The organism is Streptomyces sp. ME02-8801-2C, assembly GCF_033793965.1.
In the GTDB taxonomy this organism is placed as follows: Bacteria; Actinomycetota; Actinomycetes; order Streptomycetales; family Streptomycetaceae; genus Streptomyces.
In genome coordinates this window covers 227907-343249 of record NZ_JARAXP010000002.1, presented here as the reverse complement: position 1 = coordinate 343249, position 115343 = coordinate 227907, and the positions used below count along the sequence as shown (strand labels likewise).

Annotated in this window: 100 protein-coding genes, 1 tRNA gene and 1 pseudogene (2 of these 102 cut by a window edge); 54 read left to right on the top strand and 48 right to left on the bottom strand. The window is 70.5% G+C overall.

Translation table 11 applies throughout. The features are described from left to right. Positions 1-454, bottom strand: the 5' portion of a protein-coding gene (locus PV396_RS06185; protein ID WP_319201217.1) for a C40 family peptidase. 683 nt of this gene lie to the left of the window's left edge; 454 of the gene's 1137 nt are visible here — the first part of the coding sequence; it begins with the start codon at positions 452-454; the stop codon falls past the left edge of the window. 419 nt (positions 455-873) lie between these two features. Here PV396_RS06185 and PV396_RS06180 point away from each other — a divergent pair, with 419 nt between their 5' ends. Both PV396_RS06180 and PV396_RS06175 read left to right on the top strand, forming a co-directional pair. Next, a complete protein-coding gene (locus PV396_RS06180) occupies positions 874-1764 on the top strand; it encodes a hypothetical protein (RefSeq protein ID WP_319201215.1) in 891 nt (296 codons plus the stop codon). A gap of 81 nt (positions 1765-1845) precedes the next feature. Beyond that, positions 1846-2304: a peptidase inhibitor family I36 protein gene (locus PV396_RS06175; protein ID WP_319201213.1), complete on the top strand. Its 459-nt coding sequence runs from the start codon at positions 1846-1848 to the stop codon at positions 2302-2304. A gap of 54 nt (positions 2305-2358) precedes the next feature. On the opposite strand, the gene PV396_RS06170 is transcribed toward PV396_RS06175, so the two are convergent. Continuing rightward, positions 2359-2970 (bottom strand): TetR/AcrR family transcriptional regulator, encoded by a 612-nt coding sequence (locus tag PV396_RS06170; RefSeq protein WP_319201211.1) that lies wholly within the window; start codon positions 2968-2970, stop codon positions 2359-2361. Between the two features lie 161 nt (positions 2971-3131). On the opposite strand from PV396_RS06170, the gene PV396_RS06165 reads away from it, so the two are divergent. After that, positions 3132-4787, top strand: a complete 1656-nt coding sequence (locus PV396_RS06165) for an amidohydrolase (RefSeq protein ID WP_319201208.1) — start codon at positions 3132-3134, stop codon at positions 4785-4787. A gap of 82 nt (positions 4788-4869) precedes the next feature. Next, positions 4870-6357 (top strand): APC family permease, encoded by a 1488-nt coding sequence (locus PV396_RS06160; RefSeq protein WP_319201206.1) that lies wholly within the window; start codon positions 4870-4872, stop codon positions 6355-6357. An 81-nt stretch (positions 6358-6438) separates the two neighbouring features. Here PV396_RS06160 and PV396_RS06155 read toward each other — a convergent pair whose 3' ends face one another. The 11 genes from PV396_RS06155 to PV396_RS06105 all read right to left on the bottom strand — a co-directional run bounded on the left by PV396_RS06155 (position 6439) and on the right by PV396_RS06105 (position 17388). After that, a complete protein-coding gene (locus tag PV396_RS06155) occupies positions 6439-8067 on the bottom strand; it encodes a bifunctional 3-(3-hydroxy-phenyl)propionate/3-hydroxycinnamic acid hydroxylase (protein ID WP_319201204.1) in 1629 nt (542 codons plus the stop codon). Next, positions 8064-9254 (bottom strand): acyl-CoA dehydrogenase family protein, encoded by a 1191-nt coding sequence (locus PV396_RS06150; protein WP_319201202.1) that lies wholly within the window; start codon positions 9252-9254, stop codon positions 8064-8066. The genes PV396_RS06155 and PV396_RS06150 overlap by 4 nt, the downstream gene beginning before the upstream one ends. A gap of 90 nt (positions 9255-9344) precedes the next feature. Beyond that, complete coding sequence (locus PV396_RS06145; protein WP_319201200.1) at positions 9345-10463, bottom strand: alcohol dehydrogenase catalytic domain-containing protein; 1119 nt, start codon at positions 10461-10463, stop codon at positions 9345-9347. An 81-nt stretch (positions 10464-10544) separates the two neighbouring features. Continuing rightward, a complete protein-coding gene (locus tag PV396_RS06140; protein WP_319201198.1) occupies positions 10545-11996 on the bottom strand; it encodes a class I adenylate-forming enzyme family protein in 1452 nt (483 codons plus the stop codon). Next, positions 11993-13246, bottom strand: a complete 1254-nt coding sequence (locus PV396_RS06135) for an NAD(P)/FAD-dependent oxidoreductase (RefSeq protein WP_319201196.1) — start codon at positions 13244-13246, stop codon at positions 11993-11995. Before PV396_RS06135 ends, PV396_RS06140 begins: the two co-directional genes overlap by 4 nt. Then, positions 13243-13566 (bottom strand): 2Fe-2S iron-sulfur cluster-binding protein, encoded by a 324-nt coding sequence (locus PV396_RS06130; RefSeq protein WP_319201194.1) that lies wholly within the window; start codon positions 13564-13566, stop codon positions 13243-13245. Before PV396_RS06130 ends, PV396_RS06135 begins: the two co-directional genes overlap by 4 nt. Positions 13567-13589: 23 nt before the next feature. Beyond that, the gene (locus PV396_RS06125; protein WP_319201192.1) at positions 13590-14789 is read right to left on the bottom strand and encodes a cytochrome P450; all 1200 of its coding nucleotides are present in this window, start codon (positions 14787-14789) and stop codon (positions 13590-13592) included. Next, positions 14786-15316, bottom strand: a complete 531-nt coding sequence (locus PV396_RS06120) for a cupin domain-containing protein (protein WP_319201190.1) — start codon at positions 15314-15316, stop codon at positions 14786-14788. Before PV396_RS06120 ends, PV396_RS06125 begins: the two co-directional genes overlap by 4 nt. Before the next feature lie 80 nt (positions 15317-15396). Further along, positions 15397-15939, bottom strand: a complete 543-nt coding sequence (locus PV396_RS06115; RefSeq protein ID WP_319201188.1) for a MarR family winged helix-turn-helix transcriptional regulator — start codon at positions 15937-15939, stop codon at positions 15397-15399. Continuing rightward, entirely contained in the window at positions 15920-16810 is an 891-nt protein-coding gene (locus PV396_RS06110) for a fumarylacetoacetate hydrolase family protein (RefSeq protein WP_319201186.1), read from the bottom strand. Before PV396_RS06110 ends, PV396_RS06115 begins: the two co-directional genes overlap by 20 nt. Next, complete coding sequence (locus tag PV396_RS06105) at positions 16807-17388, bottom strand: carboxymuconolactone decarboxylase family protein (protein WP_319201184.1); 582 nt, start codon at positions 17386-17388, stop codon at positions 16807-16809. The genes PV396_RS06110 and PV396_RS06105 overlap by 4 nt, the downstream gene beginning before the upstream one ends. 81 nt (positions 17389-17469) lie before the next feature. Between PV396_RS06105 and PV396_RS06100 the strand changes: the two genes are divergently transcribed. Beyond that, positions 17470-18330, top strand: a complete 861-nt coding sequence (locus tag PV396_RS06100; RefSeq protein WP_319201183.1) for a VOC family protein — start codon at positions 17470-17472, stop codon at positions 18328-18330. Positions 18331-18380: 50 nt separating this feature from the next. Further along, on the top strand, positions 18381-19934 hold the full coding sequence (paaZ, locus tag PV396_RS06095) for a phenylacetic acid degradation bifunctional protein PaaZ (protein WP_319201182.1): 1554 nt from the start codon (positions 18381-18383) through the stop codon (positions 19932-19934). Positions 19935-19967: 33 nt separating this feature from the next. On the opposite strand, the gene PV396_RS06090 is transcribed toward paaZ, so the two are convergent. Beyond that, the gene (locus PV396_RS06090; RefSeq protein ID WP_319201180.1) at positions 19968-20903 is read right to left on the bottom strand and encodes an AraC family transcriptional regulator; all 936 of its coding nucleotides are present in this window, start codon (positions 20901-20903) and stop codon (positions 19968-19970) included. Between the two features lie 286 nt (positions 20904-21189). Between PV396_RS06090 and PV396_RS06085 the strand changes: the two genes are divergently transcribed. From PV396_RS06085 to PV396_RS06060, 6 genes are all read left to right on the top strand, one after another. Then, positions 21190-22614, top strand: coding sequence for an amidase (locus tag PV396_RS06085; RefSeq protein ID WP_319201178.1), 1425 nt, complete (start codon positions 21190-21192; stop codon positions 22612-22614). Positions 22615-22703: 89 nt separating this feature from the next. Further along, positions 22704-23015: a hypothetical protein gene (locus tag PV396_RS06080; protein WP_319201176.1), complete on the top strand. Its 312-nt coding sequence runs from the start codon at positions 22704-22706 to the stop codon at positions 23013-23015. A 1-nt stretch (position 23016) separates the two neighbouring features. Continuing rightward, positions 23017-24552, top strand: a complete 1536-nt coding sequence (locus tag PV396_RS06075; protein ID WP_319201174.1) for a sodium:solute symporter family protein — start codon at positions 23017-23019, stop codon at positions 24550-24552. Positions 24553-24758: 206 nt separating this feature from the next. Next, positions 24759-25823 carry an aromatic ring-hydroxylating dioxygenase subunit alpha gene (locus PV396_RS06070; RefSeq protein ID WP_319201172.1) on the top strand — a complete coding sequence of 355 codons (1065 nt, stop codon included), beginning with the start codon at positions 24759-24761 and terminating at the stop codon, positions 25821-25823. After that, positions 25820-26008, top strand: coding sequence for a hypothetical protein (locus PV396_RS06065; RefSeq protein WP_319201171.1), 189 nt, complete (start codon positions 25820-25822; stop codon positions 26006-26008). Before PV396_RS06070 ends, PV396_RS06065 begins: the two co-directional genes overlap by 4 nt. Further along, complete coding sequence (locus PV396_RS06060) at positions 26005-26940, top strand: PDR/VanB family oxidoreductase (RefSeq protein ID WP_319201169.1); 936 nt, start codon at positions 26005-26007, stop codon at positions 26938-26940. Before PV396_RS06065 ends, PV396_RS06060 begins: the two co-directional genes overlap by 4 nt. Positions 26941-27027: 87 nt before the next feature. Here PV396_RS06060 and PV396_RS06055 read toward each other — a convergent pair whose 3' ends face one another. Then, entirely contained in the window at positions 27028-27699 is a 672-nt protein-coding gene (locus PV396_RS06055) for a hypothetical protein (protein ID WP_319201167.1), read from the bottom strand. Positions 27700-27923: 224 nt separating this feature from the next. On the opposite strand from PV396_RS06055, the gene PV396_RS06050 reads away from it, so the two are divergent. Genes PV396_RS06050 through PV396_RS06040 form a run of 3 tightly spaced genes read left to right on the top strand, consistent with a single transcriptional unit; the run spans position 27924 to position 30332 of the window. Beyond that, on the top strand, positions 27924-28580 hold the full coding sequence (locus PV396_RS06050) for a helix-turn-helix transcriptional regulator (RefSeq protein WP_319201165.1): 657 nt from the start codon (positions 27924-27926) through the stop codon (positions 28578-28580). A 32-nt stretch (positions 28581-28612) separates the two neighbouring features. Beyond that, the gene (locus PV396_RS06045; RefSeq protein ID WP_319202263.1) at positions 28613-29140 is read left to right on the top strand and encodes a toxin-antitoxin system, toxin component; all 528 of its coding nucleotides are present in this window, start codon (positions 28613-28615) and stop codon (positions 29138-29140) included. Positions 29141-29153: 13 nt separating this feature from the next. Continuing rightward, positions 29154-30332: an MAB_1171c family putative transporter gene (locus PV396_RS06040; protein WP_319201163.1), complete on the top strand. Its 1179-nt coding sequence runs from the start codon at positions 29154-29156 to the stop codon at positions 30330-30332. A gap of 195 nt (positions 30333-30527) precedes the next feature. Here the strand turns inward: PV396_RS06040 and PV396_RS06035 are convergent, their stop codons facing one another. Further along, entirely contained in the window at positions 30528-31538 is a 1011-nt protein-coding gene (locus tag PV396_RS06035; RefSeq protein ID WP_319201161.1) for an alpha/beta hydrolase, read from the bottom strand. Positions 31539-31764: 226 nt separating this feature from the next. On the opposite strand from PV396_RS06035, the gene PV396_RS06030 reads away from it, so the two are divergent. Further along, the gene (locus PV396_RS06030; protein WP_319201159.1) at positions 31765-31992 is read left to right on the top strand and encodes a hypothetical protein; all 228 of its coding nucleotides are present in this window, start codon (positions 31765-31767) and stop codon (positions 31990-31992) included. Here the strand turns inward: PV396_RS06030 and PV396_RS06025 are convergent. Continuing rightward, complete coding sequence (locus PV396_RS06025; protein WP_319201157.1) at positions 31967-32710, bottom strand: 4'-phosphopantetheinyl transferase family protein; 744 nt, start codon at positions 32708-32710, stop codon at positions 31967-31969. The two genes, PV396_RS06030 and PV396_RS06025, sit on opposite strands and share 26 nt — an antisense overlap. After that, on the bottom strand, positions 32658-33566 hold the full coding sequence (locus PV396_RS06020; RefSeq protein ID WP_319201155.1) for a metallophosphoesterase: 909 nt from the start codon (positions 33564-33566) through the stop codon (positions 32658-32660). The genes PV396_RS06025 and PV396_RS06020 overlap by 53 nt, the downstream gene beginning before the upstream one ends. A gap of 366 nt (positions 33567-33932) precedes the next feature. On the opposite strand from PV396_RS06020, the gene PV396_RS06015 reads away from it, so the two are divergent. Together PV396_RS06015 and PV396_RS06010 are read left to right on the top strand one after the other, a co-directional pair. Next, on the top strand, positions 33933-35090 hold the full coding sequence (locus PV396_RS06015) for an ATP-grasp domain-containing protein (RefSeq protein ID WP_319201153.1): 1158 nt from the start codon (positions 33933-33935) through the stop codon (positions 35088-35090). Positions 35091-35251: 161 nt separating this feature from the next. Further along, positions 35252-35986 carry a hypothetical protein gene (locus tag PV396_RS06010; RefSeq protein WP_319201151.1) on the top strand — a complete coding sequence of 245 codons (735 nt, stop codon included), beginning with the start codon at positions 35252-35254 and terminating at the stop codon, positions 35984-35986. A 101-nt stretch (positions 35987-36087) separates the two neighbouring features. Here PV396_RS06010 and PV396_RS06005 read toward each other — a convergent pair whose 3' ends face one another. The 3 genes from PV396_RS06005 to PV396_RS05995 are packed head-to-tail and all read right to left on the bottom strand — an operon-like array spanning position 36088 to position 41292. After that, positions 36088-39141 (bottom strand): alpha-mannosidase, encoded by a 3054-nt coding sequence (locus PV396_RS06005; RefSeq protein ID WP_319201149.1) that lies wholly within the window; start codon positions 39139-39141, stop codon positions 36088-36090. Between the two features lie 52 nt (positions 39142-39193). After that, positions 39194-40531, bottom strand: a complete 1338-nt coding sequence (locus PV396_RS06000; RefSeq protein ID WP_319201147.1) for a 6-phospho-beta-glucosidase — start codon at positions 40529-40531, stop codon at positions 39194-39196. Then, positions 40528-41292, bottom strand: a complete 765-nt coding sequence (locus tag PV396_RS05995) for a DeoR/GlpR family DNA-binding transcription regulator (protein WP_319202261.1) — start codon at positions 41290-41292, stop codon at positions 40528-40530. The genes PV396_RS06000 and PV396_RS05995 overlap by 4 nt, the downstream gene beginning before the upstream one ends. A gap of 127 nt (positions 41293-41419) precedes the next feature. Between PV396_RS05995 and PV396_RS05990 the strand changes: the two genes are divergently transcribed. From PV396_RS05990 to PV396_RS05955, 8 genes are all read left to right on the top strand, one after another. Then, complete coding sequence (locus tag PV396_RS05990; protein WP_319201145.1) at positions 41420-42424, top strand: carbohydrate kinase family protein; 1005 nt, start codon at positions 41420-41422, stop codon at positions 42422-42424. 92 nt (positions 42425-42516) lie between these two features. Beyond that, positions 42517-43803 carry an ABC transporter substrate-binding protein gene (locus PV396_RS05985; RefSeq protein ID WP_319201143.1) on the top strand — a complete coding sequence of 429 codons (1287 nt, stop codon included), beginning with the start codon at positions 42517-42519 and terminating at the stop codon, positions 43801-43803. After that, the gene (locus PV396_RS05980) at positions 43803-44756 is read left to right on the top strand and encodes a sugar ABC transporter permease (protein WP_319201141.1); all 954 of its coding nucleotides are present in this window, start codon (positions 43803-43805) and stop codon (positions 44754-44756) included. Before PV396_RS05985 ends, PV396_RS05980 begins: the two co-directional genes overlap by 1 nt. A gap of 13 nt (positions 44757-44769) precedes the next feature. Beyond that, a complete protein-coding gene (locus PV396_RS05975; protein WP_319201139.1) occupies positions 44770-45609 on the top strand; it encodes a carbohydrate ABC transporter permease in 840 nt (279 codons plus the stop codon). Further along, positions 45606-48530 carry a glycoside hydrolase family 2 TIM barrel-domain containing protein gene (locus PV396_RS05970; protein ID WP_319201137.1) on the top strand — a complete coding sequence of 975 codons (2925 nt, stop codon included), beginning with the start codon at positions 45606-45608 and terminating at the stop codon, positions 48528-48530. The genes PV396_RS05975 and PV396_RS05970 overlap by 4 nt, the downstream gene beginning before the upstream one ends. 70 nt (positions 48531-48600) lie before the next feature. Next, entirely contained in the window at positions 48601-50460 is a 1860-nt protein-coding gene (locus PV396_RS05965; RefSeq protein WP_319201135.1) for a LamG-like jellyroll fold domain-containing protein, read from the top strand. A 108-nt stretch (positions 50461-50568) separates the two neighbouring features. Continuing rightward, positions 50569-52245 carry a PHP domain-containing protein gene (locus PV396_RS05960; protein WP_319201133.1) on the top strand — a complete coding sequence of 559 codons (1677 nt, stop codon included), beginning with the start codon at positions 50569-50571 and terminating at the stop codon, positions 52243-52245. A gap of 258 nt (positions 52246-52503) precedes the next feature. Next, positions 52504-53376 (top strand): PaaX family transcriptional regulator C-terminal domain-containing protein, encoded by an 873-nt coding sequence (locus PV396_RS05955; protein WP_319201131.1) that lies wholly within the window; start codon positions 52504-52506, stop codon positions 53374-53376. Here the strand turns inward: PV396_RS05955 and PV396_RS05950 are convergent. The 4 genes from PV396_RS05950 to PV396_RS05935 form a co-directional block, all read right to left on the bottom strand. Then, entirely contained in the window at positions 53367-53822 is a 456-nt protein-coding gene (locus PV396_RS05950) for a MaoC family dehydratase (RefSeq protein WP_053744816.1), read from the bottom strand. The genes PV396_RS05955 and PV396_RS05950 overlap by 10 nt on opposite strands. Positions 53823-53930: 108 nt before the next feature. Further along, positions 53931-55436, bottom strand: coding sequence for an o-succinylbenzoate--CoA ligase (gene menE / locus PV396_RS05945; RefSeq protein WP_319201128.1), 1506 nt, complete (start codon positions 55434-55436; stop codon positions 53931-53933). Positions 55437-55477: 41 nt separating this feature from the next. Beyond that, positions 55478-56362, bottom strand: a complete 885-nt coding sequence (locus PV396_RS05940) for an amidohydrolase family protein (RefSeq protein WP_319201127.1) — start codon at positions 56360-56362, stop codon at positions 55478-55480. A 2-nt stretch (positions 56363-56364) separates the two neighbouring features. After that, positions 56365-57282 carry an SDR family oxidoreductase gene (locus PV396_RS05935; protein ID WP_319201125.1) on the bottom strand — a complete coding sequence of 306 codons (918 nt, stop codon included), beginning with the start codon at positions 57280-57282 and terminating at the stop codon, positions 56365-56367. Positions 57283-57492: 210 nt separating this feature from the next. Between PV396_RS05935 and PV396_RS05930 the strand changes: the two genes are divergently transcribed. From PV396_RS05930 to PV396_RS05905, 6 genes are all read left to right on the top strand, one after another. Next, the gene (locus tag PV396_RS05930; protein WP_319202259.1) at positions 57493-57918 is read left to right on the top strand and encodes a MarR family winged helix-turn-helix transcriptional regulator; all 426 of its coding nucleotides are present in this window, start codon (positions 57493-57495) and stop codon (positions 57916-57918) included. Between the two features lie 112 nt (positions 57919-58030). Continuing rightward, positions 58031-59401, top strand: coding sequence for an MFS transporter (locus tag PV396_RS05925; RefSeq protein ID WP_319201123.1), 1371 nt, complete (start codon positions 58031-58033; stop codon positions 59399-59401). After that, the gene (locus PV396_RS05920) at positions 59398-60795 is read left to right on the top strand and encodes an alpha/beta hydrolase family protein (protein WP_319201121.1); all 1398 of its coding nucleotides are present in this window, start codon (positions 59398-59400) and stop codon (positions 60793-60795) included. The genes PV396_RS05925 and PV396_RS05920 overlap by 4 nt, the downstream gene beginning before the upstream one ends. Further along, a complete protein-coding gene (locus tag PV396_RS05915) occupies positions 60792-61547 on the top strand; it encodes an IclR family transcriptional regulator (protein WP_319201120.1) in 756 nt (251 codons plus the stop codon). The genes PV396_RS05920 and PV396_RS05915 overlap by 4 nt, the downstream gene beginning before the upstream one ends. Positions 61548-61674: 127 nt before the next feature. Further along, the gene (locus PV396_RS05910; RefSeq protein WP_319201118.1) at positions 61675-62913 is read left to right on the top strand and encodes a L,D-transpeptidase; all 1239 of its coding nucleotides are present in this window, start codon (positions 61675-61677) and stop codon (positions 62911-62913) included. 182 nt (positions 62914-63095) lie between these two features. After that, positions 63096-64505 carry a glycoside hydrolase family 16 protein gene (locus PV396_RS05905; RefSeq protein ID WP_319201116.1) on the top strand — a complete coding sequence of 470 codons (1410 nt, stop codon included), beginning with the start codon at positions 63096-63098 and terminating at the stop codon, positions 64503-64505. Here PV396_RS05905 and PV396_RS05900 read toward each other — a convergent pair. Then, positions 64489-65478: an AraC family transcriptional regulator gene (locus PV396_RS05900; protein ID WP_319201114.1), complete on the bottom strand. Its 990-nt coding sequence runs from the start codon at positions 65476-65478 to the stop codon at positions 64489-64491. The two genes, PV396_RS05905 and PV396_RS05900, sit on opposite strands and share 17 nt — an antisense overlap. Before the next feature lie 146 nt (positions 65479-65624). On the opposite strand from PV396_RS05900, the gene tkt reads away from it, so the two are divergent. The 8 genes from tkt to PV396_RS05860 all read left to right on the top strand — a co-directional run bounded on the left by tkt (position 65625) and on the right by PV396_RS05860 (position 76142). Then, positions 65625-67718 (top strand): transketolase, encoded by a 2094-nt coding sequence (gene tkt, locus PV396_RS05895; protein ID WP_319201112.1) that lies wholly within the window; start codon positions 65625-65627, stop codon positions 67716-67718. Positions 67719-67737: 19 nt separating this feature from the next. Then, entirely contained in the window at positions 67738-68886 is a 1149-nt protein-coding gene (gene tal, locus PV396_RS05890; protein ID WP_319201110.1) for a transaldolase, read from the top strand. Continuing rightward, positions 68883-70502 carry a glucose-6-phosphate dehydrogenase gene (gene zwf, locus PV396_RS05885; RefSeq protein WP_319201108.1) on the top strand — a complete coding sequence of 540 codons (1620 nt, stop codon included), beginning with the start codon at positions 68883-68885 and terminating at the stop codon, positions 70500-70502. Before tal ends, zwf begins: the two co-directional genes overlap by 4 nt. After that, entirely contained in the window at positions 70499-71434 is a 936-nt protein-coding gene (opcA, locus tag PV396_RS05880) for a glucose-6-phosphate dehydrogenase assembly protein OpcA (RefSeq protein ID WP_319201106.1), read from the top strand. Before zwf ends, opcA begins: the two co-directional genes overlap by 4 nt. Further along, positions 71427-73088: a glucose-6-phosphate isomerase gene (pgi, locus tag PV396_RS05875; protein WP_319201104.1), complete on the top strand. Its 1662-nt coding sequence runs from the start codon at positions 71427-71429 to the stop codon at positions 73086-73088. The genes opcA and pgi overlap by 8 nt, the downstream gene beginning before the upstream one ends. Before the next feature lies 1 nt (position 73089). Then, positions 73090-73968, top strand: coding sequence for a phosphogluconate dehydrogenase (NAD(+)-dependent, decarboxylating) (gene gnd / locus PV396_RS05870; RefSeq protein WP_319201102.1), 879 nt, complete (start codon positions 73090-73092; stop codon positions 73966-73968). Between the two features lie 6 nt (positions 73969-73974). Continuing rightward, entirely contained in the window at positions 73975-74559 is a 585-nt protein-coding gene (locus PV396_RS05865) for a histidine phosphatase family protein (RefSeq protein WP_319201100.1), read from the top strand. A gap of 116 nt (positions 74560-74675) precedes the next feature. Beyond that, a complete protein-coding gene (locus tag PV396_RS05860) occupies positions 74676-76142 on the top strand; it encodes a membrane-associated oxidoreductase (RefSeq protein ID WP_319201098.1) in 1467 nt (488 codons plus the stop codon). A gap of 20 nt (positions 76143-76162) precedes the next feature. On the opposite strand, the gene PV396_RS05855 is transcribed toward PV396_RS05860, so the two are convergent. Continuing rightward, the gene (locus tag PV396_RS05855) at positions 76163-78574 is read right to left on the bottom strand and encodes a TIM barrel protein (RefSeq protein WP_319201096.1); all 2412 of its coding nucleotides are present in this window, start codon (positions 78572-78574) and stop codon (positions 76163-76165) included. A gap of 67 nt (positions 78575-78641) precedes the next feature. Further along, the gene (locus PV396_RS05850) at positions 78642-79535 is read right to left on the bottom strand and encodes a shikimate dehydrogenase (protein WP_319201094.1); all 894 of its coding nucleotides are present in this window, start codon (positions 79533-79535) and stop codon (positions 78642-78644) included. Between the two features lie 121 nt (positions 79536-79656). Here PV396_RS05850 and PV396_RS05845 point away from each other — a divergent pair, with 121 nt between their 5' ends. Both PV396_RS05845 and PV396_RS05840 read left to right on the top strand, forming a co-directional pair. Beyond that, positions 79657-80319 carry a TetR family transcriptional regulator gene (locus PV396_RS05845; protein WP_319201092.1) on the top strand — a complete coding sequence of 221 codons (663 nt, stop codon included), beginning with the start codon at positions 79657-79659 and terminating at the stop codon, positions 80317-80319. A gap of 286 nt (positions 80320-80605) precedes the next feature. After that, positions 80606-81979: an MFS transporter gene (locus PV396_RS05840; protein ID WP_319201090.1), complete on the top strand. Its 1374-nt coding sequence runs from the start codon at positions 80606-80608 to the stop codon at positions 81977-81979. 117 nt (positions 81980-82096) lie between these two features. Here PV396_RS05840 and PV396_RS05835 read toward each other — a convergent pair whose 3' ends face one another. Further along, positions 82097-83245 (bottom strand): PQQ-binding-like beta-propeller repeat protein, encoded by a 1149-nt coding sequence (locus tag PV396_RS05835; protein ID WP_319201088.1) that lies wholly within the window; start codon positions 83243-83245, stop codon positions 82097-82099. Positions 83246-83494: 249 nt separating this feature from the next. Here PV396_RS05835 and PV396_RS05830 point away from each other — a divergent pair, with 249 nt between their 5' ends. The 3 genes from PV396_RS05830 to PV396_RS05820 are packed head-to-tail and all read left to right on the top strand — an operon-like array spanning position 83495 to position 86742. Further along, positions 83495-84073 carry a TetR/AcrR family transcriptional regulator gene (locus PV396_RS05830; protein ID WP_319201086.1) on the top strand — a complete coding sequence of 193 codons (579 nt, stop codon included), beginning with the start codon at positions 83495-83497 and terminating at the stop codon, positions 84071-84073. Then, the gene (locus PV396_RS05825) at positions 84070-85452 is read left to right on the top strand and encodes an MFS transporter (protein ID WP_319201084.1); all 1383 of its coding nucleotides are present in this window, start codon (positions 84070-84072) and stop codon (positions 85450-85452) included. The genes PV396_RS05830 and PV396_RS05825 overlap by 4 nt, the downstream gene beginning before the upstream one ends. A 60-nt stretch (positions 85453-85512) precedes the next feature. After that, positions 85513-86742: a serine hydrolase domain-containing protein gene (locus tag PV396_RS05820; RefSeq protein ID WP_319201083.1), complete on the top strand. Its 1230-nt coding sequence runs from the start codon at positions 85513-85515 to the stop codon at positions 86740-86742. A gap of 6 nt (positions 86743-86748) precedes the next feature. On the opposite strand, the gene PV396_RS05815 is transcribed toward PV396_RS05820, so the two are convergent. From PV396_RS05815 to ribA, 5 genes are all read right to left on the bottom strand, one after another. After that, positions 86749-87945, bottom strand: coding sequence for a saccharopine dehydrogenase family protein (locus PV396_RS05815; protein WP_319201081.1), 1197 nt, complete (start codon positions 87943-87945; stop codon positions 86749-86751). Then, positions 87942-89012, bottom strand: a complete 1071-nt coding sequence (locus PV396_RS05810) for a saccharopine dehydrogenase (protein WP_319201079.1) — start codon at positions 89010-89012, stop codon at positions 87942-87944. The genes PV396_RS05815 and PV396_RS05810 overlap by 4 nt, the downstream gene beginning before the upstream one ends. Then, positions 89009-90157 carry an FAD-binding oxidoreductase gene (locus PV396_RS05805; RefSeq protein ID WP_319201077.1) on the bottom strand — a complete coding sequence of 383 codons (1149 nt, stop codon included), beginning with the start codon at positions 90155-90157 and terminating at the stop codon, positions 89009-89011. The genes PV396_RS05810 and PV396_RS05805 overlap by 4 nt, the downstream gene beginning before the upstream one ends. 49 nt (positions 90158-90206) lie before the next feature. Further along, entirely contained in the window at positions 90207-91193 is a 987-nt protein-coding gene (locus PV396_RS05800) for an ornithine cyclodeaminase family protein (protein ID WP_319201075.1), read from the bottom strand. A 102-nt stretch (positions 91194-91295) separates the two neighbouring features. After that, on the bottom strand, positions 91296-91952 hold the full coding sequence (gene ribA, locus PV396_RS05795) for a GTP cyclohydrolase II (RefSeq protein ID WP_319201073.1): 657 nt from the start codon (positions 91950-91952) through the stop codon (positions 91296-91298). A 38-nt stretch (positions 91953-91990) separates the two neighbouring features. Between ribA and PV396_RS05790 the strand changes: the two genes are divergently transcribed. Then, positions 91991-92788, top strand: coding sequence for a creatininase family protein (locus PV396_RS05790; protein ID WP_319201071.1), 798 nt, complete (start codon positions 91991-91993; stop codon positions 92786-92788). Positions 92789-92868: 80 nt separating this feature from the next. Here PV396_RS05790 and PV396_RS05785 read toward each other — a convergent pair. From PV396_RS05785 to PV396_RS05760, 6 genes and pseudogenes are all read right to left on the bottom strand, one after another. Further along, positions 92869-93909, bottom strand: a pseudogene (locus PV396_RS05785) (lysylphosphatidylglycerol synthase transmembrane domain-containing protein); the annotation flags it as partial. Next, positions 93906-94871 carry a trans-aconitate methyltransferase gene (locus PV396_RS05780; RefSeq protein WP_319202257.1) on the bottom strand — a complete coding sequence of 322 codons (966 nt, stop codon included), beginning with the start codon at positions 94869-94871 and terminating at the stop codon, positions 93906-93908. The pseudogene PV396_RS05785 and the gene PV396_RS05780, both read right to left, overlap by 4 nt. A gap of 193 nt (positions 94872-95064) precedes the next feature. Beyond that, complete coding sequence (locus PV396_RS05775; RefSeq protein ID WP_319201069.1) at positions 95065-95367, bottom strand: hypothetical protein; 303 nt, start codon at positions 95365-95367, stop codon at positions 95065-95067. After that, positions 95364-96527 carry a glycosyltransferase family 4 protein gene (locus PV396_RS05770; RefSeq protein WP_319201067.1) on the bottom strand — a complete coding sequence of 388 codons (1164 nt, stop codon included), beginning with the start codon at positions 96525-96527 and terminating at the stop codon, positions 95364-95366. The genes PV396_RS05775 and PV396_RS05770 overlap by 4 nt, the downstream gene beginning before the upstream one ends. Positions 96528-96628: 101 nt before the next feature. Then, positions 96629-97027, bottom strand: coding sequence for a 6-pyruvoyl trahydropterin synthase family protein (locus PV396_RS05765; RefSeq protein WP_105971207.1), 399 nt, complete (start codon positions 97025-97027; stop codon positions 96629-96631). 138 nt (positions 97028-97165) lie between these two features. Continuing rightward, on the bottom strand, positions 97166-98149 hold the full coding sequence (locus PV396_RS05760; protein WP_319201064.1) for a dehydrogenase: 984 nt from the start codon (positions 98147-98149) through the stop codon (positions 97166-97168). A gap of 106 nt (positions 98150-98255) precedes the next feature. Here PV396_RS05760 and PV396_RS05755 point away from each other — a divergent pair, with 106 nt between their 5' ends. After that, complete coding sequence (locus PV396_RS05755; RefSeq protein WP_319201062.1) at positions 98256-99059, top strand: CDP-alcohol phosphatidyltransferase family protein; 804 nt, start codon at positions 98256-98258, stop codon at positions 99057-99059. Between the two features lie 194 nt (positions 99060-99253). Here PV396_RS05755 and PV396_RS05750 read toward each other — a convergent pair whose 3' ends face one another. From PV396_RS05750 to PV396_RS05730, 5 genes are all read right to left on the bottom strand, one after another. Next, on the bottom strand, positions 99254-100165 hold the full coding sequence (locus tag PV396_RS05750) for a UTP--glucose-1-phosphate uridylyltransferase (RefSeq protein WP_319201060.1): 912 nt from the start codon (positions 100163-100165) through the stop codon (positions 99254-99256). 198 nt (positions 100166-100363) lie between these two features. Then, complete coding sequence (locus PV396_RS05745) at positions 100364-101548, bottom strand: MFS transporter (RefSeq protein ID WP_319202255.1); 1185 nt, start codon at positions 101546-101548, stop codon at positions 100364-100366. Between the two features lie 44 nt (positions 101549-101592). After that, positions 101593-103356: an ABC transporter permease subunit gene (locus tag PV396_RS05740; RefSeq protein ID WP_319201058.1), complete on the bottom strand. Its 1764-nt coding sequence runs from the start codon at positions 103354-103356 to the stop codon at positions 101593-101595. A 3-nt stretch (positions 103357-103359) separates the two neighbouring features. Next, complete coding sequence (locus PV396_RS05735; RefSeq protein ID WP_319201056.1) at positions 103360-104862, bottom strand: ABC transporter substrate-binding protein; 1503 nt, start codon at positions 104860-104862, stop codon at positions 103360-103362. 114 nt (positions 104863-104976) lie between these two features. Continuing rightward, complete coding sequence (locus PV396_RS05730) at positions 104977-105513, bottom strand: GNAT family N-acetyltransferase (protein WP_319201054.1); 537 nt, start codon at positions 105511-105513, stop codon at positions 104977-104979. A 151-nt stretch (positions 105514-105664) separates the two neighbouring features. On the opposite strand from PV396_RS05730, the gene PV396_RS05725 reads away from it, so the two are divergent. The 5 genes from PV396_RS05725 to sthA all read left to right on the top strand — a co-directional run bounded on the left by PV396_RS05725 (position 105665) and on the right by sthA (position 111568). After that, positions 105665-106615 carry an ATP-binding protein gene (locus PV396_RS05725; protein WP_319201052.1) on the top strand — a complete coding sequence of 317 codons (951 nt, stop codon included), beginning with the start codon at positions 105665-105667 and terminating at the stop codon, positions 106613-106615. 91 nt (positions 106616-106706) lie between these two features. Further along, a complete protein-coding gene (locus PV396_RS05720; protein WP_319201050.1) occupies positions 106707-107099 on the top strand; it encodes an SCO5389 family protein in 393 nt (130 codons plus the stop codon). 122 nt (positions 107100-107221) lie between these two features. Further along, the gene (locus PV396_RS05715; protein WP_319201048.1) at positions 107222-108226 is read left to right on the top strand and encodes an RNA polymerase sigma factor; all 1005 of its coding nucleotides are present in this window, start codon (positions 107222-107224) and stop codon (positions 108224-108226) included. Positions 108227-108684: 458 nt separating this feature from the next. Then, complete coding sequence (locus tag PV396_RS05710) at positions 108685-110049, top strand: DUF3533 domain-containing protein (protein ID WP_319201046.1); 1365 nt, start codon at positions 108685-108687, stop codon at positions 110047-110049. 115 nt (positions 110050-110164) lie between these two features. Beyond that, positions 110165-111568: a Si-specific NAD(P)(+) transhydrogenase gene (gene sthA, locus PV396_RS05705; RefSeq protein ID WP_319201044.1), complete on the top strand. Its 1404-nt coding sequence runs from the start codon at positions 110165-110167 to the stop codon at positions 111566-111568. Between the two features lie 95 nt (positions 111569-111663). Here sthA and PV396_RS05700 read toward each other — a convergent pair. Both PV396_RS05700 and PV396_RS05695 read right to left on the bottom strand, forming a co-directional pair. After that, a tRNA-Leu gene (locus tag PV396_RS05700) sits at positions 111664-111748 on the bottom strand. 158 nt (positions 111749-111906) lie between these two features. Continuing rightward, on the bottom strand, positions 111907-112584 hold the full coding sequence (locus tag PV396_RS05695; protein ID WP_319201042.1) for a GntR family transcriptional regulator: 678 nt from the start codon (positions 112582-112584) through the stop codon (positions 111907-111909). A gap of 251 nt (positions 112585-112835) precedes the next feature. Here PV396_RS05695 and PV396_RS05690 point away from each other — a divergent pair, with 251 nt between their 5' ends. Further along, positions 112836-113807 (top strand): 2-dehydropantoate 2-reductase, encoded by a 972-nt coding sequence (locus PV396_RS05690; RefSeq protein ID WP_319201040.1) that lies wholly within the window; start codon positions 112836-112838, stop codon positions 113805-113807. Positions 113808-113895: 88 nt separating this feature from the next. Further along, entirely contained in the window at positions 113896-114327 is a 432-nt protein-coding gene (locus PV396_RS05685) for a PAS domain S-box protein (RefSeq protein ID WP_319201038.1), read from the top strand. 114 nt (positions 114328-114441) lie between these two features. On the opposite strand, the gene frc is transcribed toward PV396_RS05685, so the two are convergent. Beyond that, a protein-coding gene (gene frc, locus PV396_RS05680; protein WP_319201036.1) for a formyl-CoA transferase crosses the window boundary here: on the bottom strand, positions 114442-115343 show its 3' portion. It continues 355 nt past the right edge of the window; only the last 902 of its 1257 coding nucleotides appear in the window; the start codon falls outside the window, past its right edge; its stop codon occupies positions 114442-114444.

Sequence of the window (115343 nt, the reverse complement as noted above, 5' to 3'; positions counted from 1 at the left end):
TGCCCCAGAACATCAGATCGCCCGGCAGCAGGGGGGCGCTGCCCTGCGCGGCGGAGAAGCGGGCCGAGGCCTGTGAGCTGTGGAACTGGTCGTCGGCCGTGCCGTTGAGCAGGTCCTTGCCGGTGGCCTGCGCGTACGCGTAGCGCACCAGGCCGGAGCAGTCGAAGCCCTTGCGCTCGCCGTCGTGGAGGCTGTCGGGGTCCGAGCCGTCGTAGAAGCCGTAACTGGCGCCCGGCGTGGCTCCGTGCCCGCCGCCCCAGCTGTACCAGACGCCGATCTGCGAACAGGCGGCGTTCACGGCGGCCTGCGCGGTGGCGGAGGCACCCTGAGCGAGGACACCGCAGGTGGCGGCCGGCGCCGCGTGGGCCGGAGCGGAGAGGAACGCGGACAGGGCGAGGACCGAGGCCCCCAGGAACGCGGCGCTGGTCCGGCGACGCGTATCGCTGATCTTCAAGTAACTCTTCCTTCTGGTGGGTGACGTCACCGGACGGACCGGAGACGGCGGTGGTGGACAGACGTGCCGCTCCCCACCCCCGTGGGGGGAGCGGCACGGGTCTGGAGCGGGAATCCGACGACGGGCCGGGACAGCCCGCGGTGTTCACGGTGGTCCCCCTCGGTCGGCCTGTGTCACGTGGAGAGCGTCGCGGACCTCGCTGCAAATGCTCTGCAAATCGCCTGCATGAGGACCGACGAACTCTGCATGTCACTCGTCGGTGATCCGGTCACGGCAGGAACGACGGCTCTCACGACGTCGTCGTATGACCGCCGGGGACAGCGAAAGATTCTCCGGTCCGAGGGCATACGGACGCGCTCCACGACGCGTCAACGGCTCGAAAGCAACACGTTCGTTCGAGAGAGCCCCGGGAGGCACCCATGCACCGCTGGACCTTGGCCCTGCTGACCGCGGGTCTGCTGGCCACGACGGCGACCGGCTGTGCGGGCGACACCGCGTCGGCCCCCGCTGCGGCCGACGCCGGCCCGCGCAGGGTCGAGGGCACGCCGCGCGAGACGCTGCAACTCGCCGAACAGCTCCTCATCAAGGAGTGCATGGAGAAGCAGGGACACGAGTACTGGGTCGAGCCTCCCGATCCCGAGAACCTCTCGACCCGGTTCCCCTACGTCGTCGACGACTTGGCATGGGCGAAGGCCCACGGCTACGGCACGGACCTGCGGCTCGCCGACGACGCCAGGGCCCGGAGCAACCCCAACCAGCGGTACTTCCGTTCCAAGCCGGCGAAGACCAGGGCCGTCCTGGTGGTCGCCATCAACGGGGCGCGGCCGGAAGGGCTTTCGGTCCGGCTGCCCAACGGCATGGAGATCACCCACAGCGACCAGGGCTGCCAGTCCACCGCCCAACGGCAGTTGTACTCCGACCTCCAGGCCTGGTTCCGGGCCACCCGGGTCGCCGACAGCCTGGCCGACACGCGCATCGGCCTGGTGATGAACGACAAGCGCTACAAGGCGGCCGTCGAACCGTGGGCGCGCTGCATGCGCGGCCAGGGGTACACCTACACCGGCCCCGGGCAGACCCGTGCCGCCGCCACCCAGCCGTCAACTCCCTGGCCGCGTGCCAAGGAGGTCCGGCTCGCCTCTGCGGAGGCGCGCTGCGCCCTCTCCAGCGGCCTGTCGTCCGTGGCGAAGGCCCTGGACACCGAGTACCGCGACGAGTTGCGGCGCCGCCACCCCAGGGAGTCGGCCGATCTCGCACGCCTCAAGCACGAGGCGCTGCCCCGGGCCCGCGCGATCGTCGCACGCGGCGACTGAGCGCGGCCCGCTCCCCCACAGACCTCCACGGCCCCGAGCCGTGGTCGCACCATCCCGCTCAAAACGAAACCGAGGATAGCCATGTCCATCAAGCGTCTCATCACCCTCGCGGCCTCGGCCGCCGCCGTCGCCACCCTCTTCTCCCCGCTCGCCGGCGCCAACGCGCTGGACGCCGGATCCCAGGGGACGCGGTCCGCCCAACTCGTCTCCGCGGACGGCTTCCTCCACGTCTTCACCCAGCCGAACGGCGGCGGCCGGGAGTGCAAGTGGGAGGGCAACTCCGACAACTGGGGCCTCTGCCGCAACCTGACCTCCGACATCTGGAACAACGGCTACGAGGGCGGCAACGACGCGGTCGACCTGTACACCGCTCCGGGCGGCGGTGGCGCGCACGCGTGCATCTCCCAGGGCGACCGCTGGAGGGACACCACCACCAACCGCTACCACTTCACCTACGGCGAGGGCCTGGAGGGATTCGGGGCGAGCGTCAACAACAACATCTCCTCGCACCGCTGGGTCAACTTCTGCAGCCAGCACTGAGGTCCGACGAGCACGCCTCGGTCCGCCCACCCCCCGGGCGCACCGAGGCGCTCGTCATTGGCGCAGCAGGTCGCGGAACCCGGTGAGCAGGGCGCGCAGCCCGAGGTCGAAGGCCAGGGTGGCGCGGCTGCGGTCGGCGGGGGTCGCGTCGAGTACGGCGCCGAGGTGCGGAGTCGTGTCGCGGGCGACGTCGGAGACCATCACGGGCGGCGCCACCAGGTCGAGGGCGGAGCCGAGAACGAAGCTCTCCAGCGCGGTGATCAGTGGCATGACCTCGTGCGTGGCGAAACCCGCGCCCAGGAGCAGCTCCGCGACCTTCTCGTACATCGCGTGCATGAACGGCTCGGCCAGCGGAGCGGTGGCGAGCAGGGGTACCGCCCCGGGGTGGGCGGCGAAGGCGGCGAGATAGGAGCGGGCCCAGCCCTCCAGAGCCTTCTCCCAGGGCTGTGACCAGTCCTGGTCGTCTCCGGTCGTCAGGGCGAGTTCCTCGCGCATCAGCGAGATGATCTCGTCGCGGCCGGCGACGTGGTGGTAGAGCGCGGACGGGGCGACACCCAGGGCTTTGGCCAGAGCCGGGATGGAGAAGGCGCCCTTCTCGTCGGCCAGGCGCAGCGCAGCGGCACCGATGCGCCGGCGGTCCAGCAGGGGTGTGCGCGGCCGTCCCACGGTGGCTCCTCGGAGAAATTGTCTTCGTTTGCCGTAACCCAGACGTTACCGAATGGCATTCAGTAAAACTCTTCCCAGTCGCCCGGACGGCGCCTACATTACCGGAAACCGAACACCTTTCAGTTAGGTGATCGGCCGAAGGAAAGGCACCGCCACACGCCATGCACGCCGACATCGTCTTCACCGGAGGGACCGTCCGGACCGGGGCCCCGGACGCCCCCGTCCACGACGCCCTCGCCGTCACCGGCGGCCGGATCACCGGCCTCGGCGCACAGGCGACGGCCGCCCGGGGACCGCGTACCACCGTCGTCGACCTGGCCGGCGGGGCCCTGCTGCCGGCGTTCGGCGACGGACATGTACACCCCGTGATGGGCGGACTGGGTCTGGCCGGGGTGCCGGTCCGGGACCGTGGAAGCGTCGAGGAGATCGTCGACGTCGTACGGGGCTGGGCCGCCGCACACCCGGAGACGGAATGGATCACCGGTGACGGCTTCGACCCGTGGCTCGCCCCCGACGGCCGGTTCGACGCCCGGTGGCTGGACGCCGCCGTGCCCGACCGTCCCGTTGTCCTGCGCACCATGGACCACCACACCGCCTGGGTGAACAGCGAGGCCCTGCGCCGGGCCGGTTACACCGCCACGACCCCGGACCCGGCGGGCGGGGAGATCCTGCGCCGGGAAGGATCCGCCGAGCCGCTGGGCACCCTGCGCGAGTTCGGAGCACTCGGTCCCGTACTCGCCCTCGTTCCCACGGCCTCCCACGAGGCCCAGGTGGCGGCGCTGCGCGAAGCCGCCGCCCGGTTCGCCGCGGCCGGCGTCACCTGGGTACAGGACGCCTGGGTCGAACCGCACCACGCCGACGTCTGGGTCACCGCCGCGACCACCGGGCCGGGGCTTCCCCTGCGCGCCGATCTCGCCTTCGTCCTGCAACCCGACGGCTGGCGCGAGCGCGTCCTGCGGTTCGCGGCGGACCGGGAGAAGGTGGAGAGCTCCGCTCCCGGGCTGCTGACCGCCCGGACGGTGAAGTTCTTCGCCGACGGTGTCATCGAGGCCGGCACCGCCGCCCTCCTCGAGCCCTACACCGACTGCCCGCACTCGCACGGCATCGCGAACTGGGCGCCCCAGGAGCTGGCCGAGGCCGTCACCGCCGTCGACGCGCTCGGGTTCCGCGCGCACCTCCACGCCATCGGCGACGGCGGAGTCCGGGTCGCCCTGGACGCGATCGAGGCCGCCACCCGCGCCAACGGCGCCCGCGACCGCCGTCCGGTCATCGCCCACGCCCAGCTGATCGACCCCGCCGACCTGGCCCGGTTCGCCGCCCTCGGCGTGATCGCCAACCTCCAGCCGCTGTGGGCCCAGCCGGACCCCCTGATGACCGAGCTGACGCTCCCGAGGATCGGCCCGGAACGAGGCGGGCGGCAGTACCAGATCGCCGCCCTGCTCGACTCCGGCGCCCGGCTCTCGTTCGGCAGCGACTGGCCGGTCACCGCCCATGAACCACTGCGGGGCATCGCCACCGCGGTCACCCGCCAGACACCCGAGGGAATTCCCGAGGGCGGCTGGCTCCCCGAGGAGCGGATAGACATCGACACCGCTCTCGCCGCCTACTCCGCGGGATGCGCCCACCAGGCGTTCGAGGAGAAGGAATGGGGCGCGTTGCGTCCCGGAATGCGCGCCGACCTGGTGCATCTCGCCGCCGATCCGGCCGGGACCGCCCCCGGGGACCTCGCGCACCTCCCTGTCCTGGGCACCTGGCTCGCCGGCCGACGTACCCACGACGCCCCCACTCCCCACGGCACGCGGGCCGGGAGACGATAGACCCACGTCTTCGTCACTACCGGTCCACGTCTCCCTGCCGCATCGCTCGCTCCACGCTCACCCACACCACGCGGAGACCTCCATGACCGAGCCCCTCGTTCCCACCGCTCCCCATCAGCCACCACCGGCCGGGGGGACGGACCAGAGCCCGCACCTCCAGCGCGGCAGCCTCGGCGTCGCGGACATCGTCTTCTTCGTCGTCGCCGCGGCCGCCCCGCTCACAGTGATGGCCGGCGTGGCTCCCCTCGCCATCCTCTTCGGCGGCATCGGCGCCCCGGTCGCCTATCTCGCCGTCGGCGTGGTGCTGGTCCTCTTCGCGGTCGGGTTCACGGCGATGACGCCGTACATCCGCAACGCCGGTGCCTTCTACTCGTACATCGCGCGAGGTCTCGGACGTCCGGCGGGGCTGGGGGCGGCGTTCCTCGCGGTGTTCTCGTACAACTCGCTCCAGATCGGCATGTTCGGCGCCTTCGGCTTCTTCGCCTCCACCACGGCGAACGATCTCCTCGGCGTCGACCTGCCCTGGCCGGTGTACGCGTTCGCCGGGATCGCCGTCGTCTGGTTCCTGGGCTTCAGGTCCGTCAACCTCGGTGCCAAGGTCCTGGCCGCCCTGCTGATCGCGGAAACCGCCATCCTGGTGCTGCTCGCCGGCGCGGTCCTGGTCAAGGGCGGCGCGAGCGGGCTGACCTTCGACTCCTTCGCCCCCACGAACGTCTTCGTCTCCGGGATGAGCGGACCCCTCGGTCTCGCCGTCGCCGCGTTCATCGGCTTCGAGGCCACCGCCATCTACCGCGAGGAGGCCCGTCACCCCGACCGCACCGTGCCCCGCGCCACCTACCTCGCGATCGGCTTCCTCGGTCTCTTCTACGCCTTCATCTCCTGGATCATCGTGCAGGCGTTCGGCAGCGACCAGGCCGTCGGCGTCGCCGCGAAGAACCCGGCGGAGATGTTCTTCACCGCCATGACCCAGTACGTCGGCGGCTGGGCGACCGACGTCCAGCGCGTCCTGATCGTCACCAGCGTGCTCGCCGCCCTGCTCGCCTTCCACAACGCCATCACCCGGTACGTCTACGCCCTGTCCGTCGAGAAGGTCGCCCCCTCGGCGCTGGGCCGCGTGCACCCCAGGCACGGCTCGCCGTGGGTGGCCGGCATCGCCCAGAGCGTCCTGGCGGTCGTGGTCGTCGCCGTCTTCGCCGTGATCGGCGTCGACCCCTACACCAAGTTCTTCCTGTGGGTGAACACCCCCGGTGTGGTCGGCATCCTCGTCCTGCAGGCCCTGGCGGCCTTCGCGGTGGTCGCCTTCTTCCGCCGCAACTCCACCGAGCACGGTGAGGGACCTCTGCGTACCCTCCTCGCACCCGCCGCGGCCGGCGTCCTCCTCACCGCGGTCACCGTGCTGGTCTGCAAGCGCCTGGACCTGTTCACCGGCGCCGGCCCGGCCGTCAACTGGTCGCTGGTCGCACTCACCCCGGCGGTGTTCCTGGCCGGCGTCGCCCTCGCCGCCCACATCCGCCGCAACCGGCCCGACGTCTACGCCAAGCTGGCCACCACCGACGTCGACGCCACCTGACGCACGCGCAGCGGGGTCCCGTGTGCCGGTCCGAGGCCCGGCACACGGGACCGCCCCGCCCGAGCGGTCACCGGACGTCCGTCACGCCACCCCTCGTTGCCGCGCGGGAGGCTCGCCCAGGTGGTGGGCCCAGGGACGCAACTGCCGGTCCGCACTGTGCAGCAGGCTCTCGATGTCTTCCGCGCTCCGGGCGCCGCCGAAGACGTAGTGGTCCGGGCGGGCGAGGAGGGCCGCGCACGACCGCTGTCGCATCCAGTCGTCGAGGAGCGGCCCTGTCTCCAGGTACTCGTCCGGCCGCGTCGGCGTGCCGCCCGTGGTCATGCGGACCAGCCGCAGCGGAAATCCGCCGGCCGCCCGATGGGCACAGAGTGCCCGCTCGGCCGTCGAGGCGTCCACGTCGTGCCGGACCACCAGCCGGAAGGTGCCGCCGGTGAACGTGTCGAGCAGCCCCTCCTGTCCTCGGACGTCCGTGACCGTGGGCTGCGGCAGCAGGTCGCCCCTCGCCGGGGAGCCCACGGGAGCGAGGAATCCCGCCGTCAGGCCTGGGATGAGGGACTGCCGGACGATTCCCTCGGGCCGTGCCGCCAGCTCGCCGAGCAGTTCGGCGTCGCGTTGCGCGGCGACGTCATCGTCCCGTTCGCAGATGATCCTGCCCAGCTCCTTGGCGGCCAGCGTCACCTGCCGCACATGCGGTTCCCGTTCCCGCTGATAGGTGTCCAGCAGCGGCTCCTCGGCGACGCCCCGCAGCTGGAGCGCCAGCTTCCACACCAGGTTGGAGGCGTCGCGGATGCCCTGGCACATGCCCTGCGCGAGGAACGGCGGGGTCATGTGGGCGGCGTCGCCCAGGAAGAACACCCGCCCGGCGCGCCACTGCCGCAGGACCAGCGCGTGGAACCGGTAGCTGGACGCACGCCACAGCTCGTAGTCCCCCGGGTCGAGCCAGCGGGAGAGCAGCCCCCGGACGAACTCCTCCCGGGACACCTCCTCCGGGTCCTCGCCCGGGTTGATCATGAACTCCCAGCGGCGCAGGTTGCCGGGGCCCACGACGAACGTGCTGGGCCGCGCGGTCTCGCAGTACTGGACGTTGGTCCGGGGAAGGTCCTGGCCGGCGCCGGAGCGCAGCAGGACGTCCACCACCAGCCAGGGTTCGTCGAATTCCAGGTCGCGCATGCCCAGGCCGAGCCCGGTCCGCAGGGGACTGGCGCCTCCGTCGCAGGCCAGGACGTACCGTGCCCGCAGGGTCCGGTGTCTCCCCGAGAGATCGGTCGTCGCGACGCGGACGCCGCCGTCCTCGAGCCGTACGTCCGTCGCCTCGGTGCCGAGGAGCGTCTCGACTCCCGCGCACTCCTCCAGGCGTTGTCGCAGGGCGCTTTCCAACCTCGGCTGGAGGAAGACGTAGTTGGGCGCCCAGCCGAGCGGGTGGGGCGGTGGTGCGGTGCCGATGCGTCGGATGACCCGTCCGTCGGCGTTGTGGTACTCGGAGGGCCGGTAGGGCATCACGTGCGGCGCGATGGTGTCGGCCAGACCGAGCCCGGCGAAGACCCGCATGGCCTCCTGGTCGAAGCCGATGGCACGAGGTCGGGGCTCGATCCGCGTCGCCCGGTCGACGGCGACGACGCGAAGCCCCAGGTCGTGGGCGAGGTTGGCGGCGGTGGCGCCCACCGGTCCGAGGCCCACGACCACCACATCGGCGTCGAACGCGTCGGTCACCGGAAGGCCGCCTGTCCGGTCAGCGCCTGGCCGATCATCAGCGTGTGCATCTCGACGGTGCCCTCGTAGGTGAGGATCGACTCCAGGTTGTTGGCGTGCCTCATCACCGGGTACTCCAGCGAGATGCCGTTGGCGCCCAGCACGGTCCGCGCGGTGCGGCAGATCTCCAGCGCGGCCCGGGTGTTGTTGAGCTTGCCGTAGCTGACCTGCTCGGGGCGCAGCCCCCGGTCGTCCTTGGCGCGGCCCAGGTGGAGGGCGAGCAGTGTGCCCTTCGCCAACTCCAGGGACATGTCGGTGAGTTTGGCCTGCGTCAGCTGGAAGGAGCTGATCGGGCGGCCGAACTGGACACGGTCACCGGCGTAGGCCAGCGCGGCCCGGAAAGCCGACCGGGCGGCGCCCATCGCGCCCCACGCGATGCCGTAGCGAGCCTCGTTGAGGCAGGACAGGGGACCGCGCAAGCCGCGTACCTCCGGCAGCACGGCAGAGCCGGGGAGCCGTACGGCGTCCAGGACCAGCTCACTGGTGACGGAAGCCCGCAGCGACATCTTGTGCTTGATGGCGGGGGCCGAGAAGCCGGGGGTGCCGGTGGGGACGACGAAGCCGCGTACGCCGTCGTCGGTGCGGGCCCAGACGACCGCCACGTCCGCGACCGAGCCGTTGGTGATCCACATCTTGCGCCCGTCGAGGACCCAGTCGTCGCCGTCCCGGCGGGCGGCGGTGCGCATGCTGCCCGGGTCGGAGCCGGAGTCCGGCTCGGTGAGGCCGAAGCAGCCGATGGCGGTGCCGGCGGCCAGCCTCGGCAGCCACTCGTCCTTCTGCTCCTCCGAGCCGAAGGCATGGATCGCGAACATGACCAGCGAGCCCTGGACCGAGACCAGGGAGCGCAGCCCGGAGTCGGTGGCCTCCAGTTCCAGACAGGCCAGGCCGTAGTCGACCGCGCTCATCCCGGCGCAACCGTATCCGTCCAAGTGCATGCCCAGCAGGCCGAGTTCGCCGAGTTCCTTCGTCAGGCCGCGGATGTCGTCGATGGCGCCCTGCTCGAACCACTCGGCGATGTGCGGCTCCAGACGCCGGTCGCAGAAGGTGCGGACCGTGTCACGGACGGCGCGCTCGTCGGGGGTAAGCAGGGTGTCGAGTTCCAGGAGGTCGAGGGGATCGGCCTGGCGGGGCGAATGCTGAGCGTGCATCGGGTGTCTCCAGAGGCAGGCAGGAAGGAAGGTCGGGAGAAGAGGAGGCCGCCAGTCAGGGGAGGAACCGGCGGCCTCCGGCTCGGTCGGTCACACGGAGAGCGTCGGGCTGATGACGAAGTTGCTGAAGCCGCCGTTGCGTCGCGCTATGCCACCGATGGCCTCGTTGACCCGTTCCAGCGGGAAGACCTGGTGCTCCAGCGGACCGAGGTCGAGCAGACCCGCCCCGGCCAGGTCGGCCATGACCTGGCCCTCGCCCGCGGTGAACCAGGCCGAGCCGACCAGCCGCAACTGCTGGTCCATCATCCGGTGGACGTCGACGGGCAGATCCCCGGCGACCGCGCCGATGTTCACCGCGATGCCGCCACGTGCCAGCGCCCGCATGCCGGCCAGGAACGTCTCGTGCGGTGCGCCGGGGCCGAGCGCGTCGATGTAGATGTCGGCGCCGTGGCCGTCGGTCTCGGCCCGGATCCAGTCGTCCAGCGGGCCGTCCTCCAGCGAGTGGAGACGCAGGCGTCCGTCGGCGAGCTTGCCGACCTGGTCGAGCAGGCCCTTGTCCCGTCCGGTGCCGTAGACGTGGGTCAGGCCCAGGGCGGGCGCGAGGAGGGCCGCGCCGATGCCGAGGGTGCCGCTGATGCCGTTGACCAGGACGGTTCTGCCCGGTCCGGCACCGGCTTTGCGGAGCGCGGAGTACATGGTGCCGAGGTAGCCGAAGCGGGCGGCCGCCTCGAAGGACAGCGTGTCCGGCAGCTTCACCAGGGAGTACGCCGGAGCCACCATGTACTCGGCCAGGCCGCCCTGGTAGCGGTCCAGCAGGTCGATCGCCGTCGGCGAGAAGCCGAAGTATCCGGCGAACGCGTAACTGGCGCAGTTGATCGAGTCGTTGTCACGGCACGACCGGCACGAGCCGCAGGAGCGGCCCGGATTGACGTACACCCGGTCGCCCGGCTTGAACGCCTGGACACCCGCGCCGACGGACTCCACCACTCCCGCCGGGTCGAGACCGAAGATCGCCGGCAGGGTCGGCAGGGGGCTGTCCGGGAACCAGGTGGTCCACATGTTCAGGATGTTGGCGAGGTTCGGAACGATGTTGACGGCGTGCACGGCCACGCGGACATCGCCGGGGCCGGGTTCGGGAACGGGCAGTTCCTCGATCCTCATCGGCTCGCCGACCTTGTGCATCCGCGCGGCTCGCATGGTCGCACTCATGGCGTCTCCTCGGGTACGGGAGGGAGAGACGGCGCCGACGGCACGGTCTCGGGGATTTTTCTCGGGGTTGTGAAGGGTGGGTCAGTCGTCCAGCAGCGTCGTCAGCCGCGCGCGCTGCAGCTTTCCGGTGGCCCCGCGCGGCAGGGCCGGTACGACGCACAGCCGCCGGGGCCACTTGTGCCGGGCGAGCCGGCCGTCGAGGTGGGCGCGCAGGTCGTCCAGGGTGGGTGTGCCCGAGTCGGTGACCAGGAAGGCCGTCACCAGTTCGCCCCAGACCGGGTCGGGCGCCCCGGAGACGGCGACCTCGACGACGCCGGGGAGGTCGGCGAGCGCGTTCTCCACCTCGGCGGGGTCGACGTTCTCGCCGCCGGTGATGATGGTGTCCTTCAGCCGGCCGACGACCTCCAGCCGGCCGTCCGTGTCGAACCGTCCCCGGTCGCCCGTGCGGAACCAGCCCTCGCCGTCGGTCACGGGCACCGGCCCGGCGGCGGTCCGGTACTCGGCGGCCACGGACGGACCCCGCACCCAGATCTCGCCGGGCACGCCCACCGGGGCGGGCGATCCGGCCGCGTCCACGACCGTCACCTCGGCCCGTGGGACGGGCGATCCGGTGGAACCGGCCGGGTCGTCCGGCGCGGAGTACGTCACCCCGGCCGCGGTCTCCGTGAGGCCGTAGGAGTCGACCACACCGATCCCGCGGGCCCGGAACTGCTCGCGGGTGGCGGTCTGCGCCGGTGAGCCTCCGGACAGGATCCAGCGCAGGGTGTCCAGGTCGCCGCCGTGGAAACGGGGATGACGGGCGAGCAGGGCGGACATGGCCGGTACGGCGAACGCGCACGTGACCCGGTGGTCGCGGACCAGGTCGATGAACAGGCCGGGCTCGAAGCGGGGGGCCAGGATCACCGTGCCGCGCCGTGCCCAGACGCACTGCGGAAGTCCGCCCAGTACGGCGACATGCGCCAGCGGGGTGGAGATCAGCGCGGTCTCGTTCTCCCCGAAGGGCATCCGGGCCAGGCCGCCGGCCATGCTCCAGCGCAGGTTGTCGTGGGTCAGCGCGACTCCCTTGGGGCGGCCCGAGGTGCCGGAGGTGAACGCGATGACGGCGATGTCGGACCCGGCCGGGAGATCGTGGGGGACGGCCTCGGGTCCGTCGTCCTCGGGGTGCAGCTCCTCCCAGGTGAGGCGCAGTCCGGGGCCTGCCGGGAAGCCCTCGTCGGCGACCACCGCCGCCGGTCCGGTCTCCTCGCACACCACCCCGAGTTCACCGCCGGTCACCTGCGGGTGCAGCGGCACGAGCACCGCGCCCATCCGCGTCACCGCGAACAGCGTGATCAGCGCCTCGGGCCGCGCGGCCCCCTGCATCACCACCCGGTCACCCCTGCGCACCCCGGACTTGTCGAGCCGGGCGATCACGCGCCGTACGGCGAGGTCGAGTTCGGCGTAGGTCCAGATCCGGTCCTCGAAGACCAGTGCGGTCCGGGAACCGGCGTCGGCGGCGCCGCTGACCAGGTGGTCGCCGAATGTGCCGGTCATCTCCGCACCTCCGCGGTACGTCCGGCGCGGGCGAGGGCGCCGAGGGTGGTCTCCGCGAGGTCGGCGGCCGAGACCGGCGTCCCCCGCTCCAGCATCCGGCGGGCGGCCAGGTGCTCGGCGGGCCAGTTCAGCGTCTCCACGGCCACCAGCAGGTCGTCGCGGAAGGCGTACGCGGCCAGCCGCTCGGCCGTGTCGCGGGGCACCACTCGCACCTCGTCACCGTTCGAACGCAGCCCGGCGATCTGCAGCTTGACGTCCCCCTGGTCGCTCCAGAACCACGGCAGGTTCCGGTACGGGCCGGCGGTATCGGCGGATCCGGCGATGCGGCGCGCGACCAGCGCGCCCTGGTCGACGGCGTTCTGCACCGACTCGAGCCGCACCGGGCCGTCCGCCTGTGGATGCGGACACCGGGCGCAGTCGCCGACGGCAAAGACGCGGGGGTCGGTCACCGAGCGCAGTCGCTCGTCGACCAGCACCCCGTCACGGACGGCCAGTCCGGCCCGCCCGGCGAGTTCGTCGCGGGGTACCGCGCCGATGCCGTACACGACGAGGTCGGCGGGCAGGACTTCGTGGTCGGTGACGACCTGCTCGACCCGTCCCGCGCCCTCCAGGGCCCGGACGGCCGTGCCGGTGAGGATCCGGACGCCGGCGCGTTCGTGCCGTTGCCGCAGCCACGGTTCGAGTTCGGCCGACACGGCTCGGCCGAGCAGCCGGTCGGCCAGTTCCACCACGGTCACGCGGGCACCGCGGGCATGGGCGACCCGGGCCAGTTCGAGTCCGATGAAGCCGCCGCCGACGACCACGACGTCACGGGCCGTCGTCAGCGCCCGGCCGATCGCGAGCGCCTCGTCGAGGGAGCGCAGGGCGTGCACGCCGGGCAGTTCGGCGCCGGGGACGGGCAGCGGGCGGTTGCGTGCGCCCGTCGCCAGCACCAGATGGTCGTAGAAGACGGTCGTGCCGGTCCTGGTGAGGGCGGTGTGGGCGGCGAGGTCGAGGGCGATCGTCTCGTCCCCGAGCCGCAGGTCGATGTCACGGTCGCGATAGAAGGACTCGGGCACCAGCTCGACCCGGAGGTCATGAGGGTCGGTGTGGGCCTTCTTCGACAACGGCGGCCGCTGGTACGGCGGATGGGGCTCGGCCGCGAGAACGGTGACCGGGGCGTCGTAACCGGAGACGCGCAGTGTCGAGGCGACGGTGAAACCGGCCTGTCCGCCGCCGACGATCACCACACCCGCCGCTGTGCTCGTCATACCTGCGCCTCCGGCACGACGACGACCAGTCCGTCGAGCGTGTCGGTGAGCTGGATCTGGCAGCTGAGCCTGCTGGTGGGCCGGCGTTCGGCGGCGGTGAAGTCCAGCATCTCGTCCTCGACCTCGTTCGGCGGGCCGACGAGTTCGGACTGGGCGGTGGCGACGTAGACGTGACAGGTGGCGCAGGAGGCGTTGCCGCCGCATTCGGCGACGATGCCCTGAACGCCGTTGGCGACCGCCGCCTGCATGAGCACGGTCCCGGACTCCGCGGTGACCTTGTGTTCGGTCCTGTCGGGCAACTGGAAGATGACAGTGGGCATGAGGTCCTCCCGATGGGGACGGCTCAGGGGGTTTGCCAGGTGACGTTCAGCGAGGTGAGCCCGCGGAACACCCAGCCGTCCAGACGGTCCGGGGTGTTCTCGGCGAGGCGGAGGCCCTTGAGGCGGCTGAAGACGAGGGGCCAGGCGATGGCGCTGACCTCGTGGCGCGCGACCCACGCGCCCATGCAGAAGTGCGGTCCGCCGCCGAAGGCGAGGTGCGGACGGTGCGGCCGGTCCGGGTCGAACTCGTCGGCCCGCTCGAAGACCGATTCGTCCCGGTTGCCGGAGGCGATGACGAGGGCCACGCGACTGCCGGCCGGCAGGGTCACACCGGCGATCTCATGGTCCTGGGCGAGCTGACGCGGATACATGCCGATCGGCGAGATCCACCGCGCCGTCTCCTCGAAGACCCGCTTCCAGACCGCTGGGTCCTTGAGCACCCGCTCCAGCACTTCGGGTCGTCGCAGCAGCGCCCAGGCCCCGACGCCGAAGACGTCACGCGGCTCGTTGACGCCCCCACCGATGACGACCTTGACGTTGTTCTGGATCTCGGTCGGCGACACCGGGTCGGCGGCGTGGACCATGGAGGAGATCACCGAGCCGTCGGGAGTGTCCGTGACGGCGTCGACCGCCTCGGCCACCGCGTCCTCGATGGCCCGGGTCGCCCGCTCGGCGCGCAGCCAGATGTCGGGCTCGTCGGCGTAGTTGCCGTTGGCGGCCATCATCGCCCGTGACCAGTCGGCGATGTCGTGGGCGCTCGCGGTGCGCAGGCCCAGGACCAGGGCCAGGTTGGCGGCGGCGAGCGGTTCGGCGAAGTCGGCGATCAGATCGGCCTCGCCGCGGTCCTCGAGCCGGTCGAGCAGTTGGTGCGCGGTGCGCTCGAAGGAGGCCGCCCACAGGTCGCGGACCTGGCGGGGGCGGGTGGGCGGCTCGGCGGCGGCGCGCAGCCGCCGGTGCACCGGATCGTCCTCACGGAGCAGGTTGGGCCCGACGGTGCGCAGCAGCAGCGAGCCCTCCTCGCGGGAGCTGAAGACCTCGGGCAGTTTCTCGGCTCGGACGATGTCCTCGTAGCGGGTCAGCAGATGGCGGCCCACCGAGGGGACCCAGGCCAGCGGCGCGGTACGGCGCAGCTCCGCGTAGGCCGGGTAGGGGTCGTCGCGCAGCTCGGCGAGGTCGAGTTCGACGACGGGTGCGCCGGGCGCCGGCGCCGCCGGGGCGCTCATGGTGTTCCGCCCGCGCCGATCAGGACGAAGAAGAGGGTGGCGGGCTCGGTGCCGAGGTTGCGCCAGGCGTGCCGGGTGCCGTTCTGCACGACCAGGTCTCCGGGCTTCAGCACCGCGGTCTCACCGCCGTCGAGGTCGAGGACGATCTCGCCGCTGAGGACGACGCCGTAGTCCACGGTGGGTGTGGTGTGCATACCCGGGTTGTCGATCTCGAACAGCTCGGCCAGGCCCGGCGTCCCCTCCAACTGCTCGGAGCCCGCGGCCACCGGGTCCCAGGACGGGTCGGCGTAGACACTGGCGGGAGGGAAGGTGACGGTCAGGGCGATGGTCTCGCCGGGCGCCGGTATGTAGGACTTCAGAGACGGTGTCGGATCGTCCGACGGGGTGGCGGGAGCGGCCGTGTTCCACACCAGGGAGCGGGCGAAGCCGGGGGTGTGGACGTACTGGCGGGTGACGGGCGGCTCTCCGTCGCTCGCGATCACGGGCTTGCCACTGGGATCGACACCGGTGACGACACGACGGACCATGATTCTCTCCCTTGAGAAACCAAGCAATTGTTAGATGCTTGACGGTAAAAGGCCTGACGATTTTCGGCGCCGGAGCCCTGTCACTCCGCGGTCGGAGTCTCCTGATTGACCAGCGTGCGCAGCAGGTGGACCAGTTCACTGAGCTGGTCGTCGCGCAGTACGGCGGTCCACGCCCGCTCGCGCTTCGTCTGGGTCTCGATCGCCTTGCGCAGCGTCTCGCGGCCCTCTTCGGTGAGCTCCACGAACAGCTGGCGGCGGTCGGACGCGACCCGCTCCCGGCTGACCAGGCCCCGGGTCTCCAGAGTCGCCAGCGCGCTGGAGATGCTGGCCCTGCTGGACCCGGAGAACCGGCCGATGTCCTGCTGGCCGAGCGGGCCGTAGACCCACAGGGCGTTCAGGATCCGGAAGCCCGCCCAGGTCAGGCCGAGCGGCCGGTGGACGTGCTTCTCGAAGTCCTTGGTGAGCCGGGCCTCGAGGCGGGTGAGATCGGTGACCATCTCGATCGCGTCGAGGTCCCGGGGATCGGTCGTGCCCAGCTCACGATGGTGGTGGCGCAGCAGCTCCGAGAACTCCCGGGTCCGGCTCTCGCCGGCGGCCCCCGTCTCACCCACGGTCTCGGTCACGATCTCCCGCCCTTCCCTGTGCCTGGCCCGCCACGACCGGATTGACCATAGTGCCCACGCCCGTGACCTCGGTCCGCACCACCTTGCCCTCGGTCAGGTACAGCCGAGGAGTGCGGCGGACACCGCAGCCGGCCGGGGTCCCGGTGAAGATCAGGTCGCCCGGTTCGAACGTCACCCGCTTCGACAGCCAGGCGATCAGTTCGGGCACCGGGAAGATCAGGTCCGAGGTGCGGCCCCGCTGCACCTCCAGGTCGTCGACCCAGCCGGCCACCTCGATGTCGTCCGGGTCCTCGAACTCGTCGACGGTCACCAGGAAGGGGCCGATCGGGCTGAAGGTGTCGTACGACTTGGGCAGCGTGAACTGATTGATCGGCTTGCGCCACTGCTCCTTGCGGTCGCTGATGTCCTGGCCCGCGGTCACCCCGGCCACGTACGACCAGGCCTCCGCCTCCGGGATGTTCTTGCCGGTCCGGCCCATCACGACGACCAGTTCGGCCTCGAAGTCGACCTTGTCGTACTGCGGCTCCACCACGATCGCGTCGTACGGGCCGACCACCGACGAGGCGAACTTGGCGAACACCGACGGCTCGTCCGGGACCGGGAGGCCCGACTCCTCGGCGTGCGCACGGTAGTTGAGGGCCACCCCGATCGCCTTGTACGGCTTGGCGACCCGGCCCAGCTCACGCGGAGCGAACTCCTTCCAGTCCGTCTCCGCGGCGCGTTCGGCGAGGGCGTGCAGCTCGTCGTGGAGGGAGAGGTCGCTGAGCACCTCCAGTCGCGCCTCGATCGCACCCTTGCTCGCGGTGGCGATGTCGAGGGCGCGGTCCCCGCGTACGACGACGGGACGGCCGGCGAGGTTGGCGAGCTTCATGCGGGCACTTCCTTCAGGTCGGCGGGGCCGGGCAGGGGCAGGGCGGGCTCGCCCTCCACCCGTACGCCGAGGGTGTTGATGACGGTGGCGACGGTCAGGTACTGGCCGACGGTGTAGAGGACGTCGATGACCTGTTCGGTGCTCAGGTGGGCGATCAGCCGGTCCCACAGCCCGTCGTCGACACCCTGGTGGTCGACGAGCGAGTCGGTGGCGTCCAGCAGGACCCGGTCCAGCTCGTCGAGGCCGTCCCGGGCGCCGGTGGCGGCGGCGAGGATCGTCTCGTCGGCGAGGCCCGCGCGGCGGGCGATCCGTACGTGCTGGTCCCACTCGTAGGCCGCCTGGGCCCGGGCGGCGATCCGTAGGATCATCAGCTCCCGCGACCTCAGCGGCAGGGTGTTCTTGCCCAGCACGTGGTTGCCGAAGACGAGGAAGCGGCGCAGCGCGTCCTCGTGGTGGGCCAGGGTCGCCCAGATCGTGTAGATCCGGCCGTCCTGATCGCGGTAGGGCGCCAGCGACGCCAGTGTCTTCTCCTGCAGATCCGCCTCGTCGACGGGGAGCAGGCGGGGCTTCTCCGACATCGGAGTCCTCCTCGGCTCGATGACGGCAACTTATTCGTCAGGACCTTGACCGTCAAGGGTCTAACAAATACGGTCTTCATCATGACGATCCAGAGCCTTGGGTATGTGGGGATCGGCACGCCCGATCCGACAGCATGGGCGGAGTACGCCCGGAACGTGATCGGGCTCGCCGTCGAGAACGGCGAGCCCGGCGACCCCGTACGCCACCGACTGCGGATGGACCAGCATCCGTTCCGTATGTGGCTGACAAAAGCCCCGGTGGGCGGTGTCACCGTCATCGGCTGGGAGGTCCGCGACGCGGCCGCCATCGACGAGTTGACCGTGCGGCTGAAGGAGGCCGACGTCGATGTGACGGCGGGCACCGAGGAGGAGTGCCGGGAGCGCCAGGTCACCCGGATGGTGCACTTCACCGGCCCGGCGGCGATCCGCACCGAGCTGTTCTGCGGGCGCCGACTGGCTCCGAGCCAGTTCGTCTCACCGCTCGGCGTCGACTTCGTGACCGGCGACCAGGGGCTCGGACACGTGGTGATGAAGACACCGCACGTCCAGGAGGCGGTGGACTTCTACCGCGACGTCCTCGGCTTCCGCCTCAGCGACACCGCCGACTACCCCTGGGGCACGTTCTACTTCCTGGGCTGCAATCCCCGCCACCACAGCGTCGCCTTCGTCCGTTCGTACCGGAACGAGGGCACCCATCACATCCTGTGCGAGGTGACCACACCGGAGGAGGTCGGCCGGGCCCTGGACCGCACGCGCGAGCACGACGTCGAGCTCATGGCCACGCTCGGCAAGCACGCCAACGACGGGATGTTCTCCTTCTACATGACCTCGCCCGCCGGGTTCGGCATCGAGATCGGCGCGGACGGCGTCCAGGTCGACGAGGCCACCTGGGTGAGCCGTACGTACACGGCCGACGTCTGGGGCCACCACCCGGTCCCGTAACGCGACGCGACTCCGGTTCTTCCCTCTTCGACGAAAGCGGGCCGTATCCCATGCTTCTCGAAAGTTATCTGCAGGACACCTGGGTCGCCCCGACGGCCCATGACCCGGCGGCGGTCGACGTCCACGACGCCGTCACCGGCGAGACCGTATGCCACGTCTCCTCCCGGGGCCTCGACCTCGCCGGTGCCTTCGGCCACGCCCGCGAAGTCGGCGGGCCCGCACTGCGCGCGCTCACCTTCCACCAGCGGGCCGACCTCCTGGAGGCACTCGCCGCCGCCGTCCGCGCCCGCCGTGAGGAGCTCTACGCCCTCTCCACCCGCGCCGGAGCCACCCTCAACGACGCCCGCTACGACGTCGACGGCGGCATCCGCGTCCTGCGCGACTACGCCGCGCGGGCCCGCGTCGAACTCCCGGACGCCCCGCACCTCGTCGAAGGTCCCCCCGAGCGCCTGGCCCGTGGCGAGGACTTCCTGGGCGTCCACCTCGTCACCCCGTCCCCCGGTCTGATGCTCCAGGTGAACGCCTTCAACTTCCCCGTCTGGGCACCACTGGAGAAGCTGGCCCAGGCCGTGCTCGCGGGCATGCCGAGCGTGGTGAAACCGGCCACCCCGACCGCGTACCTCACCGAACGCCTGGTGCGGATCATCACCGACTCCGGAGCCCTGCCACCGGGGACCCTGCAACTGGTCGCCGGCTCGGTACGCCCCGCGCTCGACCTGCTCGGCGAGCAGGACGTCCTCTCCTTCACCGGCTCCGCCGCCACCGCCGAGACCCTGCGCACCCACGCCGGCCTGGTCGCCCGCTCCGTCCGCTTCAACGCCGAGGCCGACTCCGTCAACGCCGTCGTGCTGGCCCCCGACGTCACCCCCGCTTCACCGCTGTTCGAGGCGTTCGCACGGGAGGTCGTCACCGAGATGACGGTCAAGGCGGGCCAGAAGTGCACCGCCGTCCGCCGGGTCCTCGTACCCCGCGAGCACGAGAGCGCCGCGCTCGACGCGATCGCGTCCCGGCTCGCCGGGGTGAGCATCGGCAACCCCGCCGCGGAGGGCGTGCGCATGGGCCCGGTCGTCAGCCTCGCCCAGCGTGAGGACGTACGACGGGCGGTGCGGGCCATCGCGGCGTCCGGGCGCTTCGTCCACGGCGACCCCGAGAAGGTGCGCGTGGTGGACGCCGACCCGGAGCGGGGCGCCTTCCTGGACACCCTGCTGATCTCCGCCGACCCGGACGCCGCCGCGCCCCACGAGGTCGAACCCTTCGGCCCCGCCGCCACCGTCCTCGCGTACCGCGACACCGCCCACGCCGGCGACCTGCTGGCCCGCGGCCGGGGCAGCCTCGTCGCCTCACTGGTCGGCGACGACCTCGCCTGGACGACCGCCTTCGCCCGCGACGCGGCCCCCTGGCACGGCCGGCTGCACCTGCTCGACTCGACCAACCTGGACCAGACCACCGGCCACGGATCGCCGCTGCCCGCCCTCAGACACGGCGGGCCCGGACGGGCCGGCGGCGGATCGGAGCTGGCGGGCATCAGGGGCGTGCTGGAACTGATGCAGCGCACCGGGCTGCAGGCGTCCCGCCGGATGATCGCCGCGTTCCAGGACCAGTAGTCCGCGCAGGCCGGGCCCTTGGACACCGCCCTCTCAGACAGGACGGCGGCGGGTCTCGCGGGGGCTGGTGCCGAAGTGCCTGCGGAACACTCTCGAGAGGTAGGACGGGTCGTCGATGCCCCAGCGCAGGGCGATCGTGGTCAGCGACGCGTCGGGGTCGTACCGCAGGATGTCCTCGCGGATCCGTTCCAGCCTGCGGCGCAGGATGTACTGGCTGCAGGTGGTCCCCGTCCCGGTGAACAGCCGGTGCAGTTGCCGCAGTGAGACATGGTGGGCCTCGGCCACCCGCTCCGGCCCGAGGCCGATGTCGGAGAGGTTCTGCTCGATCCAGGCGAGGATCGGAGCCAGCCGGGCGTCGCCGCCCCGGCCGAAGTGGTTCTCGTCCGAGCGCGCCACGATCCGGCGCACCATCTGCGTGGCGTATTCGCCGACATCGGCCAGATCGCGTGCCGACAGGGTCGCGACGGCGGAAGGGTTCCCCGCTCGCATAAATGCCGTCAGAGCGGCACTGAACGGCGATGCCTCCACCTGTATCCGCTGGGCCAACCGCGCCAGTGAACTCTCCGGCACCCGCAGTTCCTCGGCGGTGACGGCGATCAGCGTGTAATGGAAAGCCGTCGTATAGGAGAAGAAGAACGATTCCTGGGCGGGATACACGATGAGGGAGGACGGCGTGAGAATCGTCGAACCCGTGGAGCCGACATAGCTGGCTTCGCCTTCCAGCAGTGCACCGACGATGTAGGTGCCCCTCCCGTCGTGGGGCACGATCCGCCTGGCTGTGGACGCGGCGTCGTTGGCCACGTCACAGCCGAGCAGCCGGCCCGTGCGCCAGGCCGAGAAGTCGCCGGTGAATTGCCCGCCCCGGCAGGACATGAGGACCTGGTCGTCGAACTGGGCGGCCGGATCGGTTGACGGCAGATAGCCGGAGACGATGCTGCCGTCCTGAAGGTGACGAACGGTAATGCCCATGTGCCTGGCCCTGTCACGGATGCTGCGGTGTTGTGGTGCGGTGCGCCCACCGACCCCGGGACTCGGATTTCCGTGGAATTGATGATCGAAACGGCGACGGTGACCACGACGGTCTGGCGGGATGATAGCCCGGTCGCACGGAATCGGATACAGCGAGCCGGCACGCAAGGCCACGTCGAGATGGCACGGACGGCCAAGTTCGCGGCACGGACGGAAAAGTCCGGCGCGGCCGTCGTACCTAGCGTGGGTCGTCCCCGGCGTCTCCTCCGGAAGGCCGAACGTGCCCATGACCGACGATCAACCCCTGTGGACCTGGACGGCGACCCGTCTGCGGACCGCGCTCACCTCCCGTGACATCTCGGCCCGTGAGGTGACACAGAGCTGCCTGGACCGGATCTCCGAGGTCAACCCCCGGATCAACGCGCTGGTCGACATCCGCCCGGAGGAATCCCTGTCCGCCGCCGACCGGGCGGACACCGCGATCCGGGCGGGCGACGACGCACCGCTGCTGGGCGTCCCCGTCGCAACCAAGATCAATACCGACCATCGTGGCTATGCGACCACTGACGGCATCGTCGCGCAGGCGGACAACATCGCGACCGACGACGCCCCGGTCGTGGCCGGCCTCCGCCGAGTCGGCGCCGTCTTCACCGGCAGGAGCAACTCGCCCGCGTTCGGATTCCGCTGGTTCGCGAACAACGACCTCCATGGCCGGACGCTCAACCCTTGGGACGCCGAGCGCACCCCGGGCGGGTCCAGCGGCGGCGCGGCGGCCGCGGTCGCCAGTGGGATGGTGCCGATCGGGCACGGAAACGACGTGGGCGGCTCCATCCGCTACCCCTCGTACGCGACCGGGCTCGTCGGCCTGCGTCCGACACCGGGCAGGGTCGCGTCGTTCACGTCGGCGACCGGGACGCCCGAGCACACACTGGCGATGCAGACCATGGCGGTCGAGGGCACCCTGGTGCGCTGTGTGGCCGACGCGCGGCTGGCGCTCGATGCCGTCGAGGGGTGGGACCCACGTGGCTTCTGGCAGATCCCCGGTGACCCGACGCCGCCGCCGTCGCCGAACGCCAAGCGGGTCGGCCTCGTCCGTGACCCCGGGGTCGTGCCCCCGTCCCCGCAGGTCGACTCCGCACTCACCCAGGCGGCCCGCGTGCTGGAGGCCGCCGGATTCGAGGTGGAGGAGGTCGAACTCCCGCTGCTCGCCGAGGCGTACCGGCTGTGGTACCTCCTCGTACTGCAGGAGTTCGCCACGCAGCTGCCGCAGGTCCGGAAGTTCGGTGACGCCGGAATGCTGGCCTCCGCCGAGCACACGCTCGCGAACGCGGCCGAATGGTGGGGCGCGGCGCCGTCGTTGGAGACGTTCATCGCCGGTTACGCCCGGCGGGGCACCCTGGGCCGCCAGTTGCAGCTCTTCCTGGAGCGGTACCCGACCCTGCTGCTGCCGGTGTCCGCCGAGCAGGCGATGACGCAGGACCAGGACGTGGCCGGCCAGGAGAGCATGCGGCACGTCATGGAGATCCAGTGGCCGATGATGGCGCTCCCGCCGCTCGGCGTGCCCGCGCTGGCCGTTCCGACCGGTGTGACGAACGGTCTGCCGGTCGGCGTGCAGTTGGTCGGCAGGCGCTTCGACGACCGGCGGCTGTTGGACGCCGGCGAGGTGCTGGAGCGCGCCCTGGGGTCATTCACCCCGATCGATCCTCGGTAAGTACCCACTCGATAAGTACTCCACTCGATAAGTCCTGCACTCGACAAGCCTTCACGAGTTGTCCGGTCTCTGCTGTGCCAAGGAGAGTAATGAAGGAGTTCATCAAACGGCGTGACGCGGTCGAGATCCGCGTCGCGTTCGGCGGAATATACGGGCTCGCTCTCGTATTCGGCTGTTTCCCGCCCGCCTATCTGTGGGCGAGTGGTTCCGCTGTCGTCATCGCGGGTCTTCCGGTGGCGATCTGGTACTGGATTCTCATCGCCGTCCTGGTCGGGCTTTCCCTCTGGGCTCTCTACTGGGTGGAGGACGTCCGAGGAGAACTCGGCGAAGCCCGCCGGCCCGACACCCTCGCTGATTCCGCGGTCACATCGCCGGCGACGCCGGTCGAGGAAGTGGATTGACATGCTCGTCATTCTTTCGATGCTCGGTGTTTTCTACGCCATCGTCATAGCCATCCTCTACATCACGAAGCAACCGTCCAAGCCCACATTCGAGGAGTATTCGGTCGGCGGGCGTTCGTACGGCCCGTGGTACGTCGCGATGTCCTACGTCAACTCCTGGTTCCCCGGGGCGACGTTCATCGCGTTCTTCGGACTCTCCGCGGGCTTCGGGGTTTTCGGGTTCTACGGCCTGGCGTACTCGATTCTCGGCGTGGCGGCGATGTACTTCATGGCGACGCGAGCCTGGCGCTGGGGTGCGCGGTACGACCTGCGCTCCCAGCCGGATCTCCTCGGCGTACGGTTCGACTCGCGCGCCGTGAAAGTCGTCGCCAGCGTCATCGGGATCGTCTCGGTCTTTCCCTGGGTCGTGCTCGGGATGCAGTCCCTCGGCGAGGTCTTCCATGTCGCGACCGGCGGCGAACTGTCGGTGACGACGTGTCTGCTGATCGGGCTGGCGGTGATCCTCGTACGGCAGTACTGGACCGTGCAGATGGGTATGCGCGGGCTCATCCTGAGCGACGCGTTCCAAGGGATCGTCGCCTACGTCCTGGCCGGCGGCCTCTGTTTCGCGCTGCTGCTCGGACTCGGTGACGGACCCATCAGCTTCGCCCAGTTGGGGCAGGTTCCGGAGAGGATGCTGCGCGTTCCCGGCGACGGTGACCAGTACGGGCCGATGTACCTCTTCAGCCTCATCTTCACCGGCATGATCGGATCGCTGTGCTGGCCGATGAGCTTCCAGCGGATCTACACCGCCGCCGGTGTCCGGGCGGTCAAGTCCGCCACCGTACGAACGGTCCTGATCTCGTCCACCTTCTACACGCTGCTGACCCTGCTCAGCATCGCCGCGTGGAACATGCCGGAGGTCGCGGCGAACCCACAGGCCGGGTGGTTCACCATCATGCAGTCCTACGGCGGGACCTGGCTGCTCGGTCTGGGGGTGACGATGGTCTTCGCCGCGTCGATGGGTCATATCGACGGCAGCGTGCAGGTGTGCGGGCTCCAGATCGCGAACGACCTCGTCAACTCGCCCCGACGTCAGCTGACCGACCGTCAACTGACCCGTGTCGCCAAGGGAAGCATGATCGCCTTCATGGCCCTGGCCGGCATCGTCGCGTACCTGACCTTCAACTACAGCAGGCTCCAGCTTCTGGCCCAGGTGTCCTACCAGGGCATCGTCCAGCTCGCCGTGCCGCTCTTCCTGGGCATCTTCTGGCGGGGCGGGAACAAGCACGGCGCGTTGTGGGGCATGCTCACCGGCGCACTGACGGCCCTGATACTCACGATCGTCTTCCCGGACGACATCAGAGCCCTCGGCAGCATCACCAGCGGCATCGTGGCCCTCGGCGTCAATCTCGTGGCCTACCTCGTCGTCTCCGCGCTCACGGGCACCAGCGCGGAAGAACGACGCCGCGTCGACGAACTGTTCGAGGTGGCTGCCCGCCAAGTGCGCTCGCCCGAGCCGCCCGTCCCCCTCGAAACCGAACCGGAACCGGCGTAAGCACACTGTCACCGCTGCCCAGCCCCTCCACCGGGCCCTCGGCCCTGGCACCCAGGGGCTGGCAGAACAGGACTCTGACCAGCGTTTTCACAGAAGTCCTTCCGTCTGACGGAAGCCGTCTTGCCGAGTCGTCGCAACCCTTACGACCCTGGGTCCAACCACGGCACGCGGGGCGACGACACCCCGCCGACAGGGACGGAACCCCCATGCCTCACACCACCGCCTTCGCCCGGAACCAGTGGTACGTCGCCGCCTACAGCCACGAGGTGGGGCGGGAGCTGCTCGGCCGGACCATCCTCGGTGAGCCCCTCGTCTTCTACCGCACCGAGGGCGAGGGAACGCCCATCGCGCTCGCCGACCGCTGTGTGCACCGGCGTTACCCCCTGTCCGAGAGCGGACTCGACGGCGACCGGATCGTGTGCGGCTACCACGGCTTCACCTACGACACGACCGGTACGTGTGTGTACGTGCCCGGACAGAAGCGCGTCCCGCGTACCGCCCGTGTCGCCTCCTACCCCGTGGTCGAGCAGGACGCCCTGATCTGGGTGTGGATCGGCGACCCGGCCCTCGCCGACGCCGACACCATTCCGCGGGCCCGGCACCTCGACTCCCCCGGCTGGACCACCGTCAAGGGCATGGAGCCGATCGACGCCGACTACGGACTCCTCGTCGACAACCTCCTCGACCTCTCCCACGAGACCTACCTCCACGGCGGCTACATCGGCACCCCCGAGGTCGCCGAGACGCCGATCACCACGGAGGTCGACGAGGGCGCGGGCATCGTCCGGGTGAGCCGGCACATGGACGACGCCGAGTGCCCGCCGTTCTACGCCAAGTCGACCGGCATCAGCGGGCGGATCACGCGCTGGCAGGACATCGAGTACCACGCGCCGTGCCTGTATCTGCTGCACAGCCGGATCGCGCCCGTGGGCGTCCTGCCCGAGGCCGACGGCAGCGACCCGAACGGTTTCCACACCGAGATCACCTACGCCATCACCCCGTCGGCGGACGGGAAGGTGTACGACTTCTGGATGGTCTCGCGCGACTGGGCCACGGACGACGACGAGGTCACCGAGTTCCTGCGGGGCAACAACCACACCGTGGTCATGCAGGACGTCGACGCGCTCAACCTCCTTCAGCGGACGCTGGGTTCGGAGCGGTCCGGATACCAGGAGCTGAGCATCAACATCGACACCGGCGGTCTCGCCGCCCGCCGTATCCTCGCCCGGCTGGTCGAGGAGGGCGACAAGCCGGTGGAGAAGGTCCTGTGAGCGGCAGCCCGACAGGCGAGGTCTACCGCATCGACTGGCTGCCGGGCACGGACATCCTGCACGGAACCTGTCACTGCGGCCGGGAACACAGCTCGCAGGACCCCATCGAGATGTGGGAGTGGATGCTCGCCCACCCGCAGGGACATCAACCGCAGGCGGACCAGCCACAGGGAACCAGCTCATGAACGTGTACGAAGCCGAACTCGTCGTCGAGCGGCGGGAGTCCGCCGCGGACGGGGTGCTCGCGCTCACCCTGCGGCACCCGCTGGGTGAGGAGCTGCCGGGGTGGGAACCGGGCGCCCATGTCGACGTCCTGCTCGGGCCCGGCCTCGAGCGGCAGTACTCGCTGTGCGGCGACCCGGCCGACGCGTCGGCGTGGCGGATCGCGGTGCTCCGCGAGCCGGACGGGCGCGGTGGATCGGCGTATGTGCACGGGCAGTTGGGGCTGGGCGACAAGGTGCGGGTCCGGGGGCCCCGGAACCACTTCGCCCTCAAGCCGGCGCCCCGCTACCGCTTCGTGGCCGGCGGCATCGGCATCACCCCGATCCTGCCGATGCTCGCCGCCGCCGAGGCCGCGGGCGCCGAGTGGACGCTGCTGTACGGCGGACGCACCCGCAAGTCCATGGCGTTCACCGAGGAGTTGGGGCGTTACGGGGACAAGGTCACGTTCGCTCCACAGGACGAGACGGGACTCCTGGACCTCGACTCGGAGATCGGGCAGCCGGCGGACGGCACCCTCGTCTACTGCTGCGGTCCCGGCGCCCTCCTCGACGCGGTGGAGTCGGTCTGCCCGGTCGGCGCGCTGCACGTCGAGCGGTTCACGCCCAAGGCCCAACAGGGCGGTGAGGACAGCGAGTTCGAGGTGGTCCTGCAGCGCAGCGGTCGTACGCTGACCGTGCCCGTCGACGTGTCCGTGCTGGACACCGTGCGCGCTGCCGGGGTCGAGGTCCTCTACTCGTGCACCGAGGGCACCTGCGGGACCTGTGAGACGGACGTCCTCGACGGCACCCCGGACCATCGGGACTCGGTGCTCTCGGACGAGGAGCGGGAGGCGGGCGAGACGATGCTCATCTGCGTGTCCCGGTGCCGAGGCCCCCGGCTGGTCCTCGACCTCTAGCCGCACAGCGTCACAGCTCTACGGCACGGCGGTGGCCCCGGTGCCGTCGGCGACCTGAACGCCGGCGGTTCCGGGGCCAGGTCCGGCTCACGCCTCCGGTGCCGGCACCACGCTCAGGTGGCTCGCCGAGCGCCGCGGGCGGCGTGTTCTGCGGGGGACGTCCGCCGGGCGCCGCGTCTCACGGGGCACCAGTGTCAGCCTCGTATAACCCGCGTTCTCGAGGACGCCGGGGGTCTCGCACACGATGCGGCACGCGGTGGCGCCCCAGTGCGGGTCGGGGTGCAGCAACGGGCGTACGGCGCCGTCCTGTTGGACGGCCTCCTCGCCGACCGCGCGGATCCAGTGCGGCAGGCCCTGGCGGTAGGCCGCCTCCATGATCGGGTCCTGGGCGATGTCCCGGCGGATGGACTGGAGTCCTCGGTCCTGGGCGTGCCGCTCCAGGGCGGCGGCGAACTGGGCGAGCATCGGCAGGCACCAGCTCGACTCGTGCTCGCCGAGGACCGTGCCCGCGTCGGGATGGAAGAGGACGAAACGGAGGAAGTTGTCGCCCGGCATGGCCGTGGGATGCGGGCCGACCGCGTGGAAAAGTGTCTCGAACGCGGCGTTGCAGAGGACCACGTCCCACCGGTGGTCGAGGACGACAGACGGGAAGGGCACGGCCTCCAGAAGTGTGGCGTAGTCCCGCAGATACGCCTGGGCCTCGGGACTCTCGGGGACGGGTCGCGGCGCAGGCCGCTGCCCACCTGCCTGAAATGCCATCGGGAGGTCACCCCTCTTGCTCATGCGGCCTTCACGCGGCGCCCTGATCCTGCTGCCCCGCTATAAGTCGTGTCAACTATCGTGGCATTTCATGCCCGTTGAAGGCTGAATCTGGCCACAGATGTGGCGAGAGCTGGATGTGAGTTCGAACAACCCGCTACTCTCTCCGGGCAGTTCACAGCAACCACGACGACGTACACGCAGAAGACGTAGGAGACCTGTCGGTGACGGATGGCTACGAGGTTCCGGGCGCCACGGCGACGGTGCTGCTGTCCGCGGTCGTGGTCCGTGTCACCGCCCTCGCGGACCGACTCGGCGTATCGCATGCCGAGGTCTTCCACACCGGGCGGCTCTCCGTCGCGTCCGGTGTCCCGGAGAGCGTCGTCAAGGCCCTGCTGAGCGGGCAGAGCGCCGGCGAACCCGACCTCCAGGCCCGTTTCCTTCAGCGGCTGGGCCTGCTGCGCCGCACCCGGCTCAAACCGAACGGCCGTAAGTACACCCAACAGGAGATCGCCGACGGCGCCGGAATGTCCCGCCAGCAGGCGGGCGCCCTCATCAACGGCGACCGGCGCCCCACCATGGAGCACTGCGACGCCATCCAGCGCTTCTTCAGAGTGCACGCCGGATTCCTCACCGCCGAGGACCCCGAAGCACTCGCGGGCGCCCTGAGAGCCTCCGAGCAGGAGCTCCTCCAGCAGCTCGCGGACCGTGAGCGCGAGGCGGCGAGGACCGTCGACGACCCGCTGGAGCGGCTGTTGCAGGACCACGGTGTCCGAGGAATCGCCTGGCGGGCCGCGCAGCTGCCCTCCGACCAGCATCGCGACAAGGTCGCCGAATGGCTGGACATGCTTCTGGAGAGCGTCAAGCGGCCGGAGTCGTGATCCGAGGGATGACTGTGAACATCGGCAAGCAGATGCGCCGCCTGTGCGGCGAGTTGGTGACCGAGCTGAAGCTTCCGGCACCCGCGGAACCCGCCGACCTCTACGCCGCCCTGTGCGCAGCCATGAGCAGGCGGCGTGGCCGTCCCGTCCTGTTCCGCGCGGCACCCTTCCCGCCCGGCACGGCCAGCGGGCTGTGGCTCGACATGGCCGACCAGGACCTCATCGTGGTCGAGGAACGCACCGCTCCCGACCACCAGTTGGTGATCCTGGGCCACGAGTTGTGGCACATGCAGGCCGGGCACTGCGGCCACCATGTCGAGGGCGCCGCCGTCGCCGCCCGGCTGCTCAGCGACTCCGCGGACCTCCAGGCCACGGTCCGGAAGGTGGCCGCCCGCACCCGCTCCCACCTCACGGACGAGCAGGACGCCGAGAGCTTCGGCCTGCTGCTGGCCAGCAAGTGCCGTACGTGGCTGGCCGGTTCGGCGCACCGGCCGGTACGGCGGGACCAGCTCGCGGGCCGGATCGAGGCCTCCCTGGGCTACCGCCGGCCGCAGAACTGAGGGAGCGCCGGGGGTGAACGACTCCAGCTACTACGTTCCGTCCGCCGCGATGGTGATCGTCCTGCTCCTCAAGGGCCGGGCGATACTGCGCGCCTGGCGCGACCCGTTGCTGCGGTCGGTGTACACGCTGCTCCTGCTGTCCGTGCTGGTGTTCCTCTTCGCGGCCCCGCCGACCATCTCCTGGGTCAACCGCGTCACCGCCGTCCCGAACATCTCGGCGCCGCTCGTGTACTGCCTGCTGAGCGCCTTCAGCGCCTCGTGTCTGGTGCTGATCATCAACTGGCGCGGCGGCCCGCCCGAGGCCACCCGACGTGCCTCGCGCCGCTGGATCGCCGGGTACGCGGTGGTGATCGTGGCGACGGCGGCGCTGTTCGCCCTCGGTGACGCGCCCGAGCAGCGCCTGCGCGACTTCGACACGCACTACGCCAACACGCCGTTCATCCGCGAGATGATCGTGCTGTACCTCGTCGCGCTCACCGTCTCGAACATCGCGATGAACATGGTGTGCTGGCCGTGGGCGCTGCAGGTGCACGGCTGGCTGCGGGTGGGGCTGCTCGTCATCGTGGCCGGCTTCTTCTGCAACATCGCCTTCGCGGCCACCAAGCTGACGGCTGTCGTCGCCCGCTGGAACGGCGTGGACCTCGACTATCTGAGCACCTATGTCGCCCCCGCGATGGCCGCCGCCGCGGAGGTCGTCACCGCGGCCGGCTTCTGCATCCCGCTGGCCTTCCAGCGCGTCGAGGACGTGTGGAGCGCCTGGTCGACGTACCGCCGCCTCAGCCCGCTGTGGCGGGAGCTCGCCCCGCTGTCGGAACACGGCGACCGCACGGTCCGTATCGCCTGGTGGTCACCGGCCGAACTCCGGGTCACCCAGCGGGAGTCCGACATCCACGACGGCATGCTCAGCCTGTACCCGTACTTCGACCCGGCCGTACGGACCCGGGCCTACGACGCGGCCCGCGCCGCGGGCTCCTCCCCCGACGGCGCCCGCGCCGAGGCGGACGCGGCCATGGTGACGGCGGCGTTACGGGCCAGAGCGGCGGACCCGGAGGGCAAGGTCATCACCGCGGCAGCAACAGAGAACGACACCCCGCCCCCGCCAGCCGGAGGCCCCCGAGACCTGGTCGGCATGTCCCTCGCCCTACGCAGATCCCCGGTAGTGGCCGAAATACGGGAGAGAAGCGCCCCGTAAGGGGCGCGGGGAACTGCGCGACCAGCCACAACCCACCCGCACCCAAGGGACGCGGCCAACTGCTTTTAGGGTGGCGCGGGCAACTGCTTTCAGAGGCGCGCGGCCCAACTGCTTTTAGGGGCGCGGGGAACTGCGCGACAAGCCACAACGCACCCGCACCCGGACTCTCACCCGCACCCGAGAGGCCGAACTCACCTACGTCGCACTACGCTCACTCACCTCACGCAAACCCTGTTCCCCCGCCTGCCCGGCCCGCCCATCCACCAACAGCTCCCGCCAGTGCTCCCGACTCCACGCCGCCGGCGCACTCCCCCCGGTGAACTCCTCCACCAGCGCCACGAACCGCGCCGGATCACTGTGGAACGGAAAATGCCCGGCCCCCTCGAACACCTCCAGGCGACTGCCCGGCATCGCCTCGTGCGCACGGTACGCGTGCCGCACCGGCACCACGCTGTCCCGGTCCCCCCACAGCAACATCGTCGGCATGCCCTCGGTGAGATAGCACCGGTCGAGCATCGTCACGACCTGCCCCCGCCAGTCGACCACCGCGCGCAGCGTACGGATGAAGGCGTTGCGCGCGGTCTCGTCGGGCAGTGCGTCGACGAGGGTGAGCAACTCGGTGGCGTCCTGCCCCAGACCGGTGCCCAGCAGCTTCATCAGCCGCACCACGAGGCCCACTTGAAGCCGCATCCCGGGCAACCGCAGCGCGGACAATGCGAGATGGGCGCCGGGCAGCGAGACCGCCCGCAGGACGGGATTGACCTCGCGGCCCACTCCGCCCGCGCTGACCAGGATGAGCCGCTCGGTGCGCTCGGGGAACTGGTAGGCGAACTGCATCGCCACCCCACCGCCGAGGGAGTGCCCGACGAGCGTCGCGGACTCGATACCGAGGGTGGTGAGCAGGTCGCGCACCCCGTTGGCGTAGGCGGCCACCGAGTAGTCGGCGCGCGGCTTGTCGGAGGCACCGTGGCCGAGCAGGTCGGGGGCGATCACGGTGTGGCTGCGGGCGAGGTCGGGGATCAGCTCGGCCCAGGTCGCCGAGGAGTCCCCGATGCCGTGGATGAGGACGAGGGCGGGGCCCTCGCCGGCCATCCGGAAGGCCCGGCGGTATCCGTGCACGACGCGGTACCGCAGTTCCAGCTCACCGTCGCCCACCGACCGCAGCCGTACGGCGCGTGCCGGTCCGTGACGTGGAATGTCCGTCACACCGCTCGCCTCCCCGCTCCCCGTGCCCTGATCCGGTTGTCGAAAACCCTTTCCCCCTGAGCGTAGAACCCCATTCCCACAAGGCGTTTCGAGGAGGTTTCGCCTCCGCTAAGCGAGCGAACCGACGGGTGAGGAACCGCGATTGTCAGTGGCGGGCGGCAAGCTTGGAGACGCAGGGATGAGCAGAGCTGAGCCGAGATGACGCCGACATGGGGAGAGCCGTCCGATGCCGACCGCCGTACTGACCGACCGTGAGCGCACCGCCGTCCAGGCCTACTTGCGGCTGCTGCACACCGTCCGCGCAGCCTTCGACGTACCACCGGACGGCCGCCGACCACCCGTCGTGCCGCCCGCCGTGCTGGCGGAGGCGGAGGCGGCCCTGGCGCAGGCGGGTCTTGCGGGCAACGAGGAGAGGTTCTTCGAGTTGCTCAGACAGGCTGGTGCGGCACGCTGACCGCCGTGGCCATCAGGCCCCCTCGTACGGTCCAGCGCCCGTGGAAGTACTCGAGTCGCCGGCCGTCGAGGACCGGTCCGGGCACCAGCAGACGGGCCCGGAAGGTGCCGTGCGGATGCGGACCGGAGGCGGTCGTGAAGTCGATCTCGGCCTCGGTGAAGTCCAGCCACTCGCCAGTGAGCGGGAACCACGCCTTGTAGACCGACTCCTTGGCGCTGAACAGCAGCCGGTCCCAGTACACGGGTTCCCCGCGCGCGGGGAACCCGGGCGCGCCCGCGCCGTCCGTCGCCAGTACGAGCAGGTGTGCCCGTTCCACGGGCAGGGACACGGAGTTGAGGACTCCCGCGGGCAGCGGCTCGTGGGGTTCGGCGTCGATGCCGATCGAGGCCAGGTCGGTGGCCGGGACCAGTGCGGCGGCGCAGTAGTCCTCACAGTGGGTCATGCTGCCGACCAGGCCGGCCGGCCACTGCGGGGCACCCCGCTCGCCGGGCAGCACGGGCTGCGGCGGCACGCCGAGCTTCTCCATGGCCCGGCGGGCGCACGCGCGGACGAGAGTGAACTCGTGGACGCGTTTGGGCACCGCCCGGGCCACGATCTCCTGTTCCTCGGGGTACAGCGTCGTGCCCCCGGGCCAGTCGCCCCCGTACGCGCCTACGGCCGTCTCGTCACCGTGTGCTTCCACGGTCACGACCGTGGCCGGAAGCAGCTCCTCGATCATCGGATCCGACCTCCATCGGCAGTATGCGGCGCAGCTTTCCCGGTTCTCCCGGTCGCTTCTGCCATTCGCGGGGGTAGCCCACCGACACTTCTTCGAACCGAACGCCCTCGTGCCAGGTGGTCCGAGGGATGTGCAGATGACCGTAGACCATGGTCGCGACGCGGAACCGGCGGTGCCAGTCGGCGGTCAGCGCGGTGCCGCACCACATGGCGAACTCGGGGTGCCACAGCACGTCCATGGGGTGCCGGTCCAGCGGATAGTGGTTGACGAGCACCGTCGGCAGGTCCTCGGGCAGTTCGGCGAGCCGCCGCTCGGTGTGGGCGACCCGGGCCCGGCACCAGGCCTCGCGGGTGGGATAGGGGTCGGGGTGCAGCAGGTACTCGTCGGTGCAGACGATGCCGGTGCCCTGCGCGTACGCCAGCCCCTCCGCCTTGGTGGCGCAGCCCTGCGGCAGGAACGAGTAGTCGTAGAGAAGGAACAGCGGCGCGACGACCACGGGGCCGCCGGGGCCCTCCCACACGGGGTACGGGTCCTCGGGTGATGTCACACCCAGCTCACGGCACAGGTCGACGAGGTGCTCGTAGCGGGCGACGCCGCGCAGGGTGACCGGGTCCTTGGGGTGGGTCCACAGCTCGTGGTTGCCGGGCGACCAGATCACCTTGCGGAACCGGCCGGCGAGGGTTTCGAGGACCCAGCGGATGTCCGCCACGTTCTCCGACACGTCGCCGGCGACCACGAGCCAGTCACCCTCGGTTTCCGGGCGCATTCGTTCGACGAGGGCACGGTTCTCCGGGTAGCCGATGTGCAGATCGCTGATCGCCAGCAGCTGTCCGGCGCCGTCGGCCGTCGTCTCCACCCCAGCCCCCTTCCGTATCCCGAACTCCGCCCGTGCGGGCGCCCGTTCGGACCCACAAGAACACATCACCGACAGCCGGACAAGTACGGCTGCCGGCCCTCCGTTCACCCGCTCGGCGCAGCTCACCGGGCGGACCGAAGATCATTACAGGGGACCACGGTTGGTGCACAAGGCAACACACGGGGTACTGCTGTCAATTCCGTAACACGCGCGTAGCAGGAACAGGGTCCGCGGAGCCTTATGATCGCCTCAACACTTCCGCCAAAAACCCGGTTCGCACCCGGCGGCTTGTCGTGTTCCCAACTCTCCCCTGGCCGGGCTCGGCCTTGCTTCGCCGCGCCCGTGAACCCTGAAAGGTGGCCCTGCATGGTCTCTCGCGTACGCGTCTGGCTCAACCGCACGTACGCGGAGAACGTGTTCTTCGTGGAACAGCTGCGGAGAAATCCCAGTGACCGCGCGGTGGAGATCCACGCCACCCACGCCGACGCCGACTCGCCCGTGCTGGCCGCCGCCGACACCGCCGCCATGGAGCCCGAGGGCCTGTCCCCGGCCGCGTACGTGGAGTACGCGCTCGACCAGTGCGACCGCCGTGAGATCGACGTGTTCGTGCCGCGTCTGCACCAGGACGCGATCGTCCAGCACCGCGCGGACTTCGAGGCCGTCGGCACCAAGCTGCTCGCGCCGACGCCGGAGGCGGTGGCCGTCTTCCAGGACAAGGCGACCGCGTACCAGGCCGTCGAGGCGGTCGGGGTTCCGGTGCCACCGTGGTGGCGGGTGCGCGATGCCGACGAACTCCTCGTCGCCGTCGAGCAGTTGGAGTCCGCCGGGCACAAGGCGTGCTTCAAGCCGGCGGCGGGCGCGGGCGGGGTGGGCTTCCGCGTGATCACGCGCGCCCCCTTCTCGATGTCTCACCTCAACGGGTTCCCCACCCCCTACGTCCAGTTGGACATGGTGCTCGACGTACTGCGGAACACGGACGAGGACGTCGACTGGCTGGTGATGCCCCGTCTGGAGCAGCCGGAGGTGTCCGTCGACTGCCTCACCGGCCCCGACTCGCGCATCCGGATGGCGATCGGCCGCACCAAGAACGGCCGGCGTCGTGGCTTCACCCTCGACGAGGCCTGGCTGGAGCCCGCGCGGCTCATCGCCGAGGGCTTCGGGCTGCACCACCTGAGCAACATCCAGTTCCGGATGTACGAGGACCGGCCGGTGCTGATGGACGTCAACACGCGTCCGGCCGGCGGTCTGCACCAGCTCTCGCTGTGCGGCATCAACGCCCCTTGGGCGGCAGTGCAGTTGGCGCTCGGCGAGGACCCGGGCGATCTGGTCCCGCCGTTCCTCGGCCAGGACTACGCGGTGATCTCCGCGCCGCGCCCGGTGCGTACGGTGTCGGCGCCCGCGGACGAGGTCCCGACGCCCACGTCCACGCTGCCCGCCGTACCCGCACCGGCGGTCGTCGAGGAGCCGGTCACGGGAGCGACGGCGGAGGCCGCCACGGGAGCGCCGGCGACGGCCACCGCGTAACACCCCTGCCGACCGGACCACTTTCCCGGCGTCGCGGGCCCGTCACTACGGTGACAGGGCCCGTTCGCCGGGGCCGGAAAAGAGCCGTCGCCGGGCCCCCGCATCGGGAAGAATCATCGGCGCGCGGTCGCGGGGGCCGCCCGAGTCTTCGGGAGACAGTCATGGGGGACACGGGCAGAGCTCGGGACAATGGCGGCATCCGCCCGCTGTTCGCCCTCGGCCTTTTCCTCGTCGTGGCCGTCGGCGCGCTCAGCGCCTGCGACCCACCCGGACCCCGGACCCAGGCTGCGTTCCAGGCCGACGTGGCGAGTGACCGCGGCCGGCTCTTCGCAGGCCGCCTCGACTACCGTTCCCAGCTCTCGACCGGGGTGGACGAACCCCGTACCTTCCGGATCACCCTCACCGGTCTGAGCGCCGAGGCCGCGAGCCGGAGCACACTGGACGAAACGCTCACGGAGACCCGGTCGTTCCCGGTGGGCGGGGTGGAAGGGGCCGCCCTGACGGCCACGGACCCCGATGTGCGGGTCACCCTTCTCACCGACGTCGAGGCGCGACAGGTCATCGCCAGGCCGGGGGACGCCGTCGAGTGGTGGTGGAGCGTCTCCTCGAACGAACCGGGCGACTACGAACTCCTTCTGTCGATCACCACCTACCAGGGCGACTCCGACCGCGCCCTGGCCACCCTGACCCCACCGATCACCGTGCGCCTCCATGTCGACGAAACCTGGGACCACAGCCTCGACGCCATGCTGAGCACCATCGTCACCTGGGGCGGAGTCGCAATCGCCCTGACGGCCCTGCTGGCCTTCCGAGCCCCGATCACCACCTTCGTACAGACCCGCAAAAGCACCCGGCAGGAACGGCACCGGGACCACTACCGCGACGGCTACCGCTGAACCCAAGATGGGCGGGCCGCAAAACACGGCCCGCCCATACCCACCTAGGGGCGCGGGGAACTGCGCGACCAGCCCCCACCGCCCCGCAGACAAAGAACCGCCTAACCGGCGGAGCCCCTGGCCAGTCGCAACGTCAGCACCTCGAACGGCCGCAACGCCACCACGACGGAGTCACCCTCCACCGCCGCCTCGGAGAGCGGCCGCTCCAGCAGGTCGGTGATCTGCGCCCCCGCCAACGGGAACCCGGTGCACAGCACACCCTCCGCCCGGCCACCGCGCGACTCGTAGAGGCGCACGACGACATCGCCGGACGCGTCGTCGGCGAGTTTGACCGCCTCGATCGTCACCCCGTCGCCGTCCGCCCACACGACCGGCTCCGGCGCGCCCGCCGCGTCCGCGACGCGCAGCGGCAGGTTGAGGGAGTACCCCTCGGCGACCGCGTCCTCGATGCTCGCGCCGGGCAGCAGCGAGTACGTGAAGCGGTGCTTGCCCTGGTCGGCGCCCGGGTCGGGGATGCGCGGGGCGCGCACCAGCGACAGGCGGACCGTGGTCGTCGTACCGCCGTCCTCGCGGACCGTGCGGGAGACGTCGTGGCCGTACGTGGAGTCGTTGAGGACCGCGACACCGTAGCCGGGCTCGGCGAGGTGCACCCAGCGGTGGCCGGAGACCTCGAAGCGGGCCGATTCCCAGCTGGTGTTGGTGTGCGTGGGCCGCTGGACGTGGCCGAACTGGATCTCCGCACTGGAGTGCGCCGCACGGATGTCCACCGGGAAGGCCGCCTTGAGGATCTTCTCGGCCTCGTGCCAGTCGATCTCGGTCTCGAAGTCGATCCTGGGGCTGCCGGCCCGGACGGTGATCGTCTGGACGATCCTCGACCCCTTGCCGAAGGCGCGCTCCACCCGGATGGCGCCGAGGAGCGGGTCCTCGTCGGTCACCGTGACGGAGGACGTCTCCAGCAGGTCCGTGTAGCGGTTCTGGTAGTGCTTGTCGATGTCCCAGGCGTCCCAGTAGTTCGGGAGGTCGGTGTGGAGGCGGAGCAGGTTGCCCTTGTCGGCGAGGACCTCGCGGTTCGCCTTCAGGTCGCGCACCGAGGCGAGCGTGCCGTCCTCGGCGACCTCCACCCGTACGAGCCCGTTGTCGAGGATGCGTCCGGCGGAGATGGTCACCGGCTGCGGGGGCTCGGCGACGGACAGCGGGGCGCTGCCGCTCGCCGGGACCTCCACGTACATGGGGACGCCCGTCGAGGTGCGGACCACCTCGGCCCGGTCGTAGGGGCTGGTGTTGAACGCGCGGGACTCGCCGCCACCGAGCGCGGCCACCGCCTCGGCGGTGAGTGCCTCCAACTCCTCGGCCACCCGCGCGTATTCGGCCTCGGCCTCGCGGTGCACCCAGGCGATGGACGAGCCCGGCAGGATGTCGTGGAACTGGTGGAGCAGGACCGTCTTCCAGAGGCGGTCCAGGTGCTCGTACGGGTACACGTAGCCCGGCGCGTGCAGCGCGGCCGTGGTCGCCCACAACTCGGCCTCGCGCAGCTTGTGTTCGCTGCGCCGGTTGCCCTGCTTGGTGCGGGCCTGGGAGGTGTACGTGGCCCGGTGCAGCTCCAGGTACAGCTCACCGACCCAGACGGGGGCGTCCGGGTACTCCTCGCGGGCCTTGGCGAAGAAGTCGTCGGGGTGCTCGACCTCGACCGTCGCCGAACCTTCCAAGTCGGCCAGCCTGCGCGCCCGTTCCATGATCTCGCGGGTGGGGCCGCCGCCGCCGTCGCCCCAGCCGAAGGGGGCCAGCGAACGCGTCGCGGCGCCCTTCTCCTGGTAGTTGCGGGACGCGCGGGCCATCTCCTCGCCGCTGAAGCGGGCGTTGTAGGTGTCGACCGGCGGGAAGTGCGTGAAGATCCGGGTGCCGTCGATGCCCTCCCACCAGAAGGTGTGGTGGGGGAACTTGTTGGTCTGGTTCCAGGAGATCTTCTGGGTGAGGAACCACTCGTTGCCGGCGAGCTTGGCGAGCTGCGGGTAGGCCGCGGTGTAGCCGAAGGAGTCCGGCAGCCACACGCCCTTGGTCTCGACGCCGAAGTGCTCGATGAAGAACCGCTTGCCGTGGATGAGCTGGCGGGCCATCGCCTCACCGCCGGGCAGGTTGCCGTCGGCCTCCACCCACATGCCGCCGACCGGCGCCCACTGGCCCTTCTTCACCGACTCCTGGATGCGGGCCCACACCTTGGGGTAGTTGTCGCGCACCCACTCGTACTGCTGGGCCTGCGAGCAGGCGAAGATGAAGTCCTCGTACTCGTCGGCCAGCGAGGTGACGTTGGAGAACGTGCGGGACGTCTTGCGCTTGGTCTCGCGGATCGGCCACAGCCACGCCGAGTCGATGTGGGCGTGACCGACGCCCGAGACCTTGTGGGCGCTGGCGTTGGCCGGCTTGGCCAGCGCGGGCGCGAGGGCCGCTCGTACCTCCGCCGCCGATCCGGCGACGTCATCCAGGTCGAGGAGGTCGAGCGCGCGGTCCAGGGCGTGCGCGATCTCGTGGCGGCGCGGGTCGTGGTCCTCCAGCTCCAGCATCAGTTCGCGCAGCACCTGGACGTCGAGGTCGAGGTGGAAGACCTCTTCGTCAAGGATGGCGAGGTCGGCGCGCCGGAAGGTGTAGATCGGCTTGTCGCCTGCGGTGAGGATGTCACCCATGGGGGTGATCTTGGAGAAGTTCTCGGCGAGGATGTCCGGGTTGGAGGCCGCCTCGACGAGGTAGTCGATCTCCTCGCCGCCCGTGGCCGGGTTGGCGATCGGCACGTACTGGTTGAGCGGGTTGACCGCCTTCAGCGGGGTGCCGTCGGTGAGGTGGACCAGGGCCTCGGCCTGGTTGCCCGGCCAGTCGCCGACGAAGCCGAGGTCGATGACCGCCTCGACGCGCCGGCCGGCCCACTCGGCGGGCACCCGGCCGCGCATCCGGAACCAGGTGGTGCCCCAGGGCGGGCCCCAGGGGGTGTCCATGGCGAAGGGCGCGTAGGACGCGGCCGCCGCCTCCTCGAAGGAGACCGGCTCGCCGGGCGCCTGCCAGGCCTCGACCTCGAAGGGAACCGTGGCCGCGTAGATCGCCGCCTTGATCCGCTGATCGTGGAGTCGCTGGACGCGCTCCTCGATCCGCCGGCGTTCGTCGTGCATGAGAAGTCTCCAGACCAGATACGAGCAGACCCGATACGAATGGGGAAAGCGCTTACTTAAGGTACGCCAGGCCAGGGTGGACCGCGGTGTATCCGTCCACCAGTCTGCGGGCCACGTTCACGGAGTCGACGAGCGGGTGCAGGGCGAACGCCTTGACCGCCGTCGCCCGGGAACCGGACGCGGCGGCGGCGAGCACCTCGCGTTCGACCGCTTTGACCGAGCAGACCAGGCCGGAGGCGTGGTCGGGCAGCGGATCGACGGTGACGGGGTGGGCGCCGTTGGCGTCGACCAGGCAGGGCACCTCGATGACCGCCTCGGCGTCGAGCACCGAGAGCGTCCTGCGATTGCGGACGTTGAGGATCAGCGTGGTGCGCTCGTCGCGGGCGATGGCCCGCATCAGGGCGAGGGCGACCTTCTCGTAGCCCCCGGACAGGTCGTCGGCGTCGCGTTCGCCCGCGCCCGCCGTCTCGCGGGCCTCGGCCATGTAGGTCGCCTCACGCTCGGCGCGGGTGCGGTCCCAGGCGGTGAGGGCGGCGGCGTCCGGCCGCTGCATCTCCTCGTAGAAGCCGGCCTGCTGGTCGCGCAGGAAGGCGCCGCGGGTCTTCTCGGCCGCGCTGTACGCCCGTACGGCCTCGCGGTTGAAGTAGTAGTAGTGCAGATACTCGTTCGGGACGGCGCCCAGGGACTGCAGCCAGTCGGTGCCGAAGAGTTTGCCCTCCTCGAAGGAGCCGAGGAGGTCGGGGTCGGCGAGCAGTCGCGGGAGTTCGTCGCGGCCGTTGACCCTGAGGCCGCGCACCCAGCCGAGGTGGTTGAGGCCGACGTAGTCGATCCACGCCTCGCCGGGGTTGGCGCCCAGCACCCGGGCGATACGGCGGCCCAGGCCCACCGGGGAGTCGCAGATGCCGATGACGCGGTCGCCGAGGTGGCGGGACATGGCCTCGGTGACCAGACCGGCCGGGTTGGTGAAGTTGATGACCCAGGCGTCGGGGGCGACCCGTGCGACGCGCCGCGCGATGTCCTCGGCCACCGGGACCGTGCGCAGGCCGTACGCGATACCGCCCGCGCCGACCGTCTCCTGGCCGAGGACACCCTCGGCCAGCGCCACCCGCTCGTCGTTCGCCCTGCCCTCCAGGCCGCCGACGCGGATCGCGGAGAAGATGAAGTCGGCGCCGGTGAGCGCCTCGTCGAGGTCGGTCGTGGCGCTCACCTCGGGGGCGTCGGGCACCCCGGCCGCCTGCTCGGCCAGGACCCGGGTGACCGCCGAGAGACGGCCCGCGTCCAGGTCGTGCAGGACGACATGGGTCACCCGGCCCTCGGCGTGGTCGCCCAGGAGCGCCCCGTACACGAGCGGCACGCGGAATCCGCCGCCGCCCAGAATCGTCAGCTTCAAGGTTGCACCTTTCCTGCCGTGATGACCTGCACCCCGGCCTCCTGAAGGGAGGACTGCGTCGCCGGGTCCACCGGCGCGTTCGTCACCACCATGTCCAGCTCCCCGGGTCCGCAGACCCTCGCCATGCCCGTGCCGGGGAACTTGGCACGGTCGGCGAGCAGGACGACCCGGTCGGCTGACTTGATCATGGCGCGCTTGACCGGCACCTCGACGACCGTGGTGTCCATCACCTGGCCGCCGGGCCGGATGCCGCTGGTGCCGAGGAAGAGCCAGTCGGCGTGCAGCTGGCGCAGGTTGTCCTCGGTGAGGAAGCCGACCAGGGAGCGGTACTCGCGCCTGACCATGCCGCCGAGCAGCACCAGTTCGATGCCCTCGTCGTCCACCAGCTCCTCGAAGACCACCAGGTTGCTGGTGATCACGGTGAGGCGGCGGCCGTGCAGCTGGCGGGCCAGCCGGTAGGCGGTGGTGCCGATGTCGAGCAGCACGGACTGGCCGTCCTCGACGAGGGAGGCGGCACGGGCGGCTATCGCGTCCTTCTCGGCGACGCGCACCTCGGCGACCTCGGCGAAGGGCTGGTCGCCCTCCTCGACCACGGCGCCGCCGTGTACACGTGTGAGCAGGCCCTCCTCCTCCAGTCGGACCAGGTCACGCCGGATGGTGGCGGGGCTCACGCCCAGTTGCTCGGAGAGATCGGTCACGGCCGCGGGGCCGCCCGAGCGCAGGGCCCGCAGGATGAGTTGATGTCGTCTTTCTGCCAGCACCTGCTGAACAGTACTCGTCATCTTCAATCATTTCTATGCTTGCTTCTGCTCGACTCTTGCCAAATCTTCCGAAGGCGCGCACGATTCCCGTCATCAAATTGACGAGTTTTGACGAGAGGATGCACGCGTGGACGACGATCGGCCCGATGTGCTGCTGACCGGGCTGCTCTTCTTCGACCTCGTCCTCACCGGCCTGGGCAAGCCCCCGACGCCCGGCGAGGAGATCTGGACCTCGGGGATGGGCACCAGCCCCGGCGGGATCGCGAACCTCGCCGTGGCCGCCGCCCGGTACGGTCTGCGGACCTCGCTGGCCACGGTCTTCGGCGACGACGCCTACAGCGCCCACTGCCGGACCGTCCTCGCCGACCAGGAGGGCGTCGACCTCTCGCTCTCGCGCACGGCGGACAGCTGGCACACTCCCGTCACCGTCTCGCTCGCCTACGACGGCGACCGCGCCCTGATCACCCACGGGCAGCCGCCCCCGTACTCCCAGGACGCCCTGCTGGGCGACCCGCCCGACGCCCGCACCGCCCTCGTGCACATCGAGGCCGAACCTCACCGGTGGCTGGCCAAGGCGGCCGCGAACGGCACGCAGATCTACGCGGACGTCGGCTGGGACCCCACCCAGCAGTGGTCCTCCGACCTCCTCGACCAGCTCGCCCTGTGCCACGCCTTCCTCCCCAACGAGACCGAGGCGATGGCGTACACGCGTACGGACACCGCGGTCGCCGCGCTGGGCACGCTCAGCGAGCTGGTCCCGGTGGCCGTCGTCACCCGCGGCGGTGACGGCGCCGTCGCCGTGGACCAGACGACGGGCGAGTACGCCGAGGTACCGGCCCTGCCCGTGGACGTCGTGGACTCGACGGGTGCCGGTGACGTGTTCGGCGCGAGTTTCGTCGCGGCCTCGCTCGGCGGCTGGCCGCTGGAGGAACGGCTGCGGTTCGCCGTACTGGCCGCCTCCCTGTCCGTACGGGAGCGTGGCGGGGCGCTGGCCGCGCCCGGCTGGTACCACGTCCACCGCTGGTGGCACACGCTCGACGACCCCGAACTGCGGCGCGCCTACGGCTTCCTGGCCGACCGGCTGCCGGCCGATCCGGGGCCCGCGGTGCGGTTCGCACCCGTCACACCCTGACCTTTCCCCCACTTCCCGACCCCTTACCGACGTACACATATACGCACTTTACGTACTTACGCACCGAACAGATCCGAAAGGCGGTGGGAGCTGTGCAGCTCTCACGAAGAGGCCTGCTGCGCGCGGGACTGGCCGGTACGGCCGCCACCGCGCTCGGCGGCCTGGCGAGCGGCTGCGCCGTTCCGACCGGCTCCACCGGGCGCGAGATGGTCCTCTGGTACTGGAGCGGCGGTCTGAGCGACACCGTCGTCAAGAACGCCAGGGCCCGCTTCGACAGCTCGGTGGACCTGCGGGCCATCCAGATCGGCGGCCAGTACCGCTCCAAGCTGATCACCACCATCACCGGCCAGGCCCACATCCCCGACATCGCGGGGCTCAAGGGCGAGGACATGGCCGCGTACCTTCCGAACGCGGACCAGTTCATCGATCTGCGGACGCTGGGCGCGGAGAAGTACAAGAGCCAGTACCTGCCCTGGAAGTGGGACCAGGGGATCGCCGACGACGGCACGATGGTCGGCTTCCCGATCGACTGCGGGCCGGTCGCGCACTTCTACCAGTACGACGTCTTCCGCAAGGCGGGCCTGCCCTACGAGCCCGACGACGTGTCGAAGCAGCTCTCCACCTGGGAGGCGTTCTTCGACGCGGGAGAGCAGCTCAAAAAGCGCCTGCCCGGCACCCAGTTGCTCACGGACGTCAACTCCGTGTTCGAGAACGTCGTCCAGCAGGGCGCGAAGCGGTACGTCGACAAGGACCGCCACTTCATCGGCGACCAGGAGCATGTGCGCCGGGCCTGGGCGCTCGCCGTGGAGGCCAAGCAGCGGAAGATCGTCTCGGACCTGGTGAACGGCACCCCGGACCAGTTGTCGGCCGTGCAGGACGGCAAGCTGCCCAGTCAGCTGGGCGCCTCCTGGGCGACCTTCGACCTCAAGAACGGTGTGCCGAAGACCAAGGGCAGGTGGCGGATCGCCGACATGCCGGTGCGGCCCGCGAACAACGGCGGATCGTTCCTGTCGATCACCAAGGCGTGCCGGGAGCCCGAGCAGGCGTTCCAGGTCATCACCTGGATCCTCGACGCGGCCAACCAGGCCCAGGGCTACGTCGACGCAGGCCTCTTCCCCTCCACGCCGGCCTCCTACGAGCTGGGGCAGCTGCGGGAGGCCGATCCCTTCTTCGGCGGCCAGGTCACCACCGACGTCTTCGGACCCGCGGCGCAGAAGATCGTGGTCGCCTACAACAGCCCGTACGACATCGCGCTCGGGACGCCCATCAAGGACGAGATCAAGAACGTAGGTGTCCTCGGCAAGGACCCGAAGAAGGCCTGGAGTGACGCCATGAGCAAGTGCCGTCGGATCGCGAAGCACCTGGGGGTGAGCTACTGATGGCGGTCATCGAGCGCACCCCGCCCGCTGTCGCGCAGCGGCCCGCACCGGCCGGCCCGAAGAAGGGCTGGCGCAAGTACTGGCACCTCTATGCCGCGATCTCCCCCTTCTATCTGATCTTCCTCGGCTTCGGCCTGTTCCCGGTCGGCTTCTCGCTCTATCTGTCGTTCCACCGCTGGGACGGTCTGGGCTCGATGGAGTGGGCCGGGCTCTCCCAGTACCAGTACCTGCTGAGCGACAGCGACTTCTGGAACTCGATCGGCAACACGGTCATCATCTGGGCGCTGGCCACCTTCCCGATGATCCTGCTGGCGATGGTCACGGCCGTGATGCTCAACTCCGCGGTCCGTTTCAAGAGCCTGTACCGCGTCGCGTACTTCCTGCCGAACGTCACCTCGGTCGTCGCCATCGCGATCGTCTTCGGCTCGATCTTCTCCACCAACAACGGTGTGGTGAACGCCGTTCTGCACGGCGTGGGCATCGACCAGGTGGCCTGGCTGAACACGCCGTGGGGCATCAAGGTCACCATCGCGGCGCTGATGACCTGGCAGTGGACCGGTTACAACGCGATCATCTTCCTCGCCGGGCTCCAGACCATCCCGGGCGAGCTGTACGAGGCGGCGCGCATGGACGGCGCCGGGCCGGTCCAGACGTTCTTCCGGATCACGCTGCCGCTGCTGCGGCCCACGCTGCTGTTCGTGCTCGTCGTCTCGACGGTCACGGGTCTGCAGAGCTTCTCCGAACCACAGGTCCTGCTGCAGACCTCGTCCAACGACTCCACGTTCGCGGGCGGGCCCGGCCACTCCGGCCAGACGATGGTCCTCTACTTCTTCCAGCAGACCTTCGACAACAACGACTTCGGGTACGGGGCCGCGGTGGCGTGGGGCATCTTCCTCGTCGTCGTTCTCTTCTCGATCATCAACTGGCGCCTCGTGCAGCGCCGGGGCGACTAGGAAGGCGCGCATCATGGCATCCGTCAAGGGGTCCCGCCGCAGAGGGCTCGCGCTGCACCTGCCGCTGATCATCGGCACGCTGATCTCGGCCTTCCCGTTCTACTGGGCCGTGATCATGTCGACGCACAGTTCGTCGGAGATCTTCTCGTACCCGCCGAAGCTGCTGCCCGGCACGCACTTCCTGGAGAACGTCCGCAACCTGTTCGACGCCATCGACTTCTTCGGGTCGATGTGGAACTCGCTGCTGGTCGCGACCTGTGTGACGTTCCTGGTCCTGCTCTTCGACTCGCTGGCCGCCTTCGTCTTCGCCAAGTTCGAGTTCCCCGGCAAGGGCGTGCTGTTCGGGCTGCTCATGGTGATCTTCATGGTCCCGGCGCAGCTGTCGGTCATCCCGCAGTTCGTCGTGATGGCGAAGATCGGCTGGATCGGCTCGATGACCGCGCTGATCGTGCCGGCCGCCGCCAACGCCTTCGGCATCTTCTGGATGCGCCAGTACATGAAGACGGCCATCCACGACGAGCTGCTCGACGCCGCCAAGCTCGACGGCGCGCACTTCCTGCGCCAGTACTGGCACGTGGCGCTGCCGGTGGTCCGCCCCGGTCTCGCCTTCCTCGGCATCTTCACCTTCATGGGCCAGTGGAACGACTTCGCCTGGCCCCTGATCTCCCTCACCAACCCCGACAACGTGACCCTCCAGGTCGCGCTGTCACAGCTCAACGGCACCCACGGCACGACCGACTACGGCATCGTGATGACCGGCGCGCTGCTCGCCCTCGTCCCGCTGCTGATCGTGTTCGCGATCGGCGCCAAGCAGATCATCGGCGACCTCGCGAAGGGGGCTGTCCGCGGATGACAAACGATCCGCTGCTGGCGCTGCGCCCCTGGGAGTCCCCCGAGCTGACCTCCTGGGGGCGGCTGCCCATGAACGCCGTCGACCGGTGTGCCGGGGCGATCTCCCTGGACGGCGACTGGCGCTTCCAGCTGCTGCCGGGGCCCACGGCCGAGGTGGGCGACGACTGGTCCTCGGCCCGGGTTCCCGGCGCCTGGACCCTCCAGGACACCGACGACCTGCCCTGGTACACCAACGTGCGGATGCCGTGGCCCGACGTCCCGCCCGCCTCGCCGGCCGCCAATCCGACGGGCGTGTACGAGCGCGAGTTCGACGTTCCGGCCGAGTGGGCGGGCCGGCGGATCGTGCTCCAGGTCGGCGCCGCCGAGAGCGTGCTGCTCGTGCACGTCGACGGGCGGCCGGTCGGTATCTCCAAGGACTCCCATCTGGCGGCCGAGTTCGACCTCTCCGACCTCGTGTGGCCGGGCGCCTCGGCCACCGTGCGGCTGACCGTCGTCAAGTGGTCCGACGCCACCCACATCGAGGACCAGGACCAGTGGTGGCACGGCGGCATCACACGGTCGGTGCTCCTGTACGCGACGGACTCGCTGTACCTCTCGGACGTCACCGTACGGGCGCCGGCCTCCGGTGAGCTGCGGGTCGACTGCCGGGTGCGGGACGCGTGCGGGGCGCTGCCCGGGGGCTGGTACGTCACCGGTGAGATCGACGGCCAACTCCTCGTCCAGGACGCCGAGTTCGACCGCGCCAACGCCGAGGACGACCGCGTCTCCGACTTCCTCGGCGAACCGCGGCTCGGCGCTCACCTGTCCGACGTACGCGCCTGGACCGCGGAGACGCCCGAGCTGTACGACCTGACCGTCCGGCTGCACCGCGCCGACGGAACGGTCGCCGACACCTCGCGGCACCGGGTCGGTTTCCGGGACGTCGAGATCGTCGGCCGGGACCTGCTGGTCAACGGGGAGCGGATCTACGTCCGGGGCGTCAACCGGCACGACTTCCATCCGCTGACCGGGCGGACCGTGTCGTACGACGACATGCGCGCCGATCTCGAGCTGCTGAAGCGGTTCGGGTTCAACGCGATCCGCACCGCGCACTATCCGAACGACCCGACGCTGTACGACCTCGCGGACGAGCTCGGTTTCTACGTGGTCGACGAGGCGGACATCGAGTCGCACGACCACGCGCACGAGATCGCGGACGACCCGCGCTATCTGAACGCCTTCGTGGACCGGGTCTCGCGGATGGTCCTGCGGGACAAGAACCACCCGTCGGTCATCATCTGGTCGCTGGGCAACGAGTCCGACTACGGGGCGAACCACGACGCGGCGGCGGGCTGGCTGCGCCGGCACGATCCGACCCGGCCGCTCCAGTACGAGGGCGCGGCCAAGCTGGGCTGGGCCGATCCGGCGGTCGCCTCCGACATCGCGTGTCCGATGTACGCGGCGCTTGAGGACTGTGTCGCGCACGCCCTGTCGGGCGAGCAGACCAAGCCGCTCATCCAGTGCGAGTACTCGCACGCCATGGGCAACAGCAACGGCACCCTCGCGGACCACTGGGCCGCCATCGAGTCAACGCCGGGACTTCAGGGCGGGTTCATCTGGGAGTTCTGGGACCACGGAATCCTTCAGTCCGTGAACAGCGGCAGACCGGTCGGGCGCGAGGGCGCCGGGCTCTATGACAACGGTGTCGCCGCCCCCGGCATGCGCTGGGCGTACGGCGGCGACTTCGGCGAGACGATCCACGACGGCGCCTTCATCGCCGACGGTGTCGTCTTCCCGGACCGCACGCCCAAGCCGGTCATGTACGAGCACCGGGAGATCGCGGCTCCGGTGCGCCTCGACGCCTTGCGGCACGAGGGGCTCGTGCTCTCCAACCACCAGTCCTTCCGGGGCCTGGACTGGCTCGCGGCCACCTGGGAACTGACGCTCGCGGACGGCCGTACCCTCACGGTGCCCGCCGAACTCCCGGATCTGCGCCCGGGTGAGACAGCGGCCGTGCCGCTGCCCATCGAGCTGCCGGAGGACGGCGGCGAGGCCTGGCTGACCCTGCGGGTGACGACGGCCGGCGACGAGCCGTGGGCCCCGCGCGGCACCGAGGTGTGCGTGCCCCAACTGCTGCTGCGGGCCGCGCCGGACACCTCGGAGGCGGCGGTCGCGGGACCGCGCGTCAAGGTCGACGCGGACGGGCTGCTGGTCCACCCGCTGCTGACGTCCGCGCCCACGCTGTCCCTGTGGCGGGCCCCGACCGACAACGACGAGCTGGGCGGCATGGCGGCCCGCTGGCGGTCCTGGGGCCTCGACGCCCTCGTACGAAAGCCGGTGGACATGCGGCGCGACGGCGGGAGCGTGACCGTGCTCGCCGAGTACGCCGGGAACGCGGGCGTCATCCGCCACGAGCAGGTCTTCACCCCGGTCCGGGGCGGCATCCGCGTCGAGGAGAGCGTCGAACTGCCGGACGCGTACGCCGATGTGGCGCGCGTCGGTTCCGTGTTCGAGACGGTGTCGGGGCTCGACCTGCTGGAGTGGTTCGGGCAGGGCCCCTGGGAGTCCTATCCGGACCGCGCCGCCGGGGCGCCCGTCGGGCATCACTCGGCCCCGGTGGACTCCCTGTTCACCCCCTATCTGCGCCCGCAGGAGAGCGGCGGACGGCACGGTGTACGACAGTTCAGGCTGTCGGCGCCGGACGCCACCGGTCTCGCGGTCGTGCTGGACCGGCCGCGCCAGGTCTCCGTGACCCGGTTCCGCGCCGAGGACCTGACCGCCGCCACGCATCACGACCAGCTGACGCCACGGCCCGGCTGTGTGGTGCACATCGACGCGGCACACCGGGGGCTCGGCACGGCGTCGTGCGGCCCCGACACCTTCCCCTCCTATCTCCTGCAGCCGGGCACCCACCACTGGGCCTGGACTCTCCGCACGCTGTAGGGCCTTTGTACGTCGGCCCCCCTCCCCCACACACCTCCTCTCACCTCACAGAACCTCTACGGAGTCAGTTGTGTGCACCTCGCACGAGTCCGGGCACGAGCCTGCCCTGGAAGCACCCCAGGCAGGCGCCGGACGGCGTACCTTCCTGCGGGCGACCGCGCTGATCGGGGCCGCGGCCACCACGTCCGTCGCCCTGCCGACGGCCGCCGAGGCCCTGACGGACAAGGCCCGTTCGTCGTGGCGGCCCGACACCGAGAGCCGCCGGTTCACGCTCGCGGTGATGCCGGACACCCAGTACCTCTTCGACGGGCCGAGCATCGACAGGGCGCCTGTCGAGGCGTCACTGCGCTATCTGCTGGAGCACGGGCGGGACGAGAACATCGTGTTCCTGTCCCACCTGGGCGACCTCACCCAGAACGGCGCCGCGCCGGAGATCGCCGCGATCGGTGAGGCGTTCCGGCTCCTCGACCGGCGGGGCGTCGGCTACAGCGTCCTCGCGGGCAACCACGACGTGAAGTCCTCCACCACCGACCAGCGCGGTGCCTCCCCGTACCTCGACGTGTTCGGGCCGGAGCGGTTCAAGGGAAAGAAGACCTTCGGCGGCGCCTCCGCGGACGGCTACAACACCTTCCACGTGTTCCAGGCCGGCGGCCGGGAGTGGCTGGTCCTCGCGCTGGACTGGCGGCTGTCCGACAAGGGGTACGCGTGGGCGAAGGACGTCCTGGCGAAGCACCCGACCCTGCCGGTGATCCTCACCACGCACGAACTGGTCGTCGAGGACGACTCCCTGTCGGACTACGGGCAACAGCTGTGGGACCGGCTGATAGCCGACCACGACCAGATCTTCCTCACCCTCAACGGGCACTACTGGCCCGCCGGGCGCGCGACGCGCAGGAACGCGGCGGGACATGACGTCGAGCTGCATCTGACGAACTATCAGAACCGGTACTTCGGTGGCGCGGCGATGATCCGCCTCTACCGTTTCGACCTCGACCGGAACACCATCGACGTGGAGACGGTCTCCCCGTGGATCCTCGGCCGGGCCGCGAAGGGGCTCAACGAGCTGGAGCGGCAGGAGATCGAACTCAGCGGTGACGCCGACCGGTTCTCCGTCGACATCGACTTCGCGGAGCGCTTCGCCGGCTTCGCCCCGGTGCCCGCGCGTCCCGCCCGCCCGGCGTCGAAGATGGTGGTCCCGGGCACGGTGGCCTACTGGCGCTTCGACGGGCAGCAGGACGGGGCCGCCCTCACCGGCACGGTCCGCGACCGGTCCGGCCACGGCAACGACCTCACCCTGGTGTCCGTCGGCGGCGGCACGCTGAACTGGTCGAGCGACCACCACCCGCACCAGCCCGGCCACGGCAGCCTCGACTTCAACGGCTTCAAGTCGCCGCTGAAGGGCGCCTATCTGCGCACGGTCGACGGAGCGCCTCTCAACTCTGCGACTTTCAGGGCTGGTTACACCATCGAGGCGTTCTACCGGCTGCCCGCCGACTGGGACCCCGACCACCACGCCTGGGCCGGAGTGGTCAGCCGTACCGGGACCGGTGGCGCCGCCGGCAAGACAGCCGATGACCCGGACGAGCCGCTGGCCACCCTCTCCCTCTCCAACGACCGCGAGCCCCAGTGGGCCATGCGGCCCCTCAACCAGCAGGGCATCGCCACCAACTGGGGCCAGGAGACACCGCTGGAGACCTGGTGGCACCTCGCCGTCGTCAACGACGGCAGGCACACCACGCTGTACGTCCAGGGCTGCCCGGTCGTCCGCAACCCGACGGCCACCTCGACCGGCATCACCTCGGTCGGCCTGCCCTGGCTGCTCGGCGGCTACGAGTACGCCGGGAAGATCGACCAGATCCTGCACGGCCGCCTCGGCGACGTACGGATCGTCGAACGGGCGCTGCCCGTCAGCTCGTTCATGAACCACTGACACACACCACTGACAACACCACCACTGACACACCCCGTCGGGCTCCGCCAAGCCTTCTGGACTCCACAGTTCTCCAGCTCCCACCCGACCCCAAGGGACTCACAGACCATGTCAGAGCAACAGCTGCCTGCCTGGGCCGACCCCGACGTCTCCCCCGCCGGCCTCGACGCCCAGGGCGTCTCCCGCCGTCAACTCCTGCACCGGGCAGGCCTGTTCGGCGCCGCCTTCGCCGCCGGTTCACTGGCGACGCCCGCCGCCGCCTCCTCCTCCGGGCCGCGGCGGCTCGGCGGCAGTGACCCGCGCCTCGCCTACCTCGTCGGCGACCATCACATCCACACCGTGTACAGCCACGACGCGAAGTACACGTTCTCCCAACTGGCCGCCGCAGGCGAGAAGTTCGGCCTCGACTGGATGGTGTTCACCGAGCACTCCAACTTCGGGCACGCCCAGTTCGGCGCCCCGCTGGAGCACGCCGAGATCCTCAAGGCGCGGGCGGAGAACCCGCGTCAGCTGATCTTCCAGGGCCTGGAGTGGTACATCCCGGGTGCCGAGCACTGCACGGTCTTCTCGCCGCCCGGCCGCCACGAGGTGGACCTGCTCACGCGGTTCGAGAGCGCCTACGACGGCAAGCTCCTCGGCTACACCGAGGGTTCGGCGGGGGCCGCGGACACCGCCCGCAACGAGGCGCACGCCGTCAAGGCGATCAAGTGGCTGGCCGAGCAGCGCCGCACCGGATACGTCGACGACGTGCTGGTCCTCGCCAACCACCCGATGCGGCTGGGCATCGACTCCCCGCACGAGATGCGGGGCTGGCGGGACGCGGCCCCCGAGATCATGATCGGCATGGAGGGCGCGCCCGGCGCCCAGGGCGCGGCCATCCCCGGCTGGCGCGGGGCCACCTCGATCCGCGGCGAGTACGAGAACAAGCCGACGGCGCAGTCCTGGCAGGGCTATCCGGCGGACGGGTATCTCACGTACGGCGGCTTCGACTGGGCGACCGCGACGGTCGGCGGTCTGTGGGACTCGATGCTGGCCGAAGGCAGCCTGTTCTCGATCACCACGAACTCCGACGCGCACCGGATCGTCTTCGACACCTGGAAGAACGGCGACTGGCCGGCCGGGCAGAACTTCGACAACACCGGCAAGCTGCCCGACCCGGTGAACACGGACACCCCGCAGCCCGGCAGCGACTTCTGGCCCGGCCAGTTCAGCCGCACGCACGTGGGCGTCACCGGCTACGGCTACCGCGCGGTGATGGCGGGCATGCGCGCGGGCCGCGTCTGGCTGGACCACGGCCACCTGCTGGACGGGCTCGACGTACGGCTGACGCGTGACTGCGACTTCGGCCGGGGTGTCACGCTGGGCGGCCGGCTCCGGGTACGCAGGGGCGAGAAGCTCACGCTGAACATCACCGTGACGACCGCATCGCGTCTCAACCCGCAGGGGATCCTGCCCGAGTTGGCGCACGTCGACGTGATCCGGGGCGCGGTGCGCGGTCCGGTCGCCGACCGGGACACCTGGCAGGCGCCGGACACGAAGGTCGTGAAGTCGAAGGACGTGACGGGGCGCACGGGGACGTACACCCTGCGGGTGCCGCTGACGGCGGGCGACGAGTCCTTCTACGTCCGCCTGCGCGGCAGCGACGGCAACCGGCACGGCGCCGGATACCTGGGTGCCGCCGTCGACCCGCACGGCCCGATCCCGCACGCGCCCGGCGACGGCGACCCGTGGGCCGACACCTGGTTCTATTCCAACCCGGTGTTCGTCGACGTCGTGGGCCACTGACTGACGACGCGTCAATTCTTGTCCCCGCGCGCGTTATCAGGCCTGTCGGGGCGCTCGTGCTCGGCGGCGGACGGAACGGCGTCCGCCGTCGGCGCGGGGTGGAAGGAGACGAGCTCCCCTGCAACGGGGGCTCGCCTCCATCCCGTTGGATCTGCGGGTCGGCGGGGGAGCCTCGTCGCTGCCCGGGACATCTGAGGCGGGCTCGTACCGGCAGGTCACGGGCTGACGAACCGATCCCCCGGGGCGTACCGTGGCCGCGTGACCACCGAGGAGTCGCTGCGGCCGCAGTCCCTGATGCTGACGTTCCTGGGCGACCAGGTGCTCGGGCGTGACGTCTGCGTGTACTCGGGCAGTGTCATCGACGTGTTCGCGCGAGCCGGCGTCGGCGAGCACGCGACCCGTTCGACGCTGACCCGGATGGTGTCCCGAGGTCTGCTGCGCCGCCAACGCGAGGGCCGGCGGATGTACTTCGGGCTGACCGAGCGGTCGGCGGCCGTCCTCGCGGACGGTGAGCGGCGCGTCTGGCACACCGGCGCGGTCAACCGGCACTGGGACGGCAGCTGGACCCTGCTCGGCTTCTCGCTCCCCGAGTCCTGGCAGCGCCAACGGCACGACCTGCGCTCGCAGTTGACGTGGAGCGGCTTCGGGCCGCTGTTCAACGGCCTGTGGATCGCGCCGGGCGAGGTCGACGTGTCCGCGCTGGTGACCGAACTCGGCCTGTCCGCCCATGTGAAGGTGTTCCGGGCGCACGCGGACGCGGGCATGGACATCGGCGCGATGATCGAGGAAACCTGGGAACTGAGCGAACTGGCCGCGCGCTACGAGGCGTTCGTGCAGCGGTGGCAGCCGTGGGAGACCGAGCTGCCGGCGGCGGACATGGCCCTGTCCCTGCGCTTGCTGGTCCAGGCCGAGTGGCTGGGGATCATCCGCGGGGATCCGCGTCTCCCGGTCAAGCACCTCCCCGACGACTGGCCCGCCGAGCAGGCCGAGAAGACGTTCCGGACGGTGTACGAACGGCTCACGCCGCTCGCCCAGGAGGCCTCGGAACGCCTTCTCGACCTCGTGCCCGTCCGCAAGGGCGAGGACGGGGAGAGGGAGAGCGACGGGGCCAGGGACGGGGATCAGGCGTAGAAGCGCGACAGGCTCTGCAGCACCGCCGCGGGCTTCGGGGCGCCCTCGATCTCGATCGTGCCGTCCACGGTGATCTGCACACCGCCCGGCACGTCCTCGACGTCGGCCAGCCTGCCGACCAGACGGATCTTCGAGCCGACCTTCACGGGCGAGGGGAAACGCACCTTGTTCAGGCCGTAGTTGACCTTCGTGGTGACGCCCTGGACGTCCAGCAACTCGGTGAAGAGCGGGATGAAGAGGGAGAGCGTGAGGTAGCCGTGGGCGATCGGGGCGCCGAAGGGGCCCTCGGCGGCCTTCTCCGGGTCGACGTGGATCCACTGGTGGTCGCCGGTCGCGTCGGCGAAGGTGTTGATGCGTTCCTGGGTGACCTCGATCCACTCACTGGTGCCGAGGTCGCTGCCGGCGAGCTTCTTGAGTTCGTCGATGCCGTTGACGGTGATGCTCATGTCGTTTTCCTTAAAGGGGAGTTGAGCTGACGTGTTTGTCTGCGGGCCGGTGGGGGCTTGTCGCGCAGTTCCCCGCGCCCCTTTCGGGGCGCGACACCGCGTCGGAGTTCATGCCCCCGCGCCGAAGGCCTTGCGGACCCGGGCCTTCAGGAGCTTGCCGGAGGCTGTTCGGGGGAGTTCGTCCGCGACGACGACCGACTTCGGGATCTTGTACTTGGCGAGCCGCCCGGACAGTGAGGCCAGTACCTCGTCCGCGTCCAGTGCCGCGCCCTCGCGGGGTACGACGACCGCGCGCGGCACCTCGCCCCACTTCTCGTCGGCGACGCCGATGACCGCGCACTCGACGATGTCGGGGTGGGCCAGGAGCAGGTCCTCGATCTCGGCGGGGTAGATGTTCTCCCCACCCGAGATGATCATGTCCTTGATGCGGTCGACGACGAAGACATAGCCGTCCTCGTCGACCCGGGCGGCGTCCCCGCTGCGGAACCAGCCGTCCGTGAACGAGGCGGCCGTCTCCTCCGGCAGGCCCCAGTAGCCCGGCATGACATGCGGCCCGCGGACCACGATCTCGCCGGGTTCGTCGACCTCGACGGGTGTCAGGTCCGGCCGTACCACCCGCACATCGCTGAAGAAGTGCGGCACACCCGCCGAACCGGCCTTGCTGATCGCGTGTTCGGCGTCCAGGAAGAGGGTGCCGGGCGAGGCCTCGGTCATGCCGTAGCCCTGGAGGAAGGTGAGTCCGCGCTCCTGGAACCTGGCGATGAGCGGGGTCGGCACGGGTGAGCCGCCGCAGGAGAGCATGCGCAGCGAGGACAGGTCGGCGTCGGCCCACCGCGGATGTCTCGCCACCTGGTCGAACATGGTGGGCACCCCGAACATGAAGGTGATCCTGTGTCGTTCGATGAGGTCGAAGGTGTCGTCCGGGGTGAAGGCCTCGACCAGGACACAGGTACCGCCCTTGAGCAGCACCGGCAGGGTGAGCATGTTCAGCCCGGCCGTGTGGAACAACGGGGCGGAGACCAGGGCGCGTTCGTCGGTGATGACGTCCTGATCGACGAGCACGTTGAGCGCGTTCCAGGTGAGGTTGCCGTGTGTGAGCATGGCGCCCTTGGGGCGGCCCGTGGTGCCCGAGGTGTACATGATGATGCAGGTGTCGTCGGCGGTGACCGGCGCGTCGATCGCCTCGGCCGAGGCGCCGGCGAGCGCCTCCTCGTACTCGGTGCCGACCTCGACGTACGCACGTACGTCCGTGTTGCCCGGCAGTCCGGCGACGAGGCCGGCGTGCGAGGGGTTGTAGACGAGGGCCTTGGTGCCGGAGTCGGCGAGCTGGTAGGCGATCTCCGGCCCGGCCAGGCGGGTGTTGAGCGGTACGAAGACCGCGCCGAGCGTGCCCGCCGCGAACAGTGTCTCCAGGTAGGTGGGGTGGTTCGGGCCCAGATAGGCGATCCGGTCGCCACGGCGCACACCCCTCTCGCGCAGGGCGTGCGCGAGGCGGGTGGTGCGCTCGTACAACTGTGCGTAGCTGATCGTGGTGTCGCCGTGGATCAGGGCGGTGCGTTGGGGGGTCTTGCGGGCCCGGCGGGCGGGCCAAGACCCCAGTCCCTCGTTGCGCATCGTTGCGCCCCTCTACGAGTTACGAGACATGAGTCGGGGAGTCAGGGCTTCGTGAGCCCGAGCAGCCGGGCCGCGTTCTCCTTGAGGATCTTCGGCCGGACCTCGTCCTTGATCGGCAGCTTCTCGAAGTCGGCGAGCCAGCGGTCTGGGGTGAGCACCGGGTAGTCCGAGCCGAAGAGGACCTTGTCCTTGAGCAGCGTGTTGGCGTACTGCACCAGCTGCGGCGGGAAGTACTTCGGCGACCAGCCGGACAGGTCGATGTGCACACCCGGCTTGTGGGTGGCGACGGCGAGGGCCTCGTCCTGCCAGGGGAAGGAGGGATGGGCCAGGATGATCTTCATATGCGGGAAGTCCGCGGACACGTCGTCGATGTGCAGCGGGTTCGAGTACTTGAGCCTGATCCCGCCGCCGCCGGGGACCCCGGCGCCGATGCCGGTCTGGCCGGTGTGGAAGAGCGCGATCGTGCCGGTCTCCTCGATCACCTCGTACAGCTCGTACGCCACCGAGCGGTCGTTGGGGAAGAAGCCCTGGATGCTGGGGTGGAACTTGAAGCCCCTGACCCCGTACTCCTCGACCAGCCGGCGGGCCTGCTTGACGCCCGCCCGGCCCCGGAAGGGGTCGATGGAGGCGAAGGGGATCAGGACGTCCGGGTTGGCCGCGGCGGCTTCGGCGACCTCCTCGTTCGGGACGGGCTCGGTGCCGGTCGCGGACTCGGCGTCGACCGTGAAGATGACGGCGGCCATCTTCCGCTCGCGGTAGTACGCGGCGGTCTCCTCCAGGGTCGGCTTCCGCTTGCCCTCGACCTTGAAGTAGGCCGACGAGGCGTCGTGGAGGTCGTCGTCCAGGGACGAGGTGCCCTTGGAGGAGATCTCGGCGTGGGTGTGGACGTCGATCGCGACGAGTTCCTCGACATTGAGGTTCGCCATGGTTACGCCTCCGGGAACTTGGGGGCGGGGACGCCCACCGACTGGAGCTCGGCGCCGACCGAGGTGTGCCATACGTCGGCCAGGGTCTCCGGGGTCCAGCCGCCGTCGGCGTACGCGGCCTTTATCTCCTGCGGGTGCGACCAGAGTGCCACCTTGTCGCCGCCGATGCCGATGGCCTGGCCGGTGATGCCCCGGGCGGCCTCGGAGGCGAGGAAGGGGACGAGGGCGGCGCAGTCCTCGGGGGTGCCGAAGCCCTCGCCCTTGCGCAGGAACGCCGGGAACGGCTCGCCGTTCTTCAGCGCCTCGACGTAGGGGGCGAAGGCCGGGATCGTCTCGGTCATGGCGGTGGCGGCCACCGGCACGATCGCGTTGACGGTGATGTTCGCGCGGCCCAGCTCCATCGACCAGGTGCGGGCGAAGGCGGCGATGCCGGCCTTGGCGGCGGAGTAGTTCGTCTGGCCGAAGTTGCCGCGCTGGCCGGCCGGCGAGCCGACGAGGATCAGCGTCCCGCCCTCACCCTGCTCGCGCATGCGTACGGCGGCGGCGCGGGCGCAGGTGAAGGTGCCCTTGAGGTGGGTGGTGATCACCGCGTCGAAGTCGTCGTCGCTCATCTTCCACAGCACCTTGTCGCGCAGGATGCCCGCGTTGGTGACCAGGATGTCGAGCCGCCCGAACTCCTCCACCGCGCGGTTCACGAGCCGCTCGGCGGCCTCGGTCGTACCGACCGGGACCACTTCGGCGACGGCGGTGCCGCCGGCCGCGGTGATCGACTTCACGGCCTGCTCGGCCACGTTCTCGTCGACGTCGTTGACGACCACGGAGGCGCCGGCGGCGGCGAGAGCGTGCGCGTAGGCGAGGCCGAGGCCACGGCCACTGCCGGTGACGACGGCGACCTTGCCGGTCAGATCGATGCTGGACACGAGGGGGTCCCTTCACAAGACGAATCCGCTGCTGGATCGAAGCTAAGAGCAATAATTGTTGACGTCAATAGTTGTTGCCGTCAGACACGTGGGTCATGCTGGAATCAGCACATGGAACGGCCCCACCCCGGGGCCTCGACGAGGGAGCCCGCCATCGCCCGCCAGCAGGACGTCCACAACCCCGCCCCGATCGACGCCCACGAGCCCTGGATGCGCGGCCTGCACTCGGACACCGGCTACCTGCTGTACCGGCTGGGCCTGCGCTCGGGCCAGTTGTTCAACACGTTCCTGCAGGAGTCGGGGCTCCGGCTGCGCCACTACGCGGTGGTCCGTTTCCTCGCCACCTCCACGGGCGTGCTCCAGCGCGAACTGAGCACCTCGCTCGGCTACGACCCGAGCGCGATCGTCGGCCTGGTGGACGACCTGGAGAAGCTGGGCTTCGTCGAACGCCGCCCCTCCCCCGACGACCGGCGCAGCCGGATCGTCGTCGTGACGGCGGCCGGCCGCGCCTTCCTCCGCGACACCGACGAGGCCGGCCGGCGCGTGACCAACGAACTCCTCGACCCGCTCGACCAGGCGGAACGCGAAACCCTGCACACCCTGCTCCAGCGACTCACGGAGGACGGGCTCAACTAATGTTGGGCAGAATATTGACTGCCGCTTATTTGGTGCCTAACTTCACCTGGGCACCGGTTCGGTTCCTCCCGCCGGTGACGTCCCCCACGACATCGGCATCAGGGAGCTCCCCGTGCAGCCGTCCCGCTCGCCCTCCACCCCCACCCCCCAACTCCCCCCGGACACAAGGGAGTTGCGCCGCGTCGCCCTGTCCGGACTGCTCGGCACCACCGTCGAGTTCTACGACTTCCTCGTGTACGGCACGGTCGCCGCGCTCGTCTTCGGCGATCTGTTCTTCCCCCAGGCGGACCCCGCGGTCGGCACCATCGCCGCCTTCGGCACGTTCGCCGCGGGCTATGTCGCCCGGCCGCTCGGCGGCATCGTCTTCGGCCACTTCGGCGACCGGCTCGGCCGCAAGTCGATGATGCTGCTGACGATGGTCCTGATGGGCTGCGGCAGCTTCCTCATCGGGCTGCTGCCGACGTACGACGCGATCGGTGTCTGGGCCCCCGTCCTGCTGGTCGCCCTCCGGGTCGTCCAGGGCCTCGCGATCGGCGGCGAGTGGGGCGGCGCGACCCTCATGGTCGTCGAACACGCCGAACGGACCCAGAGTTCCCGGCGCGGTCTGTGGTCCAGTGCCACCCAGCTCGGTGCCCCGCTCGGCTCCGTGCTCTCCGCCGGTGTGGTCACCCTCGTCTCCACGCTCCCCGACGACCAGTTCCGCTCCTGGGGCTGGCGCATACCGTTCCTGCTCAGTTTCGTCCTGCTCGGCGTCGGCCTGTTCGTCCGGCTGCGGGTCGCGGAGAGCCCCCTGTTCGCCGAGGGCAGGCGGGAGACCTCCGCGAAGCCGCCGGTACTCGAAGTGCTGCGCCGCCCCAAGCCGGTACTGCTCGCCTGCTGCGTGGGCATCGGAGCCTTCACCGCCCAGTCACTGCTGACCGGCTTCATGATCTCCTACGCCACCGGCAACGGTTACAGCCGCTCACAGGTCCTCACCGCCGTGACCATCGCCTCCTGCGTGGCGCTGGTCGTCCTTCCCACCGCCTCCGCGCTCACCGACCGCGTCGGCCGCCGCCCGGTGGTCCTCGCCGGCGCCCTCGCCTCGGCCGGGCTCGCCTTCCCTGTGCTGTGGCTGGTCGACTCCGGTTCGCCCGGACTGCTGATCCTCGCCCTCATCCTCGGTCACGGCATCGCCCAGTCCACGATGTACGGGCCGCTGGGCGCCCTGTTCTCCGAGATGTTCGGCACGAAGGTGCGCTACACGGGCGCCTCGCTCGGTTACCAGGCGGCGACCCTGGTCGGCGCCGGGTTCTCGCCGCTGATCGCGACCAGCCTGCTCGCCTCGAACGGCGGCGGCAGTACGCCGGTGTCGCTGCTGCTGTGCGGCGGCGCGCTGATCACGGCGGTCACCGTGTGGCGGATGCCCGAGACCCACACCGACACGCTCGACACCCCCGTCCCCCTCCCGCAACAGACCCCCGCTCCCGAAGGGATCCGCCCGTGAGCTCCCGCACCCTCGTCCTCCTCGCCGCGGCCTTAGTCACCACCCTCACCACGCTCTCGCCGTCCGCTCAGGCCGCCGCGCCCGCCGAGCGCGTGGAGGGCAAACTCCCCTCCGGCGCGACCTACCTGATGGACATGCCGGCCGACTGGAACGGGACCGTGCTGCTGTTCAGTCACGGCTACCGCACCGTCGGGGACCCCAACCCGGCCCAGAACGCGCCGACTCCGGACGTGCAGCAGCGGCTCGTCGACGCCGGTTACGCGCTCATCGGATCGTCGTACGCGTCCAGCGGATGGGCCGTCACCGACGCCGTCCCGGACCAGCTGGCCACGCTCGACGAGTTCACCCAGCGGTTCGGCGAGGCCCGGCGGACGATCGCCTGGGGCCGGTCCTACGGTGGCCTCGTGACGACCGCCCTGGCCGAACGCCACGCCGACCGCTTCGACGGCTCGCTGTCGATGTGCGGCCTGGTGCAGGGCGGGGTGGCCAACTGGAACAGCACACTCGACCCCGTCTTCGCCCTGCGTACGCTCCTCGCCCCGGACTCGGGCATCCAGCTCACCGGATTCGCCGACCAGGCCGCGGCCAAGTCGGCCGCGAGCGCCCTCTCCGCGAAGGTCACCGACGCCCAGCGGACGCCGGAGGGCCGGGCCCGGATCGCGCTCGCCTCCGCGCTGCACAACATCCCCGGCTACAGCGACGCCTCACAGCCCGCCCCCGGGCCCACCGACTGGGACACCCAGCAGGCCAACCAGTACGCGGCGGTCACCGGCCTGATCCTCAGTCCCGCCTCCATCCGGCGCCAGGAGGCGGAATCCCGGGCCGGCGGCAACGTCTCCTGGAACACGGGCGTCGACTACACCCGGATGCTGCGCGGGTCCTCGGTATACAAGGAGGTGACCGAGCTTTACAAGAAGGCGGGACTGTCGTTGCGCGACGACCTGAAGACACTGAACAAGGCCCCCCGGATCAGCGCCGACCCCGCCGCCGTGAAGTGGATGAGCCGGACCAGTTCGTTCACCGGCCGGCTCACCGATCCCCAGCTGAACATCCACACCACCGGCGACGGACTGGTACCCGTACAGGTGGAGAACGCCTACCGGCAGGCTGCGAACGCGGCCGGCTCGGGCAAGCTGCTGAGCCAGGCCTACGTCGACGCCCCCGGCCACTGCACGTTCAACACCGTGGAAACGATCGCCGCCCTGCACACCCTGGAGCACCGCTTGGACACGGGACGCTGGGACACCTCCGCGAGGATCCTCAACTCCCGTGCGGCGCAAGAGGATTCGGCGACCCCGGCGCGCTATGTGACCTACCGGCCGACGCAGTACCCGCGCCCCTACGACCTGGCGCGCAACCACGCCTCGACCCCTCCGGGAGCTGCCCGCCCATGACCACCCGTTCCGCGCCCGACCGACTGCTGTCCGTGCTCAGCGCCTTCGACCACGAGCACCCGGCGCTCTCCCTCACGGACATCAGCCGGCGGGCCGGGCTGACCCTCACCACCACCCACCGTCTCGTGGGCGCCCTCGCCGACTGGGGCGCCCTGGAGCGGGACGAGGCCGGCGTCTACCACGTCGGCCTCAGGCTGTGGGAGGTCGCGGCGCTCGCCCCGCGTGGGCTGGCACTGCGGCAGATCGCGCTGCCGTATCTGGAGGACCTGTACGAAGCGACGCACGAGAACGTGCAGTTGGCGGTACGGGACGGCGGCGAGGTCGTCTACATCGAGTGGCTGTCGGGCCGTTCGGCGGTCGGCGTGCACATCCGGGTCGGCGCCCGCTGGCCCCTGCACGCCACCGGCGTCGGCCTGGCCCTCCTCGCCCACGGCGATCCGGAGCTCCAGAACCACTACTGCGAGGGCCAGTTGGCCTCCTTCACCCCGCACACGATCACCGACCCGGCCAAGTTGCGCCGCGTCCTGGCCGAAGTCCGGCGCACCGGCGTCGCGGTGAGCAACCGTCAGGTCACCGACGACGCCCTCTCGGTGGCGGCCCCGGTACGCGGGGCCGGCGGGGCGGTGACCGCCGCGGTGTCGGTCGTCGTGCCGTACGTCGACGCCCAGATCCCGGTTCTGGTGCCCGCGGTGCGGCTGGCGGCGCGGGGCATCTCCAGGGCTCTGGGGTGGCAGCCGGAGCAGCAGCACTGAGTCGGCGTCGCGCATCCTTACCTGAATCTCAGACAGCGGGCGCCCTTTTCAAAGACCAAACCCATACAGAAGATGCACGATGCACGCTCATCGTCGATCACTTCCTGGTCGTCCAGAAAGGCGTGCTGTGGGTGCTGCGCACATATCCGACCCGTCCGAGCAGGGTGGCCGGCCTTCGTCGGCCTGGTCGCGGCGCGGGATCCTCGCCGCGCTCGGTGCCGTCCCGGCCGCCGCGCTGACCGGCTGCAGCGGCTCCTCGGACGCCTCGTCGACGACATCCGGCGCGACCGCGTCGACGAAGGCGGCCAGGAAGGCCGTCGTCACCGTCACCCCCGCCGACGGTACGCGGCACGCCGACTTCACCGCGCCCGTCGAGGTCACGGTCACCGGCGGCACTCTCTCCAGCGTCGCGATCGCGAGCGACCGCGGCGGGCTGACCGGCGTCATGAACGAGGCCCGTACGAGGTTCACCTCCACCCAGCACCCGTACTCGGGGACCACGTACACCGTGTCGGCGCACGTCACCGGGGCCGACGTGCAGACCGCGACCTTCACCACCGCCTCGCCGTCCGCGACCTTCGTCGGGTACTTCACGCCGGAGGCCGATTCCACGTCCGGCGTCGGTATGCCCGTGTCGATCAACTTCACGGAGGCGGTGACCGACCGGGCCGCCGTCCAGAAGGCGATTACCGTGACCGCCGAGCCGGCCGTCGAGGTGGTCGGGCACTGGTTCAGCGACACCCGGCTCGACTTCCGGCCCGAGACCTACTGGGCCGCCGGCACGAAGATCACCCTCGGTCTGCGGCTCAAGGACGTCCAGGCTTCGGAGGGCGTGTACGGCACCCAGTCCAAGGACGTCACCTTCCACATCGGCCGTGAGCAGATCAGCACGGTCGACCTGGCGGCGAAGACCATGACCGTACGGCGGGACGGTGCGACCACGGCCACCTATCCCGTCTCCGGCGGCGACCCCGAGCACACCACCTGGTCCGGGATCATGGTGATCAGCGAGCGGTTCAAGCAGACCCGGATGGAGTCCTCGACGGTCGGGCTCGGCGACGAGTACGACATCCCGGACGTCCCGCACGCCCAGCGTCTCACCACCTCCGGCACCTTCGTGCACGGCAACTACTGGGCCCCGACCTCGGTGTTCGGCAGCAGCAACACCAGCCACGGCTGTGTCGGCCTGCACGACGCGAAGGGTGCGAACGACTCCACCGTGCCGGGTTACGAGTTCTACGACAGCTCCATGATCGGGGACGTGGTCGTCGTCGAGAACTCGGGCGAGGTGACGGTCGACCCGGCCAACGGACTCAACGGCTGGAACATGTCCTGGGCCGACTGGAAGGCGGGCAGCGCGATCTGAGCTGGATCCCGTCCGTACATTCATGTCTTCATCGGGTGAACTCACCTGTGGCGGAAGGAATTTCCGGGTTTCACCTCTTGACGGCCGGAGTCACCGGGAGCACATTGGGCCCACTTTGAGAGCGCTCTCAAGCTCTCTCGAAGACACCCGCGCACCCCCACTCCGTACCCGAAGAGGCACCCATGAGGGACACTTCAGGCACTTCGCTCACTTCAGGCCCACCCGTCAAACGCGGCCCGCTCCGGCGCGTGCTCGTCGCCGTCGGCGCCGTCCTCAGCCTCGCGGCAGCCGCCGTGTCGGTGGCCCAGGCGGACGCGCCGACGCCGCCCACCGGCTGGACGCAGGTCTTCCTCGACGACTTCAACGGCACCGCCGGGACCGGCGTCAACACCACCAACTGGCAGTACGCGACCGGGACTTCGTATCCCGGCGGCCCCGCCAACTGGGGCACCGGCGAGATCGAGACGATGACGAACAGCACGAGCAACGTCTCGCTCGACGGCAGCGGCAACCTCCGGATCACCCCGGTGCGCAACTCCGCCGGCAGCTGGACCTCGGGCCGCATCGAGACCAACCGCACCGACTTCCAGCCCCCGGCCGGCGGCAAGCTGCGCGTCGAGGCCCGCCTCCAGGTGCCGAACGTCACCGGCGCGGGCGCCCTCGGCTACTGGCCCGCGTTCTGGATGCTCGGGGCGCCCTACCGGGGCAACTACCAGAACTGGCCGAGCGTCGGCGAGCTGGACATCATGGAGAACACCCAGGGGCTCAACACCATCTGGGGCACCATGCACTGCGGTTCGAGCCCGGGCGGCCCCTGCAACGAGACGACCGGCATCGGCGGCACCACCAGCTGCGCCGGCACGACCTGCCAGGCCGGCTTCCACACCTACCGTATGGAGTGGGACCGTTCGGTGAGCCCGGAGGCGATCCGCTTCTACGTCGACGGCACCAACTACCACACGGTGACCGCGAACCAGGTCGACGCGACGACCTGGGCGAACGCCACGAACCACGGCTTCTTCATCATCCTGAACGTGGCGATGGGCGGCGCCTTCCCCAACGCGTTCGGCGGCGGTCCTGACGCGGGCACGGTCTCCGGGCGTCCGATGGTCGTCGACTATGTGCAGGTGCTCCAGTCGACCACCGGCGGCGGCACGACCACGCCTCCGCCGACCGGCACCCGGGACGCGTACAGCGCCGTGCAGGCCGAGTCGTACAACAGCCAGTCGGGGACCAGCACGGAGACCACCACCGACACCGGCGGCGGGCAGAACATCGGTTCGCTCGCCAACGGCGACTGGGCCCTCTACCAGAACGTCAACTTCGGCTCCTCGGCCGCGACCCAGTTCGTCGGCAGGGTGGCGAGCGGGGCCGGGTCGGGCGTGAGCGGACTGGTCGAGGTGCGCCTGGACAGCCGTACGGCCACCCCGATCGGCAGCTTCTCCATCGGCAACACGGGCGGCTGGCAGAGCTGGCGGACGGTGCCGGCGAACATCAGCTCCGTCACCGGCACCCATGACGTCTATCTGACCTTCACCAGCGGTCAGCCGCAGGACTTCGTGAACGTGAACTGGTTCAACTTCGGTCGCTGACCGGGGTGTTGTAGTGCTTTGAGAGAGGGGCGGGCCGGCCGGTCCGCCCCTCCCCGCGTTCTCCGCGCAGCTCGGCACGGAACGCCACCGGCGTGGTCCCGGTGTGCAGTTGGAAGAACTTGGAGAAGTTCGCCGCGTCGGGGAAACCGACAGCGGCACCCACGCGCCCGATGGGCAGCGATGTGTGCGCCAGCAGACGCTTGGCTTCCAGAGTCACCCGCTTGTCGATGAAGCCCTTGGGCGTCTCACCTGTCGCCGCGCGCACCGCGCGGACGAGGGTGCGGCGGGAGTAACCGAGGGCGTCGGCGTACGCGCTGACGCTGTGGTTGGTGGCGAAGCCCTTCTCGACGGCGTCCCGGAACAGGGTGAACGTGGTGTCGGCAAGTCCGCGTGGCGCCTGCGCGGAACTCGCGGCGAGGTGGGAGAGCCGCAGCAGGAACGCGGTGAGCGAGTGGCGCAGTACGGAGGTGTGCAGGCCGAACGGGAGCGTGGCCGTGTCCTCGTACTCACGGCCCAGCTGGGCCAGGGCCGCCCGCAGGCCCGCGAGTTGGGGTTCGTCGGGGCGCAGCAACGGGGGCAGGTCGTAGCGGTAGAGGCCGGTCTCCTCGACCGTGGCCCGGGGCAGGAAACCGGGTTGCATGGTGAGGACGGTGCCGTGGTACCCGCTGGTGCGGGAGAAACGGTGGACCTGACCCGGGCGGATCCACAGCAGGTCGCCCGCTGCCGCCTCGTGTTCGGCGAAGTCGACCATGTGGGTCACCGGGCCGTCGTCGAACAGCATCACGATGTGGAAGTCGATGCGGTGGACGCGCTCCAGCGGGGCGTCCTCGTGCCAGGTGCGGTCGGGCGACATCGCGCCGACCTGCATGCCCACACCCAGGACGCTCAGATCGACAGGGAAGGGAAACGTCCTGATGCCGTCACCGTCCTGGCCCGCGCCCGGGACGCCGCCTTGGGATGTTCTGTCCGCCATGTCCTTCTCTTGCCGCGTCGACCCGAGCCGCCGTGTCCCACTTTCACCACAGGGTGACACACAGGCACCTGGCCCCGTAAAAGTCAGACTTTTAAGTTTGAACGCGTCCGAGCAGTTCATCCACCTCGACCGAGGACTTCTTGAAGATGAGTACGCAGACATCCGACAGCCTCCAGTGGACCGATCTCGACCAGCGCGCCGTCGACACGGCTCGCGTACTCTCGGCCGATGCCGTACAGAAGGTCGGCAACGGCCACCCCGGCACCGCGATGAGCCTGGCCCCTGCCGCGTACACGATCTTTCAGAAGGTGATGCGACACGACCCCGCGGATCCCGAGTGGACGGGCCGTGACCGTTTCGTCCTCTCCCCCGGCCACACCTCGCTGACCCTCTACACGCAGCTTTTCCTGTCCGGGTACGAGCTGGAGCTGGACGACCTCAAGGCGTTCCGCACCCACGGTTCGAAGACGCCCGGCCACCCGGAGTACGGCCACACGGCCGGCGTCGAGACCACCACCGGTCCGCTCGGCCAGGGTGTCGCCAACGCGGTCGGCATGGCGATGGCCGCCCGCTACGAGCGCGGACTCTTCGACCCGGAGGCGCCCGAGGGCACCTCGCCCTTCGACCACATGGTCTGGGCGATCGTCTCCGACGGCGACCTGGAGGAGGGCATCTCCGCCGAGGCGTCCTCCCTGGCCGGACACCAGAAGCTCGGCAACCTCGTCTTCGTCTACGACGACAACCACATCTCCATCGAGGGCGACACGGCGACGGCGTTCTCCGAGGACGTGCTGAAGCGCTACGAGGCGTACGGCTGGCATGTGCAGCGGATCGAGCCCGAACTCGGCGGCGACATCGACGTTCGCGCGCTGTACACGGCGCTCGAGGAGGCGCGGGCCGAGACCGCGCGCCCCTCGATCATCGCGATGCGCACGATCATCGCCTGGCCCGCCCCGAACGCCCAGAACACCGAGGCGGCCCACGGCTCGGCCCTCGGCGCCGAGGAGATCGCGGCCACCAAGCGCGTCCTCGGCTTCGACCCGGAGCAGACCTTCGAGGTCGCCGACGAGGTTCTCGCCCACGCCCGCCAGGCCCTCGACCGGGGCGCCGAGGAGCACGCGGCCTGGGACAAGCGGCTCGCCGAGTGGCGTACCGCGCAGCCGGAGCGGGCAAAGCTGTTCGACCGGGTCGTGGCAGGTCAGCTGCCCGACGGCTGGGAGGACGCGCTGCCGGTGTTCGAGGAGGGCACGTCCGTCGCCACACGTGCCGCGTCCGGCAAGGTGCTCCAGGCCCTGGGCCCGGTCCTGCCCGAGCTGTGGGGCGGCTCGGCCGACCTGGCCGGCTCGAACAACACGACCATCGACAAGACCTCGTCCTTCCTCCCGAAGGGCAACCCGCTGCCGGAGGCAGACCCCTACGGCCGCACGATCCACTTCGGTATCCGCGAGCACTCGATGGCCGCCGAGATGAACGGCATCGCGCTGCACGGCAACACCCGTGTCTACGGCGGCACCTTCCTGGTGTTCTCCGATTACATGCGTAACGCCGTACGGCTGTCGGCGCTGATGCAGCTGCCGGTGACCTATGTCTGGACGCACGACTCCATCGGCCTCGGCGAGGACGGTCCGACCCACCAGCCGGTCGAACACCTGGCCTCCCTGCGCGCCATCCCGGGCCTGAACATCGTGCGCCCGGCCGACGCCAACGAGACGGCCGTCGCCTGGGCCGAGATCCTCAGGCGGCACGCCACGAACCCGGCCCCGCACGGCCTGGCGCTCACCCGGCAGGGTGTGCCGACGTACGCCCGCAACGAGGATGCCGCGAAGGGCGGTTACGTGCTGCGGGAGTCCTCCACCGGCACCCCGGACGTCGTCCTGATCGCCACCGGCTCCGAGGTCCAGCTCGCCGTCGCCGCGCGTGAGGCGCTGGAGGCCGAGGGCGTGGGTACGCGGGTGGTGTCGATGCCGTCCGTGGAGTGGTTCGAGGAGCAGCCGGTGGAGTACCGGGCGAGCGTCCTTCCGCCGTCAGTGAAGGCGCGCGTGGCGGTGGAGGCGGGCATCGGTCTGACCTGGTACCGCTACGTCGGTGACGCAGGACGCATCGTCTCCCTCGAGCACTTCGGCGCCTCCGCCGACGCCAAGACCCTGTTCGCCGAGTACGGCTTCACCGCCGAGAACGTGGCCGCGGCTGCCAGGGCTGTACTCAGTTCAACGACGGGCCTGGCCGCAGCCCGCGGTTGATCCGAACGCCAGAAAGAAGATGATCACAGTGACCACCGAAACGACCATCACCGCGGGACCACTCAAGCGCCTGTCCGACGAGGGCGTCTCGATCTGGCTGGACGACCTTTCACGGAGGCGGATCACCTCCGGCAACCTCGCCGAACTCATCGACACCCACCACGTGGTCGGCGTGACCACCAACCCGTCGATCTTCCAGGCCGCCATCGGCTCGGGCGAGGGTTACGAGGAGCAGCTCGCCGACCTCGCCGTGCGCGGCGTCACGGTCGACGAGGCCGTCCGGATGATGACCACCGCCGACGTCCGGGCCGCCGCAGACATCCTGCGCCCGGGGTACGACGCGACGGCAGGCCGGGACGGGCGGGTCTCGATCGAGGTCGACCCGCGTCTCGCCCATGAGACGGCCGCGACGATCGCCGAGGCCAAGCAGCTGGCCTGGCTGGTGGACCGGCCCAACGTGATGATCAAGATCCCGGCGACGAAGGCGGGCCTGCCGGCCATCACCGAGGTCATCGGCCTCGGGATCAGCGTCAACGTCACGCTGATCTTCTCCCTGGAGCGCTACCGCGAGGTCATGGCCGCCTATCTGGCCGGCCTGGAGAAGGCGCAGGCCGCGGGCATCGACCTGGCCTCGATCCACTCCGTCGCCTCCTTCTTCGTCTCCCGCGTCGACTCCGAGATCGACAAGCGCCTGACCGTGCTCGGCACGGACGAGGCCCTCGCCCTCAAGGGCAGGGCGGCACTGGCCAACGCGCGGCTCGCCTACGAGGCGTACGAGGAGGTCTTCGGGGGTGACCGCTGGACGGCCCTGGGCGGCGCCCGTGCCAACCGGCAGCGCCCGTTGTGGGCGTCCACCGGCGTCAAGGACCCCGCGTACAAGGACACCCTGTACGTGGACGAGCTGGTCGCGCCCGGCACCGTCAACACGATGCCGGAGGCCACCCTCAACGCGACCGCCGACCACGGCGACATCCACGGCGACGCGGTGAGCGGCGGTTACGCCCAGGCCCGCGCCGATCTCGCGGCCGTCGAGCAGCTCGGGATCTCGTACGACGAGGTCGTGACCCTGCTGGAGGACGAGGGCGTCGCCAAGTTCGCGACCGCCTGGAACGACCTGCTGGACGCCGTCACCAAGTCGCTGAACAGCAAGGGAGTTGACGGGGAATGAGCGAGGAGACCACCACCGCACCGGCAGAGACAGAGACAGAGGTGGACACTGCCGCGTCCGAGGCTCCCGAGTCCGATGCTCTCGTGTCCGACGCGGACTGGGACAACCCACTGCGCGACCCCGGCGACCGCCGTCTCCCGCTGATCGCGGGCCCGTCCGGGCTGGTCATCTTCGGGGTGACCGGGGACCTGTCCCGCAAGAAGCTGATGCCGGCCGTCTACGACCTCGCCAACCGGGGTCTGCTCCCGCCGGGCTTCTCGCTCGTCGGGTTCGCCCGCCGGGACTGGGAGGACGAGGACTTCGCGCAGATCGTCCACGACTCCGTGCGCGACCACGCCCGTACGGAGTTTCGTGAGGAGGTCTGGCAGCAGCTCGCCGAGGGCATGCGGTTCATCCCCGGCGACTTCGACGACGACGCGGCGTTCAAGCAGTTGCGCGCGGCCGTCGAGGAGCTGGACGCGTCCCGGGGCACGAGCGGCAACTACGCCTTCTATCTGTCCGTACCGCCGAAGTTCTTCCCCAAGGTCGTCCAGCAGCTGAAGAAGCACGGGCTGGCGAACGCGCCGGAGGGATCCTGGCGACGTGGGGTCATCGAAAAGCCGTTCGGGCACAACCTGAAGAGCGCGCGTGAGCTGAACCGGGTGCTGCACGACGTGTTCGACCCCGAGCAGGTCTTCCGGATCGACCACTACCTCGGCAAGGAGACCGTCCAGAACATCCTGGCGCTCCGCTTCGCCAACCAGATGTACGAGCCCATCTGGAACCGGTCGTACGTCGACCACGTCCAGATCACGATGGCCGAGGACATCGGCATCGGCGGCCGGGCCGGCTACTACGACGGCATCGGGTCGGCGCGCGACGTGATCCAGAACCACCTTCTCCAGCTGATGGCGCTGACGGCCATGGAAGAGCCGATCGCGTTCGACGCGGAGTCGCTGCTGACCGAGAAGCTCAAGGTCCTCAAGTCCGTGAAGCTGCCCGACAACCTGGGCGAACACACCGTCCGCGGCCAGTACGAAGCGGGCTGGCAGGGCGGCGAGGAGGTGCCGGGCTACCTCGAGGAGGAGGGCATCGACCCGCAGTCCAGCACGGACACGTACGCGGCCGTCAGGCTGGAGGTCGACAACCGCCGCTGGGCGGGCGTCCCCTTCTATCTGCGGACCGGCAAGCGGCTCGGGCGGCGCGTCACGGAGATCGCGGTCGTCTTCCAGCGCGCCCCGCACTCCCCGTTCGACTCCACGGCCACCGAGGAGCTCGGCGCGAACGCGATCGTCATCCGCGTCCAGCCCGACGAGGGCATGACGGTGCGCTTCGGTTCCAAGGTCCCGGGTACCTCGATGGAGATCAGGGACGTCACGATGGACTTCGCCTACGGCGAGTCCTTCACGGAGTCCAGCCCGGAGGCGTACGAACGGCTCATCCTGGACGTCCTGCTCGGCGACGCCAATCTGTTCCCCCGTCACCAGGAAGTGGAAGAGTCCTGGAAGATCCTCGACCCGATCGAGGAGTACTGGGGCACGCACGGCAGGCCCGCGCAGTACTCCTCGGGCAGTTGGGGCCCCAAGGAAGCCGACGAGATGCTCGCACGAGACGGACGGAGCTGGCGCAGGCCATGAAAATCGACCTCACCGACACCACGGCAAGCAAGATCAACAAGGCGCTGGTGAAGGGGCGGCGCGACATCGGCACCCCTGCCGTGGGCATGGTCCTGACGATGGTGATCGTCACGGACGAGGAAAACGCCTACGACTCGATCAAGGCGGCCGAGGACGCCTCGCACGAGCACCCCGCGCGCACCCTCGTCGTCATCAAGCGGCACGCGCGCAGTCCGCGCGACCGCACCAAGTCCCACCTCGACGCCGAGGTACGGGTGGGCGCGGACGCGGGGACCGGTGAGACGGTCATCCTGCGGACGTACGGCGAGGTGTCCGACCACGCCGACTCCGTCGTCCTGCCGCTGCTGCTGCCGGACGCGCCTGTGGTCGTGTGGTGGCCGGTGGACGCCCCCGAGGTGCCCGCCAAGGACCCGCTGGGCGCACTTGCCCAGCGCAGGATCACCGACATGTACGCGGTCGAGAAGCCGCTCGTCGCCCTGGAGGCCCGGGTGCGGTCGTACGCGCCCGGCGACACCGACCTGGCGTGGACGCGGCTCACCCCGTGGCGCTCGATGCTGGCCGCGGCCCTCGATCAGGCCCGTACGAAGATCATCTCGGCGGCCGTCGAGAGCGAGGCCGAGAACCCGAGCGCCGAACTGCTGGCCCGCTGGCTCGGCGCCCGTCTGTCGGTGAAGGTGGACCGCGTGGTCACCGCGGGGCCGGTCGTCACGGCCGTCCGCCTCGGCACCGACAAGGGCGAGATCGTCATCGACCGCCCCGAGGGCCCGCTCGCCACGCTCAGCCTGCCGGGCCAGCCCTCCCGCACCCTCGCGCTGAAGGTGCGCGCCACCTCCGAACTCATCGCCGAGGAGCTGCGCCGCCTCGACGCCGACGAGATGTACGCGATCGCCCTGCGCGGCGACGGCACCAAGGAGACCCCCCGCCATGTCTGACTCCCCCAAGCTCACCCGGCGCCCCGAGTGGACCGCCCTGGAGGACCACCGCGCCGGTGCGCTCTTCGAGCCGAGCCTGCGTGAGCTGTTCGCCGCCGATCCCGGGCGCGCCGAGCGGTACGTCGTACGGGTCGGCGACCTGCACATCGACTACTCCAAGCACCTGGTCACGGACGAGACGCTCGCCCTCCTCCAGGAACTCGCCACCGCCACCGATGTGTTCGGGCTGCGGGACGCGATGTTCAGCGGCGAGAAGATCAACATCACCGAGGACCGCGCGGTCCTGCACACCGCGCTGCGGGCGCCGCGGGGGGCGGTGATCGAGGTCGACGGCGAGAACGTCGTACCGGCCGTGCACGCGGTCCTCGACCGGATGGCCGGCTTCGCCGACAAGGTGCGCTCCGGCGAGTGGACCGGGCACACCGGACGCCGCATCAAGAACGTCGTCAACATCGGCATCGGGGGCTCGGACCTCGGTCCCGCGATGGCCTACGAGGCTCTGCGGGCCTTCACGGCACGGGAGTTGACGTTCCGGTTCGTGTCGAACGTCGACGGCGCGGATCTGCACGAGGCGGTACGGGACCTGGACCCGGCGGAGACGCTGTTCATCGTCGCGTCGAAGACCTTCACCACCATCGAGACGATCACCAACGCCACCTCGGCCCGGTCGTGGCTGCTCGCGGGGCTGGGCGGCGACGACAAGGCGGTCGCCAAACACTTCGTGGCACTGTCGACGAACTCCGGGAAGGTGTCGGACTTCGGCATCGACACGGACAACATGTTCGAGTTCTGGGACTGGGTCGGCGGACGCTACTCCTACGACTCGGCGATCGGGCTGTCGCTGATGATCGCGATCGGCCCGGAGCGGTTCCGGGAGATGCTGGACGGGTTCGCGCTGGTCGACGAGCACTTCCGCACGGCTCCGGCACAGGCCAACGCGCCTTTGCTGCTCGGCCTGTTGGGCATCTGGTACGGGAACTTCTTCGACGCCCAGTCGCATGCCGTACTGCCCTACAGCCACTACCTCTCCAAGTTCACCGCGTACCTGCAGCAGCTGGACATGGAGTCCAACGGCAAGTCGGTCGACCGTGACGGCAACCGGGTCGAGTGGGAGACCGGGCCCGTCGTGTGGGGCACGCCCGGCACCAACGGGCAGCACGCCTACTACCAGTTGATCCACCAGGGCACGAAGCTCATCCCGGCCGACTTCATCGGCTTCGCCGAACCGGTCGCGGAGCTGAGCGACGAACTCAAGGGCCAGCACGACCTGTTGATGGCCAACTTCTTCGCGCAGACCCAGGCGCTGGCCTTCGGCAAGACGCCGGAGGAGGTGCGCGCGGAGGGCGTGCCGGAGGAACTCGTCTCCCACAAGACCTTCCAGGGCAATCATCCGACGACCACCGTCCTCGCGCGCGAGCTGACGCCGTCCGTGCTCGGCCAGTTGATCGCGCTGTACGAGCACAAGGTGTTCGTCCAGGGCGCCGTCTGGAACATCGACTCCTTCGACCAGTGGGGCGTCGAGCTGGGCAAGGTCCTCGCCAAGCGCATCGAGCCCGCGCTCACCGCAGGCGTGGACGTTCCCGGCCTCGACTCCTCCACCGCCGCCCTCGTGGCCACGTACCGCACTCTTCGTGACGCTCAGGAAGTGAACTGACATGCAGCTTGGTCTGATCGGTCTCGGCAAGATGGGCGGCAACATGCGCGAGCGCATCCGCCGCTCGGGCCACACCGTCATCGGCTACGACCGCAACCCCGACGTCTCCGACGTGGGCAGCCTCGCCGAGCTGGTCGAGCAGCTCGAGGCGCCGCGTGTGGTGTGGGTGATGGTCCCGGCCGGCGCGGCCACCCAGTCCGTCGTCGACGAGCTCGGCGACCTCCTCGAGTCGGGTGACACCGTCGTCGACGGCGGCAACTCCCGCTGGACGGACGACGAGAAGCACGCCGAGGAGCTGGGCACCAAGGGCATCGGCTTCGTCGACGCCGGTGTCTCCGGCGGTGTGTGGGGGCTGCAGAACGGCTACGCGCTGATGGTCGGCGGCGACAAGGAGCATGTCGAGCGGCTCCACCCGGTCTTCGAGGCGCTGAAGCCGGAGGGCCCGTACGGCTATGTCCACGCGGGCAAGGTGGGCGCCGGGCACTTCTCCAAGATGGTCCACAACGGCATCGAGTACGCCATGATGCAGGCCTACGCCGAGGGCTGGGAGCTGCTGGAGAAGGTCGACTCCGTCACGGACGTGCGCGAGGTCTTCCGCTCCTGGCAGGACGGGACGGTCATCCGTTCCTGGCTGCTCGACCTGGCGGTCAACGCCCTCGACGAGGACGAGCACCTGGAGCGGCTGCGCGGGTTCGCGCAGGACTCCGGGGAGGGCCGCTGGACGGTCGAGGCCGCCGTCGACAACTCGGTGCCGCTGCCCGCGATCACCGCCTCCCTCTTCGCCCGGTTCGCGTCCCGGCAGGACGACTCCCCGCAGATGAAGATGATCGCGGCGCTGCGCAACCAGTTCGGCGGCCACGCCGTCGAGGCCAAGGAGTAGCAAGCTGTGGGTGACCTTCTCCTGGTCCGCCACGGCGAGACCGAGTGGAGCGCGTCGGGCCGGCACACCAGCTGGACCGACCTGCCCCTCACCCCGCACGGCGAGGAACAGGCCAAGTCCCTCGTCCCGCTCCTCGCCGGACGGACCTTCGCACGCGTCCTGACCAGTCCCCTCACCCGCGCGGTCCGCACCGCCGAACTCGCGGGCCTGTCCGGGGCGTCGACCGACCCGGACCTGCACGAGTGGGACTACGGCGGGTACGAGGGCGTGACGACCCACGAGATCCAGCGCACCCGGTCCGACTGGTTCCTGTTCACCGACGGGGTGCCGCCCGGTCCTGCCGGACACCCGGGCGAGCAGCCCGAGGAGGTGGGCCGGCGCGCGGACCGCGTCCTGGCCCGCATCAGGGACGCGCTGGACGAGGGCGATGTGATCCTCGTGGCGCACGGGCACTTCCTGCGCGTGCTGACGGCCCGTTACCTCGGGCTGCCGGCCGTCGAAGGGCGGTTGTTCCAGCTCGCCACGGGCACGGTCAGCACGCTCTCCACTGAGCACGACCGGCCGGTGGTGGCGGAGTGGAACTCCCGCTAGCGGGCGCCTAGTTGGGTCCTGTGACCGGGTCCGGCGACTGAAGTGGTGATCGGGTCCGGGGCATTGTCCCCGGGCCCGATTGACATGTGCGGCGACGGCGCGTCAGAGTCGCCCCGATGGAGATCAACGATCTGACGCCGGCCGAGGAGCGGGTGTGGCGGGCCTTCCCCAAGGGGGAGCCCGTGGACTTCCGCGAGGGTGAGGCCGAGGCCGACAACCCGGCCACCGGCGCCGACTGGGGTCCGGAGCGGACCATACGCGCCTCGGTGCTCCGGGCTCTGCTGCTCAGGGCTCAGCAGGACGGCGAGGTCCCCAGGCTCAGGCTGTCGGGCGCCCGCGTCACCGGACAGCTGAACCTCATGTACGCGGGGGTGGACCACCCCCTCCACCTGCGGTACTGCCACTTCGACGAGTCTCCCGACTTCTACGGCTCCCGGCTGCGCCAGCTGAATCTGCGCGGCTCGGTGCTCCCGTCCCTCAGCCTCGCCAGTACGCGGATCGACGGGCCGCTGCGGATGACGGACTGCCGGGTGCGCGGACCGGTGAAGCTGGCCGGGTCCCAGATAGCGGGCGCGCTCTTCATGGACGGGGCCGAACTCACCACGTCCGACCCGTCCGTACCGGTGCTCCAGCTCCATCAGGCCGTCCTCGGCGACGGGTTCGCGGCACCGGGACTGCGGGTGCGGGGCGAGATGCGGCTCGACGGCGCCACGGTCGGCGGGTCGATCGCCCTGGACGACGCCGATCTGAGCAACCCCGGCGGCCATGCCCTGTGCGCGCGCTCCCTCGAGGTGCGGGCCGACGTACGGGCGCGGAACCTGCGTACCCAGGGGGGCATCGACCTGCGCGGCTCCCGTATCGCGGGCTCCCTCGACTTCACGCGGGCGCGGCTGTCCAACCCCGGGGGTACGGCTCTGCGGGCCAGCAGTTGCACCATCGGCGAGTTGTGGCTGTACCGGTGCGCGCCCATCGAGGGCAGGCTGCATCTGCGCCGCTCCCGGATCGACGTACTGGGCTTCGAGTCGGAGGTGGCGCCGGGTGAGGTGCTCTTCAACAACCTCACCTACACGGCCCTCAATCCGCACGAGCCGACCCATCGCCGACTGCCCCTGCTCGAACGCGACGGCGACGGCTATGTCCCCTACGCCTACGAGCAGTTGGCCGCCGCCTACCGGCACGCCGGCGACGAGGGCGCGGCCCGCCGCGTCCAGCTCGCCAAGCTGCGCCGGCACCGGGCCACCCTGCCCTGGCTCGGCCGGACCTGGGGACACCTCCAGGACACCACGGTCGGCTACGGTTTCCGCCCGCTGCGCGCCGCCGTCTGGCTGCTGTCGCTGCTGGCGGCGGGCTCGATCGCGTTCGCGCTGCACCACCCGAGCCCGCTCAAGGCGGACGAGGCCCCGGAGTTCAACCCGGTCTTCTACACCCTCGACCTGCTCCTCCCGGTGATCTCCTTCGGCCAGGAGGGGGCCTTCGCACCCGAGGACGGGTACCAGTACCTGTCGTACGTCCTCATCCTGACCGGCTGGATCCTGGCCACGACCGTCATCGCCGGGGTGAGCAGGAGCGTCGCCCGGCAGTAGCGGTGCGAGGGCGGCTCCCTTTACCGAAGCGGGCGTTGCGCGTGCTGGGCGGCGAGCCGTACCGGGGCGTTCTGGGCGCCGTAGCCCTGGTAGCCGCCGTCGCGCTGGACCAGTTCGAAGAAGACGCGGCCCACGGTCCGCGTGTAGCAGTGCCTGAACTCGCCCTGCGCGTCACGGTCGTAGAGGATGCCGAGCTCGCGGTAGTCCGCCAACTCGCCCTCGTCGAGCTCGAATCGGGCCGCCAGGTCGTCGTAGTAGTTCGCCGGGATCGGCAGCAGCCTGCCACCCGCCTCCCGGAAGCGCCGCGCGGCGGCCACGATGTCGCCGGTGGCCAGCGCGATGTGCTGGGCACGGGTGCCGTCGTCGGTGGGACCGGGTCCGACGGCGAGCGCGATCCGTACGCTGCCAACGGAGTTGGTGACGGCCCGGCTACGGAAGAGGCCGTACGGGTCGGCGACGTCGACACTCTCCTGGGCATGCAGCCCGAGCACACTGCGGTGAAAGAGGGCGGCCTCGTCGAACTGGTGCCAGGGCTGGGTGAGGGCGAGGTGGTCGATGCCCGTCACACCGGTTACGGCTTCGCCGGGCCCAGCGGACCCGGTGGACGCGACGGACCCGGCGGGCCCGGTTGACCCGACCGCCTCGACGGACCTGGCAGGCACGGTAGACCCGGCGGGCCCGGCAGGCGCGGTAGACCCGGCGGGCCCGGCTGCCTCGACGGACCCGCCGGACTCGACTGCCTCGGCAGACCCGGAGTACCCGGAGTACCCAGCGGGCCTGGTGGACCCGGCGGGGCTGGTGGACCCGGCGGGGCTGGCTGCCTCGACGGACCCGGCGGACCCGGCAGGCCCGGCTGTCTCAACAGACCCGCGAGACTCGGTTGCGTCGACGGCGCCGGCGGACTCGGCGCACCCGGCAGACCCCGCAGGCCCGGCGGACCCGGCCGACTCAATGGACCCGGCAGGCCCGGCTGTCTCAACAGACCCGCGAGACTCGGTTGCCTCGACGGCGCCGGCGGACTCGGCGCACCCGGCAGACCCCGCAGGCCCGGCGGACCCGGCCGACTCAATGGACCCGGCAGACCCGGCTGCCTCGATGGGCCCGGCGGACCCGGCGGGCCTGGTGGACCCGGCGGGCTCGGCGGGCTCGGCTGCCTCAACGGACCCGGCGGCTTCGGCGGGCGCGGCGGACTCGATGGGCCCGGTGGCTCTGGTGGGCTCGAAGTCGGTTCGCCAGTTGGGGAGTTCGGGGTGGTTCGTGGCGCAGAAGAAGAGTTCCGTGTCGTCGGGGGCTGCCACCGCTTCGAGCGGGACGTCCTGCGGGGCCCGGCGGCGGGGCAGGACCGGGGCCAGCAGGGACTCGGCGCGGCGGGCGGCGCCCGCGGGGTTCGGTGACTCCAGGCCTACGGCGGCGAGTGCGGTGCCGTCGCGGCGGGCGGCCGGGCCGGTGTTGACGAGGATGCGGGCCTCCCCGCGCTCCCAGAGGTCGACGGGCTTGCTGCGGTGGCGGGCCGTACGGCTGAGGCCGAGAGCGCGGAGGACGGCCGCGACCGGTTCCGCGTCGGGGGTGACGAGTTCGGCGAAGGCGATACCGGCGGGGACGACGGGTTCGGGCAGCCGGGCCAGGCCCACGCTCTCCTGGAGGACCAGCAGGGAGCGCCGGGCGTCGACAGCGGTGGGGCCCGCCTCGGCCTGCCGGAACACGTCGTTGAAGACCTCGAGGGACAGCGGACCGTCGTATCCGGCCCGGACGACGTGGCGCAGCAGACCCGCGACGTCGAAGCCGCCCTGCCCGGGGAAACAGCGGTAGTGGCGGCTCCACTGCAGCACGTCCATGGCGAGCAGCGGAGCGTCGGCGAGCTGGAGGAAGAAGATCTTCTCGCCGGGGATGTCCTCGATCCCCTTGGGATCCGAGCCCCGGGACAGGATGTGGAAGCTGTCGAGGCAGGTGCCGAGCGCGGGATGGCCGGCCGACTCGACGATGCTCCAGGCGTGGTCGTACGTACTGACGTGCCGCCCCCAGGCGAGGGCCTCGTAGGCCACGCGGACGCCGAACTCCTGGGCCAGGTCGGCCAGTCGGCTCAGCTGGGCGGCGGCGAGGGCGTCGTCGTCGACGGCGAGCGGGGAGACGCTGGAGCAGACGAGAACGGTGTCCGTGCCGAGCCGCCGCATCAGCTCGAACTTGTGCCGGGCGCGGCGCAGATTGCGGGCGAACTCGTCCTCGGGCACGGCCTCGATGTCACGCATCGGCTGGTAGAGGTCGATGGTGAGACCGAGGTCGGCGCACCGGGCGCGGATCTCCTCGGGGGTGAGGGGGCTCGCCAGCAGGTCGTTCTCGAAGATCTCGACCCCGTCGAAGCCGGCCCGCGCGGCAGCCGTGAGCTTCTCGGTCAGGGGGCCGCTGAGCGACACGGTGGCGATGGACGTACGCACGTCGATACCTCTGCCTTCTGTCTGCTTCTTGCTTCCCGCTGCTATTACTTGCCGCTACTGCCTGCTTCTACTTCGGTGCCGACAGGGCGCCCGCCAGTTCTGCGATGTCGGCCAGCATGCGCGCGGTGTCCGGTTCGCGGCCGGTGAAGAGACGGAACGCGTCCGCGGCCTGGAAGACGGCCATGCCGCCGCCGTCGAGCGTGGCGCAGCCCGTCGCGCGGGCGGTGCGCAGCAACTCGGTCTCCAGCGGACGGTAGACGACCTCGGCGACCCAGAGTCCGGGGTGCAGCAGCTCGGCGGGAACGGGCAGGCCGGGGTGGGCGGCCATCCCGGTGGGCGTCGCGTGCACCACCCCGTCGACGGCACCGCCGTCGTCGGCCCCGCCGATCAGCGCCGCCAGCCGGTCGGGCGTCGCGGCGCTCGCCCGGTCGGCGCCGAAGTGCCGGTTGAGGGACGCGGCGAGGTCGGCGGCGCGGTCGGGCAGCGCGTCGACGACGGTGACCCGGCCGGCGCCGAGAGTGAGCGTGGCGTGTGCGACGGCCGCGCCCGCGCCACCGGCCCCGAGCTGTACGACCCGGTCCAGCGGGGCGTCGGGCAGACCGCGTGCGAAGGACGCGGCGAAACCGGTCACGTCGGTGTTGTGGCCGACCGCCCGGCCGTCCTCGAAGACCACGGTGTTGACGGCACCGAGCGCCTCGGCCTGCGGATCCAGGCCGTCGAGGTGTTCGATGACGAGCTGCTTGCACGGGTGTGTGATGTTCAGCCCGTCGAAGCCGAGATCACGGGCGGCCCGCACGAGATCGCCCACCGCCCGTGCCTCGACGCCCAGCGCGTCGATGTCGATGAGCCGGTACAGATAGCGCAGCCCCTGCCGGTCGGCCTCCCGCTCGTGCAGCGCGGGGCTCAGCGACGGGCCGATGCCGGAGCCGATGAGCCCGACGAGAAAGGAGTCCTTGGCCACGACCGACCTCCATTAATGTACGAACTAGTACGTTAGCTATATCAGCAGGACCGGGCTGCGGGGAAGCCCCTCACGTGCGCTTCTAGAATCACGGGACTGGCCCCTCGCCCGAAGGAACCCGATGACCAGCGTCGAAGAACCGGCACACACAGGCGGGCGCATCCGCGACGCCGCCCGGACCAGAGCCGAGATCCTCGACGTGGCCACCAAGGAGTTCGCCCGGGCCGGCCTGGCGGGCGCCCGGGTCGACGAGATCGCCGCCCTCACCCGCACCACCAAGCGGATGATCTACTACTACTTCGGCGGCAAGGAACAGCTGTTCACGGCCGTGCTGGAGCGCGCGTACACCGTGATCCGGCAGGCCGAACAGGATCTCGACGTCGAGCATCTGGACCCGGTCGCGGCGATCCGACGCCTCGCCGAACTCACCTTCGACCACCATGAGGCGCACCCCGACTTCATCCGGCTGGTCAGCATCGAGAACATCCACGAGGGCGAGCACATCACCGCCTCGGAGCAACTCGGGAAGATCGGCTCGCCCGCGCTGGAGGTGATCCGCCGGATCCTGGCCTCAGGCCGCGAGTCGGGGCTGTTCACGGCGGACGTGGACGCCGTGGACCTGCACGCCATGATCAGCTCCTTCTGCTTCTTCCGGGTCTCCAACCGGCACACCTTCGGCGCGCTGTTCGGCCGCGATCTGACGGCGCCGGACCAGCGCGAGCACTACCGGACGATGCTCGGCGACATGGTCATCGCCTATCTGACGGCGGACCGTACGGCCTGACGAGGGGCGCACGCGCGGGCCTGCGCCGGGCAGGATCCTCGGCGCGACCTCTTGACACCCGGGAAACCTGGGCGCAACATCCGTAGCCAACCGCTACTAACTATCCAGTGGGTTAATTAGCCGGGAGTTGGTCGACTCCCGGCACGGCCGTCCCACCACCCCCAGGGATCCGGCGCTCTACCTCCCCCCTCGCCCTTCCCACTGGCCTTTCCCCGCTCGCCCTCCCCCCTCGTCATCCCCCTCCGCTCACTCCACCTACGGTGGAGTTCCCCCGAAGGAGCACGCCGTGGCGGATTCCGTCGCCCCCCGCGACCCCGACGCATCCCTGGACGCCCCGCCCGAGGGCCAGCCGAAGAAAGCCGCCACGGCCGCCTGGATCGGCAGCGCGCTGGAGTACTACGACTTCTTCATCTACGGCAGCGCGGCCGCCCTGATCTTCCCGAAGGTCTTCTTCGACGAGTCCGACCCGGCCACCGCGACCCTGCTGTCGCTGGGTACGTTCGGTGTCGCGTACGCGGCCCGCCCCGTCGGGGCGCTCTTCCTCGGGCACTTCGGCGACCGGCTCGGCCGCAAGAAGATCATGGTGTTCACGCTGATCCTGATGGGCCTGTCGACGTTCCTCATCGGCTGCCTCCCCACCCGCGAGCAGGTCGGCACCCTCGCCCCGGTGCTCCTCGTGCTCTGCCGTGTCCTCCAGGGCATCTCGGCCGCCGGTGAGCAGGCCAGCGCGAACTCCATGACCCTCGAACACGCTCCGCCGGGCCGGCGCGGCTTCTTCACCAGTTTCACCCTGAGCGGCACCCAGGGCGGGCAGCTCCTCGCCACGCTGGTGTTCATCCCGGTCGCGGCGATGCCCGAGGACCAGTTGCTCTCCTGGGGCTGGCGTGTGCCGTTCTGGCTGAGCATCGCGGTCGCCGTCGTCGGCTACGTCATCCGGCGCAAGCTGGAGGAGACCCCGGCCTTCGCCCAGCAGGCCGCAGCCGAGGGCGTCGTGAAGATGCCGCTGCTGATCCTGCTGCGCGAGCACTGGGCGGACGTACTGCGGGTGGTCGCGGGCGCGCTGGTCGCGTCGGTCTCCACGATCTTCACGGTCTGGGCGCTCGCGTACGCGACCAGCGACGCCGTCGGCATGGACCGCTCGTCCATGCTGTGGGTGGCCGCACTCGCCAACGTGGTCGCGCTGGCCGCGATTCCGCTCTGGGCCACGCTGTCCGACCGCATCGGCCGCCGCCCGGTGTTCCTGGTGGGTGCCGCCGGCAGCGGGGTCATGATGTTCGTCTACCTGTGGGCGATCTCCACGGGCTCGTACCCGCTGATCCTGGTCCTCGGCATCATCACCTTCGGTGTGGTCTACAGCGCCGCGAACGGCATCTGGCCGTCCTTCTACGGCGAGATGTTCTCGACCCGGGTACGCCTGTCGGGCATGGCGATCGGCACCCAGATCGGCTTCGCCGTCGCCGGTTTCGCGGTCACCTTCGCCGCCGAGATCGCCGGTCCGGACGGGGACGACTGGTTCTCGGTCGCCCTGTTCACGGCGGCCCTGTGCGTTCCGCCGGTGCTGGCCGCGATCACGGCACGTGAGACGCACCGGATACCCACGGAGCGTCTCGGCGAGCGCGGCGCCGAGAACACGGCGAAGCGCGAGGCCGTGTCGGCCTGAGCACCGCCACCGCCCAGGTCCCCGACAGCGATGGGCTGTTCGGGGACCTGGGCATTCGCGGGTGAGGCCCTCACGCGCCGAGCGCGAGGCCTGCCCTGCTCACCGCCCCGGTATCGCTCACTGCCCGTATGCGACCAGCAGGTTGGTGGCCGGAACCACCACGAGCCCGCCGCCCGCACCGAGACCGGTGAGCGGCTGTGACACGTTGTGCTCGTCGGGCTCGTCGATCGGCGCGCCGACGTCGGTGGACCAGACCGGCTGACCGGTGGCGCCGTTGAGCGCCCACAGCTGACCGCTTCGCGAGCCGACGTAGACATAGCCGTTGACGACGATCGGCGCCGTGCTGATCTCGCCGTCGCCCTCGAACTTCCAGCGACTGGCCAGCGTGCGGCTGTGCCGCTCCTGAAGGACACCGTCGTCGACGAAGTAGCCCTGGCGGCCGTCGAAGGCGGGTGCCGGCGACCAGCCCGTGGCCTCGTAGGTGCCACGGACCTTCCCGTCGGCCGCGTTGAGGACCGTGGGGGTCATCCCGGCGTCGTCGCGAACCCAGACACCGCCGTCGGCGAGCACAGGGGTGCGGCCCCCGCCGCCGGAGCACTCCGTGTCGTGGTGCCACATCGGGGCGCCGGTCTTGGGGGCGAAGGCGTACGTCTGCTCGCAGGCGTACGAGACGTAGACCCCGTTGGCCGAGACGGCGGGCGAGCTGTTGTCCCCGTTCGCGACCGGCTGGGTCCAGAGCACCGCACCGCTGGCCGCGTTCACCGCGTAGAGGGTGCCGCCCGAGCCGGCGCCGCCCGTGTACACCACGCCGTCGGCGAAAGTGGGCGGAGAGGTGAAGGAGTACTGCCCGGGCAGGGTGACGGTCCAGATCTTCTTCCCGTTGGCCGGGTTGAACGCGGTCAGCACGCCGTCGTAGTTCTGGGCGTAGAGCCGACCGCCCCCGTAGGCGAGAGCGGACCACCAGTACGTGCCACCGAGGTCGACGGGCGCCCAGGCGTCCTGGCCCGTGGCCGCGTTCAGGGCATGGAGGACGGTGCCGTACCCGTCCGGCGACGAAGCGGTGACGAAGACGCGCCCGCCTGCCACGACGGGGTAGGAGACGTCCCCACCCAGGTCGCGGGACCACTTCTGGCTGAGGGGCGGCGCGCCCACGGCGGTGTCGACGAGACTGCCGTCGTGCCGTGCGTTGATCTGGTAGGTGGTGGAGACACCAATGGTGATCGATTGGGCGCCGGCCGGCGTCACGAGGCCGAGAACCGACAGCACCCCGCCTAACAGAACGGCGATAGTTCTTCGAAGATTCACTCAGACATCCCTCATCCTCCGGCATCACCTTGGCGATGCGTACACGTGGACCGACTGCGGGGTGCGGTTGCCCGCTTCCGCGTCACATAGTCCCCCTGAGGCACGCCAACCGCTCTTTGTTTTCCAGCAGTTGGAGATCTTCACGAATCCGCGAGGCAGCTGGAACCGAGCGAGTAGACACTGTCTACCCACTACTGGTAGACAGTGTCTATGAGTGACTCTCTGCGGACCCGCCTCATCGATGTCGGCGTCGATCTCGTGACCTCGGAAGGCGTCCACGCGCTCACCCTCCGGGAGATCGCACGACGGGCCGGTGTCTCGCACGGCGCCCCTCGTCGCTACTTCCCGACCCACTTGGAGCTGCTGTCCGCCATCGCCCGCCGAGGGTTCACCGAGTTGGCGGCCAGGGGTTCACGGGCGATCGAGGACAGCGGGCTCGCAACGACGGAGCCCCGGGAGCAGATCGCCGTTCTCGGGCGCGTGTACCTCGACTTCGCCCTCACGAACCGGGGCATGCACGAGCTGATGTTCCGTCACGATCTGCTGGAGAGCAACACGTTGGGGCTGCGCGAGGCCAGCCTGCCGGTCTTCGGCCTGCTGGTGGATCTCGTCGGGCGGGCCCGGCCGGACGCCGACGCCCGGGTTGTCGCCGGGTCACTGCTGGCGAACCTCTACGGCATCGCCCAGCTCTGGTCCTGGGGCAGCCTCCAACTCGCCACCGGCGCCGACGACTTCGCACCTCTGCTGGATGCGGCTCTTGCCGCGCACCTCGGGCCGGAGGGACGGTGAGCGCGCATCGGCGGGTCGTTCTCGCGAGCAGTGTGATCGGTGCGGTGGTCGTCGCACTCGACGGCACCGTGCTGACCATCGCGCAGCCCACCCTGCAACGGGATCTGCACGCCTCCTTCGCCGAGGTCCAGTGGACGAGTACCGCGTATCTCATCGCGGTGGCGAGTCTGCTCGTGTTCGCCGGGCGGCTCGGGGACCGGTACGGGCATCAACGGCTGTTCACCATCGGCGTGTTGGGGTTCGGCGCGGTGTCGGCGGGCATCGGGTTCGCGTCCGGGGTGGGCTGGGTGATCGGGCTGCGGGCCCTTCAGGGGGTCTTCGGCGCGCTGCTGCAACCCGCCACGCTCGGGATGCTGCGCGCCGCGTTTCCGCCCGACCGGCTGGGGATGCCGATCGCGTTGCGGACCAGCGCGATCGGGGTGGCCGCGGCGGCCGGTCCACTGGTGGGCGGGGTACTGGTGACCCAACTGGGCTGGCGGGCGGTGTTCTTCCTCAATGTCGTGCCGGCGCTGGTGCTGGGCGTGCTGGCGTCGGTCGTCCGTGCCCCTGGTCTGCGCAGACCGACCGAGACCGGCCACGGGCGGCTCGACCTCCCCGGCGCCGCGCTGCTGGCGATATGCCTTGCCTGTCTCGTCCACGCGCTCGTCGGTGTCCCGGAGCACGGCTGGACTCCGTCGGTCATGTCGGCGCTGACGGCGGCGACGGGCGCGGGCCTGCTTCTCCTACGCCATGAGCGGCGTACGGCGGACCCGCTGCTGCCGTACGACGTGCTCGGATCGGTGGCCGTGGGCGCCGCGCTGGGCGTTCTCGTGGCCGCGTCGGCTGCGATGTTCGGCACACTCTTCGTAGCCAGTTATGTACTGCAGGACGAACTGGGGATGGACCCGTTGCGGACGAGTCTGGCGGCGCTGCCCGGCGGTGTGGCGATGGTGCTGGGAGCGCCGTCGGCCGCCGTGCTGCTCCGTCGCTGCGGGCCCCGGCGGACGACCGTGACCGGGCTGGTCCTGCTGGCGCTCGGGGTGTCCGTGCTGTTCCGGGCGGCCGGGGCGGTGTGGGTCGGCGGGGGATTCCTGCTGCTCGGAGCAGGTTTCGCCACCGTGATGGTGACCGCGACCGCCGTGGTCGTACGGCAGGTCCCGGCCGGGTCCGCCGGGGTGGCGGGCGGGCTGCAGCAGACCGCGATGAACGTCGGCCCGGTCCTCGGGGTGGCGACGGCGACCACGCTCGCCACGGTCACCGACGGGCCGCGGACGGCGTTGCCCGTACTCGCGGGCGTGGTCCTCCTCGCCGTACTGGCCGCCCGGAAACTACCGGTCGTGGACGACCGCGGGGCGACGTCTGCCAGGTCCCTGCGACACCATGGGGGTCTTAGGGCCTGAGGTGATCCTTTCGGGGTATGACAGGACCGCACTGCAAGCGACCGGAGGGGAACGCAACGCATGGCACAGCTGCGACAAGAGGTCGAGCCGGGCGAGGTCGGGCTGGACGCGAAGGCGCTGGACCGCCTCGACCAGCACTTCGCCCACGTGGTGGACGAGGGACGCCTCCCCGGCTTCCTCGTGTCCGTGGCCCGCGCCGGCCGCGTCGCCCATCTCACCACGTACGGCCTGCGGGACCTGGCGGCCGGACTTCCGGTCGAGTCCGACACCCTGTGGCGGATCTACTCCATGAGCAAGCCGATCACCTCGGTCGCCGCGCTGACCCTCCTGGAGGAGGGCCGGCTCTCGCTCACGGACCCCGTGTCGCGCTTCCTGCCGGAGTTCGCCGACCCGCGCGTGTACGTGAGCGGTTCGGGGAGCGACGACCTCGTCACCCGGCCCGCCGAACCCCTTCTGATCCGGCACCTGTTGACCCACACGGCGGGTCTCACCTTCGCCTTCTACCACTCGCACCCCGTGGACGCCCTGTATCGCGCCGCCAACCTGGAGTCCTCGGTGGTGCCGGGCTCGACGCTGGCGGAGACGTGCGCGGTCTACGCGAGTCTGCCGCTCCAGTTCGAGCCGGGGACCCAGTGGAACTACTCCGTCGCCACGAACGTCCTCGGCCGGGTCATCGAGGTGGCTTCCGGACAGCCGCTCGACGAGTTCGTCGCGGACCGTGTCTTCCGCCCGCTCGGTATGACGGACGCCGGTTTCTGTGTGAACGGCGAACAGACCGGCCGACTGGCCGAGTTGTACGGGGAGACCGAGGACGGCGGCATCGAGCCGACCCTGGGTCTGCCGCTCAAGGGCCGGCCCCGGTTCCTGTCCGGGAGTGGCGGTGTGGTCGCCACCGCCCACGACTACCACCGGTTCATGGAGATGCTGCGCCGGGGCGGCGAACTCGACGGTGTGCGGGTCCTGTCGGCAGAGACCGTGGCCCTGATGACCTCGAACCACCTTCCCGGCGGTGTCGATCTGCGCACCTTCGGTGCCCCTCCCCATGACGAACCCGGCAACGCGGGCGTCGGTTTCGGCCTCGGGGTCTCGGTGGTGATCGACCCGCCCCGCACCCTCGCCCCGGCCGGCCTCGGCACCTACGGCTGGAGCGGGGTGGCGACGACGACGTTCTTCGTCGACCCGAGCCGTGATCTGACGGTGCAGTTCATGACCCAGGTACGACACAGGACGAGCCAGTCCTACTGGCAGGACCTCAAGCGGCTGGTGCACGAGGCGGTCGTCACCGGCTAGCCGTCGTCAGTCGACGGTGAGCCTGAACTCCAGTCCCTCCCTGCCGAGTTCGTCCAGCCATTCCTCCGAGCGCCGTGCCGTCTCGGCGGCGCGGCTCAGGCCCGGCGGCAGCGAACCGTCGAGGATGTGCCGGACGCCCAGGGCCAGTGTGCGGGAGACGCACCTGGCCATCGCGCTCTCGGCCGCGTCGCCCTCCAGGTCGAGCAGATAGCGGCCGGACCAGTTCCGCCGCCGCCCCTCATCCGCTTCCGCCTTCCCGTCTGCGTCATCCCCGTCCGCGTCCACCTCCAGGGACACGGCCAGGACCACCCGGTCGCGGTCGGCGTCGGTCGTCGGGTAGCGCGCCGCCAACTCCCGTGCCAGAGCGCCGATCCGCTCGTCGTCGCCGCCCTTCAGCTCCTCGAAGACGGAGTCCCAGGCGCTCGACCAGCCGTCCAGACGCAGGGTGCCCCGGACGAAGGTCAGCGGCTGCCAGACCTTCGGCAGTTCGTACTGCTCGACGAACGGCACGCTGTCCCGGTTCGGGTACACCTCGAAGGTCTCCCCGTCGATCCCGTGCGGACGCGTCACCTCCCAGGGCCTCTCGGCCACGGTCTCGGCGCCGTCCTCGATGTAACGGGCGGGCGAGCGAAGGGCGTTCAGGACTCCGGCGGGTGCCCAGCTGAACCGGTACCTGAAGTCGTTGGGCACCGCGGGGATCCCTCCGCAGTACGACGTGAGCCGGTACGAGGCCGGTGTGGCGGCGCCGATCGCCTGTTCGGCGCGGGTGACCAGGCTGTGCGCGAAGAGGTGGTCGATGCCCGGGTCGAGCCCGCACTCGGTGAGGACGACCAGACTGGCCGCCTCGGCCGCGGGCACCTGCTCGAGCACCGCCTCCGACACATAGCTCGAGCACGCGAAGTGGGCCCCGCCCCGCACGCAGGCCGCCAGCAGCGGGGCGTGTTCGGGCGCGGGGAGCATGGAGACGACGATGTCTCCGGGGGCCAGTTCGGCGGTGAGCGTGGAGAGGGTGTAGGCGCGGGGTTCGGCGCGTCCGGTGAGGCCCAGCCGGGCCAGCGCCTCGGCGGCCCGGTCCTCCGTACGGTGCCACACCAGGACCTGCCGCACGGTGTCGCTGTCGCACAGCGCGCCCAGTCCGCCGCCCGTGGACAGACCCGCGCCGATCCAGTGGACGGTGCCGCTCGCGGGAACCGTGTCAGTCATGCGCCCGCTCCCCTTTCGTTGTCCAAGTCGCCTTTGACCAGGCCGAGTTCACGGCAGGTGTCGTCGAACCGTGCCAGACAGCGCCCCCATGCTCCACCCACCTCGAAGTCGAGCAACTGGGGGACCAGGGCGGCCGAGAAGTCGGTGCTCGCCTCGCGGGGCAGCAGGGACGGCAGGTTGTCGATGGCGATCAGGTCGAGCGGCGGCTCGTCCCGCAGCCGGCGCACCGGGTCGTCCCAGGTGGTGGCGGTGTCGTAGACCGGGAGGAGGTTCATGGGTGAGCCGACGTCGACGGTGACGTCCGAGAGGGTGCGCAGCCGTCGGCCGGGGGTGTCCAGGTCCTCGTCCGTCAGGAAGGGCGGGACCGGGGTCGTCGTGAGGACGGTGTTGACCAGCAACTCGTGGGCCAGCAGGGCCGGTCGGTCCAGATTGCGGGTCTCCGCGAGGTCCCAGCAGGTCGGTTCGACGCCTGCCTCGGCGAGCGCGACACGCGCACCGCGCCCGCTGCGGCCCAGGGCGCCGATCACCAGTGCGCTCAACTCACCTTCCTCGGCGCGGAGTTCGGCGGCCAGCTCTTCCTGGGTGGTCGGCGCGAGCGGGGTGCCCAGCCTGCCCCGGTGCTGGAGCACGGCAAGGGCCGCCCCCAGATATCCGGCCCAGTAGCCGAAGGCGGCCAGCCTGCGCCCCTGTTCGTCCGCCAGGTACTCCAGGTCCAGCAGCGCCCCGCCCCCGGCGACGAAGCGGCCGAGCAGCTCGGCCGCGCCCGGCTGGCCCTTGTAGCCGTGCCCGAAGTAGATGTGCCGGTGGCGCAACTCGCCCGGCTGGTCGGGGAGTTCCTTGAGGCCGACGATCACCGCGTCCGAGGGAGCGGAGACCCAGGACCCGGCGTCGGCGGTGCCGCAGCCGACAGCCTCGTACTCCTCCGTGGAGAAGATCCGCTGCGGGGACTCCTCGACGGTCAGGCGCACCCCCTCCTCGACGAGCCGCCGGGCGTCGGACGGGACGACAGGTGTGCGGCGTTCGGTCGTACGGGTCTCGTGGCGCAGCCACAAGTGGAGCTCGGTCATACGAGGTTGACCTCCGGGCGCAGGGCTTCGGCCGCGAAACGGCCGGCGTTCAAGGGGCTGATGTCGACGAAGGGTACGCGGCCCAGGTAGAGGTCGCGGACCACCTCGCCGACGGCCGGCCCCTGGAGAAAGCCGTGGCCGGAGAAGCCGGTGGCGTAGAGGAAGCGGGAGGGTGAATGCGCCTCCCCGATCAGGGCGTTGTGGTCCGGGGTGATCTCGTACAGGCCCGCCCAGCCGCCCGTGCGGCGCAGGTCGAGCAGGGCGGGCGCCCGGTGTTCCATCGCCTCGTACAGGCGCGGGATCCAGCGGTCGTGGGTGTCGGTGGCGAAGCCGGTCGTCTCGTCGGGGTCGGACATGCCGAGGAGCAGTCCGGGTCCCTCGGTGTGGAAGTAGAGGCTGCTGCTGAAGTCGATGGTCATGGGGAGCGTCGGCGGCAGCCCGGGGACCGGTTCGGTGACCGCGATCTGGCGGCGCAGGGGGTCCACGGGCAGGTCGACGCCCGCCATCGCGCCGACCGCCCGTGACCAGGCGCCGGCCGCGCAGATCACGGTGTCGGTGGCGATCCGGCCCTTGTCCGTGACCACGGCCGTGATGGTGTCGCCGTCGCGTTCGATGCCGGTGACCTCGGTGTGGCGCAGGACGGTCGCGCCGTGGCGGCGAGCGGCGGCGGCGTAACCGTGGACGACTGCTTCCGGGGTGCAGTGGCCGTCCTCGGGCGAGTATGCCGCCGCGAGAAGCCCGTCGGTGCTGATCAGCGGCGAGAGGTCGCGTGCCTCGGCCGGGGTGAGCATCCGGCTGGGCACACCGAGCGAGTTCTGCAGCGCCACCCCCGCCTCGAAGGACGCGACGTCCTCGGGTGTGGAGAGGAGGAAGAGATACCCGACCCGGTGCAGTCCGATGTCGTGCCCGATCTCCTCCTGGAACCGCCCGAACGCCTCCAGGCTGCGCGCCCCGAGCTGGATGTTGAGCTCGTCGGAGAACTGTGCGCGGACTCCGCCGGCGGCGCGTGAGGTGGACCCGGAGGCCAGCTCGTCCCGCTCGACGAGCACCACGTCCGGTACACCGGCCCGGGCGAGCTGGTAGGCGATGCTCGTACCCATCACCCCACCACCGACGACGACCACGTCCGCCCGCGTCACGCTCATCGCCCCGCCCCCTTCACGACCACGAACACCTCCGCCCGCACCACGCACATCACCTCTCCCCCTTCGCCGCCCGGACAACCGCCCAAGCCGCCGCCGCGTCCTGCACACCCAGACCGACGCTGTTGTAGAAGACGATGTCCTTCGGCCCGGAGCGGGCGGTCCGCGTGCCGGTGAGGATCTCGCCGAGGCCGATCAGGTTCTCGCGGGTCAGCAGGTGGTCCCGCAGGGCGTCGATCACTGGGCCGGCGTGTTCCGCCGCAGTCGCCGGGTCGTCCACGACGACGGCCGCCGACCGTCGTACGACCTCGGCGTCCACCTCGCTGCGGGTCGGTTCGAACGACCCCACGCTGATCACCGTGCACCCGGGTGCGAGCCAGGCGCCGCGCACGACGGGCGTGGTGCTGAGGGTGCAAGCCGCGATCATCGACGCTCCCGTCACCGCCTCCCGGGGTGTGCCGGTCGCCTCGGCGGCGACACCGAGTTCGGCCGCGAGCAGCTCCGCCGCGCGCACGCGCCGCTCCGGGGTCGGGCTCCACACCCGTACGGACTTCAGGTCCCGTACCCGGGCGACCGCACGCGCGTGTGCGAGCGCCTGGGTTCCCGAGCCGATGAGGGCCAGTTCGGCGCTGTCGGCCGTGGACAGCGCGTCGAAGGCCACAGCGCTCGCGGCGGCCGTACGCAGGGTCGTGACGGCCGTGCCGTCCATGACGGCCACGAGCTCGCCCGTGACCGGGTCCAGGACGGTGATGACGGCGTGCACGGTCGGCAGGCCGGCCGCCGCGTTGCCGGGGTTGACGCTGCCGAACTTCGCCACCGCGCCGGTGTCCCGGGACAGCCGGGAGACGTACGCGAAGACCACACTGTCGTCGAAGCGGCTGGGGTGCATGATCTTGCCCGGCAGATCCGGCAGACCACGTGCTTCGGCGCCGCCCGCCCCCAACGCGCCGAACGCCGCGCGCTGCGAGGCGATCGCCGTGTCGGCGTCGAGGAGGGCCGTCACCTGGTCCCGGGAGAGGAAGAGGATGTCGTCGGTCATTCCCTCTTCCTTTCCGGAATCGGGCCTTCTGGCACCCCCCGCGCGCGTCCGAGTGACGCGCGCTCCCTGAATCGGGGCCCCCGGCCGGGTCTCCCGGTCAGGTCAGGACCAGTGCGCCACCGCGTCCAGGTGCGGCAGGACGTGGTCGAGACGCTCACGCTTGGTCCGCAGGTAGGTGATGTTGTTCTCGCACGGCGGGATCAGCAGCGGAACATCCGCGGCGATCTTTATGCCGTGGCGGAGCAACGACTCGCGCTTGCGCGGGTTGTTGGACATCAGGCGCACCGAACGGACACCGAGGTCGTGGAGGATCTCCGCCGCGACGCCGTAGTCACGGGAGTCCACCGGCAGACCCTGCGCGAGGTTCGCCTCGACGGTGTCCAGGCCTTCCGCCTGGAGCTGCATCGCGCGGAGCTTGGCGAGCAGGCCGATGCCCCGGCCTTCGTGCCCCCGGAGGTAGACGAGGATGCCGCTGCCCTCGGCGACTATCGCGCGCAGCGCGGAGTCGAGCTGATCGCCGCATTCGCAGTGCTGGGAACCGAAGGCGTCACCGGTCAGGCATTCGGAATGCAGCCTGGTCAGAACGTCGTCCTCGCCGATCTCGCCGTAGACCAGCGCCACTTGCTCGTCACCGCGATCGTGGTCCATGTAACCGACTGCCTGGAAATCGCCGTACACGGTGGGCAACGGCGCATTCACCACGCGTTCCACTCCCGAGGGCTGGGAGGCTTTGCCGAGTACGCCAATTTTTTCTGTCATGATCTGGTTCCTAAGCAGAGACGAAAGGCCGGGAGAACATGGATGATTCGGGGATACGGTTGCCGGTAGACACTACGGAAGACGTACGGACACGAGCCGCCGGCGTCTCAACGCAGGTCGCCGTTCTTCCGGTCGGGAGCTTCGAACAGCACGGCCCCTTCCTTCCGTTGACGACAGACACCCTGGTCGCCTGTGCCATCGCCCGGGAAATCGCCGCCACACACCCGGTGCACCTCCTTCCGCCGGTGACCATCGCCTGCTCGCACGAGCACGCCGCCTGGCCGGGAACCGTCAGCATCTCCTCCGTGACCCTTCACGCGGTAGTACGGGACATCGCCGATTCGCTGCGCCGGTCGGGCGTGGAGGCCCTGGTGATCGTCAACGGACACGGCGGAAACTACGTACTGGGCAACGTCGTTCAGGAATCCTCCGCGCGCGGTGAGCGGATGGCGCTGTTCCCCGCCGCCGAGGACTGGGAGACGGCGCGCGAGCGGGCCGGAGTGGTGACCTCGCTGCTCACCGACATGCACGCGGGGGAAATCGAGACCTCCATCCTGCTGCACGCTCATCCCGAATTGCTCCGTCCCGGATATGAAACCTCTGATTTCGTCGCCGACGACCGCCGGCATCTCCTCACGCTCGGCATGGCCGGTTACACCGATTCCGGTGTCATCGGCCGCCCTTCGCTGGGTACCGCCGAAAAGGGGAAGGCGTTGCTGGCGAGCTTCGCCGAGTCCTTCGGAGCGTATTTCTCAATGCTCACCGACGGCGGGGCCGTTGCCGGTGCCGTTGCCGGTGCCGCCGGTTCCTCGGTCTTCGAGGGAGACCAGAAGTAGCGGAAGACCAGGACGAGTGCGCCGGGCAGGGCGGCCACGAAGCTCAGCACGCCGTACACGACGGCGACACTCAGCCCCATGCTGGCGCCCAGCCCCGCCGCGCCGAACGCCCAGGCGGTGACACCCTCGCGGGGGCCCCAGCCGCCGACGTTCAGCGGCAGCCCCATCGCCAGCAGCGCCAGTACGGCCAACGGCAGCAACTCGGCGACCGACGCCGAGGACCCGGCGACCCGGGCGGCGACCACGAACATCCCGAGGTGGCCGGAGAGGACGACGACCGAGGAGAGCGCGACGCCCGGCAGGTTCTCGCGGGAGAGCAGCGCGCCACGGGCCTCGGTGAGCACGGCACGCAGGGCACGGGCCTTGCGGGCGGCGACACTCGGGGCACGGTTCATCCGGACGGCGACGACCACCGCGACGGCCCCCACGGCCGCGAAGGCCGCCATCAGGGCGACCCGGCGGGCCTCCGCCAGTACCGGTGACGGCTGGGTGAGCAGCACCACTCCGCCGACGGCGACCAACGCGATCTGTCCGGCGGCCCGTTCGAGGACGACCGCACGGACCCCGCGTCCCATGTCACCGGCGCTCTGTCCGTGCCGTACCGCGCGGTGCACGTCGCCCAGGACGCCGCCGGGGAGGGCCGCGTTCAGGAACAGCGAGCGGTAGTAGTCGGCGACGGCGGGGACGAGGGGCAGCCTGATGCGCAGGCTGCGGGCGACCAGCGCCCAGCGCCAGGCGCTGAACACGGTGGTGAGCAGTCCGATGCCGAGGCCCACGAGCAGGGTCGGTACGTCGATGCGGCGCAGGCCGTCGAGGAAGACGCCGGTGCCGAGGCGCCAGAGCAGGATGCCGAGAATCGTTACTCCGGCGATCGTGCCGAGGTGGGGGCGGATGCCTCCGGCGGCTCGGCGGAGGGGGCTCGGGTTGGATGTTTGCGGGACGGCGTCCCTGGGGCCGACGAAGCCGATGACGCCGGCTCGGCCGGCTGGGCGCACCGCGGGTGAGGCTTGTCGGCTGCGGGTCGGTGGGGGCTGGTCGCGCAGTTCCCCGCGCCCCTTTCGGGGCGCTGGCGCGCCACCGATCCGCACGACCTGCGCCGCTTCCACCGTCTGCACGGTCATGACGTTGTCCTGCCCGTTGGCCTGGCCAGGGCCAGGAGGTCGCTGTGGTGGACCTCGACGCGGAGTTCGCCGGCCGCGCAGGCTTCCAGGCGCTCGCTGAGGTACTTGTCGGCCTGGGACTTCAGTGCCGGGCGTTCCTCGACGGCCGCCGCGACCCAGCCGCGCAGCCACTCCGCGGTGAGCGGCGCCTCCACGGGGCCGAGGCGCCAGGCGCTGGGGTGGACGTGGACCGTCGCGCCCCGCTGGTCGAAGGCCTCGCAGGCCGCGGTGACGGCGTCGGGGCCGAGCAGTCCCGCCCGTCGCTGGTGGGTGTTGAACGCCTCGGCGATGTCGCCGTCCAGCGGGTCGGGGGTGCCGAACTCGACGCGGCCGGCCACGGACAGGGTCAGCAGGGCCGGGCAGCCGGCTCCCGCGCAGGCTGTCGCGAGGGCGTCGACCTCCTCCTGGGTGAGGACGTCCAGCAGGGCGGACGCGGTGACCAGTGAGGCGCCGAGCAGCGCGTCGGAGGTCAGCCGGGCCACGTCGCCGCGCCGTGTCTCGACGGTGACGCGGCTGCCGTCGGCGGCGGCGCGCGGCGAGGCCACCGCCGCGAAGTGCAGAAGGTAGGGGTCGCGGTCGTGCAGGACCCAGTGCTGGGGGCCGTCGAGCCGGGGCGCGAGCCAGCGGCCCATGGAGCCGGTGCCGCAGCCCAGGTCGTGGATGACGCGCCCGCCCGCCTTGCCGGGCAGGTTGGCCAGCCGGATGCGCAGCGGGTCGAGCAGTTCGACGGAGCGGGCGGCGGCGTCGGCGCCCTCGCGCAGCTCCAGCCAGTCGGGCGCGTACCGGGGCGGGTCGTCGGGGCCGGCGTCGCGCAGCCGGATGGTGCCCCGCTCCCCCGGGCCGACCGGACCGGCGCCGGCCTTCACGTCACGGTGCGTCGGCTGGGCCGGAATCCCGGCGGCGGGCTGGGCGTTGGCGTCCATCGGCGTCACCGGCCCCCGTCGCTGAATCTCCGACACCGCCGAAGTGGTGACCGTCGTCGTCTTCTTCATGCCGCGCTCCTTGCATCCCGGGGAAACGGACCCCGAGCCGACTCGACGTCGGCACCTACCAGCACCACCGGAGACCGCTGTCCGGCCTCCGAAGCGGCCGAAGCCGTGACCGTCGTCGCCTTTCTCATGCCGCGCTCCCCGCATCCCGGGGCATCCGCCCCGGCGTTCCCACGAGACTCCGCAACGCGGCCGCCCGGCGTCCGCGGGCGGCGACCAGTGCGATGTCGGTGTCCACGGTCGAGGTCACCGAACCCCGACGGCCGGGCTCCGGCTCTGCCGAAGCCGTAATCGTCGTCACTTTGTTCATGCCGTGGTGCGAGATTCCGGCCGTCGAGGTGCCGGAGGGAATCCGCCCCCGCATACCGACGGCGCTGCGCAGTGCGGCCGCCCGGAGTCCCCGGGCGGAGACCGTGGCGGCCGTCATCATGCCGCCCTCCGGGGTTCCCAGGGGATCCGGCCCAGGACTCCGGCCAGGCTCCGTGCCGTCGCCGCCCAGCCGTCGAGGGCTGCCCTGCGGCCTCTCGCCGCCGCCTTGAGGCGTCGGCGGACATCCGCCTCGCCGAACCAGCCGCGCAGTTCCGCGGCGAGCGCCGCCGGGTTCTCCGGGGGTACGAGGATCCCGGGGACGCCACCGTCGGGTGCGCGCCCGACCGCCTCGGGGAGGCCGCCGACGTCCGTGGCGAGGACGGGGATGCCGCGCGCGAGGGCCTCGGTGACCGCCATGCCGTACGTCTCCGCGTAGGAGGTGAGGACCATCAGGTCGGCGGCGGCGTAGCTGGCGTCGAGCTGGGCGCCCGCCTGGGCGCCGGCCAGGTGCAGCCGGTCCTGGAGGCCGTGCCGCGCGATCAGGGCACGCAACTCGGCGACGTACTCTGGGTCCTGGTCGAGCCCGCCGACGCAGACGCAGCTCCACGGCAGGTCGGTCACCGCGGCCAGGGCCTCCACCAGTCGGTGCTGGCCCTTGCGCGGGGTCACGGCGGCCACGCACAGGAGGCGGGACACACCGTCCGTGCCGGAGGCGAGGGGCGCGATGTCGGCGCCGGGGGCCGCCATGTGGACGCGCTCGGGGGCGAGTCCATGGTGCGAGACGAGGCGTCGTACGGCCCAGTCGCTGGTGGCGATGACCGACGGGACCGCCCGCAGAGTGGTCCGCTCCAGTGCGTCCAGCTCGGCCGCGACGGCCGGTTCGAGGCCCGTCTCGTCACCCAGCGGGAGGTGGACCAGCACGGCCAGGCGCAGGCGTTCGGCCTCCGGGACGATGATCTCGGGGACCCCGCAGGCCACGAGTCCGTCGAGGAGGACGACCGTGCCGTCCGGCAGGTCGCGCAGCGTCCGTGCCAGTTCGGCGCGGGCGTCCTCGCCGGGCCGGGGCCACTCACCGGCGACGGCGTGCTTGTGCACCTGCCAGCCGAAGCCGGGCAGATCGAGGCTGATCCGGCGGTCGTAGGCGTTGCCGCCGCTGGGCCTGGCGGGGTCGTCGACGCCGCCAGGCATCACGAAGTGCACGGAGCGCAGGGACATGGGGATGATCGCCGCGTTCTTCAGGGCCGCGTTCTGCACGGGCACGTAGTGGAGCGTCGTCTGCACGTGAGCCTGTACCTGTGCCTGAGCCGGGGCGACCGAGGGGGCCGCCGGGGAAACCGAGGCCCCGGGGAACGGGGGAATGGCGCGGTCGAGAGTGGTGTCGGTCACAGGGCACGCTCGTAGCTCGCCCAGGCGACGTGCGACTCGTGCAGGGTGACGGTGAGGCCCGCCAGGCCTCGCGCGCCCTCGCCCAGGGCGCCCTTCTCGATCCGGGCGGCGAGCCGGTCGGCGATGACCTTGGCCAGGAACTCCGTGGAGGTGTTGATCCCGGCGAAGTCGGGCTCGTTGTCGAGGTTGCGGTAGTTCAACTCGCTCACCACGGCACCGAGTTCCTGGGTGGCCAGGCCGATGTCGACGACGATGTTGTCCTCGTCCAGCTGTTCGCGGCGGAACGTGGCGTCGACGAGGAACGTCGCTCCGTGCAGGCGCTGCGCGGGCCCGAAGACCTCTCCGCTGAAGCTGTGGGCGATCATGATGTGATCGCGGACGGTGATGCTGAACAACGGACGACCCTCCAGGTGCGGCGCGTCTTGCCCCCTGCTGATCGCTGCGGGGGCATGCCGAGTAGTACGTCTGCCCACGGCAGCTTGTTCAACCGCTCGTTCAACTGGTTGTTTAACTGCTTGTTGCAACGGATTCCGTCAGTCGGCGTCCGGATAACGGACGCGATGGCAGAGTGCGGGGATCTCCCCGGAGGCGAGTTTCGGCAGTACGTCCGGGAGTTCCTCGAAGGCGCACTCACCGGTGACCAGGGCGTCGAGCGCCGGGTCGCCCAGCAGCTCCAGGGCGAGGGCGAGGCGGTCGGCGTAGGAGCGGCCGGGCCGCGCGGCCGGGGACACGGTGCCCACCTGGCTGCTGCGGACGGTGAGCCGCCGGGAGTGGAACGCCTCGCCCAGCGGCAGGCTGACGCGCCGGTCGCCGTACCAGCTCAGCTCGATCACCGTGCCCTCAGGGCTGAGGAGTTCGAGCGAGCGGGCGAGTCCCGCCTCCGTCGCGCTCGCGTGGACGACCAGGTCGCACTCCCCGAGGGCGTCGCCGGGCAGCGCGAAGTCGACTCCGAGCGCCTCGGCGGTCTTCGCCCGGCCCGGGTCGGCGTCCACCAACTGGACGCGCACGCCCGGGAAGCGGGCGATCAGGGCGGCCACCGAGCAGCCGATCATCCCGCCGCCGACCACCGCGATCCGGTCGCCGGCCAGCGGCGCGGCGTCCCACAGGGCGTTCACCGCGGTCTCCACGGTCCCGGCGAGCACGGCCCGTTCGGCGGGCACCGAGTCCGGCACGGGTGTCACCGCGGTCACCGGGACGACGTACCGGGTCTGGTGCGGGTAGAGGCAGAAGACGGTACGGCCGACCAGCGCGGCCGGGCCCTCCTCCACCACACCGACGTTGAGGTAGCCGTACTTGACCGGACCGGGGAAGTCGCCCTCCTGGAAAGGCGCCCGCATGGCCGCGTACTGGCTGACCGGAACCCCACCCCGGAAGACGAGCGTCTCCGTGCCGCGGCTCACCCCGGACCACAGGGTGCGGACCAGTACCTCGTCCTCGCCGGGCGCCGGCAGTTCGATGTCACGGATCTCTCCGTGGTCCGGCGAACCGAGCCAGAACGCACGAGCGGCGCGCTTCATCGGACTCCTCCTGAACGCTTGGGAAGTTGTTCACGTACTGCGATGTGCACAGTCCGCGCACAGTACGCGGCATGATCCACTCTGTACATACGGCGGAGGACTCGCGGTGGCCCTGAACAACACGTACGAGGCGAGGCTCGTCCAGCAGGAAACGGCTCTGGGGGCGGGCCTGCAGGTCCTGTTGCTGGTTCTGCTCGGCTCGGCGATCGGCCTGGGCACGGCGGGCTGGCTGACCGGGCTGACGTTCGCGATCGCCACGTGGGCCGTCCTGTCCCGCGCTCTGCACCGGTCCGGGTCGAAGTCGTTCGGTCCGGCCAACCGGGTGACCCTGGGCCGGGCGACACTGGTCGGCGGGGTGACGGCCCTGGTCGCGGACTCGTTCGAGAGTTCCCCGCCGGTCACCCTGTTCGTCGGGCTGACGGCGGTGGCCCTGATCCTCGACGGTGTGGACGGCAAGGTCGCCCGCCGCACCGGCACCTGCTCGACACTGGGTGCGCGTTTCGACATGGAGGTCGACGCGTTCCTGATCCTGGTGCTCAGCGTGTACGTGTCGATGTCGCTGGGTCCGTGGGTCCTGCTGATCGGCGGGATGCGCTACGCCTTCGTCGGCGCCGCCCGCGTCCTGCCCTGGCTGAACGCCCCGCTTCCGCCGAGCACCGCCCGCAAGACCGTGGCCGCCCTCCAGGGCATCCTGCTGCTGCTCGGCGCCTCCGGCTACCTGCCCCTCGCGGCGACGCAGGCCGTGATCGCGCTGGCGCTGGGGACGCTGGTCTGGTCGTTCGGCCGGGACATCCTGTGGCTGTACCGGACGTCCCGCCCGCGTACGTCGGCGCCGGTCGCGTCGGTCTCCTCGGTTGCCTCGGTCGAGGAGCAGCTGCGCGCACTGGTGCCGGAGTCCGTGTCGCGCTGAGACACGGCACTGATCGCACCATCCCCCAGTGCGTCCGACGACTGGCGAGCAGCAGTGACGCCCGCCGGTGACCGAGTCCCGCGTCCCCCTCGGACACGCTCCGCATCGTCCGGCCCGTCCGGCGATTGAGGACGAGCGCCTTCAGCGCGACCCGGGGGTCCGGGGGCGGAGCCCCCGGACCGGGGACCGGGGAGTCACTCGCCTCCGCCGGTCGCCTCGTCCTCCAGCTCCTTCGCCAGGCGCCGCAGATGGGGCCCGTACTCGGGGTCGTTGAGCGCCGCCGCGAACTGGGCGGTGAGATAGGCGAGCGGGTTGCCGGTGTCGTACCAGCGCCCGTGGATCACCTGGCCGTAGACGGCCCGGCCGGCGGCGTAGGCGTTGATGGCGTCGGTGAGGTAGACCTCGCCGGTGCGATGGTCGTACCAGCGCTTGGTCTGGTCGCGGAGTTCGTCGATGATGCCGGGCGTGATGACGTAGCCGCCGATCGCCGCGTATCCGGAGGGCGCGTCCTGCGGGCGGGGCTTCTCGACCAGGCCGGTGATGCGGAGCAGACCGTCGTCGAGGTCCTCCTTGACGACCGGGACGCCGTAGCGCTGCGAGTCGCCCGGGTCCATCGGCATCAGCGCGAGGACCGGGGAGTTGGTCGCCTCGTACGCCTTGATCAGCTGCTGGGCGCGCGGGACCTCGGCCACGAACACGTCGTCGGGCCACAGCACGAGCATCGGCTCGTCGCCGAAGTTGCGGGCGGCGTTGAGGACCGGGGTGCCGTTGCCGTACGGGCCGTGCTGGTCGAGGTAGGTGATGTGGCCGAGCCGGGACAGCTCGCCGACCTCCTCGACGGCGTCCGCGTAGGCATCCTTGCCGTCGGCGCGCAGTTGGTCGACGAGGCCGGGGTTGGGCCGGAAGTGGTCCTGGATCAGGCCCTTCCCTCCCGACACGACAATGGTGATGTCGGTGATGCCGGAGGCCACGAGCTCCCGGACGGTGTGTTCGATGACGGGTTTGTCACCGACGGGCAGCATCTCCTTCGGTGTCGCCTTGGTGAGCGGCAGCAGCCGGGACCCCAGTCCGGCTGCGGGAATGACTGCCCTGCGAATCGTGGCCATGGGCCCCCCTGTACGAAAGCGCGTACGCGGATCAGTGCTTGATCGTTCGTAGTCGTGCGTGGTCGTGGTCGTGGTGGTGCTCAGTGGTGGTGCTCGACGCTCACCCGTGCCGGTCGGCGCGAGTGGTGTGACGCTACCAATTCGGCATGCCCCACCGCCTTGCCGCCCAGACCCCCGGGGGTACTCCCCGGCCACGGTTCAGGCCCTGCGCGGCAGTACGGCGATCGCCGCGAGGGGTACGGCGGCCAGCACCAGCCAGGGCACCGACCCGGGCAGCCCGGAGTCGAGAAGAGTGCCGGTCAGGGCGCTGCCGACCAGCACGATCAGGCCGGAGACCGACGACAGGGCGCCGGTGTAGAGGCCGAGCCGGCCCTCTTCGGCCAGGTCGGGCACCCAGGCGCGGGCCACCGGCGCGACCAGCATCTGGCCGAAGGTGAGCAGGACGACGAAACCGGCGGCGGGCAGCAGCCCGGCGTAGCCGGTCCACCCTCCGGGCCTGGCCAGGGCTACGACAGCGAACCCGGCGGAGATCAGCAGCATCCCGGCGACCATCGAACGGCGCAGGGCGAGCCGGTCGCCGACCCAGCGGGTGACCGGCAGTTGGGCGGTCACGACGAGCAGCGAGGACAGGGCGAACAGCCAGGCCAGCGCGGTCTGCGAGCCGGTCACGCGCTCCACCTCGTCGGGCAGCGCCAGGTACAGCTGGTTGTACGCGAGCAGATAGGCGCCGTACGCGGAGCAGAGTGCCAGAAATCGACGGTTGCGCAGCAGTATGCGCACGCCCCCCTTCGCGCGGACGCGCTCCCTGCCGGGTATGTGCTGCGGGAGCAGCCAGGCGTGCCCGGCGAGGACGAGGACGAAGACCCCGGCGCCCGCGAGGCACACCAGCCGGAAGTCGACGGACAGCAGCAGTCCGCCCAGCAGCGGCCCGACGAAGGCCCCGGCCTGTCCGGCGACGGTGAACAGCGCGAGGACCCGGGTGCGTGTGCCGTTGCCCTGCTCCTCCCAGACCACCGCCTGCCGGGCCACCTCGGACTCGACGGCGGGCGAGAACAGCGCGGCGGCGAAGCCGATGAGGAGGACGGCGCCGATGACGTTCGCCGTGGACCCGGCGTAGCCGAGCCAGGCGAAGCCGGCGATGCGCAGGGCGCAGCCCGCGAGCACCACCGGCCGGATGCCGTAGCGGTCGGCGAGGGCGCCGCCCACCACGAACAGCCCCTGCTGGCTGAAGGTACGCAGCCCGAGCACGAACCCGACGAGCCACCCCGCCATGCCGATGCCCTGCCCCAGATGCTCGGAGAGGAAGGGCAGCACGGCGAAGAAGCCGATGTTGAAGGCTAGTTGGGTGAAAATCAGCAGCCGCAGCAGGGGCGACAGCCGCATCCGACCTGGCGCGTCGTTCTTGACGGCGGCTACGGACCACCTGGTCACCGGAACGCCAACTCCCGTGCCTCCGAGAGTGGTTGAGTTGTCGCCGACACCTTCTTGCTCCGTTGCCGTCGGACGGAAACGCCCGCGGCGGTGACCGCCAGGGCGCCGAGGAGGGCGAGGACGGCGGCGGGTGCGAGGACCGCCCAGGGGGCGCGTTCTGCGTACGGCTGGTTCTCGGCGAGAAGCAACCCCCATTCCGGGGAAGGCGGTTGAGCGCCGAGGCCGAGGAAGCCGAGGGCAGCCAGGGCGAGGGCGACACCGGGCAGCCGCAGCAGGGCGTGCCGGGTGACCGGGGGCAGCGCGGCGGGCAGGAGTTCACGGCGCAGGACGTACCAGCGGTCGGCGCCCAGGCCCCGGGTGGCGGCGACATGGAGCGTGGCCCGTTCCTGGCGCAGCAACGCGGCGGTGTGCGCGGCCAGCGGCGCCCACGCGACGGCGGTCACGGCGAGCGCGGGGGTTGCCCCGCCGCTGCCCAAGACCGCCGTGACCAGCAGCGCGGCCAGTACCGGAGGGATCGCGTTGACGGTGTCGACCAGTGGTCCCGACGCGCGTGGCACCAGCCCGAGCAGCAGCCCGATCAGCAGGGCGGCGGCGCTGATCGCCGAGGCGAGCAGCAGTGTGTCGAGGGCGCCGTGTCCGACGCGGGCGAGCACGTCACGGCCGAGGGCGTCGGTGCCGAACGGGTGCGCCCAGGAAGGGGGTTGCAACCGGGCTCGGGTGTCCAGCGCCAGCGGGTCACGGGGCAGCCCGAGGGCGACGACACCGAGCAGCACACCGGCGTACAGCAGCGGTGGGGTGCGACGGGCGGGCGGCGCGGGACGGTGCAGGGAGGAGAGGCCGCCGTCACGCAGGGCGGGGCCGATGAGCAGCCGGGCCGCCAACCGGGTCACGCCCGCTGCCACCGCCGCGAGCAGGACCAGCGCGAGGGTGCCGGCCTGGAGGACGGGGAGGTCCTGGGCGACGGCGGCCTGGAGCGCGGTGCGGCCGAGGCCGGGGATGTCGAAGATCTGCTCGACGGCGACCGAGCCTCCGGTGAGCCCGACGACGAAAAGGCCGGCGTTCGGGAGCAGGGCGGGCAGACAGCGCCGTACGGCCTGGGTCGCGATGCGCCGGGCGGGGATGCCGCGTGCGGCGGCGGCCAGCGCCCAGGGCTCGGCGAAGGCGCCGGGCAGCAGGTCGTCGAGGAGCCGTCCGAGCAGCGCCCCGGCGGGAAGACCGAGGGCGAGGCCGGGCAGGATCGTCCACTGGATCCCGTACCAGCCGAGGGCGGGCAGCCAGCCGAGCTGGACGCCGACGACGGTGGCCAGTACGGACGCGGTGAGGAACTCGGGCAGTGCGGCGACCATCGCCGACCCGCTGCCGCCGCGCCGGCGCCCGCCGCTCCACAACGTCCGGGCGCACACCAGCGCGGCGACGAGGAACGCGATCGTGAGCGCCACGGCCATCAGCAGCAGGGAGGCGCCGAGCGCCTGCAGGACGCCGGGCATGACCTCGGCCCCGGATATCCAGGACCGCCCGGCGTCACCGCGCGGCAGCCCGCCGAGCCAGTTCCCGAGCAGCCGCAACGGCCCTGCTTCCAGGCCGAGTTGCTCGCGGATGGTGGCCAGCACGGCCGGGGTGGCCTCGCGTTCGGCGGACCGGGCCTTGAGTACGGTGAGCGCCGGGTCGGTGCGGGTCAGCCAGGGCAGCAGACCGATCCCGCACACGAGCAGCGCGGCGAGCAGGGCACGCCACAGGAGCGTGCCCACACGTCCCCGCACAGGTCAGCGCCGTGTTCCGGTGCCGACCAGCGTGCGCTCGTACGGATCGAGGAGCACGCCCTGTACGTCGGCGTCGACGCCGGTGATGATCCGCTGGTGGACCAGCGGGACGACGGCGTCGGCGCCGAGGATCAGGGCCTCCGCGGCCGTCGCCGCGTCCTGCCGCTCGGCGGTGTCCTCGATGCCCTCGGCCTTGGCGACGGCGGCGTCCACCTTCTTGTCGCAGAGCAGGGAGAGGTTGTTGCCGCCGTCGCAGGTGTAGTCGCTGGCGAGGACGGAGACGGGATCTCCGGTGTCGAGCATGGTGTTGCGGGCGGCGACAACGGCATCGAACTTGCCGGCCAGCGCGTCGCTCTCGAGGCGCGAGTACTCCCGCACCTCAAGCCTCACCTTGAACCCGGCCTTCTCCAGCTGCTGCTTCAACACCTGGGCAGCTTCCGGGAGTTCGGGCCGGTTGTCGTACGTGGCGAGGGTGACGGAAGTACCGTCGGGCGCCGTCGCCGTCGCGCGCCCGACCGGCTGGACCCGCTTGCCCTCGGCCCAGGTGAGCGCCGGGCCGTAGATGCCCTTCCCTGCGTCGGCGTGGCCTTCGTAGACACCGTCGGCGAGTGCGGAGGTGTCCGCGGCGGCGCGGGCGGCGGCCCGCAGCTTCGCGTCCTTGAAGGCGCCGGTCCTGGTGTTGAGGTGCAGGAAGGTGGTGCGGGCCGTGGCGGTCTCGCGGCGGGTCGCCTTGTCGAGGGACGCGGCCTGGGCGACGGGGATCGCCTCGGCGATGTCGACCTCGCCGGTACGCAGGGCGTTGGCTCGGGCGGTGCCGTCGGCGATGAACCGGGCGTCGATTCCGGCGGCCTGGGCGCGTCCGCCCCAGTAGTCGTCGAAGCGGTCGAGGGTGGCCGCGGTGGCGCCGGTGGTCTTCGTCAGCTCGAAGGGTCCGGTGGCGGTGCCGACCGGGTCGACGGCGCCCTTCGTGGCGAACGCCTTGGGCGCGAGCACGGCGAGGCCGGGGCTGGACATCCGCAGCGGAAGCACGGGGTCGGGCTCGGCGGTGGTGACGGATATTCGTCCATCGCCGGCGGCCTTCGCGGTGAGGGTGACGCCGCTCAGCGCGGCGGGTTCGGGCTCGGCCCGGGTGGCGCGGGTGAGGGCGGCGGCGACGGTGTCCGCGGTGACGTCGGTGCCGTCCTGGAAGCCGGCCTCGCGCAGTGTGAACAGCCAGGTGCGGTCGTCCTTGCGGGTCCAGGACTCGGCGAGCGCGGGGGCGGCGGAGCCGTTGGCGTCCAGCGCCGTGAGGCCCTCGGTGACGCCGAGGCGGCTGAGGAGGGTGGCGTCGGCACCGTACGGCGAGAGGTTCTCGGTGGGCGGGAAGGCCAGCGCGACCCGCAGCCGGGAGCCGGACCCCTTGTCCGACGGCGAGCCGGTGTCGTCACCGCCGGAGGCGAAGCAGCCGGTGAGCAGCGGGGAGAGCAGCAGTCCGACGAGCAGTCGGCGACGGCGGGGGGTGCGCATGGTCCTCAGTTCCGTAAGTGAGCGGGGCAGGGCGGGGCGGCAAGGCCGCACAGCAAGACGGGAGACTAGCTGATAATCATTTCCAATAGCCAGCCCGGACCGGCCGGCGGCCGCTCACCGCATCAGCGGAACCTCGAAATGCACCACGGCCTGCCCACCGCCCGCGCCCTCGCGCTCGTCGTGCACGACCTTGCCCAGCGACCGCCAGAAACCCTCGGCGCCGGCCACCGTCGGGTCCGTGTGCAGATACACGGCGCGATAGCCGCCGTCGGCCTTCGCGAAGGCCAGCAGTTCGGCCACGAGCCGCCGGGCCAGACCGCGCCTGCGGTGCTCCTGACGGACGTACACCCGCCGCAACTGCGCGGTGGTGCCCGAGGGATAGCGCTCGGCGATCTGGCGCGGGTTGGGCGGATGAAGGGGGCCGCGCGAGTCGAGGGCGGCGGTGGCCACGATGCTCGCGTCGCTCGCGTCGACCGCGACCAGGAGGGTGTGACGGGCGGGCGCGAGATAGGCGGTCGCCGGGTCGACGATGTCGGCGTGCCAGTGAGGCACGTAGCCCGTTCCGAAATCGCGGTAGACGGTGTCGAGCATGACGGCGCGCGCGCCGTCGAGATCGTCGGGCGTCGCGGTTCTGATGCAGTAGTCACGCACCTGCACATCATATGCATTTAGCTCGCAGCCCCGTTGGGCGCGAGGTGATTTGACAGAGCCTCAGGCGCCGCATAAATACTTGCCACATGACATTCATTTTCAAAATGACTGGCACGGCGCCAGTTGTCCAGGAACGCGGAGCGGCCCGGTAATGCGCGTCGCGTTCGTCGGTAAGGGGGGCAGCGGCAAGACCACGCTGTCCGCACTGTTCTCCCGCCATCTCGCTCGCTCCGGCGCGCCCGTGCTCGCCATCGACGGCGACATCAACCAGCACCTGGCCGAGGCGCTCGACCCGGTCGACGGCGAGTCCTTCGCCGCACCGCCGCTCAGCGCCCATCTGGGCGACATCAAGGACTTTCTGCGGGGCACCAACCCGCGCATCGAGTCGCGCGAGGCCATGGTCAAGACGACTCCGGCCGGCCGGGGCTCACGGCTGTTGCACCTGCTCGGCGACGACGAGATCCACGATCGGCACGTCGAACAGGCGGGCGGCGTACCGCTGATGGCGACCGGCGCCTTCGAGGAGAGCGACCTCGGTGTGGCGTGCTACCACTCCAAGCTGGGCGCGGTGGAGCTCTACCTCAACCATCTCGTCGACGGCCCCGGCGAGTACGTCGTCGTCGACATGACCGCGGGCGCGGACGCGTTCGCCTCCGGCCTGTTCACCCGGTTCGACATGACGTTCCTGGTCGCCGAGCCGACCCGCAAGGGCGTCTCCGTCTACCGCCAGTACCGCGACCACGCCCGCGAGTTCGGGATTCCGCTCGCCGTGATCGGCAACAAGGTCACCGGCGAGGACGACCTGCTCTTCCTCAAGGAGGAGACCGGCGACGACCTGCTCACCCACCTCGTGCAGTCCAGTTGGGTGCGCGCAGCCGAACAGGGACGCGACCAGGGCGAGTTGGAGCCGCAGAACCTGCACGCCCTGAACCTGCTCCGGGACGCGGTCGACGCCCGCCCCAAGGACTGGGCCACCTTCCAGCGGCACGCCGTCGAGTTCCATCTGCGCAACGCCAAAGCGTGGGCGGACAGGGCGACGGGTCTGAACCTCGCCGAACAGGTGGACCCGGAATTCGCGCACGGGCCCTCCGCCCTCAACTGATCCTCCCCATGCGCAAGAACGCAAGAAAAACGTAAGAAACGTAATAAGCGCAAGAAAAACGCACGACACCGAAAGAACAGGACCCACCTTCATGTCGCTCGACGTCTCCCCCCAGCTCCTCGCCGAAGCCGAGCAGGGTGACATCCGTGAGGACGACTTCGTCGAAACCGTCCGCACCTCGCTCCCCTACGCCTACCACCTCATCTCCGACCTCGCCTCCGAACTCCAGGGCGGTACCGCCGAGTTCGCCGACAACCAGACTCCGCCGCCCTCCGAGAAGGAGCGCGGTCAGCTACTGCGGGCGCTGGCCAGTGACGCGATCAGGGGGAGCCTCGAGCGGCACTTCGGTATCGCGCTCGCCTTCCAGAACTGCCACCGGGTCGCGGCCTTCCACCCCGGCGCGCGGAGCGGCGCGACCTACGCCCGCTTCACCTCGCTGCGCTCGCAGGTCCTCAACCAGTCGCCGGAGTTCCGCGACTGCTGAAGCGACCGCCGACGCGAAGGCGGCCGGGCGATTGCCCAGGGCACCACGGAACACGTGGCGGTCGAGGTTCGTTCTCCTACAGGGACGTTCCCGCGTGCACTCCTGGAGAGGAAGTGAGCACGATGGCGACCGACACCGAGGTGACCGACGTGTTCGACCCGGCCACCGAGGACGAGAGCGACGCTCCCCTCCCCCGGCTCACCACCGGGGGCGGCTCGGTCGACCAGGTCAGGGACTACCTCCGGCTCATCGCCCGGGTGCGGCTCCTCAGCGCGGAGCAGGAGGTCGACCTCGCCAAACGGATCGAGGCCGGGCTGTACGCGGAGCACAAGCTGCTGGAGGACCCGCCCGCGGACGCCGAGCTCCGGCGGGAACTGCAGCTCCTCGCCGAGGACGCGGAGCGCTCCAGATCCCACCTCATCGAGGCGAACCTCCGCCTGGTGGTGTCCGTCGCGAAGCGCTACACGGGCCGCGGACTGCTGTTCCTGGACCTGGTCCAGGAGGGCAACACGGGCCTGATCAGGGCCGTCGAGAAGTTCGACTACACAAAGGGCTTCAAGTTCTCGACGTACGCGACCTGGTGGATCCGTCAGGCGATCTCGCGCGCGCTGGCCGACCAGGGCCGGACCATCCGTATCCCGGTGCATCTGGTCGAGGTCATCAACCGGGTGGCCCGCACCCGCCGCGAGCTGATCCAGGATCTCGGTGTGGAACCCTCGCCGCAGGAACTGGCGGAGAAGGCGGGCGTCCCCGTGGAGCGGCTGCCGGAACTCGCCGCCTACACCAGAGAACCCGTCTCGCTGCACACCGCCCTCGGCGAGGACGGGGACGGCGAGTTCGGCGACCTGATCGAGGACCGCGACAGCCTCACCCCGATGGACATGGTCACCTTCCTGCTGCTCCAGGAGACCATCCGGTCCATCCTCGCGGAGATGACCCCACGGGAGGCCGGGATCATCTCCCTGCGCTACGGCCTGTCCGGCGGCGGGACCAGAACCCTGGAGGAGATCGGCCAGGTGTACGGCGTGACCCGCGAACGCATCCGTCAGATCGAGTCGAAGACGATGTCGAAGCTGCGCCAACCGTCCCGTACCAAGGTGCTGCGCGACTATCTCGACGCCATGTGACGCGGCACGCGCCACCTTCCTCCTCCCGGTAACGGGCTTCCGGAGGCGGCGAGTTGCGTACGAAAAGTACTGAACGTCAGGGTCGGGCGGCGGCCCGCAGCAGCGGGCCCGGGGCGGGGTCGCGCCCGGCCTACGGCTGCCTTGGTGGATGCGTCCCGCGCCGCGCGTCGAGACCCGTACGGCCGCCTCGAGCAGTACGTGTCTGCCGATCACCTTCTCCGGCTGCTCCGGGCCGACTTGAGCGACGGCAGGCGTCGGGCCTCCGGGGCGGGGATGCTGTGAGGGGTGTTCACCCGGGGGACGTAGTCTCCGGCTCGGCGAGTCGCTGACACGGCTGTGCCGCCGTAGACACGATCCTGGCCCGGCAGGCGCCGACGCCCCGGATCCGCGCCCGTCCCTCGCCGATACGACGACCGTCTCCCGCACGGTCCGGACCGCTCAAGAGCCACCGGAGAACCATGGCAACCGAGGACAACAAGTCCGAACCCCCGTCCCCTGCCCCCGCCTCCTCTTCCTCCCCGTCTGCTGACCCCTCCCCTTCTTCCTCTCCCTCGCCGTCCCCGGCCTCCGGCGTCCAGGCGCGTGCCACCGCTCTGCTCGGCCGGCCCAAGTTGTGGCTGTTGCCCACCGTCCTGACCGGGCTGCTCGCGCTGCTGCTGTCGCTGCTCTACATGGGCGGCATCGTGAGCCCCAACCGCGACCTGCACGAGCTGCCCATCGGCATCGTCAACGCGGACCGGGGTGCGGCGCTGCCCGGGCAGAAGGAGAACCTGGGTGCGCAGATCACCCAGGCGATCGTCACCGACACCTCCAACGGCGACAAGGCCGACTGGCGTCGACTGAGCCTCACCCAGGCGCAGGACGAGCTGGATTCGGGCAAGCTCTACGGCGCGCTGGTCGTTCCCGACGGCTTCACCGCCTCGGTCGCCGCGCTGACCGGCGCCGACGCGACCGCCCGCCCGGCGCTGACCGTGCTGACGAACCCCGGCAAGGGCAGCCTCGGTTCCTCGCTCGCCAGCCAAATCACCACCCAGGCCGCGCACCAGGCCTCGCAGACCATCGGCAAGCAGCTGACGGCGAACGCGAAGGGGGTGAACGCCACGACCAAGCTGTTGCTGGCCGACCCGGTCACGGTCACCCCTCAGGTCGGCCACCCCATCGGCACCCACAGCGGCCTCGGCCTCAGCACCTTCTACTACACGCTGCTGCTCGTGCTGGCCGGATTCCTCGGCGGCAACGTCATCAACAACGGTGTGGACACCTCCCTCGGTTACGCGGACAACGAGATCGGCCCCTGGCACACACGCCGGCGGACGGTCCCCATCACCCGGACCCAGACGCTGCTGCTGAAGATGGGGATGACCGCCGGGATCACGCTGCTGAGCGTCTCCCTGATCATGATCGCCACCGTCGGCATCCTCGGCATGGACGCCGATCACCTGCCCCTGCTGTGGCTGTACTCGTACTGCGCCACCCTCGCGGTCGGCCTCGGCGTCCAGGCCATCAACGCGGCCTTCGGCGGGATCGGGCAGCTCGTGTCGATGTTCGTGTTCATCGTGCTGGGCCTGCCCTCGTCCGGTGCCACGGTCCCGCTCCAGGCGGTGCCGGACTTCTACCGCTTCCTGTCCGTCTTCGAGCCCATGCGCCAACTCGGCGACGGGGTCCGCGCCATCCTCTACTTCGACGCGCGGGGGGACGCGGGGCTCGCCCGCGCCTGGATCATGATCGCGGTGGGCGCCGCGCTCGCCCTGATCTTCGGCTTCGCGATGGCCCGCTACTACGACCGCAAGGGTCTGGAGCGGCTCACTCCGCACGAGGCCTGAGCCGAGGCGGGAGGCGAAATGGGTGGGGAACTGGGCAGCGGAGTGCCGGTGTTGAGGCCAAGTGTTGCCCGTTCACCCTTCCGGGCTGCGGCCCCGGGCTGACAGACTCAGCAGGGTGCCCGACTTCGACATGCTTGTCATAGGATCCGGCCCGGGCGGCCAGAAGGCTGCCATCGCGGCGGCCAAGCTCGGCCGCCGGGTCGCCGTCATCGACCGCCCCGACATGGTCGGCGGGGTCTCCATCCACACCGGCACCATCCCCTCCAAGACGCTGCGCGAGGCGGTGCTCTACCTCACCGGCCTCACACAGCGCGATCTGTACGGCCAGAGCTACCGCCTCAAGGAGGACATCACCGTCGCCGACCTGACCGCGCGCACCGAGCACGTGGTCAGCCGGGAGGTCGACGTCATCCGCAGCCAACTCTCCCGCAACCACGTCTCCCTGTACGCCGGCACCGGCCGCTTCGTCGACGACCACACCGTGGCTGTCGACGAAGTCAACGGCAACGAACGGCTGTTGAGCGCCGAGCACATCGTCATCGCCACCGGGACCCGGCCGGCCCGTCCGGACACCGTCGAGTTCGACGAGCGCACGATCATGGACTCCGACAACGTGCTCAACCTGGAACGGGTGCCGCGTTCCATGGTCATCGTCGGCGCCGGCGTGATCGGGATGGAATACGCCAGTATGTTCGCCGCGCTGGGCAGCAAGATCACGGTGGTCGAGAAGCGCGCCGGGATGCTCGACATGTGTGACGTCGAGGTGATCGAGTCGCTGAAGTACCGCCTGCGGGACCTGGCCGTCACCTTCCGCTTCGGGGAGACGGTCGCGGCGGTGGAACGCCACCCCCGGGGCACCCTCACCGTCCTGGAGAGCGGCAAGAAGATCCCCGCGGACGCCGTGATGTACTCGGCGGGCCGCCAGGGCCTCACCGACGAACTCGCCCTGGACAAGGCCGGGTTGTCCGCCGACCGGCGCGGCCGGATCACGGTCGACGAGCACTACCGCACCGAGGTGCCGCACATCTACGCCGTCGGCGACGTCATCGGCTTCCCGGCCCTCGCCGCGACGTCGATGGAACAGGGCCGGGCAGCGGCGTACCACGCCTTCGGCGAACCGGTCGACCGGATGCACAACCTCCAGCCCATCGGCATCTACACCATCCCCGAGATCAGCTTCATCGGCCGGACCGAGGACCAACTCACCGAGGAGAGCATCCCGTTCGAGGTGGGCATCTCCCGCTACCGCGAACTGGCCCGGGGCCAGATCATCGGCGACTCCCACGGCATGCTGAAGCTGCTGGTCTGCCCGGAGACCCGCAAACTCCTCGGCGTCCACTGTTTCGGCACCGGAGCGACCGAGCTGATCCACATCGGCCAGTCCGTGATGGGTTGCGGTGGCACGGTCGACTACCTGGTCAACGCGGTCTTCAACTATCCGACGCTCGCGGAGTCCTACAAGGTCGCGGCGCTGGACGCGACGAACAAGCTGCGCCAGATCGACCAGCTGCGGGACTGAGTCACACCCTGCGCATCCCGGTCACCTACGGGGGCACAACGACAGAGGCACCCACTCCGACTGTGAGCCGGAGGTGGGTGCCTCTGTCGTCTGTGTGTCCGAGGGGGGACTTGAACCCCCACGCCCGATAAAGGGCACTAGCACCTCAAGCTAGCGCGTCTGCCATTCCGCCACCCGGACAAGGTGTCTGCCGCGTTCGGGGGTGTTCCCCGCAGCGGCATGACCAACAATACCAAGCTTTCGGACTGGCTTTCACCTGCATATCTCTCACCCGGAGCGACCGTCCGACTACCGCACGGCAATCGGCCCCGGTCGGTCACGGGGGACCTGGCGCCCGGCTACTTCTCCCGCTCGTGGTACATCTTCCGCGTGTGTTCCGTGTGGGCCCGCATGATCTCCGTCGCGCGCTGCTCGTCGCGGTCGGCGATCGCCGCGATCAGCGCGCGGTGCTCGATCCAGGACTGCTTCCCGCGCTGCCGGGCGACCGGCGTGTAGTACCAGCGGACCCGGCGGTCGACCTGCGCCGCCAGCTCGGCGAGGACCGTGTTGCCGGCCAGCTCCATGATCTTCGCGTGCAACCGGGCGTTCATGGCGACCGCGCCGTCCACGTCGTCGGCGGCGACGGCGCGCTCGCCCTCCGCGCACAGCTCCTCCAGCGCGGCGATGGACGCGGCGCCCGCGTTGGCGGCGGCGAGCCGGGCGGCCTCGGCCTCCAGCAGTGTGCGGACGGTGAGGAGTTGGTCCGCCTCCGCTTCCGTCGGCTCGTGCACGAAGGCGCCCTGGGCGGGCCGCAGATCGACCCATCCGTCCGTGTTCAGCCGCTGCAGCGCCTCGCGGACGGGCTGGCGGGAGACCCCCAGATGTCCGGCGAGCTCACTCTCCACGAGATGCTGACCGGGCTGCAGGGCTCGGGTGGTGATGAGTTCGAGCAGCGCCTCGTACACCCGGTCACGGAGCGGTCCGGGGCGTTCGAGCTTGGGTACCGCGCCCTGCGGCAGTCCTGTCGTCGACAACATCACAGCCCCTCCTCTGCAGCGCCGTGGCTACATATGAGAGCCAAGTATGAATTGGCTTTCGCCTACAGTCTACGGCGCACAAACCCCGCAAACCCCGGGAACCCGGAGCTCACACGGCACGGGTGGCCGTCCGGGCGCCGCCGCAAACCCTTGCTGCCACCATCTCCATCCTGTAGACAATATTTCGTCGACAGTTTTCGACGTTCTCGACAGTTCCGCGGTACACCCTCGACCGAACGGAGCGCCACCCAGTGAAAGTCGCCATCCTCGGCGCCGGAGCCATCGGCGCCTATGTCGGCGCAGCCCTGCACCAAGCAGGCGCCGACGTCCACCTTGTCGCCCGTGGACCGCACCTCGCGGCCATGAGGCGAGACGGCGTACGGGTCCTCAGCCCCCGCGGTGATTTCACCGCCCACGCCCACGCCACCGACGACCCGGCCGACATCGGCCCCGTCGACTATGTCTTCCTCGGACTCAAGGCGAACTCGTACGCGGCGTGCGGGCCGCTCATCGAGCCCCTGCTCCACGGGTCCACGGCCGTCATCGCAGCGCAGAACGGCATCCCATGGTGGTACTTCCACCGCCACGGCGGACCCCACGACGGGCATCGCGTCGAGAGCGTGGATCCCGGCGGCGCGGTCAGTGCCGTACTCGCGCCGGAGCGGGCCATCGGCTGCGTGGTGTACGCGGCGACCGAGCTCGAAGGGCCGGGCGTCGTCAGACACCTGGAGGGCACCCGGTTCTCCATCGGCGAACCGGACCGCACCCTCTCCCCCCGCTGTCAGGCCTTCAGCGAGGTCATGCAGGCCGGCGGGCTCAAATGCCCGGTCGAGCCCGACCTGCGCAACGACATCTGGCTCAAGCTCCTCGGCAACATCTCCTTCAACCCCATCAGCGCCCTCGCCCGCGCCACGATGCGTCAGATGTGCCATCACGGCGGCACCCGGCAGGTCATCCAGACCATGATGGAGGAGACCCTCGCCGTCGCCGAGGCCCTCAACTGCCGTATCGGCATCTCCATCGAACGCCGGCTGGCCGGCGCGGAACGCGTGGGCGACCATCGCACCTCCACGCTCCAGGACCTCGAACGGGGCAAACCCCTCGAGCTCGACGTCCTGCTGACCGCCGTCATCGAGCTCGCCGACATCACCGGCGTCGACGTCCCCACCCTGCGGACGGTCCACGCCATCAGCGACCTCCTGGCGCTGGGGACCGCCGCGTGATGACCCGTCATGGATTCTGTATACGATCCATCTGTATACTGTCTCCTTGCACGCGTTCGGTGTCCGACTGCCCCTGTACGGAGGCGACATGGAAGATCTGAATCCCGAGGTGGTGCTGGGAATGGCCGCCCAGGCACCCGACGGCATAGTGATCATCGACGGCGACGGACTGATCCGCTTCTGGAACCGGGGCGCTGAGCGCATCTTCGGGTTCTCGGCGGGTGACGTGGACGGTCGGAGTCTGGACGTCATCATCCCCGAGCGTCATCGCAAGCGTCACTGGGACGGCTTCCAGGAGGCCATGGACCGGGGCACGACCAAGTACGGCGACGCGGACCTGCTGAACGTGCCCGCACTGGCGGCGGACGGCCGCAAGCTGTCCATCGAGTTCAGCGTGGTGCTGCTGCCGGGCCCCGACGGCAGCACATACGTCGGAGCTGTCATCAGAGACGTCACCGCGCGTCGCGAGCGGGAGCGTGAACTGATGCGGCGGCGGGCCGAGACCGACGCGTCGGTCTGAGTCCGGTCGGCCAACGCGCCGATGGTGGCGCGCGGAAGCGGCCGTGGCCTGAAGGCCACGGCCGCTTCAGTGTGTCCGGGTGTCCGGGTGCCCGGGTGTCCGGGTGTCCGCGCGTCAGACGATGACGCCGCTCTCCTTCAGCCGGCCGATGGTCTCCTCGTCGTACCCGAGTTCGACCAGGACCTCGGAGCTGTGTTCGCCCAGCAGCGGGGCGCCGACGATCTCCGGCTTGAAGGAGGAGAACTTCACCGGGCTGCCTACGGTCAGGTAGGTGCCCCGGCCCTTCTGCTCGACCTCGACGACCGTGCCGCTCCTGCGCAGGTCCTCGTCGTAGGCCAGCTCCTTCATGCTCATGACCGGGGCGCAGGGGACCTCCCACTCACGCAGGATGTTCACCGCCTCGTACTTGGTCTTGTCCGCGAGCCACTTCTCGATCTCGTCGAAGATCTCGAAGATGTGCGACTGCCGGGCGCGCGCGGTGGCGTACGCCGGGTCCTCGGCCCACTCCGGACGGCCGATCACCTCCGCCGTGCGCTTCCAGTTCTGCTCCTGGACGGTGAAGTAGATGTACGCGTTCGGGTCGGTCTCCCAGCCCTTGCACTTGAGGACCCAGCCGGGCTGCCCGCCGCCACCCGCGTTGCCGCCGCGCGGCACGACGTCGGTGAACTCGCCGTTCGGGTACTGCGGGTACTCCTCCAGGTGGCCGACCCGCTCGAGGCGCTGCTGGTCGCGCAGCTTGACCCGGCAGAGGTTGAGGACGGCGTCCTGCATGGAGACGGACACCTTCTGTCCCTTGCCGGTCTTCCCCCGGTCGATGATCGCGGTGAGGATGCCGATCGCCAGGTGCATACCGGTGTTGGTGTCACCGAGGGCGCCGCCGGAGATGGTCGGGGGGCCGTCCCAGAAGCCGGTGGTGGAGGCGGCGCCGCCCGCGCACTGGGCGACGTTCTCGTAGACCTTGAGGTCGTTCCAGGACGACTGGTCGTTGAAGCCCTTCACCGAGCCGAAGATCAGGC

Excerpts from the sequence above, each read along its gene's own strand:
- PV396_RS05980 (WP_319201141.1), top strand. The coding sequence starts at position 43,803 with ATGGCGGTCATCGAGCGCACCCCGCCCGCTGTCGCGCAGCGGCCCGCA.
- PV396_RS05860 (WP_319201098.1), top strand. The coding sequence starts at position 74,676 with ATGGAGATCAACGATCTGACGCCGGCCGAGGAGCGGGTGTGGCGGGCC.
- PV396_RS05975 (WP_319201139.1), top strand. The coding sequence starts at position 44,770 with ATGGCATCCGTCAAGGGGTCCCGCCGCAGAGGGCTCGCGCTGCACCTG.
- PV396_RS05930 (WP_319202259.1), top strand. The coding sequence starts at position 57,493 with ATGCGCGGCCTGCACTCGGACACCGGCTACCTGCTGTACCGGCTGGGC.
- PV396_RS06160 (WP_319201206.1), top strand. The coding sequence starts at position 4,870 with ATGACCGAGCCCCTCGTTCCCACCGCTCCCCATCAGCCACCACCGGCC.
- menE (WP_319201128.1), bottom strand. The coding sequence starts at position 55,436 with ATGCGCAACGAGGGACTGGGGTCTTGGCCCGCCCGCCGGGCCCGCAAG.
- zwf (WP_319201108.1), top strand. The coding sequence starts at position 68,883 with ATGAGCGAGGAGACCACCACCGCACCGGCAGAGACAGAGACAGAGGTG.
- PV396_RS05970 (WP_319201137.1), top strand. The coding sequence starts at position 45,606 with ATGACAAACGATCCGCTGCTGGCGCTGCGCCCCTGGGAGTCCCCCGAG.
- PV396_RS05715 (WP_319201048.1), top strand. The coding sequence starts at position 107,222 with ATGGCGACCGACACCGAGGTGACCGACGTGTTCGACCCGGCCACCGAG.
- PV396_RS06150 (WP_319201202.1), bottom strand. The coding sequence starts at position 9,254 with ATGCACGCTCAGCATTCGCCCCGCCAGGCCGATCCCCTCGACCTCCTG.
- PV396_RS05845 (WP_319201092.1), top strand. The coding sequence starts at position 79,657 with ATGACCAGCGTCGAAGAACCGGCACACACAGGCGGGCGCATCCGCGAC.
- PV396_RS06120 (WP_319201190.1), bottom strand. The coding sequence starts at position 15,316 with ATGGTCCGTCGTGTCGTCACCGGTGTCGATCCCAGTGGCAAGCCCGTG.
- PV396_RS06060 (WP_319201169.1), top strand. The coding sequence starts at position 26,005 with ATGAACGTGTACGAAGCCGAACTCGTCGTCGAGCGGCGGGAGTCCGCC.
- opcA (WP_319201106.1), top strand. The coding sequence starts at position 70,499 with ATGAAAATCGACCTCACCGACACCACGGCAAGCAAGATCAACAAGGCG.
- PV396_RS05725 (WP_319201052.1), top strand. The coding sequence starts at position 105,665 with ATGCGCGTCGCGTTCGTCGGTAAGGGGGGCAGCGGCAAGACCACGCTG.
- PV396_RS06085 (WP_319201178.1), top strand. The coding sequence starts at position 21,190 with ATGACCGACGATCAACCCCTGTGGACCTGGACGGCGACCCGTCTGCGG.
- PV396_RS05760 (WP_319201064.1), bottom strand. The coding sequence starts at position 98,149 with ATGAAGCGCGCCGCTCGTGCGTTCTGGCTCGGTTCGCCGGACCACGGA.
- tkt (WP_319201112.1), top strand. The coding sequence starts at position 65,625 with ATGAGTACGCAGACATCCGACAGCCTCCAGTGGACCGATCTCGACCAG.
- PV396_RS06055 (WP_319201167.1), bottom strand. The coding sequence starts at position 27,699 with ATGGCATTTCAGGCAGGTGGGCAGCGGCCTGCGCCGCGACCCGTCCCC.
- PV396_RS05710 (WP_319201046.1), top strand. The coding sequence starts at position 108,685 with ATGGCAACCGAGGACAACAAGTCCGAACCCCCGTCCCCTGCCCCCGCC.
- PV396_RS06110 (WP_319201186.1), bottom strand. The coding sequence starts at position 16,810 with ATGAAGCTCGCCAACCTCGCCGGCCGTCCCGTCGTCGTACGCGGGGAC.
- PV396_RS06165 (WP_319201208.1), top strand. The coding sequence starts at position 3,132 with ATGCACGCCGACATCGTCTTCACCGGAGGGACCGTCCGGACCGGGGCC.
- PV396_RS05915 (WP_319201120.1), top strand. The coding sequence starts at position 60,792 with ATGACCACCCGTTCCGCGCCCGACCGACTGCTGTCCGTGCTCAGCGCC.
- PV396_RS05810 (WP_319201079.1), bottom strand. The coding sequence starts at position 89,012 with ATGACCGAGCTCCACTTGTGGCTGCGCCACGAGACCCGTACGACCGAA.
- PV396_RS05800 (WP_319201075.1), bottom strand. The coding sequence starts at position 91,193 with ATGACCGACGACATCCTCTTCCTCTCCCGGGACCAGGTGACGGCCCTC.
- PV396_RS05745 (WP_319202255.1), bottom strand. The coding sequence starts at position 101,548 with ATGCGGCTGTCGCCCCTGCTGCGGCTGCTGATTTTCACCCAACTAGCC.
- PV396_RS06145 (WP_319201200.1), bottom strand. The coding sequence starts at position 10,463 with ATGAGTGCGACCATGCGAGCCGCGCGGATGCACAAGGTCGGCGAGCCG.
- PV396_RS06015 (WP_319201153.1), top strand. The coding sequence starts at position 33,933 with ATGGTCTCTCGCGTACGCGTCTGGCTCAACCGCACGTACGCGGAGAAC.
- PV396_RS05815 (WP_319201081.1), bottom strand. The coding sequence starts at position 87,945 with ATGACTGACACGGTTCCCGCGAGCGGCACCGTCCACTGGATCGGCGCG.
- PV396_RS05695 (WP_319201042.1), bottom strand. The coding sequence starts at position 112,584 with ATGTTGTCGACGACAGGACTGCCGCAGGGCGCGGTACCCAAGCTCGAA.
- PV396_RS05950 (WP_053744816.1), bottom strand. The coding sequence starts at position 53,822 with ATGAGCATCACCGTCAACGGCATCGACGAACTCAAGAAGCTCGCCGGC.
- PV396_RS05780 (WP_319202257.1), bottom strand. The coding sequence starts at position 94,871 with ATGGACGCCAACGCCCAGCCCGCCGCCGGGATTCCGGCCCAGCCGACG.
- PV396_RS06075 (WP_319201174.1), top strand. The coding sequence starts at position 23,017 with ATGCTCGTCATTCTTTCGATGCTCGGTGTTTTCTACGCCATCGTCATA.
- gnd (WP_319201102.1), top strand. The coding sequence starts at position 73,090 with ATGCAGCTTGGTCTGATCGGTCTCGGCAAGATGGGCGGCAACATGCGC.
- PV396_RS05735 (WP_319201056.1), bottom strand. The coding sequence starts at position 104,862 with ATGCGCACCCCCCGCCGTCGCCGACTGCTCGTCGGACTGCTGCTCTCC.
- PV396_RS05685 (WP_319201038.1), top strand. The coding sequence starts at position 113,896 with ATGGAAGATCTGAATCCCGAGGTGGTGCTGGGAATGGCCGCCCAGGCA.
- tal (WP_319201110.1), top strand. The coding sequence starts at position 67,738 with ATGATCACAGTGACCACCGAAACGACCATCACCGCGGGACCACTCAAG.
- PV396_RS05905 (WP_319201116.1), top strand. The coding sequence starts at position 63,096 with ATGAGGGACACTTCAGGCACTTCGCTCACTTCAGGCCCACCCGTCAAA.
- PV396_RS06130 (WP_319201194.1), bottom strand. The coding sequence starts at position 13,566 with ATGCCCACTGTCATCTTCCAGTTGCCCGACAGGACCGAACACAAGGTC.
- pgi (WP_319201104.1), top strand. The coding sequence starts at position 71,427 with ATGTCTGACTCCCCCAAGCTCACCCGGCGCCCCGAGTGGACCGCCCTG.
- PV396_RS05720 (WP_319201050.1), top strand. The coding sequence starts at position 106,707 with ATGTCGCTCGACGTCTCCCCCCAGCTCCTCGCCGAAGCCGAGCAGGGT.
- ribA (WP_319201073.1), bottom strand. The coding sequence starts at position 91,952 with ATGACAGAAAAAATTGGCGTACTCGGCAAAGCCTCCCAGCCCTCGGGA.
- PV396_RS05940 (WP_319201127.1), bottom strand. The coding sequence starts at position 56,362 with ATGGCGAACCTCAATGTCGAGGAACTCGTCGCGATCGACGTCCACACC.
- PV396_RS06125 (WP_319201192.1), bottom strand. The coding sequence starts at position 14,789 with ATGAGCGCCCCGGCGGCGCCGGCGCCCGGCGCACCCGTCGTCGAACTC.
- PV396_RS05900 (WP_319201114.1), bottom strand. The coding sequence starts at position 65,478 with ATGGCGGACAGAACATCCCAAGGCGGCGTCCCGGGCGCGGGCCAGGAC.
- PV396_RS06135 (WP_319201196.1), bottom strand. The coding sequence starts at position 13,246 with ATGACGAGCACAGCGGCGGGTGTGGTGATCGTCGGCGGCGGACAGGCC.
- PV396_RS05830 (WP_319201086.1), top strand. The coding sequence starts at position 83,495 with ATGAGTGACTCTCTGCGGACCCGCCTCATCGATGTCGGCGTCGATCTC.
- PV396_RS06080 (WP_319201176.1), top strand. The coding sequence starts at position 22,704 with ATGAAGGAGTTCATCAAACGGCGTGACGCGGTCGAGATCCGCGTCGCG.
- paaZ (WP_319201182.1), top strand. The coding sequence starts at position 18,381 with ATGCTTCTCGAAAGTTATCTGCAGGACACCTGGGTCGCCCCGACGGCC.
- PV396_RS06175 (WP_319201213.1), top strand. The coding sequence starts at position 1,846 with ATGTCCATCAAGCGTCTCATCACCCTCGCGGCCTCGGCCGCCGCCGTC.
- PV396_RS05820 (WP_319201083.1), top strand. The coding sequence starts at position 85,513 with ATGGCACAGCTGCGACAAGAGGTCGAGCCGGGCGAGGTCGGGCTGGAC.
- PV396_RS06030 (WP_319201159.1), top strand. The coding sequence starts at position 31,765 with ATGCCGACCGCCGTACTGACCGACCGTGAGCGCACCGCCGTCCAGGCC.
- PV396_RS05790 (WP_319201071.1), top strand. The coding sequence starts at position 91,991 with ATGGATGATTCGGGGATACGGTTGCCGGTAGACACTACGGAAGACGTA.
- PV396_RS06025 (WP_319201157.1), bottom strand. The coding sequence starts at position 32,710 with ATGATCGAGGAGCTGCTTCCGGCCACGGTCGTGACCGTGGAAGCACAC.
- PV396_RS06140 (WP_319201198.1), bottom strand. The coding sequence starts at position 11,996 with ATGACCGGCACATTCGGCGACCACCTGGTCAGCGGCGCCGCCGACGCC.
- PV396_RS05805 (WP_319201077.1), bottom strand. The coding sequence starts at position 90,157 with ATGAGCGTGACGCGGGCGGACGTGGTCGTCGTCGGTGGTGGGGTGATG.
- PV396_RS05960 (WP_319201133.1), top strand. The coding sequence starts at position 50,569 with ATGTCAGAGCAACAGCTGCCTGCCTGGGCCGACCCCGACGTCTCCCCC.
- PV396_RS06010 (WP_319201151.1), top strand. The coding sequence starts at position 35,252 with ATGGGGGACACGGGCAGAGCTCGGGACAATGGCGGCATCCGCCCGCTG.
- PV396_RS06180 (WP_319201215.1), top strand. The coding sequence starts at position 874 with ATGCACCGCTGGACCTTGGCCCTGCTGACCGCGGGTCTGCTGGCCACG.
- PV396_RS05750 (WP_319201060.1), bottom strand. The coding sequence starts at position 100,165 with ATGGCCACGATTCGCAGGGCAGTCATTCCCGCAGCCGGACTGGGGTCC.
- PV396_RS06105 (WP_319201184.1), bottom strand. The coding sequence starts at position 17,388 with ATGTCGGAGAAGCCCCGCCTGCTCCCCGTCGACGAGGCGGATCTGCAG.
- PV396_RS06100 (WP_319201183.1), top strand. The coding sequence starts at position 17,470 with ATGACGATCCAGAGCCTTGGGTATGTGGGGATCGGCACGCCCGATCCG.
- PV396_RS06070 (WP_319201172.1), top strand. The coding sequence starts at position 24,759 with ATGCCTCACACCACCGCCTTCGCCCGGAACCAGTGGTACGTCGCCGCC.
- PV396_RS06090 (WP_319201180.1), bottom strand. The coding sequence starts at position 20,903 with ATGGGCATTACCGTTCGTCACCTTCAGGACGGCAGCATCGTCTCCGGC.
- PV396_RS06005 (WP_319201149.1), bottom strand. The coding sequence starts at position 39,141 with ATGCACGACGAACGCCGGCGGATCGAGGAGCGCGTCCAGCGACTCCAC.
- PV396_RS05775 (WP_319201069.1), bottom strand. The coding sequence starts at position 95,367 with ATGATGACGGCCGCCACGGTCTCCGCCCGGGGACTCCGGGCGGCCGCA.
- PV396_RS06045 (WP_319202263.1), top strand. The coding sequence starts at position 28,613 with ATGCGCCGCCTGTGCGGCGAGTTGGTGACCGAGCTGAAGCTTCCGGCA.